This is a genomic window from Paenibacillus tyrphae (genome assembly GCF_024158745.1).
In the GTDB taxonomy this organism is placed as follows: Bacteria; Bacillota; Bacilli; order Paenibacillales; family NBRC-103111; genus Paenibacillus_G; species Paenibacillus_G tyrfis_A.
In genome coordinates this window covers 1-115,343 of sequence record NZ_JAMZAW010000005.1, presented here as the reverse complement: position 1 = coordinate 115,343, position 115,343 = coordinate 1, and the positions used below count along the sequence as shown (strand labels likewise).

110 protein-coding genes and 1 pseudogene (1 of these 111 running past the window's edge) are annotated in these 115,343 nt (G+C 54.0%); 40 read left to right on the top strand and 71 right to left on the bottom strand.

Annotation, left to right across the window (positions count from 1 at the left end):
* From NI000_RS09315 to NI000_RS09280, 8 genes and pseudogenes are all read right to left on the bottom strand, one after another.
* Positions 1-156, bottom strand: partial view of an isochorismatase family protein gene (locus tag NI000_RS09315; protein ID WP_253409817.1) — the 5' portion only. 810 nt of this gene lie to the left of the window's left edge; only the first 156 of its 966 coding nucleotides appear in the window; the start codon lies at positions 154-156; its stop codon lies beyond the left edge, outside the window.
* 21 nt (positions 157-177) lie between these two features.
* Entirely contained in the window at positions 178-1,809 is a 1,632-nt protein-coding gene (locus tag NI000_RS09310) for a (2,3-dihydroxybenzoyl)adenylate synthase (protein WP_253409816.1), read from the bottom strand.
* Positions 1,809-3,068, bottom strand: coding sequence for an isochorismate synthase DhbC (gene dhbC / locus NI000_RS09305; RefSeq protein ID WP_253410186.1), 1,260 nt, complete (start codon positions 3,066-3,068; stop codon positions 1,809-1,811). The genes NI000_RS09310 and dhbC overlap by 1 nt, the downstream gene beginning before the upstream one ends.
* 28 nt (positions 3,069-3,096) lie before the next feature.
* On the bottom strand, positions 3,097-3,903 hold the full coding sequence (locus NI000_RS09300) for a 2,3-dihydro-2,3-dihydroxybenzoate dehydrogenase (RefSeq protein WP_253409814.1): 807 nt from the start codon (positions 3,901-3,903) through the stop codon (positions 3,097-3,099).
* Positions 3,904-3,956: 53 nt separating this feature from the next.
* A complete protein-coding gene (locus tag NI000_RS09295; protein ID WP_253410184.1) occupies positions 3,957-4,817 on the bottom strand; it encodes an alpha/beta hydrolase in 861 nt (286 codons plus the stop codon).
* Between the two features lie 67 nt (positions 4,818-4,884).
* Positions 4,885-5,901, bottom strand: a complete 1,017-nt coding sequence (locus NI000_RS09290; RefSeq protein ID WP_253409813.1) for an ABC transporter substrate-binding protein — start codon at positions 5,899-5,901, stop codon at positions 4,885-4,887.
* Positions 5,902-5,949: 48 nt separating this feature from the next.
* Positions 5,950-7,170 carry a helix-turn-helix domain-containing protein gene (locus tag NI000_RS09285; RefSeq protein ID WP_253409811.1) on the bottom strand — a complete coding sequence of 407 codons (1,221 nt, stop codon included), beginning with the start codon at positions 7,168-7,170 and terminating at the stop codon, positions 5,950-5,952.
* 230 nt (positions 7,171-7,400) lie between these two features.
* A pseudogene (locus NI000_RS09280) lies at positions 7,401-10,847 on the bottom strand (amino acid adenylation domain-containing protein); the annotation flags it as partial.
* 258 nt (positions 10,848-11,105) lie between these two features.
* Between NI000_RS09280 and NI000_RS09275 the strand changes: the two are divergent.
* A complete protein-coding gene (locus NI000_RS09275) occupies positions 11,106-11,957 on the top strand; it encodes an amidohydrolase family protein (RefSeq protein WP_253409808.1) in 852 nt (283 codons plus the stop codon).
* A gap of 32 nt (positions 11,958-11,989) precedes the next feature.
* Here the strand turns inward: NI000_RS09275 and NI000_RS09270 are convergent, their stop codons facing one another.
* From NI000_RS09270 to NI000_RS09245, 6 genes are all read right to left on the bottom strand, one after another.
* Positions 11,990-12,691, bottom strand: a complete 702-nt coding sequence (locus NI000_RS09270) for an expansin EXLX1 family cellulose-binding protein (protein WP_253410182.1) — start codon at positions 12,689-12,691, stop codon at positions 11,990-11,992.
* Positions 12,692-12,786: 95 nt separating this feature from the next.
* Positions 12,787-14,337 (bottom strand): ABC transporter substrate-binding protein, encoded by a 1,551-nt coding sequence (locus NI000_RS09265; RefSeq protein WP_253409806.1) that lies wholly within the window; start codon positions 14,335-14,337, stop codon positions 12,787-12,789.
* A 45-nt stretch (positions 14,338-14,382) separates the two neighbouring features.
* Positions 14,383-15,093: a carbohydrate ABC transporter permease gene (locus tag NI000_RS09260; RefSeq protein WP_309247880.1), complete on the bottom strand. Its 711-nt coding sequence runs from the start codon at positions 15,091-15,093 to the stop codon at positions 14,383-14,385.
* A 210-nt stretch (positions 15,094-15,303) separates the two neighbouring features.
* On the bottom strand, positions 15,304-16,233 hold the full coding sequence (locus NI000_RS09255; protein WP_253409805.1) for an ABC transporter permease: 930 nt from the start codon (positions 16,231-16,233) through the stop codon (positions 15,304-15,306).
* Between the two features lie 139 nt (positions 16,234-16,372).
* The gene (locus NI000_RS09250) at positions 16,373-17,983 is read right to left on the bottom strand and encodes a helix-turn-helix domain-containing protein (protein ID WP_253409803.1); all 1,611 of its coding nucleotides are present in this window, start codon (positions 17,981-17,983) and stop codon (positions 16,373-16,375) included.
* The gene (locus NI000_RS09245; RefSeq protein WP_253409801.1) at positions 17,976-19,610 is read right to left on the bottom strand and encodes a sensor histidine kinase; all 1,635 of its coding nucleotides are present in this window, start codon (positions 19,608-19,610) and stop codon (positions 17,976-17,978) included. The genes NI000_RS09250 and NI000_RS09245 overlap by 8 nt, the downstream gene beginning before the upstream one ends.
* A 410-nt stretch (positions 19,611-20,020) precedes the next feature.
* Here NI000_RS09245 and NI000_RS09240 point away from each other — a divergent pair, with 410 nt between their 5' ends.
* Complete coding sequence (locus NI000_RS09240) at positions 20,021-21,466, top strand: cellulase family glycosylhydrolase (RefSeq protein ID WP_375540959.1); 1,446 nt, start codon at positions 20,021-20,023, stop codon at positions 21,464-21,466.
* Positions 21,467-21,569: 103 nt separating this feature from the next.
* On the opposite strand, the gene NI000_RS09235 is transcribed toward NI000_RS09240, so the two are convergent.
* The 8 genes from NI000_RS09235 to NI000_RS09200 all read right to left on the bottom strand — a co-directional run bounded on the left by NI000_RS09235 (position 21,570) and on the right by NI000_RS09200 (position 29,748).
* Entirely contained in the window at positions 21,570-22,223 is a 654-nt protein-coding gene (locus NI000_RS09235; protein WP_253409799.1) for a DJ-1/PfpI family protein, read from the bottom strand.
* A 211-nt stretch (positions 22,224-22,434) separates the two neighbouring features.
* Entirely contained in the window at positions 22,435-23,340 is a 906-nt protein-coding gene (locus NI000_RS09230; protein ID WP_253409797.1) for a chitosanase, read from the bottom strand.
* Between the two features lie 616 nt (positions 23,341-23,956).
* Entirely contained in the window at positions 23,957-24,142 is a 186-nt protein-coding gene (locus NI000_RS09225; RefSeq protein WP_253409795.1) for a FeoB-associated Cys-rich membrane protein, read from the bottom strand.
* 32 nt (positions 24,143-24,174) lie between these two features.
* Complete coding sequence (feoB, locus tag NI000_RS09220; protein WP_253409793.1) at positions 24,175-26,184, bottom strand: ferrous iron transport protein B; 2,010 nt, start codon at positions 26,182-26,184, stop codon at positions 24,175-24,177.
* Positions 26,181-26,408, bottom strand: coding sequence for a FeoA family protein (locus tag NI000_RS09215; protein WP_253409791.1), 228 nt, complete (start codon positions 26,406-26,408; stop codon positions 26,181-26,183). Before NI000_RS09215 ends, feoB begins: the two co-directional genes overlap by 4 nt.
* Positions 26,409-26,910: 502 nt before the next feature.
* The gene (locus tag NI000_RS09210) at positions 26,911-27,498 is read right to left on the bottom strand and encodes a hypothetical protein (protein WP_253409789.1); all 588 of its coding nucleotides are present in this window, start codon (positions 27,496-27,498) and stop codon (positions 26,911-26,913) included.
* A gap of 58 nt (positions 27,499-27,556) precedes the next feature.
* Positions 27,557-28,399 carry an aldo/keto reductase gene (locus NI000_RS09205; RefSeq protein WP_253409787.1) on the bottom strand — a complete coding sequence of 281 codons (843 nt, stop codon included), beginning with the start codon at positions 28,397-28,399 and terminating at the stop codon, positions 27,557-27,559.
* 131 nt (positions 28,400-28,530) lie between these two features.
* A complete protein-coding gene (locus NI000_RS09200) occupies positions 28,531-29,748 on the bottom strand; it encodes an MFS transporter (protein WP_253409785.1) in 1,218 nt (405 codons plus the stop codon).
* Between the two features lie 133 nt (positions 29,749-29,881).
* Between NI000_RS09200 and NI000_RS09195 the strand changes: the two genes are divergently transcribed.
* Positions 29,882-30,253, top strand: coding sequence for a winged helix-turn-helix transcriptional regulator (locus NI000_RS09195; RefSeq protein WP_253409783.1), 372 nt, complete (start codon positions 29,882-29,884; stop codon positions 30,251-30,253).
* Positions 30,254-30,582: 329 nt separating this feature from the next.
* Positions 30,583-31,461 carry a LysR family transcriptional regulator gene (locus NI000_RS09190; protein ID WP_088835286.1) on the top strand — a complete coding sequence of 293 codons (879 nt, stop codon included), beginning with the start codon at positions 30,583-30,585 and terminating at the stop codon, positions 31,459-31,461.
* Between the two features lie 92 nt (positions 31,462-31,553).
* Here the strand turns inward: NI000_RS09190 and NI000_RS09185 are convergent, their stop codons facing one another.
* From NI000_RS09185 to rocF, 3 genes are all read right to left on the bottom strand, one after another.
* Positions 31,554-32,900, bottom strand: coding sequence for an amino acid permease (locus tag NI000_RS09185; RefSeq protein ID WP_253410177.1), 1,347 nt, complete (start codon positions 32,898-32,900; stop codon positions 31,554-31,556).
* 104 nt (positions 32,901-33,004) lie between these two features.
* Positions 33,005-34,216, bottom strand: coding sequence for an ornithine--oxo-acid transaminase (locus NI000_RS09180; protein WP_253409781.1), 1,212 nt, complete (start codon positions 34,214-34,216; stop codon positions 33,005-33,007).
* A 30-nt stretch (positions 34,217-34,246) separates the two neighbouring features.
* Complete coding sequence (gene rocF, locus NI000_RS09175; RefSeq protein WP_253409779.1) at positions 34,247-35,161, bottom strand: arginase; 915 nt, start codon at positions 35,159-35,161, stop codon at positions 34,247-34,249.
* 332 nt (positions 35,162-35,493) lie between these two features.
* Between rocF and NI000_RS09170 the strand changes: the two genes are divergently transcribed.
* Together NI000_RS09170 and NI000_RS09165 are read left to right on the top strand one after the other, a co-directional pair.
* Positions 35,494-35,766, top strand: a complete 273-nt coding sequence (locus NI000_RS09170) for a sigma factor (RefSeq protein ID WP_309247883.1) — start codon at positions 35,494-35,496, stop codon at positions 35,764-35,766.
* Positions 35,767-35,940: 174 nt separating this feature from the next.
* Positions 35,941-36,372: a DUF5643 domain-containing protein gene (locus NI000_RS09165; RefSeq protein WP_309247882.1), complete on the top strand. Its 432-nt coding sequence runs from the start codon at positions 35,941-35,943 to the stop codon at positions 36,370-36,372.
* Positions 36,373-36,460: 88 nt separating this feature from the next.
* Here NI000_RS09165 and NI000_RS09160 read toward each other — a convergent pair whose 3' ends face one another.
* The 3 genes from NI000_RS09160 to NI000_RS09150 all read right to left on the bottom strand — a co-directional run bounded on the left by NI000_RS09160 (position 36,461) and on the right by NI000_RS09150 (position 40,739).
* Entirely contained in the window at positions 36,461-38,575 is a 2,115-nt protein-coding gene (locus NI000_RS09160) for an ABC transporter ATP-binding protein (RefSeq protein WP_253409774.1), read from the bottom strand.
* On the bottom strand, positions 38,572-40,380 hold the full coding sequence (locus NI000_RS09155; RefSeq protein WP_253409772.1) for an ABC transporter ATP-binding protein: 1,809 nt from the start codon (positions 40,378-40,380) through the stop codon (positions 38,572-38,574). Before NI000_RS09155 ends, NI000_RS09160 begins: the two co-directional genes overlap by 4 nt.
* 89 nt (positions 40,381-40,469) lie before the next feature.
* Complete coding sequence (locus NI000_RS09150) at positions 40,470-40,739, bottom strand: hypothetical protein (protein WP_253409770.1); 270 nt, start codon at positions 40,737-40,739, stop codon at positions 40,470-40,472.
* Positions 40,740-40,895: 156 nt separating this feature from the next.
* On the opposite strand from NI000_RS09150, the gene NI000_RS09145 reads away from it, so the two are divergent.
* On the top strand, positions 40,896-41,879 hold the full coding sequence (locus NI000_RS09145; RefSeq protein ID WP_253409768.1) for a metal-dependent hydrolase: 984 nt from the start codon (positions 40,896-40,898) through the stop codon (positions 41,877-41,879).
* Positions 41,880-41,979: 100 nt separating this feature from the next.
* On the opposite strand, the gene NI000_RS09140 is transcribed toward NI000_RS09145, so the two are convergent.
* Positions 41,980-42,207, bottom strand: a complete 228-nt coding sequence (locus NI000_RS09140; RefSeq protein WP_036693330.1) for an alpha/beta-type small acid-soluble spore protein — start codon at positions 42,205-42,207, stop codon at positions 41,980-41,982.
* A gap of 148 nt (positions 42,208-42,355) precedes the next feature.
* Here NI000_RS09140 and NI000_RS09135 point away from each other — a divergent pair, with 148 nt between their 5' ends.
* Positions 42,356-42,532, top strand: a complete 177-nt coding sequence (locus tag NI000_RS09135) for a hypothetical protein (RefSeq protein WP_253409766.1) — start codon at positions 42,356-42,358, stop codon at positions 42,530-42,532.
* Between the two features lie 51 nt (positions 42,533-42,583).
* Here NI000_RS09135 and trpS read toward each other — a convergent pair whose 3' ends face one another.
* Complete coding sequence (trpS, locus tag NI000_RS09130; RefSeq protein WP_253409765.1) at positions 42,584-43,573, bottom strand: tryptophan--tRNA ligase; 990 nt, start codon at positions 43,571-43,573, stop codon at positions 42,584-42,586.
* A 524-nt stretch (positions 43,574-44,097) separates the two neighbouring features.
* Here trpS and NI000_RS09125 point away from each other — a divergent pair.
* The 5 genes from NI000_RS09125 to NI000_RS09105 all read left to right on the top strand — a co-directional run bounded on the left by NI000_RS09125 (position 44,098) and on the right by NI000_RS09105 (position 49,042).
* Positions 44,098-45,303 (top strand): permease, encoded by a 1,206-nt coding sequence (locus NI000_RS09125; RefSeq protein ID WP_253409763.1) that lies wholly within the window; start codon positions 44,098-44,100, stop codon positions 45,301-45,303.
* A 35-nt stretch (positions 45,304-45,338) separates the two neighbouring features.
* Positions 45,339-46,316: a TIGR03943 family putative permease subunit gene (locus NI000_RS09120; RefSeq protein ID WP_253409761.1), complete on the top strand. Its 978-nt coding sequence runs from the start codon at positions 45,339-45,341 to the stop codon at positions 46,314-46,316.
* Between the two features lie 98 nt (positions 46,317-46,414).
* Entirely contained in the window at positions 46,415-47,368 is a 954-nt protein-coding gene (locus tag NI000_RS09115) for an aldose 1-epimerase (protein ID WP_253409759.1), read from the top strand.
* A gap of 187 nt (positions 47,369-47,555) precedes the next feature.
* Positions 47,556-48,755, top strand: a complete 1,200-nt coding sequence (locus NI000_RS09110) for a CapA family protein (protein ID WP_253409757.1) — start codon at positions 47,556-47,558, stop codon at positions 48,753-48,755.
* Positions 48,756-48,883: 128 nt separating this feature from the next.
* Positions 48,884-49,042, top strand: coding sequence for a hypothetical protein (locus tag NI000_RS09105; protein WP_253409756.1), 159 nt, complete (start codon positions 48,884-48,886; stop codon positions 49,040-49,042).
* Here NI000_RS09105 and NI000_RS09100 read toward each other — a convergent pair.
* Complete coding sequence (locus tag NI000_RS09100; protein WP_253409754.1) at positions 49,039-49,518, bottom strand: hypothetical protein; 480 nt, start codon at positions 49,516-49,518, stop codon at positions 49,039-49,041. The two genes, NI000_RS09105 and NI000_RS09100, sit on opposite strands and share 4 nt — an antisense overlap.
* 99 nt (positions 49,519-49,617) lie before the next feature.
* Between NI000_RS09100 and NI000_RS09095 the strand changes: the two genes are divergently transcribed.
* The 3 genes from NI000_RS09095 to NI000_RS09085 all read left to right on the top strand — a co-directional run bounded on the left by NI000_RS09095 (position 49,618) and on the right by NI000_RS09085 (position 50,499).
* Positions 49,618-49,845, top strand: a complete 228-nt coding sequence (locus tag NI000_RS09095; protein WP_036693306.1) for an alpha/beta-type small acid-soluble spore protein — start codon at positions 49,618-49,620, stop codon at positions 49,843-49,845.
* A 181-nt stretch (positions 49,846-50,026) separates the two neighbouring features.
* The gene (locus NI000_RS09090) at positions 50,027-50,224 is read left to right on the top strand and encodes a helix-turn-helix transcriptional regulator (protein WP_157999732.1); all 198 of its coding nucleotides are present in this window, start codon (positions 50,027-50,029) and stop codon (positions 50,222-50,224) included.
* A gap of 74 nt (positions 50,225-50,298) precedes the next feature.
* Complete coding sequence (locus tag NI000_RS09085) at positions 50,299-50,499, top strand: aspartyl-phosphate phosphatase Spo0E family protein (RefSeq protein ID WP_036693312.1); 201 nt, start codon at positions 50,299-50,301, stop codon at positions 50,497-50,499.
* Positions 50,500-50,569: 70 nt separating this feature from the next.
* On the opposite strand, the gene NI000_RS09080 is transcribed toward NI000_RS09085, so the two are convergent.
* Positions 50,570-51,079, bottom strand: a complete 510-nt coding sequence (locus NI000_RS09080) for a GNAT family N-acetyltransferase (RefSeq protein ID WP_253409752.1) — start codon at positions 51,077-51,079, stop codon at positions 50,570-50,572.
* Positions 51,080-51,521: 442 nt separating this feature from the next.
* Complete coding sequence (locus tag NI000_RS09075; RefSeq protein WP_253409750.1) at positions 51,522-51,905, bottom strand: O-methyltransferase; 384 nt, start codon at positions 51,903-51,905, stop codon at positions 51,522-51,524.
* Between the two features lie 298 nt (positions 51,906-52,203).
* On the opposite strand from NI000_RS09075, the gene NI000_RS09070 reads away from it, so the two are divergent.
* On the top strand, positions 52,204-53,463 hold the full coding sequence (locus NI000_RS09070) for a methyl-accepting chemotaxis protein (RefSeq protein WP_253409748.1): 1,260 nt from the start codon (positions 52,204-52,206) through the stop codon (positions 53,461-53,463).
* A gap of 617 nt (positions 53,464-54,080) precedes the next feature.
* Here NI000_RS09070 and NI000_RS09065 read toward each other — a convergent pair.
* Positions 54,081-55,871: a M3 family oligoendopeptidase gene (locus NI000_RS09065; RefSeq protein WP_253409746.1), complete on the bottom strand. Its 1,791-nt coding sequence runs from the start codon at positions 55,869-55,871 to the stop codon at positions 54,081-54,083.
* Positions 55,872-56,029: 158 nt separating this feature from the next.
* Here NI000_RS09065 and NI000_RS09060 point away from each other — a divergent pair, with 158 nt between their 5' ends.
* The 3 genes from NI000_RS09060 to NI000_RS09050 are packed head-to-tail and all read left to right on the top strand — an operon-like array spanning position 56,030 to position 57,589.
* Positions 56,030-56,221 carry a YycC family protein gene (locus NI000_RS09060; protein WP_253409744.1) on the top strand — a complete coding sequence of 64 codons (192 nt, stop codon included), beginning with the start codon at positions 56,030-56,032 and terminating at the stop codon, positions 56,219-56,221.
* Between the two features lie 4 nt (positions 56,222-56,225).
* Positions 56,226-56,471 carry a hypothetical protein gene (locus NI000_RS09055; protein ID WP_036692878.1) on the top strand — a complete coding sequence of 82 codons (246 nt, stop codon included), beginning with the start codon at positions 56,226-56,228 and terminating at the stop codon, positions 56,469-56,471.
* A gap of 29 nt (positions 56,472-56,500) precedes the next feature.
* Positions 56,501-57,589 (top strand): GGDEF domain-containing protein, encoded by a 1,089-nt coding sequence (locus NI000_RS09050; protein WP_253409743.1) that lies wholly within the window; start codon positions 56,501-56,503, stop codon positions 57,587-57,589.
* 52 nt (positions 57,590-57,641) lie between these two features.
* On the opposite strand, the gene NI000_RS09045 is transcribed toward NI000_RS09050, so the two are convergent.
* Together NI000_RS09045 and NI000_RS09040 are read right to left on the bottom strand one after the other, a co-directional pair.
* Positions 57,642-58,343 carry a DUF2225 domain-containing protein gene (locus NI000_RS09045; protein ID WP_253409742.1) on the bottom strand — a complete coding sequence of 234 codons (702 nt, stop codon included), beginning with the start codon at positions 58,341-58,343 and terminating at the stop codon, positions 57,642-57,644.
* Between the two features lie 50 nt (positions 58,344-58,393).
* Positions 58,394-58,789, bottom strand: coding sequence for a globin domain-containing protein (locus NI000_RS09040; RefSeq protein ID WP_253409740.1), 396 nt, complete (start codon positions 58,787-58,789; stop codon positions 58,394-58,396).
* A 340-nt stretch (positions 58,790-59,129) separates the two neighbouring features.
* Here NI000_RS09040 and ylbJ point away from each other — a divergent pair, with 340 nt between their 5' ends.
* Positions 59,130-60,386 carry a sporulation integral membrane protein YlbJ gene (gene ylbJ / locus NI000_RS09035; RefSeq protein WP_253409738.1) on the top strand — a complete coding sequence of 419 codons (1,257 nt, stop codon included), beginning with the start codon at positions 59,130-59,132 and terminating at the stop codon, positions 60,384-60,386.
* 93 nt (positions 60,387-60,479) lie between these two features.
* On the top strand, positions 60,480-63,041 hold the full coding sequence (gene glgP / locus NI000_RS09030; RefSeq protein ID WP_253409736.1) for an alpha-glucan family phosphorylase: 2,562 nt from the start codon (positions 60,480-60,482) through the stop codon (positions 63,039-63,041).
* 12 nt (positions 63,042-63,053) lie between these two features.
* Here glgP and NI000_RS09025 read toward each other — a convergent pair whose 3' ends face one another.
* Genes NI000_RS09025 through NI000_RS09010 form a run of 4 tightly spaced genes read right to left on the bottom strand, consistent with a single transcriptional unit; the run spans position 63,054 to position 66,478 of the window.
* Entirely contained in the window at positions 63,054-63,659 is a 606-nt protein-coding gene (locus tag NI000_RS09025) for a response regulator transcription factor (RefSeq protein ID WP_253409734.1), read from the bottom strand.
* On the bottom strand, positions 63,656-64,801 hold the full coding sequence (locus NI000_RS09020; protein ID WP_253409733.1) for a sensor histidine kinase: 1,146 nt from the start codon (positions 64,799-64,801) through the stop codon (positions 63,656-63,658). The genes NI000_RS09025 and NI000_RS09020 overlap by 4 nt, the downstream gene beginning before the upstream one ends.
* Positions 64,802-65,542, bottom strand: coding sequence for an ABC transporter permease (locus NI000_RS09015; protein WP_253409731.1), 741 nt, complete (start codon positions 65,540-65,542; stop codon positions 64,802-64,804).
* Positions 65,543-65,572: 30 nt separating this feature from the next.
* Positions 65,573-66,478: an ABC transporter ATP-binding protein gene (locus NI000_RS09010; RefSeq protein ID WP_253409729.1), complete on the bottom strand. Its 906-nt coding sequence runs from the start codon at positions 66,476-66,478 to the stop codon at positions 65,573-65,575.
* 312 nt (positions 66,479-66,790) lie between these two features.
* On the opposite strand from NI000_RS09010, the gene NI000_RS09005 reads away from it, so the two are divergent.
* Positions 66,791-67,474 (top strand): flagellar brake protein, encoded by a 684-nt coding sequence (locus NI000_RS09005; RefSeq protein WP_054974069.1) that lies wholly within the window; start codon positions 66,791-66,793, stop codon positions 67,472-67,474.
* 31 nt (positions 67,475-67,505) lie between these two features.
* The gene (locus tag NI000_RS09000) at positions 67,506-68,318 is read left to right on the top strand and encodes an NAD kinase (protein WP_010496445.1); all 813 of its coding nucleotides are present in this window, start codon (positions 67,506-67,508) and stop codon (positions 68,316-68,318) included.
* Positions 68,319-68,409: 91 nt separating this feature from the next.
* Here the strand turns inward: NI000_RS09000 and NI000_RS08995 are convergent, their stop codons facing one another.
* Positions 68,410-69,108: a YutD family protein gene (locus NI000_RS08995; protein WP_253409727.1), complete on the bottom strand. Its 699-nt coding sequence runs from the start codon at positions 69,106-69,108 to the stop codon at positions 68,410-68,412.
* An 18-nt stretch (positions 69,109-69,126) separates the two neighbouring features.
* Positions 69,127-70,002, bottom strand: a complete 876-nt coding sequence (gene lipA, locus NI000_RS08990) for a lipoyl synthase (RefSeq protein ID WP_253409725.1) — start codon at positions 70,000-70,002, stop codon at positions 69,127-69,129.
* A 157-nt stretch (positions 70,003-70,159) separates the two neighbouring features.
* Between lipA and larB the strand changes: the two genes are divergently transcribed.
* Together larB and NI000_RS08980 are read left to right on the top strand one after the other, a co-directional pair.
* Positions 70,160-71,098, top strand: a complete 939-nt coding sequence (larB, locus tag NI000_RS08985) for a nickel pincer cofactor biosynthesis protein LarB (protein WP_253409723.1) — start codon at positions 70,160-70,162, stop codon at positions 71,096-71,098.
* Positions 71,095-72,159, top strand: a complete 1,065-nt coding sequence (locus NI000_RS08980) for a LarC family nickel insertion protein (protein ID WP_253409721.1) — start codon at positions 71,095-71,097, stop codon at positions 72,157-72,159. The genes larB and NI000_RS08980 overlap by 4 nt, the downstream gene beginning before the upstream one ends.
* A gap of 135 nt (positions 72,160-72,294) precedes the next feature.
* Here the strand turns inward: NI000_RS08980 and larC are convergent, their stop codons facing one another.
* Positions 72,295-72,771 (bottom strand): nickel insertion protein, encoded by a 477-nt coding sequence (gene larC / locus NI000_RS08975; protein ID WP_253409720.1) that lies wholly within the window; start codon positions 72,769-72,771, stop codon positions 72,295-72,297.
* 126 nt (positions 72,772-72,897) lie between these two features.
* On the opposite strand from larC, the gene NI000_RS08970 reads away from it, so the two are divergent.
* The gene (locus NI000_RS08970; RefSeq protein ID WP_253409718.1) at positions 72,898-73,974 is read left to right on the top strand and encodes a M23 family metallopeptidase; all 1,077 of its coding nucleotides are present in this window, start codon (positions 72,898-72,900) and stop codon (positions 73,972-73,974) included.
* Positions 73,975-74,051: 77 nt separating this feature from the next.
* Here NI000_RS08970 and yunB read toward each other — a convergent pair whose 3' ends face one another.
* From yunB to NI000_RS08950, 4 genes are all read right to left on the bottom strand, one after another.
* The gene (yunB, locus tag NI000_RS08965; protein ID WP_253409716.1) at positions 74,052-74,834 is read right to left on the bottom strand and encodes a sporulation protein YunB; all 783 of its coding nucleotides are present in this window, start codon (positions 74,832-74,834) and stop codon (positions 74,052-74,054) included.
* Between the two features lie 175 nt (positions 74,835-75,009).
* A complete protein-coding gene (locus NI000_RS08960; protein ID WP_253409714.1) occupies positions 75,010-75,324 on the bottom strand; it encodes a hypothetical protein in 315 nt (104 codons plus the stop codon).
* Positions 75,325-75,493: 169 nt separating this feature from the next.
* Positions 75,494-77,962 carry a heavy metal translocating P-type ATPase gene (locus NI000_RS08955; RefSeq protein WP_301292415.1) on the bottom strand — a complete coding sequence of 823 codons (2,469 nt, stop codon included), beginning with the start codon at positions 77,960-77,962 and terminating at the stop codon, positions 75,494-75,496.
* Positions 77,963-78,134: 172 nt separating this feature from the next.
* Positions 78,135-78,497, bottom strand: a complete 363-nt coding sequence (locus NI000_RS08950; RefSeq protein ID WP_054972207.1) for an ArsR/SmtB family transcription factor — start codon at positions 78,495-78,497, stop codon at positions 78,135-78,137.
* A gap of 204 nt (positions 78,498-78,701) precedes the next feature.
* On the opposite strand from NI000_RS08950, the gene NI000_RS08945 reads away from it, so the two are divergent.
* The 5 genes from NI000_RS08945 (at position 78,702) to NI000_RS08925 (ending at position 82,359) form a co-directional block, all read left to right on the top strand.
* Positions 78,702-79,229 (top strand): dienelactone hydrolase family protein, encoded by a 528-nt coding sequence (locus NI000_RS08945; RefSeq protein WP_253409712.1) that lies wholly within the window; start codon positions 78,702-78,704, stop codon positions 79,227-79,229.
* Positions 79,230-79,284: 55 nt separating this feature from the next.
* On the top strand, positions 79,285-79,668 hold the full coding sequence (locus NI000_RS08940) for a GntR family transcriptional regulator (protein WP_253409710.1): 384 nt from the start codon (positions 79,285-79,287) through the stop codon (positions 79,666-79,668).
* A gap of 12 nt (positions 79,669-79,680) precedes the next feature.
* Entirely contained in the window at positions 79,681-80,796 is a 1,116-nt protein-coding gene (locus tag NI000_RS08935; protein ID WP_253409708.1) for a DUF1648 domain-containing protein, read from the top strand.
* Between the two features lie 155 nt (positions 80,797-80,951).
* Positions 80,952-81,611: a TetR/AcrR family transcriptional regulator gene (locus NI000_RS08930; protein WP_253409706.1), complete on the top strand. Its 660-nt coding sequence runs from the start codon at positions 80,952-80,954 to the stop codon at positions 81,609-81,611.
* A gap of 91 nt (positions 81,612-81,702) precedes the next feature.
* On the top strand, positions 81,703-82,359 hold the full coding sequence (locus tag NI000_RS08925) for an HXXEE domain-containing protein (protein ID WP_253409704.1): 657 nt from the start codon (positions 81,703-81,705) through the stop codon (positions 82,357-82,359).
* A 113-nt stretch (positions 82,360-82,472) separates the two neighbouring features.
* On the opposite strand, the gene NI000_RS08920 is transcribed toward NI000_RS08925, so the two are convergent.
* Positions 82,473-82,610, bottom strand: a complete 138-nt coding sequence (locus NI000_RS08920) for a hypothetical protein (RefSeq protein WP_253409702.1) — start codon at positions 82,608-82,610, stop codon at positions 82,473-82,475.
* Between the two features lie 19 nt (positions 82,611-82,629).
* Positions 82,630-84,696, bottom strand: coding sequence for a sigma-70 family RNA polymerase sigma factor (locus NI000_RS08915; RefSeq protein WP_253409700.1), 2,067 nt, complete (start codon positions 84,694-84,696; stop codon positions 82,630-82,632).
* A 121-nt stretch (positions 84,697-84,817) separates the two neighbouring features.
* On the opposite strand from NI000_RS08915, the gene NI000_RS08910 reads away from it, so the two are divergent.
* The 3 genes from NI000_RS08910 to NI000_RS08900 all read left to right on the top strand — a co-directional run bounded on the left by NI000_RS08910 (position 84,818) and on the right by NI000_RS08900 (position 88,421).
* Positions 84,818-85,081 (top strand): hypothetical protein, encoded by a 264-nt coding sequence (locus NI000_RS08910; protein WP_253409698.1) that lies wholly within the window; start codon positions 84,818-84,820, stop codon positions 85,079-85,081.
* Between the two features lie 307 nt (positions 85,082-85,388).
* The gene (locus tag NI000_RS08905) at positions 85,389-87,062 is read left to right on the top strand and encodes a peptide ABC transporter substrate-binding protein (RefSeq protein WP_253409696.1); all 1,674 of its coding nucleotides are present in this window, start codon (positions 85,389-85,391) and stop codon (positions 87,060-87,062) included.
* A 168-nt stretch (positions 87,063-87,230) separates the two neighbouring features.
* Positions 87,231-88,421 (top strand): FAD-dependent monooxygenase, encoded by a 1,191-nt coding sequence (locus NI000_RS08900; RefSeq protein WP_253409694.1) that lies wholly within the window; start codon positions 87,231-87,233, stop codon positions 88,419-88,421.
* Between the two features lie 6 nt (positions 88,422-88,427).
* Here the strand turns inward: NI000_RS08900 and NI000_RS08895 are convergent, their stop codons facing one another.
* From NI000_RS08895 to dat, 4 genes are read right to left on the bottom strand one after another with little or no spacing between them, the layout of a single operon-like run.
* A complete protein-coding gene (locus NI000_RS08895) occupies positions 88,428-89,510 on the bottom strand; it encodes a DmpA family aminopeptidase (RefSeq protein ID WP_253409692.1) in 1,083 nt (360 codons plus the stop codon).
* 14 nt (positions 89,511-89,524) lie between these two features.
* The gene (locus NI000_RS08890) at positions 89,525-90,853 is read right to left on the bottom strand and encodes a serine hydrolase domain-containing protein (protein ID WP_253409690.1); all 1,329 of its coding nucleotides are present in this window, start codon (positions 90,851-90,853) and stop codon (positions 89,525-89,527) included.
* 30 nt (positions 90,854-90,883) lie between these two features.
* Positions 90,884-91,810 carry a dipeptidase gene (locus NI000_RS08885; protein WP_253409688.1) on the bottom strand — a complete coding sequence of 309 codons (927 nt, stop codon included), beginning with the start codon at positions 91,808-91,810 and terminating at the stop codon, positions 90,884-90,886.
* Between the two features lie 30 nt (positions 91,811-91,840).
* Positions 91,841-92,683, bottom strand: coding sequence for a D-amino-acid transaminase (gene dat, locus NI000_RS08880; RefSeq protein ID WP_253409686.1), 843 nt, complete (start codon positions 92,681-92,683; stop codon positions 91,841-91,843).
* Positions 92,684-92,808: 125 nt separating this feature from the next.
* Here dat and NI000_RS08875 point away from each other — a divergent pair, with 125 nt between their 5' ends.
* The gene (locus NI000_RS08875) at positions 92,809-93,720 is read left to right on the top strand and encodes a LysR family transcriptional regulator (RefSeq protein WP_253409684.1); all 912 of its coding nucleotides are present in this window, start codon (positions 92,809-92,811) and stop codon (positions 93,718-93,720) included.
* Positions 93,721-93,888: 168 nt separating this feature from the next.
* A complete protein-coding gene (locus NI000_RS08870; protein WP_253409682.1) occupies positions 93,889-94,788 on the top strand; it encodes a LysR substrate-binding domain-containing protein in 900 nt (299 codons plus the stop codon).
* A gap of 8 nt (positions 94,789-94,796) precedes the next feature.
* Here NI000_RS08870 and NI000_RS08865 read toward each other — a convergent pair whose 3' ends face one another.
* From NI000_RS08865 to NI000_RS08855, 4 genes are all read right to left on the bottom strand, one after another.
* On the bottom strand, positions 94,797-95,786 hold the full coding sequence (locus NI000_RS08865) for an aldo/keto reductase family protein (protein WP_253409680.1): 990 nt from the start codon (positions 95,784-95,786) through the stop codon (positions 94,797-94,799).
* 269 nt (positions 95,787-96,055) lie between these two features.
* Positions 96,056-97,291: an aminopeptidase gene (locus NI000_RS08860; protein WP_253409678.1), complete on the bottom strand. Its 1,236-nt coding sequence runs from the start codon at positions 97,289-97,291 to the stop codon at positions 96,056-96,058.
* Between the two features lie 152 nt (positions 97,292-97,443).
* Positions 97,444-97,572, bottom strand: coding sequence for a hypothetical protein (locus tag NI000_RS36720; RefSeq protein ID WP_258959291.1), 129 nt, complete (start codon positions 97,570-97,572; stop codon positions 97,444-97,446).
* Positions 97,572-98,795 carry a tetratricopeptide repeat protein gene (locus NI000_RS08855; protein WP_253409676.1) on the bottom strand — a complete coding sequence of 408 codons (1,224 nt, stop codon included), beginning with the start codon at positions 98,793-98,795 and terminating at the stop codon, positions 97,572-97,574. The genes NI000_RS36720 and NI000_RS08855 overlap by 1 nt, the downstream gene beginning before the upstream one ends.
* A 224-nt stretch (positions 98,796-99,019) precedes the next feature.
* On the opposite strand from NI000_RS08855, the gene NI000_RS08850 reads away from it, so the two are divergent.
* On the top strand, positions 99,020-99,820 hold the full coding sequence (locus NI000_RS08850) for an ABC transporter ATP-binding protein (protein WP_253409674.1): 801 nt from the start codon (positions 99,020-99,022) through the stop codon (positions 99,818-99,820).
* Positions 99,821-99,915: 95 nt separating this feature from the next.
* Here the strand turns inward: NI000_RS08850 and NI000_RS08845 are convergent, their stop codons facing one another.
* Positions 99,916-100,380, bottom strand: a complete 465-nt coding sequence (locus NI000_RS08845; protein WP_253409672.1) for an Lrp/AsnC family transcriptional regulator — start codon at positions 100,378-100,380, stop codon at positions 99,916-99,918.
* 197 nt (positions 100,381-100,577) lie between these two features.
* Here NI000_RS08845 and NI000_RS08840 point away from each other — a divergent pair, with 197 nt between their 5' ends.
* Complete coding sequence (locus NI000_RS08840; protein ID WP_253409671.1) at positions 100,578-101,753, top strand: MFS transporter; 1,176 nt, start codon at positions 100,578-100,580, stop codon at positions 101,751-101,753.
* Positions 101,754-101,902: 149 nt separating this feature from the next.
* Here NI000_RS08840 and NI000_RS08835 read toward each other — a convergent pair whose 3' ends face one another.
* A complete protein-coding gene (locus NI000_RS08835; protein WP_253409669.1) occupies positions 101,903-102,889 on the bottom strand; it encodes an asparaginase in 987 nt (328 codons plus the stop codon).
* Positions 102,890-103,072: 183 nt separating this feature from the next.
* Between NI000_RS08835 and NI000_RS08830 the strand changes: the two genes are divergently transcribed.
* Complete coding sequence (locus NI000_RS08830; RefSeq protein WP_253409667.1) at positions 103,073-103,444, top strand: helix-turn-helix domain-containing protein; 372 nt, start codon at positions 103,073-103,075, stop codon at positions 103,442-103,444.
* An 80-nt stretch (positions 103,445-103,524) separates the two neighbouring features.
* On the opposite strand, the gene NI000_RS08825 is transcribed toward NI000_RS08830, so the two are convergent.
* From NI000_RS08825 to vat(I), 12 genes are all read right to left on the bottom strand, one after another.
* Positions 103,525-104,844: an MATE family efflux transporter gene (locus NI000_RS08825; protein ID WP_301292427.1), complete on the bottom strand. Its 1,320-nt coding sequence runs from the start codon at positions 104,842-104,844 to the stop codon at positions 103,525-103,527.
* Positions 104,845-104,898: 54 nt separating this feature from the next.
* Positions 104,899-105,942 (bottom strand): LacI family DNA-binding transcriptional regulator, encoded by a 1,044-nt coding sequence (locus NI000_RS08820; protein ID WP_253409663.1) that lies wholly within the window; start codon positions 105,940-105,942, stop codon positions 104,899-104,901.
* Positions 105,943-105,972: 30 nt separating this feature from the next.
* On the bottom strand, positions 105,973-106,686 hold the full coding sequence (locus NI000_RS08815; RefSeq protein ID WP_253409662.1) for a glycerophosphodiester phosphodiesterase: 714 nt from the start codon (positions 106,684-106,686) through the stop codon (positions 105,973-105,975).
* 46 nt (positions 106,687-106,732) lie between these two features.
* A complete protein-coding gene (locus NI000_RS08810; RefSeq protein WP_253409659.1) occupies positions 106,733-107,728 on the bottom strand; it encodes a CehA/McbA family metallohydrolase in 996 nt (331 codons plus the stop codon).
* Positions 107,709-108,191 (bottom strand): hypothetical protein, encoded by a 483-nt coding sequence (locus NI000_RS08805; RefSeq protein ID WP_253409658.1) that lies wholly within the window; start codon positions 108,189-108,191, stop codon positions 107,709-107,711. Before NI000_RS08805 ends, NI000_RS08810 begins: the two co-directional genes overlap by 20 nt.
* A gap of 11 nt (positions 108,192-108,202) precedes the next feature.
* Complete coding sequence (locus tag NI000_RS08800) at positions 108,203-109,084, bottom strand: ABC transporter permease (RefSeq protein WP_253409656.1); 882 nt, start codon at positions 109,082-109,084, stop codon at positions 108,203-108,205.
* Positions 109,081-110,277, bottom strand: a complete 1,197-nt coding sequence (locus NI000_RS08795; RefSeq protein ID WP_253409654.1) for an extracellular solute-binding protein — start codon at positions 110,275-110,277, stop codon at positions 109,081-109,083. Before NI000_RS08795 ends, NI000_RS08800 begins: the two co-directional genes overlap by 4 nt.
* A gap of 32 nt (positions 110,278-110,309) precedes the next feature.
* Positions 110,310-111,350 carry an ABC transporter ATP-binding protein gene (locus tag NI000_RS08790; RefSeq protein ID WP_253409652.1) on the bottom strand — a complete coding sequence of 347 codons (1,041 nt, stop codon included), beginning with the start codon at positions 111,348-111,350 and terminating at the stop codon, positions 110,310-110,312.
* 15 nt (positions 111,351-111,365) lie between these two features.
* Positions 111,366-112,190 carry an ABC transporter permease gene (locus tag NI000_RS08785; protein WP_253409650.1) on the bottom strand — a complete coding sequence of 275 codons (825 nt, stop codon included), beginning with the start codon at positions 112,188-112,190 and terminating at the stop codon, positions 111,366-111,368.
* A 288-nt stretch (positions 112,191-112,478) separates the two neighbouring features.
* Positions 112,479-113,306 (bottom strand): sugar nucleotide-binding protein, encoded by an 828-nt coding sequence (locus NI000_RS08780; protein ID WP_253409648.1) that lies wholly within the window; start codon positions 113,304-113,306, stop codon positions 112,479-112,481.
* Positions 113,303-114,211: a Vgb family protein gene (locus NI000_RS08775; RefSeq protein WP_253409646.1), complete on the bottom strand. Its 909-nt coding sequence runs from the start codon at positions 114,209-114,211 to the stop codon at positions 113,303-113,305. The genes NI000_RS08780 and NI000_RS08775 overlap by 4 nt, the downstream gene beginning before the upstream one ends.
* A 23-nt stretch (positions 114,212-114,234) precedes the next feature.
* On the bottom strand, positions 114,235-114,870 hold the full coding sequence (gene vat(I), locus NI000_RS08770) for a streptogramin A O-acetyltransferase Vat(I) (protein ID WP_253409644.1): 636 nt from the start codon (positions 114,868-114,870) through the stop codon (positions 114,235-114,237).
* Positions 114,871-115,343 lie beyond the last annotated feature (473 nt).

Below are 115,343 nucleotides of genomic sequence, written 5' to 3'. Positions count from 1 at the left end.
AGGGGATGCCCCTGCCGTGAAAGCATCCACGAAATACTGCTGCATGTCATGAATCAACAAAACCGCACGTTTCGGATCGGGTGTCCAATTCACCCGGTTGGCGGGCAGGTCGGACGCCGTCGGCATCGGATAAGGCGTTATGGCAGGAAGAGCCATCGTATCTCCTCTTTTCTCACGTTATTTTATCGGAGGCGCAGCTAAAGCCTGCTGCTTCTGTTCTATTAGTTCGCGCAGCGCCTTCTTGCTAATCTTGCCGACCCCGGTCCGGGGGAACGACTCCATAAATTCTACCCGGTCCGGGATTTTGTAAGCGGCCAGCCCCCGCTCCCTCAGGAACGCTTTGAGCTCGGCCGGGGTAGGCGCCGGTGAATACGGTACGATAAAGGCGCAGCTGCGCTCGCCAAGAAAAGCGTCGGGCATCGAAACGACGGCGGCGTCATGCACGCCCGGATGCGCGAGGAGATGGTTCTCGACCTCCTCCGCCGCCACCTTATCGCCGCCGCGGTTGATCTGGTCTTTGGCCCGGCCCTCGACGACAAGATAGCCTTCAGGCGTCATTCTGGCCATATCCCCCGTGCGGTAGAAGCCGTCGGCCGTAAACGCTCTGGCGTTGTGTTCTTCGGCTTTGTAGTAGCCGCGGATCGTATAGGGCCCCCGCGTCAGCAGATGCCCGACCTGACCGGGAGCGACCTCTTCATCCTCGTCATCCACGATGCGGATCTCATCATAAGGCGACATCGGTCTGCCCTGCGTATTCACCAGAATCTCCTCGGGATCGTCCGGCCGGGTATAGTTGACCAGCCCTTCCGCCATCCCGAACACTTGCTGCAACGTGCAGCCCAAAATCGGCTTCACCTTACGGGCGGCCTCCGCGCTGAACTTGGCCCCGCCGACCTGCAGCAGCCGAAGCGACGAGAGGTCGCTGCGGCGCGACTCGGCAGCGTCCAGCCATACGAGAGCCAGCGGAGGCACGACGGCGGTGATCGTGACGCGTTCCCGCTCGATGAGAGGGAACGCCTCGTCCGGGCTGGAGCCGCGGGACAGCACGACGCGTCCGCCCGCGTAGAGCGTGCCCAGCACGCCCGGGGAGCTCAGCGGATAATTGTGGGCCGTGGGAAGCACGGCAAGATAGATGCTCTGCTCGTCGAGAGCGCACACTTCGGCACTCATCCGCAAGCTGTAGATATAATCGTCGTGCGTGCGCGGAATCAGCTTCGGCAGCCCGGTGCTGCCGCCGGACAGCTGGAGAAACGCCACATCCCCGGAGCTTGGCTCCGGCAAATCGGGCAGCGGATCGGCATACAGGTCGCGCAGCGCCGTAAACTTCCCGGGATCGCCGGCTACAATGACATGACGCAGCGTCGGTACCTGCTCCTGTACTTGCACCGCCAGCTCCCGATAATCGAAGCCTGCCTCGACATCCGGAATAATATAAGCATTCGCATTTGTAAACTCGGAAAAATAAACGATCTCACTTCTGCGATGAAGCGGAAGTGCGAATACCGGCAGCGCGCCCAGCCGAAACAGCGCAAAGCACACCTCGATAAACTCCGCGATATTCGGAAGCTGCAAAATCACCTTGTCGTCCTGCCGAATGCCGAGCTTGTAAAATCCGGCGGCCAACCGGTCGACTCTCGCATCCAGCTCGGCGTAGCTGATCCGGCTCGTTCCGCTGACGACCGCGATGCGATCCCCATAAGCGGCGGCGCGCCCGCGCAGCATCTCGCCGAACGTCTCGCCCTGCCAGCAGCCGGTCTCCTGGTAAAAATCCGCCATCTCTTGCGGCCATGTAGGGTATTGCGAACGCATCATTTATCCCCCCTTACGGCTGCCGGCTGCGGCTGATTGAGACCCATGGCCTGCAGCAGCGTCCGGAATTTGGCAGACGTTTCCGCCAGCTCGGCCTGCGGGCTCGATCCCTCGACGATCCCCGCGCCCGCGAACAGCCGCAGCTCGCGACCTTCCACCTCAGCGCAGCGAATCGTCACGATCCATTCCCCGTCGCCGTTCGCATCGCACCAGCCGACCGCTCCCGTGAAGAAGCCCCGGTCGAACGGCTCGCTATCGCGAATCGTTTCCCGCGCCAAATCGGTCGGCGTCCCGCAAATCGCCGGTGTCGGGTGCAGCGCCAAAGCCAGCTCCAGCGACGATACCCAAGGATCGGACAGCTCTCCGGTAACGACCGTGGACAGATGCCACATCGTGGAGGTCTGTACGAGCGAAGGCTCGCTCGGTACGTCCAAGCGGCTGCAATAGGGGCGCAGCGCGTCGGCGACGGCTTCGATCACGACCGCATGCTCATGCCGGTCCTTGGCCGAAGCGAGCAGCGCCTCCGCCCTCCGCCGATCCTCGACCGGATCGCTGCTGCGGGGTGCGGAGCCTGCGAGCGGATTCGCCTTCAGCCGCCCTCCCGTTCTCGTCACAAGCAGCTCCGGGCTGGCGCCGATCAGCGTTCGCGGCTCCTGACCGTTCGGTTCATCCGGAGTCCAAGCGGCCCGGGTTTCTCCCGGGGCCAAGTTCACCGCAAACGTATAGCCGTGCGGATTATGCCGGGCCAAGTTGCGGAGAAGCCGGCGGACATCGACCTTCACAGGCAGCGTCAGATGCAAGGTTCTCCCAAGAACGACCTTGCGGAGGTCCCCCTTCTGAAAACGCGCCAACGCCCGGCTCACGCTCTGCTCGTAGACTTCCGGCGCCGGCACGGGGCGCAGCTTATAGTCCGAGGCGTCGGGCTGCCTTTCCGCATCCTCGCCGTTAAGCTGCAGTTTGCCGGCCCACCGGGCGGACTGCGGTACAATCAGCTCCGCAGGCTTCGCAGGATCGAAGGGGATCGCTCCCACGACAACGGAAGGCGCCCCTCCGGAAAATTGCGTGCGGGCCAGCAGCTCGGCCACCTGCTGCGGCAAGCTTTTGAGCCGATCCGCGCCTCCCTGCACGGACAGCCTGGCCGCCTCTCCTTTCGCCAGCAGCGTACGCTGCGGCGAGGCCAGGAAAAACGACGAGCCGGCTTCGTACATATCGATAAGTTCGGAAGCCCATGCGGCAGGAACCGTTTCCAGGTTCACCATGTCCATCATTCCTCTCTTTAGAATGAAATTATTTTCCTAAGGTTGCACCGCCATCGATGCACAAATCGCTCATCGTAATATGACCCGCCCGATCGGACACGAGAAAAACGACCGCATCCGCAATATCGGAGGGTCTGGCCAGCTTCCCGAGCGGAATGCCCAGCCGGAACGACTCCGGCGAGCCCGCGATGACCGCCTGCTCCCCGGATTCATCCGTCCACAGCAGACGCTGCATCGCCGTATCGGTCGAGCCCGGCGAGACGATATTGCAGCGGATATTGTGCCGGGCGTGCTCCAGCCCCAGACATTTGGTAAACACCGTCGACGCCGCCTTGGAGGCCGCATAAGCCGCCATATGCATGCGCGGTACCCCGGCCGCATTCGACCCTACGGTCACGATCGCCCCGGATCGGCGGAGAGCCATGCGTCGAACGACGGCGCGGGATACGTAAAACACGCCTTTCGTGTTGATGGCAAATGTCGCCTCCCAGTCCTCGTCGCTGTACGATTCGATAGCGCCCATCCGGAGCACCCCGGCGACATTGACAAGAATGCCGATGGGCCCAAGCTCCCGCTCGATGCGCTCCACTGCGTCCTCTACCGCCGAGCTGTCGCTGACGTCCGCCGGATAAGCCGCAGCCCGATAGCCCTGAGCATTCAGCTCCGCTGCAAGGCTGCCCAGCCCGTCCGCATTGCGGTCTACGACGGCCACGGAAGCCCCGAGCTCAGCCAGCGCACGCGCTACGGCTTCTCCGATGCCTTGGGCCGCTCCGGTGACGAGCGCGACTTTTCCTTTGATTCCAAGCTCCACCTCTTCATCTCCGTCCTTTCCCATAATCTCGTTGTCTTTGCTTCCCCTGTATCCCCTTCCCGAAAACTCAGCCGCCGTCACGGCTTCGGCCGAAGCGCCAGCCGCAAAGCCCGGCTGATCAGCACGGGCAGTACCGATACGTGCCCCTCGCCTTCAAACTCCTTATATTCCACATCCAATCCGCGTCCAGACAATGCTGCCAGCCGCTCCGAGAGCGCCAGCGCACGGCTGCAATTGCGCGAGACGTGCGTCTTCTCCAGCTCGCCTACGCCGAGCAGCAGCTCGATCCGATTGGCCGCAGGCTGCCATCCTCCCGCAAATTCCCGCTCCGCCTCAAGCAGAAACGGCTCGTTCCAGTGAAGCGAAGGGCTGCCTGCGATATAGCTTTGAAACGCATGCGGCTTCGCAAACAGCGCATACAGCACAAATAACCCGCCGAGCGAATGTCCGAAAATCGTCTGTCTGCTGCGGTCCACTGGAAACTCGCCTTCGATTTGCGGCTTTAATTCCTCCTCGATGAATTTCAGGAAATGAGCGGCTCCGCCTTGCTCGGGAAGCGGCGTGCTGTCCGCTCTGTTCAAATATTCCTTCGTAGGCGCCGGCGTCAGATCGTAAAACCGCTCCGGCGCGAACGGTCCGTCCACCGGATACCCGATCCCGACAATAACCGCCGGGACGATCCCGGTTTTGTCCGGCCGCCGGCTTTGCAGCCGCACGGCTTCCACCATCGTGCCGAATACCGAATTCGCATCCAGCAAATAAATGACCGGAAATCCGGCAGGAGGCGGTGCCTCCGGAGGCTTCGCCACGAGGATCTGGTACCTCCGGTGATGATCGCGCGATTTCATGATCCACTGCTCCGCCCACGAAATATCGACTTTGCTGCGCGCGAGGTCTTTCAGCGTTACTTCGCTTTGTTCGTTCGGCTTGAACGCCACTATGCTTCCATCTCCTTCAATGCTTACGCTCTGAACCGCCACGCTTCCGTTCATCGGCGAATTCCGCTTATTTGACCAAATGCTTGACCGTATCGTCTATAATTTTCTCGTAAGCGATCAGGCCGTTCCCGAGCCAGTATTTATCGCTCACCTCGAACACCTGTCCCTGCTTGACGGCAGGCATCGCCTTCCAAATCGGGCTGTCCGTTATTTCTTTGATCCGCTCCGTGCCCTGACCATATTGATTGATGATGAAAATATAGTCCACATCCAGCTGAGGAAGAATTTCCAGGGAAATGGCGGCGCTATTCTCCTTCTCCACCAGCTTGGGCTTGCCCAGACCAAGCTTCTGGTATAGGACCTGCCCGCTCATGTAGTTCCCGCCCATCAGGCTCACACCCCTGGCTGCGAAGCGGATGACCGCCACCTTTTTCCCTTTTGCGGCTTGATCCAGCTTCTCCTTGGCTTCCTGCACTTTCTGGCGATACGCTTTGAGCGCTTGCTCCGCTTCCGCCGTTTTGCCGAGCAGGCTCCCCAGAGTCGCAAGCGATTTCTCCACATCGCCGGAGGCATTCGTAAAAGCGTACGTCGGCGCAACCTTGGCGTACTTCTCATAATTGCCGTTGCCCGAATAGCTGTTATTTTGCAAAATGATCAAATCGGGATTATAAGCCATCAGCACCTCGGGAGACGGAGGGCCGCCCGAGAAATCGAGCCGGGGAACGCCGCTCAGCTCCTGCTGCAAATAATCTTGTCCTTGCGAACCGCTTGACCATTGGGCGATCGGCTTGATCCCCAGCTTCAACAAGGAGTCTTCCAGATACGGGGCAAAAACCCGCTTCGGCGCGGCAGGCACCTTGACCTCATGACCCAGCTCGTCCTTGACGACCTGTTCTTGGGCAGGAGCCTGGCTTTTACCGTCTGCGGCAGCGCTTTTGTCGTTTGTATTGGCCTCCGGCGCAGGGGCTGCTCCCTTGTTCGCCGTGCCGCAGCCGGCCAGCAGTCCACCCGCCACGACGAGACACAGCAAGACGGACATCGGCAACCTGCCGGCCAGTCTTAATCGATGAAGCATGTAACGCATGGTATCTCTCCTTCGTTGATAATAATTCTCATTCACGAGGATTATACATCATGGTCCGAAGCGGGCACCATGGACGCTATCCTGTAATGAATTTGGACAATTCCCTGTAAACAAGAGCTGCGCTTCATCCAGCATCCGCGCAACGGACACGGCGGAATACTCGAACCAGGGGTCCGAGGAAATCAAGTGCACCTGCCCGTTTCGGACGGCTTTGAGCTGACGCCATGCCGCCGAATGCTGGAGCGCGAGCCAATACGCCCGCGAAGCGGCCTCGGGACATACGAGGAGCAGCAGACGGTCGGGGTTCAGCTCCGCAAGCCGTTCCATCGTAAGCGGCAGGTGGCCGGACGGCTCTGCCCGGTAAACCAAGTTCAGCTTTAAATCCCGGCACAGCACATCCTCCATGCCGCGGTTGCAATAAGCATGGAGACCTTGCCCGAAAATACGCAAAACCAGAATAGTGTCGTCACCGAGCGCTTCGCCGATGTGCGTCCGGGCCAGCTCCGCCCGCCGTTCGTACCCGGCGATCCACTGCTCCGCCTTGTCCCCTTGCTCCAGGAACCGGGCGATCAGGCGAAGCTGCTCCCGCCAACCGTCCCGCTCCGCCGAAACGAAGAAAGACGGCGCGATGTCCTCCAGCTTTCGTTTCTCGTCCTCGCCGAGCCGGTCGGTACCGATAATCGCGTCGGGGCGCGCCTGCACAAGCGTCCCCAAATTTTCCTCGAACGACCAGCTTGTATAAGGGTCCGTCAGCTTGAGGGGTCGCTTGATCCGCTCTTTATAGGCGTTATAGTAATAAGGAGTCCACTTGGAATCGAGCGGCGCGGCCGCCGGCATAATATTCAGCGCCAGCAGTTGGCCGGTGACCGAGGAAGAGCATGCGGCGATTTGCTGCCTGGCTTTTTTGACATAGTCGGAGGGAGATACGCCCACCTCCTTCTTGAATTTTCGGCTGAAATAAAACTCGTCCTTGTACCCTACCTTCTGGGCGATTTCTCGCAGCCGCTCCTCCGATTCCATCAAATAACGCTTGGCCCGGGTAATCCGGAGGTCCGTCAAATAATCCATCGCGCTCTGACCGTAGGTTTTCTTGAATAGATCTACAAAATATTTGGGGGTAATATTGGCCATCTGTGCCAACTGTCCGATGGACAAAGGCTCGTTGTAGTGCTCATTCATAAACTCGCGGATTTCAATCAGGCTTTTCTTCGGACTTCGGCTCCTCGCAGACGTGGTTCGTTCCCTCGGCAGCCTTTCTTTTTGAAGCATGATAGCCCTCCTCCCGGTATCCACATGATGACTTCGCGATAATGATAATCATTATCAGTAAGGTATCATATCCCTTTATTTCCAGTCAATCCCGTTCAAGAAAAACTATGCTTCGTATCCTTCTCTCAGCACGTTAATAAAAAAATGACCGAAGAACAAGCAACGTTGTTTCGAACCGTTGCCTTTCTCCAGTCAGGCTTATTCAACTCCAACGACTACTTTGGGGACAGTCAGGATTTTCCGTATTCCGCACATGCCGCCTCGTGAAACGCCGCCCGGACTTCCTCTACGTCAATCTTGTAGCTGCAGCGAATGGAGAAAATGAAGCCATCGGCGTAAGACGCGGCGATGCAGTTAAACAGCGAATAAATCGGCAGCGGATTCGGCTGCTTCACGACGGTATTGTCGTATTGGCTTTCCTGCAAATGCTCTTTGGTGCTGTTGCCCAAATAATTAAACATGAACAGATCGAGGTGCTCATACTGCTCCCCAAACTGTACGAGCTCTTTGGTTCGGTCCCAATTGCCACGGCAAGCGGGATCGGTAAGCAGATGCATAAAATTGATGTTGCGGTCCTTCAGAAGATCTAGCCGGGTTCTTACGGTACGAAGCATCTCGTCTTGATGCAGCCTCGCATCGATCAAGAGAGGCACGAAATCGATAAATTCCCCGACCGTATTATAGTACGAAGCATCTTCGTACCTTCGTCCGTCATATAAGAACAGCAAAGGCAGATGATTCGTCTCCAAATAGGTTTGCAGCCCCTTGGTGTAGACGGAAAGCGCAGCCCCCAAAGAATGCTCCTTCGCCGGAATATTGACGTTAAACAGCAAAGCTTCGTCGCTCGTCCGATGCGCCAGCCGATGCAGGATGTCCCGTTTGCTCCGTTGAAATGTCTCCAGCTCAAAGGCCGAGACCAGCTCTTGCTCTGTAATGCCTTGGGGGCCGCGCTGAATTTGGTGCACATACTGAGCAAACGGCTTCACTTCCTCCGAAGGCGGCGCTTGGCCCTGCAGCAGGCTTCTGTAGCAAGAGACCATCTGCCGCTCGATGACTTCCGTGGTCACCCGGTCGCAAAGGACATGATGCAGGAGCCCGATGACATCATGCTCGCGCAGATTTCGTTTCAGCACAACGATATGATATAAAATCTGCTCCCCGCCATACCGGGTGTTTTCTACGAAATTCTGGAGCATGTCCATAAACGGACCGCTCGGACCGCGGTCCGAAATGTCGATGAAGCTAAGCTTCGGCGGGCGTGTAGAAGGAAGCGCGTATTCCTTCCAGCCAACGCACGGCTCCCCTTGAACGGGAACGCTTCTCAGCTGGCTCTGGCTTTGTATGAGCCATGCGTAAGCCTTGTCCAGCAGCTCGTAATCCACATACTCGTCCAGCTTGAAGAAAACCAGACTAGGGGGCGTGTGGAACTTAATTTGCATCTGTTGTATCGCCCCGAGCGGGTATTCGTGCGTCACTTGCCCCGTTTTGACCCAGCGGTCCGTTTGATTGTAATCGTCTTGAAGCTGCCCGCGAATCGCTTCGGCCTCATCCGCTTCCATCCTTTGTAAACCGAGACGGCGGCAAAAGACCTCTTCGTCGATCGCTTGGTTCGGGTCCGCTTCGATTCTATGATGCAGAGGCACGATATAATGGGGCAGGAGCGTTCTGGCCACATTGCCGTTCATCATCCGGACGAGCCTTTCAACGCGCTCCGCATGTGCAGCATCGCTGTAAAGAACGTAAATCTCTTTCGTTTCGTGAAGAAAATCGCGTACTTGGTACGAGACCAGCTCGTATACGCCCCCCGTTTCCCGGTGCAGCCAGGAGATCAGCTCTTCTTTCGTTTCGATAAGATGTTCCTGCTCCTTGGCCGATTGAAGGTAACCGGCCAGCGCCCGGATCGAATTATAGTGATAAATATCGGTTAAGGTAACGTAATATCCCGCTTTCTCCATTTCCGACATCAAAGCCAACGCTTTCAGCGAATGTCCGCCGAGATCGAAGAAGCCGTCCAAGACGCTGATGTTCGGAACGCCCAGTACCTCCTGCCAAATTTTCGCGAGCTTGGCTTCCAGCTCCGTCGCGGGAGCGGCGTGTTCGGCGCCGGTTTGCAGTCTTTCTTCCGGAGCCGGCAGCGCCTTGCGGTCCACCTTGCCGTTGATGGTGAGCGGGATCCGTTCCAGCTGCACGAAGCAGGACGGGATCATGTAGTCCGGCAGCTCTTGCGCCAGAGCGCTTCGCGCCTCGCTTGCGGTGAACGCGCGGTCCGCCACAAAGTAGGCGCATAACTGCTTCTGCCCGCTCTCGTCCTCTCTGGCGACCACGACGGCTTCCCGGATCGCTTCCACTTTCGCGAGCTGCGACTCGATCTCGCCCGGCTCGATCCGGTATCCGCGAATTTTCACCTGCCCGTCGATCCGGCCTTTGTATTCCAGCGTGCCGTCGGAACGCCACCGGACCAAATCACCCGTGCGGTAACAGCGCTCTCCCGGCCGATACGGGCTATCGACGAACTTCTCCGCCGTCAGCTCGGGAAGGTTCAAATACCCGCGCGCAACGCCGTCCCCGCCGACGAGAAGCTCGCCCCATGCTCCAACGGGCAGCAGCTTCAACGAACGGTCCGTTACATAGGCTGTCGAGTAACTGATCGGACGGCCGATCGGCACCGGTTCCGCCTGCACGCCGACGATCGGATGCGTCGTAGAGAACGTCGTGTTTTCCGTCGGGCCGTAAGCGTTCACAACAACGAGCCCGGGGTTATCGCGCAGCACGAGATTGACGTGCGGTACCGATAGGACATCGCCCCCGACAAGCAGCGTTTGCAGGCCGTCGAAGAGCGTGCTGTCCTGCTGAGACAATTGATTAAAAAGCGGCGAGGTGAGCCACATCGTCGTAATCCCGTAACGCCGGATCGCCTCCTTCAATTTTGCCGCGTTCAAGATGACCTCGTTATTCACGAGATAAAGCCGTCCGCCATTCAGCAGCGCTCCCCAAATCTCGAACGTGGAGGCATCAAAAACGATAGCGCCCGTCTGCAAAATTCGCGTCGTTTCATCCAGTGCGACGTAGTTGCAGTTTTTCACCAGCCGGACGACGCTGCGATGCTCGACCATCACGCCTTTCGGCTTGCCGGTCGAGCCCGATGTATAGATGACATACGCCAAATGATTCGGCCCCGCTGCGGGCTCGATATTCGATCCGTCCCTGTCGTACGCTTGCGGATCATCCAAACTTACCGTTTTCCCGCCAAAGTCCGGATGTGCCGATAACCCGCCCCGGGTGAGCAAAATGTTAGCGCCCGAGTCGTCCAGCATATAGTGGATGCGTTCCGCCGGGTAACCGGGATCGATCGGCACGTACGCGCCGCCGGCTTTCAAGATGCCGAGGATGCCCACGATCAGGTCCAAGGAACGCTCAATCATGATGCAGACCGGTTGATCCGGCCGCACTCCTTCCGCCCGCAAGGTCCAGGCCAACCGGTTAGCCCGCTCGTTCAGTTCGGCATACGTCAGCTGCCGGTCCTCGAATACAAGAGCCGTTTGGTCCGGGGTGCGCTCCGCCTGCTCCTCGAACAGTTGAAAGATCGTCTTTTCCCGCGGGTCATTGGCCTTGCTGCCGTTCCGCCGCAGCAATAGCGCCTTCTCCTGCATCGTTACTACCTCCCGTTCATCTATCTTCCATTTGCGGACGAGTGCCGATAACGAAATGACATTCGTATATCATACAAGATTGTTATTTATTTACTCTTTCATTTCTACTTGTAAGATTAACACTGTTGTTCCTTTTTTGTCCAACGAAGCGCGCACCCCATCATTCTTCCGATAATTGGATCCCGGCCACCGAATACAGCCCGGAACATGTCCGACCATGACCCGATAAAATTCCCGATTCCGATGAATGTGCTCGAACAGGAAAACCTGAGGGGAGCAAGGCTTATGTCACATGTTTTCTTCAAAGGCGGCACCTTGATTGACGGGAATGGCGGCGTTATGGAAGATTCGGGGGTTTTGATCCACGATGACGAAATTGCCCAGATCGGGAAAGCTTCCGAGGCAAATCTGCCTCCAGACACGCTTGTGCAGGAGATTGGCGGGAAAGTGATCATGCCCGGACTGATTGACGCTCATGTGCACCTGGTCGGCGTCAGGACGCCTAACCCGATTTCCGCTTCGTTTACCCCTCCCGAGCTGCTTGTGGGACGGGCGCTGAACGATACGAAAAAATTAATCGAGGCAGGATTTACAAGTGTCAGGGACGTGGGCAGTCATGTCGCTCTGCACGTACGCAATCTCATTGCGGAAGGCGAATATGAAGGACCAAGAATTAAAGCGTCGTATAAGCTGCTTAGCCAAACGGGCGGACACGGAGATCTGCATATGCTGCCTCCGGAGTTTAATTCTTACGGATATATTTGCGACGGGGTGGCGGAATGCCGAAAAGCGGCGCGGACCATGTTCCGTGAAGGCGCCGATTTTATCAAGGTATGCGCTTCGGGAGGCGTATTGTCCGAAAAGGACGATCCTCGTTCGCCCCAGTTTACCCTCGATGTGTTGGAAGCGATTGTTTACGAGGCAGGCGCGGTGGGCTCCTATGTCGCTGCCATGCTCGACCGAGATGTTATCCTTGTTCCTACGATGACCATTACCAGCCTTCTGGTTGCGCACGGTTCGCGCATGGGTTTGCCTGAATCGACCTTGCGGAAAGCCCAACTGCTGAAACAAGTTCATACTCAAAACCTGCAAAAGGCCTACCGGGCCGGCGTCAAAATTGCAACGGGTAAGCGTTAGTGTCCTTGGGGTCTCGGAGCTATGAAGATAAGTCAGTCGGGAAACTGGGCATTCCCGGGAACCATATAGGAGCCAGACCCATGCTCGGGAAGGCCGGGGATCGTATCTATGACGCTTATTCCCCGGATATCCGTGATTCTGATCTTCAACGGTTGAGTACCCAATTGCTGCGTGCTGACAAAGTGATTGTAGGGAGCTTTCGGCAGATCGATCCAAGTACCGTTCTTGTTAACTTCGAACCTCATTACGGGATATTTGTGATTTCTCACTTGAATGGCCGCCCACCATTGGCTGCTGCCTTCTTTGATTCGGTACGTAAAATTCCCGGAGATCGGAGCTTTGACGACCTTCCACTGAATGTTGATTTTACCGGCGCTCATGTCTCCGATTTTAGAAAATGCGTTTGGGCTTATATCGAGCGCTCCCGGCGCCGCTTCCGGGTACAGGTCTGTTACATACACGACGGTTTTCCCTTTGGGACCTGTCACTTCTAAGTAAGCGCCCGCGAGCGCGGCCTGTACGCCGTTGTAATTGTAATCCGTAGGGTTCAATGCCGTAATTTCCATATCGGGCGGAATCGGATCAAGCAGCGCGGCCCCGCCGGAATACCCTGAACCGGTATAGGTGGCATAGGAGCTGCGAACATCATTCCAGCCGGCAAAAGCCGAAACTGTAGATAATACCAAAGCGGATACCAAAGCGATAGTAAGTGACAGCCATGATTTTCTCCTCATCTGCATAGCTAAAAACCTCCCATCAATGATATGTTACGCTAAAAAGAGCGGCCGACGGTTTATCCTCACCTCCTCTTAGGTTCAAAAATACAGTATTACTTCTTGCTTGCGAGGAACGCATCGAGCTGTTTTTGCTTTTCGGCCTGTATTTTGTCTAAACCGGCCGCTTTCAGCTTCTCCGTATATTTCGGAAGCGTTTTTTCAGGATCTACGGAACCCGTATCGAGAGCGGGGTCGTACTCTTTGCCGACATTCACGAGCGCCGCAACTTCCGTTTTAACGGGCTCGGCATTAAAGGTGAAACCAAGGCCGGGGGATTTTTTTGCATCCTTGTTGAATTCTTTGAATTTATCCCATTTTTGCGGATCTTCGGTATCCCAGATATAGTTTAGGAACTGATTGCCAAACATCCACGAAGCCCCGGGGCTGTAATTCTTTGTGGCGTCCGTCGCCTTGATCGTATTGTCGGAAACTTTCCGGTAATGCACGCCTTCGATTCCAAAGTTGAGCAGATTGTTCAACTCTTTGTCCGTATGCAGCAAGTTGATGAACATCATGGCCCGCACCGGATCGTCCGACGTGGTCGAAATTCCCAGCATAGAGCCTGCGGTTTCTCCTGTCGATACGGTTTTGGCCGTCATTTCGATTTGCTTCAGCTTCCCCTGCAGGTTAATCCCGTTGGCCATCTCGGCATCTTTCCCCGGTTTTAAAGGAGAAACGATCATAAACACGTTCCCTGCCTTTAAAGCGTCTCCGGTGCCAAGCGAAGTCGTGGCCGCATCTTTGTTGATGAAGCCTTTTTTCATATAATCACGCGTCATTTTCAAGGTTTCTTTATACCGATCAAGCTCGCTTGTTTTCACTACCTTCGTACTGTCCTGATCCTTCAGTATGACGCAGGGAATGGTAGCGTCGCCAAGAGCGTCGGTTTGGGCAAAGTAATGCGCGTTGAACGTATCTCCTTGTCTCAGAAACAGCGGAATCATATCGGGCCTTTTCTCCTTGACGGCATATAAAATAGGCTCAAGATCCTGAATTGTCTTGACGCGGGTCATATCCAGGCCCATCTCTTTGGCAATATCGGAACGATATATGACTCCGCCCTGAGCAGCTAATTCCTTATTTGTCGGCACGGCGTAATTTTTACCGTTAATTTTCGCTCCTTCCAGGAACATGGGACTTAAGGTGTCGAGAACGCCTTGGCCGTACTTTTTTAGCAAATTTCCATAGTTGTCGAGTCCGTCGTCATTCAGCGGGAGAAACGCGCCCTTGGACACATTGACGGCATGCCCGTTCCACTGGGCGGTAAACAGGATGTCAAACTTTTCGCGGGACGCAATCATCAGATTGGATTTGTTATCCCATTGTCCCCAGTCGATCGGCATCAGTTCGATCGAAGCATTTATTTTGGACTGCAAAATTTTGTTCAAGGCCTCTTCGACTTTGGCTTGATCCGGTTGAGGGCTTCCCGGGTACACCATTTTCAATTTATATGGCTTCTGGCCCATCGCGGATTGACTGTCGCCTTTCGAAGGGCTGCCGGCCTCATTCATACTGCCTTTATCACCGCTGCATCCGGTCAGGGTTAAAGTGAAAAATAAGAAGAACGCGAATAACCCAAGAACGTTTCTTCGCCATGCTTTCATGGAATAAAACCTCCGTTTAGCTAAATTGCTTTAGGCCAGCACCGCTCACCCTTTTACAGCACCTACCGTCAACCCTTTGACAAAATATTTTTGGAAAAAGGGGTACGCGAACACAATGGGGCCGATGCCTAACACCGCCATTGCCATGCGCACGGTCTCCGTTGGAAGCTGAAGAGCTCCCGATTGATTGATCGCGTGCAGGGCTTGCGTGTTAGAGTTTAGGAATTGGATATCGAGCATGGTTTTATACATTAAATACTGCAGATTGACATTTTTACTGCCGGTTATAAAGACCAGGCTCGTAAACCAATCGTTCCAGTAATTTAAAGTCTGAAACAAGGCAACGGTAGCGAGGACGGGTAAAGAAAGCGGCAAAATGATTTGCACAAATACTCGAAACTCGCCGGCTCCGTCAATTTTAGCCGACTCCATCAGCGCCGGCGGTATCGTGTTGGAAAAGAACGTTCGCAGCATCAGCACAAAAAACGCGGATACCAGCAATGGAAAAATCAGAGCGGTCAACGTATTTTTCAGATTCAGCATTTGGGTATAGACCAAATACCAGGGAACAAGTCCGCCATTAAACAGCATCGTGAAAAACATAAAGAAAGAGAATACGTTTTTGTGCGGAAAATCGTTGCGTGAAATCGGGTAAGCGTACATCGCCATGATGATCACGCTGATGATCGTCCCGACTGCCGTAACAAAGATGGAAACTCCAAACGACCGCAAAATTTGTTCCCAGTCCTTGAACAAAAATTGATACGCCGAAAGACTGAATGATTCCGGTATAAAATTATAACCGTTTATTAACACAGCCTTCTCGTCGGAGAATGACACGATGATCACGAGCAGAAGCGGCAAAATGCATACTGCCGTATGAAACCAGAAAAACAGATTAATTATAATGTTAGCGGTGTTTGAAATGTCATTTGGCCTACGCCTGTTCACCCAAAATCACCCTTCTTAAAATAATGCATTCTCTTTGCTGATCCGTCGTACAATCAGGTTAGAACCAAGGACCAGAATAAATCCTATGACCGATTGAAATAACCCCGCTGCAGATGACATCCCGATATCCCCCATGGACAAAAATGTTTGATAGACGTAGGTATCAATGACCTGTGTCGAAGGATAGAGTGCCCCCGCGTTCCGTGTAACTTGAAAGAACAATCCGAAGTCGGCATAAAAAATTTTTCCGATTTGTAATAAGGTCATGACGATCATAGCAGGTGCAATGAGAGGAATCGTAATTTTTTTGATCTGCTGCCACTTAGAGGCGCCGTCAATCAGCGCGGCTTCGTAGTATTCGTTGTCAATTCCCAGCATGGCCGCCATGTAGATTACCGTATAATAGCCGATGTTTTTCCAAACGTTTACAATCGGTAAAATCAAGGGCCAGTATTTCGGCTCAGAATACCACTCGATTGATTCAATTCCCAATTTTGGAAAAATGACCGTGTTCAAGAAACCGTGGTCTTGCCCAAGAAAAGCATAAACCAAATAGCTCACAACGATCATAGACAAGAAAAACGGAAGGAACATCGTGCTCTGATGGAATTTGGACAGAAACCTGCTGCGCATTTCGTTGAACATATTAGCGAATGCTACGGCAATAAGGAGATTCAGAACAATAAATACGGCGTTATAACAGATTGTATTTCGGGTAATGATCCAAGCGGCTTCTGTGGAAAATAAAAACTTGAAATTTTGAAAGCCAATCCATGGGCTTTGAAGAATCCCTTTGGCGTAGTTAATGTTCTTGAAAGCGATGATCACGCCGAACATTGGAATATAGTTGTTCACAATCAGAACAAGACCCGCGGGCAGCATCATGAGATAGAAAACCCAATAGGCGCGGACTGTCTTACAAAACGCGGGAATCGATTCAGGCATTGTCCAAACATGCCCTCCTCTTGGCCGAATTGCTCATATCATTGCTCATGGTTCTGTCCCCCCTAGTCGGTTAGTTGCTACTTATTATCACAGATATGTAATATTCAGGTCTATCCGATATGTAGCTTTTTGAGCATCATTATGACTTGTTGGTTTGGAATTTTTTTCGGTATTCTTGCGGGGAAATGCCGGTGACCCTCTTGAACATTTTGGCAAAATGCGAGAAGTGGCTGTAACCGATAACTTCCGCTACGCTGCTGATTTTACGATCCGATTCGATGAGCAGCTTCTGCGCTTTGTCCATTCTGATCTTGAGCATATATTCAGATAGCGATAGCCCCGTTTCCTTCTTAAAGAGACGGGACAAATAAGCCGGGTTCAAGTGGACGAAATGTGCAATATCGTCCCTGCTCACTTCCTCATGCAGATGATCGTTCATATATTTCTGGACTTTAGCGACGACAGCGGAAATATCCTGATGATGCCTGCTCATATACTCGATGCCGGTCGATATAACCCGAATCGCCCAACTGCGAAGTTGATTGAGCGACCGGGTAGCGGCGGCAATATCCTGCAGTTCGTCATGAGGGAACATATTCTGAACCGACAAGCCCTTCTTATGACCCACATGATATACCATATGAATTAGACCGTAACACAAAGCTTGCAAGGTTTCCGAACGCGCCGCGCCTTGCTGCATCCGATCTGTAAGTTCATCAATGCGCAGAAGCAGCTCGTCCAGTTTGCCAAGCTCATACAGTAAAAACCAGTCGGTGATTGAAGGAGCCGCCGGCAAGAGACTCCCAGGTAATTCGTCGCGAAGCTGATGCAGCACGCAATTGATCTTGACCACATTATCCCGTTCCATTCTAAGCAGAGTGCCCACCACCTGATTGATTTCGGTAACAGGCGTCTTTTCCCCGATATAACACGATAAGCTGCAGTGAAAGAACCGGTTGCAGGCCTGAATGTAGTCGCAACACCTCGCGCCCAATTCCATGGGAACAGGAGTGCTATCTTGCACATAGTGGAGCACCAGATGAAAACCATTTTGATCCAGTATGACGCAACCGGAATGCTCTTGAAGAATCATTTCCGCACCCGCTTTGCGCAAAGCGTAACCCATGATTTCCTCGTCTCTTGCGTTCAAATCTTCCTTCCATTGTTCCACGCTGATCAGAACGGGAATCACCAGGCTTTGTGCGTTCAGCGGAATGCCGTACATCTCGAACGCCGCCTGCAGCCGTTCTTGCGTCAAGGGGATTTTGCCGGCCAACACATCTTGCCAAAACCGCTCTACAAGAATAGGCAGTTGATTTAACCAATGCTTGTAATAGGTTTCGTACGTTTTATTGAAATCCAGCAGCTCCCGCTCCGATTGAATTTGATGAATCGCCTTAGCGACGATTTCCTTCAATTGACTATGATCCACAGGCTTTAACAAGTAATTAAAGCTTCCAAGCTGGATCGCTTTCTGCGCATAATCGAAATTGGCGTGGCCTGTCAAAAAAACGGTTTCTGTAAAGGGAGATTGCTCCTTAACCCATTCCTGCAACTTCAAGCCGTTGGCATCAGGCATTTCTATGTCGGAAATTAATACGTCAATAGGGCAGGCCGTCAATATATGCTTGGCTTCTTCCGCACAGTAAGCCTCAAAAATTTGCCCGATGGGCAGATCGGACCAATCGATCCCTTGCGTGATGCCTTTTACAGCGAATTTCTCGTCATCCACGACAAGTAAGTTAAACACCCGAATCATCTCCATGTCCAAAATGTTGAAGAGGAAAGCGAATTTTAATTTCAGCCCCCATGTGCTCCCGGTTTGCAAAATGGATTTTGACCGCCCCGGAGCTCATTCCAAGCCGGCGCATCACGTTCCAAATCCCCAAATGCTCCTCTCCGGATTTCTCCGCATAGCACCCGGAATTCAACTCATGCAGCATCTCTGGCGCAAATCCTTTCCCGTTGTCGGAAACCGTGACAATAAAGTAATGTTCCGGGTCATCCGGGTCGGGGAGCGCTTCGATTTCCACATAAAACCGGTCTTGATCCATTCGGTAGCCGTGAATCACCGCATTTTCCACAAACGGCTGCACGGTCAACGGCGGCAACGGATACTGACGATACGCTTCTTCGACTCGTATGGCAAACGTCAAATTGTCGGGATATCTCATGACCTGGATTTCCAAGTAATTGAAAATGTGCTGAAGTTCGTCTCCTAGCGATATGGACGTGCGGTTGGTGCGTATGAGATTGCGGAAATAGTCGGCCAAATGAAGCGACATTTTTTGCACGGATTTGTGGTCTTTTAAGGCGGCTAGATTGTAGATGATATTCAAGCAATTCATGTAAAAGTGGGGATTGATTTGCACCTGAAGATGTTTGAACTCGGCTTGCTGCACCCTTATTTTTTCTTCGTATACGGAAATTTTCAAATGCTCAATTTGCCTAGCCATATCGTTAAACGTCGACATCAGGTACGCAAATTCGGTGGAGTGGCTTTCATTCAGACGGACATCGAATTGACCACGGCCGATTTTTCTCATCCCCTGAATGAGCTGAGCCATCGGCTTAAAAAAAATTTTTTGCAGGAAAGCAAGATATAACGCAAGTACCAAGGCAACTCCTAAGGGGAGAACATAAATGGCCTTTTGCAAATAAGGCAGATTCTGCAAAATGTTCGTCTCAGCTACTACAACCAGGTAACGAATACTCGCATACTGTGACGATCTTCCGACCACCAAGTATTTCTTGTTATTCGTGTCGTCTCGTACGGTTTGATATACCTGGTGATCGGGGGTAAGCTGGCTTTCAATCACAGCATAAGTTTGAATCGGCAAAGCATGGCTCGTCAACGGTTGTCCGTCGTCCGTAACGATGACCGTTCCGCCGCCTTCCCCCACATCCCACGTGCCAAGCGGCTTCGCCAAGCTGTTCAAATCTATAAGACAGCCTGCATACATATCGGAACCTAAATCTTTCATCTGTGCTACGAAATAAGAATCTTTCGATTCGATTAGTCTCCAGCTGCCCTGATGAGGCGCCGTTCGACTCGAACTTAAGGCTTGCGAAACATATTTCTGCACCGTTTCATAGCGTTCGTGGAAACGCCCGTTCTCCTGCGTAACGATGAGCAGATCATCATTGGACTTGGCGTAAACGAAAAAAGTGTTGATCAAGCTGTAATATCCGATGTCCTGGATAAGTTTGTTGTACACTTTTTGTTTGGCCAAAATGTAGTCGTCCTTAAAGGATTTATAAGCCTGCATCGAAACAATATCCGGGTCGCTCTCCATGCGGTAGAAATAGTACTCGAATTCCTTCAACGCATTATCGGTAACACTTACATAATGAGCGAGCATTTTGCTGTAATTCATGGAAACTTGATCGCGAACTACATTTATCGAATACACGTTATTGTAAAAAAGAAAAAATACAAGCGGAGCCACAACCAAAATGAATCCGCTTACAACTTTGAATTTGACGGAATTTTTGAAGTTCATGGTATGACACCTCAGCATGACGGAACAGTTTTTATACCGATATTATACAATTCGTAAGGTTTTCGCTCTAGCATTTTCAATGTAAGCTTAACACTTTTGTTACTTTTTTGCCCAATTATGCGTGGTCGTTTGGAAACAAGTCATGAAAGTGTCAACGATATCACGCCATGGATAGATGTCCTCTTGCCGAGTCGGTAAAATAAAAACAAATTTAAGGGAGGGAGGTACTTTGACCAGCCGCACGACAACAAGGAGAGAAAAAATGATGAGGAGGTAATGTTAATATGCTGAAAAGAATGGTTTCGTTGCTATGCGCATTTCTTGTCGCTGTCATGCTGTACGTGAATTTCGTTCCGGCAAGCGCGGCAACGGCCGAAGCAAGTACGATCGTCGCCCAAAACGGTCAACTGAGCGTTTCCGGAAGCCAGTTGGTGAACCGGGCGGGACAGGCCGTCCGATTAAAGGGGATGAGTTCCCATGGGCTGCAGTGGTTTGGACAGTTTGTGAACAAAGACAGCATCAAATGGTTGAGAGACAATTGGGGAATCAACGTATTTCGTGCGGCGCTCTATACGGGTGGTCAAGACGGTTATATTAAAAATCCTTCGCTGCAAAAAAACAAGGTGAAAGAGGCCGTTCAAGCCGCGATTGATCTTGGCATCTATGTCATCATCGACTGGCATGTACTGGAAGAAAGAGATCCGAACGTCTATAAACAAGAAGCAAAAGATTTTTTCCGGGAGATGGCCTCATTGTACCATAGTTACCCGAACGTGATTTATGAAATCTGCAACGAGCCGAATGGAAGTAACGTCACGTGGAATGGCAGTATAAAGCCTTATGCGGAGGAAGTCATCCCGGTCATCCGCTCCATTGATCCGGACAGCACCATTATCGTTGGAACCGGAACATGGAGTCAGGATGTGCACCATGCGGCGGACAATCCGCTCTCTTACAATAACGTTATGTATACCGTGCATTTCTATGCCGGTACTCACGGTCAATGGCTGAGAGACCGCATAGACTATGCGAGAAGCAAAGGTATAGCCGTGTTCGTTACAGAGTGGGGAACGAGTGACGCTTCCGGCGATGGCGGCCCTTTCCTTCCGGAGTCGCAGCAATGGATTGACTTTATGGATAGCCGAAACTTAAGCTGGATCAACTGGTCGTTATGCGATAAAGCTGAAGCCTCTGCTGCCCTACTGCCTGGCGCAAGTCCGTACGGAGGATGGTCCGATGCGCAATTATCGCCCTCCGGCAAGTTTGTCAAAAGTAAAATGAACCCAGCACCGCCCGGCGACGGCATCATTTCCGGCAAAACCTACAAACTGATTAATGTTGGGAGCGGGAAAGCTCTGGATGTAGCCGCTGGCAGTAACGATGACGGTGCGAATGTACAGATCTGGGAAGATAACGGCTCTGGCGCTCAGCGATGGGTGATTACCGATGTAGGTGGCGGACTGTATAAAGCGGTTAAAGAATATACCAATAAAGCTTTGGATGCGGCCGGGAGTTGGAATGGTGCGAATGCCCAAATATGGAATTACGGCGGCGGCGCCAATCAGAAGTGGCGCATTGTAGATGTAGGCGGCGCCTACAAATTAATCGACAGCAATAGTGGCAGAGCACTGGATGTAAATGCCGGCGGGACCGCGAATGGCACGAACGTTCAAATTTGGGACGATAATGGTTCGAACGCTCAAAAGTGGAATCTGTATAAATTAAATTAAACTAGGAGAGCACATTCCCTGTAATTGAAAAAGCCTGCATCGTTTATTGATAAGCGATAGCAGGCTTCCTCATTGAAACGACGCCCATGCCGATACCCGTACCTTATCCGGGATCTTGCTCCGAAAGCTCTTGAAGCACCCCTCTTACCCGCTCAACCAGCGGAGCCGGGGCTTTCTTTAACGAACCCGTATCAAACGGAGGCTGAGGATCGTATTCCAAGATTAATTGGACCGCTTTACTCGTATCTTCCCCGAACTCCCATGCCACTAATTGAAGCGCCATATCGATACCGGAGGAGACGCCAGCCGCCGTTACGATTTGACCATGGCGAACCACTCTCTCGTCTGTCGGAATGGCTCCAAGCGAACGGAGCAGGTCGAAGGAACCCCAATGGCAAGTAGCCGTCGCTCCGTTCAACAAGCCTGCAGCGCTCAATATCAGAGAACCGTTACAAACCGACGTAGTCCATTTCGCGGTCCCGTGGATTTGGCGAATCCACTCCAGCGTTTCTTCGTCGTTCATTGGCGTTTTATAGTTAGGCGGACTGCAACCGGGAACGACAAGAATATCGGCTGAAGTCATTTCGTCAAAGCTGTAGTCGGCATGCAAATACCCCATTTTGGAGTCCATTTGGATGATCCCTTTTTTCTTGCCGATAAACTTCACGTTACATTTCATGGTGGCGGAAAATACTTCATACGGACCAATGGCATCCAATGCTGTGATTCCATCGTAAAGCATGATTGCGACTTCCATAATATCTCTCCCTTAACCTTAATTTACTGCAAATGAAATATACCATACATATGTAGGGTATGTCTGTGTCGGCGCTATGAATCCCGTATAGCTCTAAAGAGCTAATAAAACCGAGTGACGCTCTCCAAGCTGGAGGCCACAACTGTGAAAACGAAAAAGACGGCCGCAAAATGCGACCGTCCTTTCGAACGAACATTTAAAAAGAAAAAGATCACTTCATTTCCCAGTCCGTGACTTTAGCAATCTCGGAATCGACGTTCTTCAGATTCATTTTTCCCATGTCCACGAGAGTGTCCCATTGTTTTACGCGGTTTTTACCGTTAGGCGGCTTGTTGTATTTGTTGGTATCCACAACCAAGGTACGTTTGGCATGGAAATTCTTCATGAAGGTTTTCTCGTTCGAGCTGCTGCCGGAACGGGCGAGCAGGCCTTGAAGCGTATTCGAGCCGCCGGTAGCGCCTTGATTCAGCGCCGTATCGACAAACGATCCGATCGTCACCGCACTGGTAAAGCCGCGCTGGCGCGCTTGTTCAACGCTGTACCGGATATACACGTTATAGAATGTTTCCCACATCGCTTTTCTCCAAGCCGGATCGTTTTGAAGCTTTTTAATCTTGCCGCAGAAAACCTTCTCACTATCTTTAATTTCCAGAATCGAGCCTTTCATTTTTCCGTTAATGCCAAGGCGCTTCAATGCGCCTTCGGCCGACGGGTTGCTGGCTCCTTTGGCAGCGTCATAGGCTTTGAAGAGTTCCGGGCCATCGGGATGGGTATCTCTGGAGCCTCCTGTGGTAGCGCCGAAAAGACCGATCGTATACCCGCGCTCATCTTTAATGTTTTCGCAATACCCGTAGTATTCGATCCAGTTCAAATCGTCCTGCTCCGGTTTATTGATAAGCTTCATGATGTTGTTCCACTGCTCGCCATCGAGCCCCGTATTATTGCGAAGAAATTGCAGGGTTTCCGGGGAGAAATTATCGTCAGGAGAGGCTGCGGCTGCTTTGGATGGCTCGAACAAAGCGGTTACGCCAAACAAGGAAGCCAGTAAGGTAAAACAAAGTAAGGTTAACAAAATTTTGTCCCGGCTTTTGGATGGTCTAGCATTGGACATATGCATGTAATCCCTCCTAAAAATGTTGACCGCATGAATAAACAACAGGCTGCTGCTTGCCGATTTACAGGCAATTTAAATCTAATTATCTTCTCCTTTCCCCTCAATATATATAAGCGTTTATACTTTTGTACATCGGTTAACCAGCTGGTCTACAGCTTATCCCCCTCCCTTCTTCGTTTATAATATAACCGTTTATATTTTCAAACATTAGTTCCCTATCGGAAATCTAACCCTGAGTATCCTCGACTTTCGCCGAGTAAAATATAAACGTTTATATTTTTAGGTTAAAAGAGGTGTTGTATTCGAAAAGCAGCTCAGTGTTGCGTACAACACCGAATCACTTTTAACCCCGTATAAAACCGCTTACTTCCAAGATTACCACCAGAATTGGACATTGTGAAGACACTTTTTTAATAAATATGGCTTCCGCCCGATTAAAATATATGCTGCATCACCGCTTTTAAACATACATCAATTCTAAAAAAGACAACGCGCCCATGGAACAGATGCTTCCTGAGCGCGTAATGTACAGCTGCCGATCGATAAGCAAATAGATCCGTAACCATTCCGCTTCGATTTTGCGTATCGCCGGGTCGCTGCGATTGGCGCAGTTCAATAATTACAGTTTGCTCATCGTTGATACCGAGACATCCGCCGCATCAGTTGCATCAGAACATCCGGATAAACACGTCTTGTTCAACGAGCACGCCGCACATTTTCCTTGACGCGTCTTCCGTACGTAACGGACAAGCGACCAAGCCGCATACCCGAAAATAACGACCCCGGCAATGATACTGAATACCATATGGTTCCTCCTTCACAAGCGCATCTAGCGAATTAATGAAACCCAAGTACCCTACCGACATTATAGACAGCTAGCGCGATCACATAAGCTATTGCCAGCGCGTAACCGATGGAAAACCACGTCCATCGGGCCGACCCCGTTTCTTTTCGAATAACCCCGACTGTCGCAAGGCAAGGAACGTAAAGCAAGATGAAAACCATAAAACTAAAAGCCTGAAGCGGAGTAAAAAACTGCGAGATCATTCCCGAAAGACCGGCATCGTCAGGAGCAGCATAAATAATGCCCATCGTCGAGACGACGACTTCCTTCGCCAGAAATCCAGTAAGCAGCGCGGCACCCGCCTGCCAATTGCCAAAACCGAGCGGAGCAAGGACCGGCGCCAAGATGGAACCGATTGCCTGGAGGAAGCTTTCGTTCATCGGCACGTTCCATCCGCCAGGCCCGGTGTATCCGAGCAGCCATATGACGACCGAGCCGCCGAAAATGAACGTTCCCGCTTTTCGGACGAATCCCTTGCCTTTCTCCCATGTGCTTCGCGCCAACGTTCGCCACTGCGGAATACGATACGGCGGTAGTTCGATGACGAACAGGGATCGTTCGCTCTTCGCGATCGTCAAGGAAAACACCTTCGCCAACACGAGCGCCACGACAACCCCTAATACGTATAACGATAAAACGATAAGAGCCTGATTACTTTTGAAAAACGTCCCGACAAACAAGCTGTAGACCGATAATCGCGCGGAACACGACATAAGCGGCGTAAGCAAAATGGTCAGCAAGCGCTCCTTCGGCTGCTCTATCGTCCTTGCGGCCATGATGCCGGGAACGTTGCAGCCAAAGCCGATAATCATCGGGATGAACGCCTTGCCGTTCAGGCCGACACCTTCCATTAGCCGATCCATAACGGCTGCAATGCGAGCCATGTAGCCGGAGTCCTCTATGAAGGATATGATGAGAAAAAGCATGAAAATTTGCGGTACGAACACCAGCACGCCGCCCACGCCGCTTACGATTCCATCCAGAATGACCGACTTGATGAACTCCGCGGCGCCGAACGTGTCGAGCAAGGAGCTGATTCCGTTCTTTACCGGACCGTTCAGCAAAGCATCCAGTTGATCGGATAACGGAGTGCCAACCCAATCGAACGTCAGCTTGAACGTCAAATACATAAACGCAAGAAATATGGGAATGCCGAGAACCTTATTCGTAGTGATATCGTCGATCCGCTCTGACAGCGTTCTTCTGCCCTTCTTCGTTTCCCGAACGGAGCGTTGCAGCCACCCGTCAATCATGACGGCGCGTTGTGACCGGATGCACTGGCGTATATCTCTCATGCCCGTACTCTGTCTGACTTCCCGTTCGATCGCGTCATAGAATGATTGAAGCCAAGCGGGATCGATGAATTTGCGAAGCTCCTGCAGGACAAGTATGTTTCCTTCCAGAAACTGCAGCGCGAGCCAGCGCTTCCGTTCCATCTGAGCCGGCATCCGGGCCTCCAGATCGGAAATGGCTTTTTCCAGAAGCGATCCGTAATCGAATCGCCACGGCAGCGATTCATTATGCCGGGTCTCTGCGGCCATAACCCGCTCCAGCTCTTTGCAGCCTCGGCCCGATCGGGCGATCACAGGTACGACCTTCACGCCTAGCTGCGCCTCCAGTTCGCGTACATCGATGCGAAGCCCGCGCGCTTCGGCCACGTCGACCATGTTTAGCGCGACGACGACCGGTACACCGTACTCGAGCAGTTGCACGGTCAAATGCAGGTTACGCTCCAATTGCGATGCGTCTACGACGTTCAACAACATCGACGGCGACTCTTCCAGCAAGTAGCGCGACGCCACACCCTCATCCTCGGAAAGCGGGCTAAGGGAGTAGATACCCGGCAAATCGATAACTTTTCCTCTTTTACTCGTTAACGTACCGACCTTCTTTTCCACCGTCACGCCCGCCCAGTTGCCCACATATTCATAAGAGCTTGTCATGGTGTTAAAGAGCGACGTTTTCCCCGTATTCGGGTTCCCGGCAAGAGCAATGGTTATCATACCGCTTCCACCTGTATACAAACCGCTTCTTTGCGGCGAATGGCAATCCACTGCCCTTTCGTTTCGATCATGCACGGACCGCCAAACGGCAGTACTTTGCGAAGCGAGATGACGGATCCTTCCATAATGCCGAAATCGTTCAACCTATGCAGGACAAGTTCATTCACGGATGCCAAATCGATTATTTTCACCTTGGTGTCTCGGGCAATATCCGTTAACTTCATTGTTATCATCCTAACCTTTAAGAATTGGATATTGTTGATAATGATTATCAATATCTCCGAGGCTTATTGTAGGCCTGTACACAGCAAATGTCTGTGACATTTTGCAATAATATATATCAAAATTGCAACAAAAGAATAACGTTTTTTACCCCGCTTTGAATATAAAGTAGATAGTCTACTTACCACGATGCTTTCCGGCTTTACCGCACCTCCGGTTGCGGCTTTCTCTCCCGACCGCTCTATGCCGCTATGGGAACAGTCCGCTACAAACATGCACGCCGCCAAAGCCATAAACCATCAATTTAGGCACCGCCATACGAACCCGGTTTGGCAACCGGATTGTCCTGGCTGTTTTATTTTCGAGCATTGCAAAAAGGGCAGGCTAGTATCGTGGTGCCCAGAAAAATCCCTTGACTGCTATTCTGTAAAAAGCCCGGGAACAAAGCGGCATCGCTTTTGCTTCCCGGGTTATTTTTCTGAAAGGCAGCCGTGCTTTAACGGATTAATTTTCGTTCAACTCACTGGAAATTTGAACACCGAATTGCTCAAAACGGGCGATAGCTGCATCAATTGACACTAACGTTTCTGGTAAATATACTCCTCCACATGCAGTTTGTTTGCCATCCAGTCCCAGAATATGCTCAATTGCAACTAATACGCCAAGCGCTGTAAGATGTGCTTGCCCCTTCGGATCCGAAACAATTGTGCGTTGCTTTCCTGAAAGGCCTGATTTTAGAATCCCCTCCATTTCGATATAAAGGTCTTGAGAGGCTTGACCTCCTGTTTTAGTCCCTATAGACTCGCCTTGAATGAAATCGAATCGGACGTTCGGTGCGGGAGTAGCAGCCGCTAAGCTCGGAACGTCGAGTAGCCCCATGGGAAGACCTTCCAAATAACTGCCATCCGATAAGCGGACTTTCCTTGGGTGTTGATTGGCATCCACCCAAATCCAATTGCCGTTTTGGCGTAATAGAGCTCGACCGATAAATCCAGGGAGCACTGTCGGCGAAATCGTCCAGTTGACGAACATAGCAACGCGGCGGATGGATAAATAATGAAAATAAGAAATAGCCTGTTGAGGGTTTCTCAACAGGCTGACCAGCCCCCCGCTAGAGGAACTGGCGTTCTTCGTTATGGCCGGGCCAGGCTTAGAAGTCAAAATTGTCAGGGTCCGGTCCAACCCGCAGGTTCTGGTTCAGCGCATCGATTCGGGCCATCTCTTCACTCGTCAGCTCGAAGTCGAACACCGAGGCGTTCTCGATAATCCGGTGAGCCTTCGTCGACTTGGGAATCGTTACGATGCCGTGCTGCAGATCCCAGCGCAGAATGACTTGGGCGACCGACTTGCCGTGACGGGCGCCGATTTCCTGCAGCACCGGGTTGTCCAGAAACTGGCCCTGCATCAGAGGCGACCATGCCTCGATCTGAATGTCATGCTGGGCGCAGAAGTCGCGCAGCGCTTGCTGGCTAAGCCGCGGATGGAGCTCGACCTGGTTCACCATCGGCTTGATCTCGGCATCTTTCATCAGGTCCTCCAGGTGATGAATCTGGAAGTTGCTGACGCCGATCGCTTTGACGCGTCCGGCCTTGTACAGCGCTTCGAGCGCACGCCAAGCGTCCTTGTACTTGCCGGCCACCGGCCAGTGAATCAGGTACAGATCGAGATAATCCAGCCCCAGCTTCTCCAAGCTGGTCTCATAGGCGGCTAGCGTCGCTTCATAGCCGAGATCGGCGTTCCATACCTTGGAAGTGACGAACAAGTCTTCACGGGAGAGTCCCGTTTCTTGGAGGGCTTCGCGGATAGCCTGGCCTACGCTGCGCTCGTTGTCATAGATGGCCGCCGTGTCGATGCTGCGGTAGCCATGGGCGACAGCCGCTTTGACCGCGTCCACGAGCTCGGAACCGTCCGCGACTTTGAATACGCCGATGCCGAACCAAGGCATAGCCTTTCCGTTATTTAGAGTCGTAGTTGCTTGCAGATGCGTTGTCATAGATAAAACCTCCAGTAGGGTAAATGGTAGATTTGAAAACATGATGCCTTGTTGGAGCTGGTAACGGCCCCAGCCATTTTGCGCGTGGCTGCTTGGATGATGCCCAGATAGCGGAAACAAGAGCTCGACAGTCAAGTCCGGGCCGGCCCCGTCCGTACGGCGCGAACCGGTACGCCCTTGCGTTCCAGTGCCATGCTCCAGCCAGTCAGCAAAACCGCGGCTAGGACCATGACAGCGCCGATCCAGGTGGTATGAATCAATCCCATCGAATCGGTGACCACACCACCCAGATAGGCCCCAATGGCGATGCCCGCATTGAACGCGCCGATGTTGACGGCGGAAGCGACATCCTTACCTCCCGGCGCGAAGCGCTCAGCCAGCATGACGACATAAATCTGCAGCCCGGGAACGTTCATGAAGGCCAGCAGGCCCATGAAGAAGATCGTGATCAACCCGGCTACCTTGAATGGCGCGGTCACCATCAACACCAGCAGCACGATCGCCTGCAGGATGAACATAAGGAACAGAGCCTTGAGCGGCCGGCGGTTGGCCACCTTTCCCCCGATGACATTGCCGATCGCAATCGCAACGCCGTAAATCAGCAGGATAACCGCTACCGTGCTTTCGGCAAATCCGGTTATTTCATGCAGCAATGGGGATAAATAAGTAAATACGACAAAGGTGCCTCCATACCCGAGAGCCGTGATGGCGAACGCAAGCAGCAGCCTGCCATTCGTCACCAGCTTCACCTGCTCACGCACCGGGGTTGGAACGCCCTTACGCAGCGAGGCGGGGATCAAGATCAGATTGGCGATCAGCGCGACCAGGCCGATGACGGCGATGGTGACGAAGGCCGCCCGCCAGCCCATCTGCTGGCCGATCCAGGTACCGAGCGGCACGCCGGTCACGATGGCGACCGTCAGGCCTGAGAACATCATGGAGATCGCACTCGCCCGTTTGTTCTCCGGCACGAGGTCGGCGGCGATGGTCGACGCGATCGACATAAATACGCCGTGCGACAAAGCGGATAGCACGCGGGCCGTCAACAGGACGCCGATGCTTCCGGAAGCCGCCGCCAGACTATTACCGGCGATAAAAACGACCATGATGGCGATCAGCAGCGACTTGCGGGACATTCCCGTGGTGAGTGAGGTCAGCACGGGAGCCCCGAAGGTGACGCCGAGCGCATACAGCGTCACGGTCAGTCCTGCCGTTGTGACCGATATATGAAGGTTTTCGGCGATCAGGGGCAGCAGCCCCACGCTGATAAACTCGGTAGTTCCGATCGCATAGGCGCTGATGGCCAGAGCCAGAAGCGCGAGTATACTCCGTTTTTGATCCAATTGCATGTTTTCCCACCTCTATTCATGGTAATCATCGGCCGATATATGCTATTATGAGAGGATCAAGCATTTTTGGCTAGTACGTACTTCAAAGTACGGTAGGCACTAAAAAGTGCCTATAGCAATTGGAGGGCACCGCATGAGCACAGGAACCAATAAGAAGTATAATATTTCGGTGGAAGCGACCTTGGAAGTCATCGGAGGAAAATGGAAGTGCGTGATTCTCTGTCACTTGACGCGCGGAAAGAAGCGGACGAGTGATCTCAAGCGTATTATGCCCAGCATTACGCAAAAGATGTTAACCCAGCAACTGCGGGAACTGGAGGCGGACGGGATCGTCAACCGGATTACGTATCATCAAGTGCCGCCCAAGGTCGAATACGAGCTGAGCGAATACGGGTGGAGCCTCAAGCCGATTCTGGATGCGCTTTGCTCCTGGGGAGAGGGCCATATTATTAAAGAATACGGCGATAAGTTCACCGTATTGGAGGACAATATTTTAAATCATTGAGACGTGAACATGGATCTTTCCACGATTCCTTTGGACGATAAAAAAAAGGAATACTTGAGCTAAGGCTTCAAGTATTCCCGAGAGAGTACCGCGTTTGAGGTACTCTCTTTCTTTTTCTCTTGACTTAACTTATCTCCTCAATCCCTATCGAGAATGATGGTTTTTTATTATGTAATAATACAGAATGACAAAAGCGGCAGGGTCCAAGTGCAGCCGCGTGACGCTCATGACGAAGCGGAGTTCTGGCAACGGAAGTATTTCATTGATATAATAAAGAGGAATTGTCTGGTTTTTTTGTTGATTGTTTGCAGTTAGTTTGGAGGTATAAAATGGAGCTCAGAAACCTTAAAACCTTCCAAGTCGTCGCTGACCAATTAAATTTGTCCAAAGCAGCCGAAATTTTATCCTATACACAGCCTACGATCTCTGTTCAAATTCAAGCATTGGAAAGAGAATTGGGACATCCCTTATTTAATCGTGTCGGTAAAAAAACGTTCTTAACCCCTACCGGAAAATTGGTGAAACACCATACAGATATCATTTTGAACGCTTTAAGCGATTTGGAGACCGCCTTAAAAACGCTTGACGAACCGTACGGTAAACTTGCCATTGCAGCCCCTGAATATTACTACGGCCGACATCTCTCGTTGTTAATCAGTTCTTTCATTAAAGATCATCCGAAGGTTAAATTAGATTTGGCTTGCTACAATAGTAAAGAAACAATAAAGTTAGTAAGCTCCCATCAAGCCGATATCGGAATCATCGCGGGAAAGTATAACTCACCTGAGATGGAATCGATTAATCTGGATACAGAAGAGGTGATGATGGTTACGACCCAAGAGATCTCCCAGCAATATGACTTGTCCACGGTTTTCTCCCATTACCCGCTGATCACCTATAGAGAAAGCTGTAATTTAGAAGACGTCATTAAAGGATGTCTATCTGAATTACAATATCAACCTACGAACATTATTGAGTCCGGCAGCGATGAAGCGATCAAACATTCGGCAATCAATCAAACAAGCATCGCTTTGCTAAGCTCAGACGGAATCAAGGAGGAGCTGGCTACGGGCAAGCTTGTCCCGATCCATCGTTTTCAACATCGGGTTGAAACATCTCTGATTTACCTCAAATCCAGGTCGGAAGAAGCAAATATTCAAAGTTTTAGCGATCTTCTCAAGCAGGCTTGGAAACCTTTGGAAGATTGAAATTGGGCAGAAAGAATGGCAGGAGGAGCATGCGTTCCCTTTTACCATTTTTTCTGCCCAAATGCATCAACAGTAAGCGGTTTCAATTTTTATTATTTTACAATTTTTTTCTTATACTTCATGTGATAAATAACATAACAAAAAATAACAAATGGCACTGCGCAGTACAGCGCAAGCCGTTGATTCGGATCAAAGGCAAGCCCGATGCAAGCAACTGTACATAGGATGAAGGCCGCTATTGGAATAAAGGGATACAACGGGGTACGGTATTTCAAGTCAGTAAGACGTCCGCCTTGCTTGAGAAATTTTTTTCGGAACATATATTGAGAAGCGGCTATAGCCATCCAAGCCATAATAGCGGTCAATCCGGCAAGCGAAACTAGCCATAGATAAACGGTATCTGCTGCATAAACGCTAGATAACAGCGACAAGCAGGCAATACCGACACTAATGATTAATGCATTTAGCGGTACTCCTCTTGCTGTTAATTTTCCTAGACCGGCAGGAGCCATTTTATTTCTTGAAAGAGCCCAAAGCATGCGGGATGAAGCATATAGTCCCGAATTCGCAACGGACAATAGAGCAGTTAATATAACAAAATTCATAATGTCAGCAGAATAAGGAACACCGATATTGTCAAAAACCATAACAAACGGGCTTTCAATGACTCCCGCTTCTTTCCACGAAATTAATCCCGAGACAACGAAAATGGATAACAGGAAAAATAAAATAATTCGCCAGACTGTATTTCGAATGGCTTTGGGCACGGAAGTCTCCGGATCTTTGCTTTCTCCCGCGGCAATTCCAACAAGCTCACTGCCCTGAAAAGCAAAATTAACCGTAACCATCGACATCAACACGCCGCCTAAGCCATGAGGAAATAAACCGCCTTCTCCCGTAAAATTAGAAAACATAGGCGCAGACGAATAACCTTTCATGTGAATAAACCCAAACATAGCAGCACCGCCTAAAACAATAAATGCTATGATGGTAAATAGTTTAATACTCGCAAACCAGTATTCCGTCTCGGCGTATGCTCTTGTAGAAAGAGCATTCAGTAAAAAGAGCACAATCACAAAGAGGGTACACCAGATCCAAGTCGGTACGTCAGGAAACCAGCGCTTCATGATTAACCCGGAAGCTGTAACCTCAGAGCCTAATGTAATCACCCAACCAAACCAGTATAACCAACCGACCGTAAATCCTGTAGCAGGTCCGATATATTTGGTCGCATACGTTTGAAAAGAGCCTGATTCAGGCATGGCAACGGATAATTCGCCAAGGCACATCATAACGAGATACATAATGAGTCCGACCACCAAATACGCGAGAATAGAACCGCCGGGTCCCGCCTGACTAATCGTATAGCCTGAACTGATAAACAGCCCTGTGCCAATAACTCCGCCGAGTGAAATCATATATACATGCCTGCTCTTCATCGTGCGCTGCAACTCGGTCACACCATGTATCCTCTGTTCTATGATGAATTCGCCTCCTTATTCTGCACCATACACTCATGAGCTTTGGCGATTGAAAGGCATCCTTACTGGGTTGCAGCTTCTACTTCATGAAAAACCGATACAATTCGTTCAAGCGCCCAATTCAAATTTTCTTGCGAAATATTTAACGGTGGAGCAAACCGAATCGTCGTTTCATGCGTTTCTTTGCACAGCAGGCCCAGCTCTTTCAGCTTTTCGCAATAAGGACGCGCCGTTTCGTTCAATTCAAGCCCGATAAATAAGCCGCGGCCGCGAATTTCCTTCAATTTGCTGCTTTTGATCTCTTTTAGCTTATTCATAAAATATTGTCCCGATTGTTCGGAACGACGAACCAAATCCTCTTCTTGCAGAACATCCAATGCTGTAATTGCAACTGCACAGCCTAACGGATTGCCGCCAAAAGTAGAGCCGTGAGAACCCGGGTTAAACACGCCGAGAATGTCCTGGTCAGCAGCGACCGCAGAAATCGGAAACACCCCTCCGCCCAATGCTTTACCCAAAATGTACATATCCGGCTTCACATTCTCCCAGTCGCAAGCGAACAACTTGCCTGTGCGCCCGAAGCCCGTTTGAATTTCATCAGCAACGAACAAGACATTATTTTCCTTGCAAAGCCTTTGCGCTCCTTGGATAAATCCGGTTGGCGGAATATTGATGCCCGCTTCTCCTTGAATCGGCTCGAACAAAAATGCAGCCGTATTCGGCGAAATCGCATTTTTCAAAGCTTCCAGATCGCCGTACGGAATAATTTTGAAGCCGGGTGTGAAAGGCCCGAATCCAGCCTTATATTCTTCCTCTGAGGAAAAAGAAGTAATCGTAATCGTACGTCCATGGAAATTGCCTTCGCAAACAATAATTTCAGCTTGATTGGCAGGCACTTTTTTCACGCCGTACGCCCAGCGCCGAATGGCTTTGATCGCCGTTTCCACGGCCTCTGCACCCGTATTCATCGGAAGGATCATGCTTTTTCCCGTCAGCTGCGACAGTTTTTCGTAAAATGTCCCTAGCTGGTCATTGTGAAACGCGCGGGATGTCAAAGTAACTTTATCCGCTTGATCCTTCAACGCTTGAATGATTTTGGGGTGTCTGTGCCCATGATTTAACGCGGAGTAGGCACTTAGCATATCCATATATTTGTTGCCTTCCGGATCTTCAACCCATACTCCCTCAGCTTTAGATATAACGATAGGCAGCGGACGATAATTTGCAGCTCCGTATTTTTCAGTCTGTTCAATAATTTGTTTTGTCTGTGTCATGGCAGGGCCTCCCGATCAAAATGATTTTATTTATAGAATTCGTTCTCCAAAAAGCGAGCCGGCCAAGTCGACAGCGGATTTGGCCGTCCTGTTGTTCACATCGAGCATCGGATTCACTTCTACAATTTCCGCCGAGACAAGAGCGCCATGTTCATGCAGATATTCCATAGCAAAATGACTCTCTCTATAAGTAATCCCGCCCTCCACAGGCGTTCCAACACCGGGCGCTTCCCGAGGGTCCATCCCGTCCAAATCCAGACTGAGGTGAATACCGTCCGTGCCTGCCGAAACCCGCTCTAACGCCTCATCCATGACCGTTTTCATGCCATATTTGTCGATGTCATACATCGTAAATACGCGAATGCCTTGCTCCTTCAAAAACAGCCTTTCGCCCGGATCGATCGATCTCGCCCCGATAATAACAACGTTGCGCGGATCTAATTTCTTGTGCGCTCCCCTGATAGAAGTAAGACTTGGATGCCCGTGACCTAACAATACAGCCAGCGACATTCCATGAATGTGGCCCGAAGTGGTGGTAAACTCCGTATTCACATCCGTATGCGCGTCGAACCAAATGACACCAAGCTTAGTCACATGCTGCAGGATACCTTTAATTGTACCGATAGCAATACTATGATCTCCGCCGATGACGAGAGGAAACCGGCCTTTTCCCATCTCTTGGGCCACCACTTCGGCCAATTTCGTGTTAACGCGAACGATTTCCGCCAAATACTTTAATTTTTCATCAGGATCACACCTGTCCTGCAAGCGGTTAACCTCGATATCGCCCCAATCACTGACGCGGAAACCCAACGCTTCCAGCCTAGCTTGAATATTTGAACTTCGAATCGCAGTCGGCCCCATGTCTACACCAGAACGATTGGCACCGAGCTGAAGCGGCACTCCGATAAGTGAAATATCGTTGCTGTTTTTTGTAGTAATCATAGAGAATTCCTCGTTTTCATACAGTTTTTTTTACATAATATGATGTTTTCCAATAAAGGTAGCGCTTTCTTTCCAAGTCATCCCTCTCGATGACATCTCGAATGTATCATAGCTTCAGCGGATTCAAAAATTGAAATCGTCTATTGTTACTATTTAAATTATTTATGGTCAACGATGTTGGGGGATGGATAAGCAGAATAGTGTAAATGAAATGTGACCATATAGCGACTGGATCTGTCTAATTAGTATAAAATACAAAATAAAAAAAAGGAGTGTGAAGTGGATGTAACAAACTTGCTGTTCAAGCGACAACAGGTAACCGTGATGCTTTTATCAGCCTTGTTAAGCACTTTGAGGAATCTTTATACCGTATGGCCAAATCCATCTTGGATAAAGACGAGAATGCCGCGGATGCCCTGCAAGAAACCATTTTGAAAGCCTATCAATCGATCCATGCCCTTCGTGAGCCTAAATTTTTTAAAACCTGGATCTTCCGTATTCTGATCAATCAATGCAATACGATTCTCGCAGGCTGCTTCGCTTACCGTAGTTTACTCACTGGATCGCCCTGCCGTTTTCCGTTTACTGTGAAAAATACATTTTGAATTGCACTGCTGAGTTTTACCAACTCTTTTCCGTTATCATATTTTCCGTTTTTCAGATTGGGAGCCGTCACATGAACTAGAAAAGCGGCCCGGCTGCCGTCGAAAATCGTCTCGGTCCATTCCCGATTCTTTCAACGCCGAGGTCACGATCATCTTGGAGGGAATCGACCATGAATTAAACTGGATGTCCCCTTCTGTAAAACCACAGATAACATAATCAATGTTCATCCGAATGTGGTTGTAACCAAGAACGAGTTTACTTTCTCCGTCACCGACTTGCAGGTGACACCCTTGACAACACGTGTTAACTATTCGATTGCATTGAACAACGTGCAGTCATTGGAACAGGAGGACGAATACAAATTACGGCGTTTCGGTATAGCCATTTTTGACGATCAAGGCCGCCAACTGCCTGCCCTACACGGGGACGGGAAGTATGAAGGAAACCGGCTGAACTATGACAGACGATACGCCTCAACGTCCGGGACGACCAAATACTTGATTTTGAAGCCATTCGTCATCAAGGATGATTTCACGGAGAACGTAAAGGAAGATCAGTACATCAAGGGATTGGAAACCAGAATCGAGCTGCCGGCTTCCAAATAAATGAGGAAGACAGGCTGCCAAGGTCATTCTTTGCAGTCTGTCTTTTCAAATTTGATAATAGTTTTTTGGGCAGCCTATTCCGGCTCCCTTACCTTGCCTTCGGTACCGGCTTCTGCTCCTTATACTGAAGCTCGAACAGACGGTAATAGTACCCCCGCTGCGCGAGAAGCTGATAATGGTTTCCGGTCTCGCGGACCTTGCCCTTGTGCATGACGATGATCTGGTCGGCATGCTGGATCGTCGACAAGCGGTGCGCCACGATCAGTGTCGTCCGGCCTTCGGAGATGTTCATCAGCGCGTCCTGCACGATAAGCTCCGTTTCCGTATCGATGTTCGACGTCGCTTCGTCGAGAATGAGAATCTGCGGGCGGAACGCGATGGCGCGGGCGAACGACAGCAGCTGGCGCTGGCCGAGCGACAGATTGATGCCGCGCTCGCCGAGCAGCGTCTTGTAGCCGCCGGGCAGGCTGCGGATAAATTCGTCCATATGAACCATCCGGGCCGCGACGACGACTTGCTCGTCGGTAATCTCCGGGTGGTTCAGCCGAATATTCGAGGCGATGTCTCCGGTGAACAGGAATACGTCCTGCTGCACGATGCCGATGTAATGGCGCAGGTCATCCAGCGGGATGTCGCGGATATCGACGCCGTCGAGCTTGATGCTGCCCTTTTGAATGTCGTAGAACCGGTTGATCAATTGGATGATCGAGCTTTTGCCCGCCCCGGTTGCACCGACGAACGCCACCGTCTGTCCCGGCTGGATCGTGAAGCTGACATCCTTCAGCACCCAATCTTCCCCGTTATACGCGAACCATACGTTCTCGAACGCGATTTCCCCGCGAATTTCCTTCGGCAGCCGCTTCGGCCGCTCCGGGTCGACGATCGCTGGCTTCTCGCCGAGCGTCTCGAAGATGCGCTCCGCGCCGACCATCGCCGTCTGAATCTGGTTGTACTTCTCCGCCAAGCTCTGGAGCGGCTGGAAAAACTGCCGCACGTAATGCGTGAAAGCATACACGATCCCGAAGGTCAGGCCGCCGTCGATGACGCTGGCGCCGCCGTACCAGAGAAGCAGCGCGATAGCCAGATTGCCGAGGAAGCCGATGGCCGGCTGAAAGATCGAGTTGATGACCGTTCCTCGCATCCCCGCCCGGTAATATTCCGTATTGTGATGATCGAACTGCTCCCATTGCCGCTCTTCGCGGATAAACAATTGCGTAATCCGGATGCCGGACAAGTTTTCCGCCAGAAACGAATTGAGCCGCGACAGGATCACCCGCGATTTTCGCTGGGCGTCCCGGATGACCGACCGGTACCAGAACGTCAGCACGGCCAGAAATGGCAGCACCGCAAATGACAGCAGCGCCAGCTTGACGCTGAGCTGCAGCATGACGACGACGATGCCAATCAGCACGATGACGTCTTTGATCAAGTTGACGACGACCTGCGAATACAGTTGGTTGAGCGACTCCGTATCCTGCGTGACGCGGACGACGAGCCTTCCGACGGGATTGCGGTCGAAGTAGGACATCGACATGCGGCTTACATGCTGAAAGAGCTGCTGCCGGATGTTGAAAATGATCGTCTGCCCCGTATACTGCAGCAGATTGCTTTGCAGGTAGCTGAGCAGCGCCGCGACGACGACCGCGCTAAGGAAAGCAACGCCCAGCCAGAGGAAGCCGGTGTAATCCTGCTTGCGGAACGCCTCCAGCGCGGCGGCGTCCAGCGGCTCGGCGGCGAATGTCTGCCCTCCGGCGCGCACTTCCGCTTTGCCGCCCGCTTCCGCTACGGTCGCCTTCTCCGGCTGCTTGGCGATCCAGCCGGCAATGAACCAGTCTTTGCCGTCGATCCGGACAATCTGAGCCTGCTTCGTTCCAAGCTCCGGCTGGCGGGCCGTCCGCTCGGCTGCGTCCGGTTCGAGCCGGACGTAAGCCCTGCCGTCCCACTCCGTCACATCTCCGTAGCTCCGCAGACGCTCGGCCTGGGACGCTTCCGCGGACAGCATCGGCTTGTGCAGTCCGTTGATATGGCCGTCGATCGCCACCTTAATGAGATAAGGCCGCGCCAGATCGGCGACGACGATCAGAAAAGCCAGCGCGATGCACAGCAAGATCATTCGCCAATACGGCTTGGCGTAGGACAGCAGCTTCGTAAGCAGCTGCGTGTCTTTCATCGTCTTGACGTTTTTTTCCGCGTGTATATTCATGCGCCCGTCCCTCCCCGCATCAGCTGCGAAGCAGCGGCTTCTTGCTCCTGTCCGTCTTCCCGCTCGGCTTCCTGATCCAGCAGCTGCTTATGGTACATGTCGGCGTAAATGCCGTTTACGGCCAACAATTGCTCGTGATTGCCGCGCTCGACGATGCGGCCTTCGTCCATGACGACGATTTGGTCGGCGCTCTGCACCGACGAGATCCGGTGCCCGATAATGATCGTCGTGCGCCGGTTCATCACGGATTTGAGCCCTTCGAGGATCAGATCCTCCGTGATCGTATCGACCGCGGACAAACTGTCGTCGAAGATCAGCACCGACGGCTTCTTGATCACAGCCCTCGCGATGCTTACCCGCTGGCGCTGGCCGCCTGAAAGCGAGATGCCGCGCTCGCCGAGCGCCGTATCGAACTGGTTCGGAAATTCGACGATATTTTCGTAGACTTGGGCGATCTTGGCCGCTTCCACGACCTGCTCGTCACTGTAGGGCTTCGGATCGAACCCGATGTTGTCCCGGATCGTGGACGAGAACAGGAACTGGTCCTGCGGCACGATGCCGATCTGGCCGCGCAGCGTCCGCAGCGGAATTTCATGAATGTCGTGCCCGTCGATCAACACCGTCCCTTTCGGCGGGTTGTACAGCCGCACGAGCAGATGCACCAGCGTGCTTTTGCCGCTGCCGACCCGGCCCACGATGGCGAGGCTGGAGCCCTTCGGCACCTTGAGCGAGACGTTCCGGAGGGAGGGCCGCTTCGCTTCAGGGTAAGAGAATGTCAAGTCGCGGATCTCGATCTCGCCGCCGATCGTTTGAATCTCCGGCTTCGCGATGACGTCGTCCACCACGTCCGGCTGCGTATTGAAGATTTCCAGCAGCCGCAGCTCCGAAGCCTTCCCGCGCTGAAGCAAATTGACGACCCGGCCCAAGCTTTCGATCGGTCCCATGAGCAGCGACAAATACGTATTGAAAGCGACGAATTCGCCGAGCGTAATGATGTCTTTCAGTACCATGATGCCGCCGAGCACGACCGAGACGAGAAAGCTGAACCCGACAATCCCGGCGCTGAGCGCTCCGAATAACGAGTTCGAGCGCACGTACCGCCGGTTCATTTCGACGGCCCGCCGGTTATCCCGGGTGAACAGCTCCCGCTCCGCTTTTTCCTGTACGAATGCTTTAACAACCCGGATGCCCGCGGTAAATTCCTGCACGCGGCTCGTCAAATCGGAGATCGCGGACTGCATATCCTTCGATTGCTGCATGATCCGCTTGTTGAACCGGTAGGCGAGCAGGCTGAGCAACGGCAGAGGCAGCATCGTCAGCAGCGTTAGCCAAGGATTGACCGAACTCGTCATGGCCGCAACGGAAACGACGATCAGAAACACCGCTTCCATAACGTTGAAGTATCCCTGCATCGTCACCTCGCGAATGACACCGACATCACTGATCGCATGCGACATCAAATCCCCGATCCGTTGATTGTTGAAATATTGCGCCGACAGCTTCTCCCAGTGGACGAACAGCTCGCCGCGCACCCGCATCTCCAACTGCCGCGACAGCCGGAACAAATAAATGCGGGAAACAGACCGGAAGAAAGCGATACCAAATCCTGCGGCAATCATCCAGACGCCGAAACGGACCGCCTGATCGTAGGTCAGCGCGCCTGTCTGGAGGCTATCCGTAAACCGTCCAAGCAGCCAGGGAATGATCAGCTGCAGGATGGACGATATGGACAATAATGCAAAGCCCATTAGGTAGGGCAGACGGTTCCGCTTGATATGAGACCAGAATATATTGTTATTCTCCATCCGTTTTCCTCCGTCGCAATTGAAGACTATTGTAAGGGTACCGCGATCGGGAGAAAGAAACCATGGATATGTTTACCTTATAAAATGGACTATTTGACTTTTTGGAACTGCCAAATATGGATTTTGACACACCCGCCCGGCACCCATTGTTTGAGAGGCGCCCAACGTTCGGGATCGGTCCCGTCCCACGCTCCCGGTTCCGCGGCGTATTCGTCCTTCCGGGTACGGACGGCCCGCATGAACCGGTATTGGTCGTCGCTAAGTCCGCTCCACAGCTCCACGAACAGCCCCGGCTGATCCGTTCCTTCGTACAGCTCCACCTGGGGGAAGTCGTCGCACAGCCGCTGAGACCATGTCAAGTATTGGGGGCGATATGACTCATCAATTCGGTATTCGACAAAAACGATACACATTTTTTTCACAGCCTTTGCTTTATTTTGGACAAGAAAATGATACACTAATAGTAATGGGCTAGAGTAGACTATTGAAAAATTAGACGTTCAGGAGGTTAGTCCATGGACACCGGAACACACCTAGTGATCGGGCTCGGCCTTGCAGGCCTGGCTTATATCGATCCGGTTGTGGCAGCAGATCCGATGGTTTCGACAGCCGTACTGATCGGAACGGTGGCCGGCTCACAGGCACCCGATGCCGATACGCTGCTGCGGCTGAAAGGAAACGCCGCTTACATTAAAAATCACCGTGGCTTATCCCACTCGCTGCCTGCTTTGGTGCTTTGGACGGCGCTCATCTCCGGCATGCTCTGGCTTGTCTTTCCCGCCTTGCCGATGTGGCATGTAACGATGTGGGTGTTTATTGCGGTTGCGTTTCACGTATTCACCGATTTGTTTAACGCGTATGGAACCCAGGCGCTTCGCCCGATTTCGGAGCGATGGGTCTCGTGGAATATCATTCACATTTTTGACCCGGTCATTTTCTCGTCTCATGTGCTCGCCATTTTCATATGGTCGGTGCATCTGATGCGTCCGGAAATTCTGTTTCCTATATTATACGTCTTCCTCGCCCTCTATTATATATGGCGCTCATGGACCCATTACCGGCTCGAGTCAGGGTTGCACCTTCAGGATTCGACTTACGAGTCCGGCGACCGGTACACGCTGATCCCGACGGTCCATCTGCACCAGTGGCAGATCGTGAAGCGGAAGCAGGACGGCTCGTTCCAGCTCGGGGAGCTCAAAAACCGCAAGATCAATTGGATTGATCGGGTTTCCTGCGCCGTCCACCCTGCCGTGGAGGCGTCCAAGACGCATCCGAACGTCGCCTGCTTCCTGTACTTTACTTCCTATGCTTGCGCCGAGCTGAAGGAGCACGCCTGGGGATACGAGGTGCGCTGGGCTGACGTGCGCTACCGGCACCGCAAGCAGTATCCGTTCGTCGCGGTGCTGCTGCTGGACAAAAAGCTGAATCCGATCGATTCGTACGTAGGCTGGGTCAGCGATTCCCGGCTCGAAAAGAAGCTGCGGATGGGCGGCGCTTAACAGGCGGGCTCATCCTCCTCTTTTTTTGCTGCCATGGAAAAAAGCTCAAGGATTTCTCCTTGAGCTTATATTCATGAAGCTTTGTTCCAAAGCCCTGCGGTTAGCGGGCTGCGCCGCCGGAGATGGCTTGCTCGGCGATTTGGACCAAGCGGCGGGTAATGTGACCACCGATTGCGCCTGTGTCGCGGGAAGCCATGTAACCGTAGTAGCCGTCTTGCGGAATTTGAATGCCCAGTTCTTGAGCAACCTCATACTTCAATTGCTCCAAAGCTTGGTTTGCTTGAGGTACAACTAATTGATTGCTGCTGCGGGATTGTCCTGCACCCATGTTCAGCACTCCTTTCAACGGGATGATGTCTTTGATGTATTTGCAAGCTTGCAAGCTTATTATGTGTCGTATGCTTGAACTTATACTCCCTTTTGAAAAAATCAATCGGAGTTTCAAATTTTATCGGAAAGGCAGGTGCGGACTCGACATGACGAAAGGATTAGGGTTGTTTTTTGCTTTCGGAGGCACGGCGCTCCTCGCGTGCATAAGCTACTTTATGGCCACGGGCAAGCCTTGGCTTGCTGCGCTGTCCGGCTTGTTGTCGGTGCTGTTTATCGGAGCCGGCTTTATCGTGAAAGCCAAATTGAGAAAACGAAACGAATAAAAGAGCTTGCCCGGGACGAAGAAGTTTCGTCCGGACAAGCCCTGGGATGGGCTACAGAACGACGTAGCCCATTTTTTCTTTAACCCGCTTCAGCATTTGCTCCGCTTGCGCTCCCGCGCGTTCTTTGCCTTGACGCAAAATATCGTACAGCTCGCCCGAGCTGCGGATCTCCGCATACCGCTGCTGGATCGGCTCCAAGGCAGCTACGACCGCTTCGGCCAAATCTTTCTTGAACGGCCCGTAGCCTTGCCCTTCGTACTGCGCTTCGATCTCCGCGATCGTTTTGTCCGCGCATTGGGCATAGATGCTGATCAAGTTGCTAACCTCCGGTTTGTTTTGCGGATCGAACTTCACTTCCCGCCCCGAGTCGGTTACGGCCCGGCTTATTTTTTTGCGGATGACGTCCGGGGCATCCAGCATCGCAATGTAGCTGCCGGCGTTCGGGCTGCTCTTGCTCATCTTCTTGGACGCGTCATCCAACGACATAATCCGTGCGCCTACTTCAGGGAAGTAGCCTTTCGGAATCGCAAACGTGTCGCCGTAACGCTGATTGAAGCGGTGCGCCAGATCGCGCGTCAGCTCCAAATGCTGCGTCTGGTCGTCGCCGACCGGGACAAGAGCCGTATCGTACAGCAAAATGTCGGCGGCCATCAGCGACGGATAAGTGAACAGGCCGGCGCCGACGGATTCCTTGCCGGCGGATTTGTCTTTGAACTGCGTCATGCGTTCCAGCTCGCCCATATACGTGAGCGTCGTCATCAGCCAGCCGAGCTCGGCATGCGCGGATACGGTCGATTGCAGGAACACGGTCGCCACGTTCGGATCGATGCCTGCTGCCAGGTAGAGCGCAGCGACGGCTTCCGACTGATCCTTCAGCTTTTCCGGATCCTGCGGCACCGTGACGGCGTGCAGGTCCACCACCATAAAATAGCAATCGTGCGTATGTTGAAGCTTTACGTAATTTTTCAATGCGCCGATATAGTTGCCGAGCGTCAGCTGACCGCTGGGCTGCATGCCGGACAATACTCTCAATTTGGACATTTCGCAGTCCGCCTCCTTTATCTTATCTCGCCTGAAGCTTCCCGAGAAAAACAAAAAGGCCTCCCGCCGCAAGGGACGAGAGACCGTGGTGCCACCCTAATTTACCCGCAACCGTCTGTCCAAGACAGATACCGCGGGCCTTCAGCCTCCTGTAACGGGGAGGAAACCGGACCGGCCTACCGGCGCGCAACGCTGAATCTAAGCTTACCCGGGCCCGGGTCGTCTGCGCACGTTCAACCTTCAGCTCAGGGATCCATTCGATCGGCCGCCGCCCGCCGGTTCGCACCACCCACCGGCTCTCTGCAGAGCTTGCCTGCCACCTACTTATTCCCGTCATCGCTCTTATTAGACGTCATTGTACCTAAACGACATCCCCCTTGTCAACCTCGGAATCGGAACAGGAACGTCCTCCGCCGCAGCCACGCGCTTTTCCAGCCTTCATAAAGCTTTAAAAACTTGTCCTATGTACGAACCGGAAAGCATACTATATAATAATAATTACGAATAATAAGGAGACATGCCCCTTGCAAACAATCGTCCAACGGTGGGTTGCGAACATTCTCGCCGTGCTGTGCATCCTGATGCTCGTTCTCATTTATACGCAAAAGCAGCCGCCGGACTTGTCTTTTTTAAGCAGCGCCGGCGTGCAAAATTTCAAAACGCTGTTCATCAGCATTATCCTCGAAGCGCTGCCGTTCGTCCTGCTTGGCGTGCTCGTGTCCGCCCTGCTGCAGATGTTCGTGTCCGAGCAAACCATCCGCCGGCTGACGCCGAAAAATCCGGTGCTCGGCATCCTGTTCGCCTGCGTCGTCGGGATCATTTTTCCGCTGTGCGAATGCGGCATGGTGCCGGTCATCCGCCGGCTGGTGCTGAAGGGAATGCCGGTCTATGTGGCCGTCGTCTTCATTCTCGCCGGTCCGATTATCAATCCCGTTGTATACGCCGCAACCTTCATGGCGTTCCGCACGCGGCCGGAGATCGCCTATTCCCGAATGGCGCTCGCCTTCGTCGTTGCGGCGGCGATCGGCCTTATTGTGTACCGGTTCGTGAAGCGCAATCCGATCCGCGGGGCGGCGCCGGATCTTAGCGCCAACGGGTACGGCGCCCCCCAAGTCGGGCATGAGCGCCACGATACCCGGCATAGCGCGCACGAGCACGAGCATACACATGAGCATGACCAATCCCCTATGCATCGTCATGACCATGCCCACCATCACGGGCATACGCATACTCACAGCCACACGCACCATGACCATATGCATGCCCATAGCCATGCGGACCATGATCATGCGCACGATCACGGGCATGGCCGCAGCCGCACCGGCCGTTTGCTCGGCGTCCTCGGACACGCCTCGGACGAGTTTTTCGATATGGGGAAATATTTGATTTTCGGCGCATTTCTGACGGCACTCATTCAAACGTTCGTCGCGCGCGAAAGTCTCGTATCCATCGGCCAAGGAGACTTTACGTCCCATCTGTTCATGATGGGCCTCGGGTACGTCTTGTCGCTCTGCTCCACTTCGGATGCTTTCGTCGCTTCGTCGTTTTCCGCAACCTTCTCGACCGGTTCGCTGCTGACGTTTCTCGTCTTCGGTCCGATGCTCGATTTGAAAAGCACGCTGATGCTGCTGTCGGCCTTCCGCGCCCGCTTCGTGCTCCTGCTGTCCGCACTGGTGGTCATTGTCGTGCTTGCCGCATCGCTGCTGTACGAACGGATTTTTTTCATGTAAATTGACATCCAACAAGGCAAAAAGGAGTGTGTGCCGTGAATTCTCGGGTACTGGGCCTGCATCATGCATTGAAAACCGTTATTCTGCTCGGCTTTGCTGTCTACATCGCCTATCTGGTCAAAACCGACGGCATCCTGCTGTACATCGCGCCCCGGATGGTCGACTACGTCAAATGGTCAGCCGTCGCCCTGTACGCCGTCGCCGCCTACCAGCTCTACTTGACGCTTCGCACCTGGCGCGGCCGGGCCGCCGCCGTCTGCGATTGCGATCATGATCACACGCCGTCACGGTCGCTGTTCAAAAACGTCGTCGTGTACGGATTGTTTTTCTTCCCGCTGCTGCTGGGCTTTCTGCTTCCCGACAGCACGATGGGCAGCAGCCTTGCCGCCAAGAAAGGGATGAACCTCAGCAGCGCTAGCTCGGTGAAAAAAGACAGCGAAACCGCCGCAGGAAGCGGCACGGAGACCGGAACCGGAAGCGCCCCGGCAGGGACTCCCGCGGGTACGGATGCCACCCCCGCTGCTCCAAGCGCTCAAACACCCGGGACCCAAGCGGCGGCGCCTGCGGACGGGGAGCTGTTTCCCGCGGATAAATTTACCCAGCAGTACGCCAAATATGCGAAGCAGCTCTACAAGTCCGATTTGATTACGGTGAAAGAAGACTTGTTCATCGAGACGCTGACGTCCGTCGACCTGTATCTCGACCGGTTCGTCGGCAAAAAGCTGCAGCTCACCGGCTTCGTTTACCGGCAGGAGGAAATGAAAAGCAACCAGTTCGTCGTAGCGCGCTTCTCCATCCAATGCTGCTCCGCGGACGCCGCCCCGTTCGGGGTGCTGGTTGAATACGACCGGGCCAATACGCTGGCGGACGATAGCTGGGTCACGGTCACCGGCACGATTCAAAAAACAAAGCTGAACGATGCCGACATCATGGTACTGAAGGTCGAGAAAGTCGCCAAAGCCGAGCCGGCCAAAGCTCCGTACGTATATCCGAACTTCGATTTCGGCGCCTAATCAAAACAATTTTCCGTGGGTGACAGTCTCCGGCTCCTCTGGTACAATGGAAGCGATTTATGATCGGACTATTTTACCGGGCAAAGGAGAACTTCGGAATGATAATTAAGCAGATCGACTGGCAGGGAACCCCCGCCTATACGCTCGAAAACGACCACCTGATCGTCAGCATTTGTCCGTCCGTCGGCAACAACGTCTACAGCATTTGGGATAAAACGCTGGAGCGCGAAATGCTGCGCGTCCCGGCCTCGCCGGCCGAGATGGCCGCCGAGCCGGTGCAATACGGCACGCCGATTCTGATGCCGCCGAACCGCATCCGCGAAGGCCACTTCACGTTCGAGGGCCGCAGCTACCAATTGGAGATCAATAACGTGCAGGGTAATCATATTCATGGCGTGATCAAGAGCCAGCCCTGGACCGTGCTTGCCAGCGGCGAAAAGGACGGGGCCCTCTACATCACGTCCGTTTTTCGTCTTGCCGACGATGCACACGTGCAGCATCAGTTCCCGCACGAGCTGGAACTTGAAGTGACTTACGAGCTGCGGGGCAGCACACTCCGTCATCTGCTGAAAGTGACCAACCGCGGCCAAACATCCGCTCCGTTCGGTTACGGGCTGCATACGTGGTTTTTGCTGGACGGCGAGCCGGAGAACTGGACGCTGCAGCTGCCGGCAAGCGGCATCTGGGAGCTGGACGAAACGAACGTGCCTCTCGGCCATATCGCTCCGCTCAGCGACAGGTACGCGAAGCTGCCCGAAGGCGACGTGTTGAAAGGCCACGACATGGACACCGTGTTCCAGATCGGGGACTACCCTTGTCTCGCCGTGCTGTCCGGCCCGAAGGCGGATATCCGCTACAGCGGTTCCGATCTGTTCAAGCAATGGGTCGTTTATACGAAGGGCGAAGCCCGGGATTTCATCTGCCTGGAGCCGTACACTTGGGTCACCAACGCGCCGAATATCGATCAACCGGCCGAGGTGACGGGCTTCCGGGCCATCGAACCGGGAGGCTCGCTGGAGCTGGAAGTAAAGCTTGAGGTAACTTACAAGTAATTTGCTTATCAAACGTGTTAAAAAGGCTCGCGGAGAGCCCGGAACGAAACCGGGCGAAGCGGGCCTTTCGCCTGGTTTTAAGCCCCCCGCTCCCTTCTTTTCCTTTTTCTACGCAGGTCTATAATTCCAAGTCCGTACGCAAATATTAGCTAATAGCTTGGAATTAAGCGTTCTGGAGGACCCAGCGATGACCAAACGATATTGCCGTTATTCCGTTCTTCTCATCCTGCTGCTCTTGGGCGCATGCTCTCCTGCGACCGACCATGCCGCGCCTCCGGCACCTTCTCCAACCGAAGTCCAGACGGGGACCGGCACGAAAACGACTCCCACCCCTCCCTCACTGCCGTCATCCGAACCGGCTGCCCCAGCGGAACGCCGGGTGACCTTGGCCGCAGCCGGCGACGTGCTCATTCACCGTACGATCTACGAGGACGCACGGACGCGGCTTAGCTACGATTTCCGACCCTTCTTCGAGGCGGTACGGCCGCATTTGGAGGGAGCCGATGTCACGTTCGCGAATCAGGAAAGCATTACCGGCGGAACCGCACTCGGGCTGTCCGATTACCCGGCCTTTAATAGTCCGTTCGAAGTATCCGACGCGCTTCGTGACGCGGGGGTCGATATCGTCTCGATGGCGAACAACCATACGCTTGACCGCGGAGAACAGGCGGTGCGTCACGCGATTCGGCATTGGAAGCGGCTTGGAGTCGAATATGCAGGCGCGAGCGAGGACGAAGCAGACCGCAAGCGTCTCCGGATTGTGGAGCGCAACGGATTGAAGCTTGCTTTCGTTGCTTGGACTTACGGGACGAACGGGATTTCCCGGCCTCCGGGCAAGCCTTATTTGGTGCATTTGCTTGAGCAGGAGCGCGCATTCCGGCAAGAAATCGCCGAAGCGAAAAAACAAGCCGACGCTGTCGTGGCAAGCCTTCATTTCGGAAGCGAATACGCTCGGCTTCCGTCGGAGGAGCAGCGAAAATGGGTCCGTTTGGCCGCATCCGCCGGAGCCAATGTGATCCTCGGCCATCATCCGCACGTGCTCCAGCCGCCGGAATGGATCGATAACGGAAGCGGCGGGAGGACGCTCGTCGCTTACTCCCTCGGCAACTTCCTGGCCGCGCAAAAGAGGCCCAATCCGTATGTGCGGATCGGCGGAATTTTGAAGGCCGAGCTGCGGAAGCCAAGCGGGGCGTCTGTCGGCAAAGCGGCGGTCACGGTCGGCGGAGTTCGGTTTCTGCCGACCTATGTCCGGTTTCAGGCCTGGCGGGGATACCGGGTCATTCCATTGAGCCAAGCCTCGGAGGCAGAGCTTCCCGGCGTGCGCGGCATAAGGGAGGAGATCGCAGCCCATATGCGGCGGTGGATGCCGGAGCTGCTCGTCGATTAGCGGTACAATGAAAAAAAGCTGAGCCGCCGGGCCTCAGCCTTTTTCTCCTTTTCGAGTCCGAAACACACACCTGCCCCGCTCTTCTTCGTACGATATAGAAAAAGAACTCGGAAAGGCAGGCTGGACAGATGAGCATCAGCAAATCCGATTGGTTCAACGCCATTACCAAATTATTAACCGAAGACAAACAGATGAAGACCATGTTTAAGGACATGGAAAAACTGGAAAAAGATATGGCCACTTTAATGAAGAAGATGGAGGCGCTCAAGAAACCGAAAAATAACTAGCCCCGGGCAAGCTGCTGCTTTACCGTTTCGACGGTATCCTTGAAATACGGCCGGTAATCCAAATGTTCGACAAAACGCAAAAACGTCTCCCCGATTTCCCTTACCTGCTTGGCGTAATCTGACCGATCGATAGTATACGTGCCCAATTGGCGGGGGGATCTTCCCTCCCGTTCCTCCACTTCCGTCAACTCTAACCGGCTGTCGGCCTTATGCTTTACGATAAACGAGAACGCCCGGCATTCCGGATCGCCGCAGCCGCAGCAGAAGAAAGGCACGCGCTGCCATTCGTCCGCCGGTGCCCAACGAAACGGCTCCACATCTTCATGAACGCTGAGCAGCAGCGCCGGAAGCCCTACGTCAATGCACAGCGGTTCGTCGATCAGCGTTTCGCCGTCAATTTCCAGTTTAACGTCGGCATGTACGATTTGCAGGTCCGCATCGAAGGACCAATTGCTGCACGTCAACTGAAATCCCAAGTCAATCCCTCCTTGATCCGATGGTCGCATTTACCAAATTTCAGTCCGTGTATATTCTTTCGCGTGGAACATACTACCTAGTGAACGGAGGTGATATCGATGGGCGCAGGACAATCCCGCAGCAGCAACCAATTGGTCGTACCTCAAGCTAACCAAGCTTTGGATCAGCTGAAGTATGAAGTTGCTCAAGAGCTGGGCATTCAGATTCCTCAAGACGGTTACTATGGCTTCATGGCAACCCGTGATACTGGGGCAATCGGGGGGCACATCACTCGTCGTCTGGTTCAAATCGCCGAGCAGCAGCTGGCAGGCAAGTTCACAAGATAATGCACGACCTCAATACTTAACCGGGCGGCTCCTTAGGGACCGCCTTTTTCCGTTGCCATTCATTATAACAAAACTATCATTCGCTTTCTATTTGCTACTTTAGTCATGACTTAAGTATAATGGAGTGCATAGTCCCTCAAAAGGAGGATTGCTTTTGGCTCTCCGGTTCGGGAGAAGCCGTTTGCCTGAATTGCTGGCTCAGACAAACAGGACACAGGCAGATCTAGCAAAGCATTTGGGAGTTACTGAATCTTACATTTCACAAATCATCAAAGGGAAAAGCAAGCTATCCGTTCTCAAAATGAAGATGGCGGCGGATTACCTCAATTGTTATATGGATGATCTTTTTGAATGGGAATGGGAGACAGGTAAACGGTAAAGAGCAAATTAGGTTTGCTCATTCTCCGGCCACAAACTTAAGTTATAGCTTAAGTCGAGCCAAAAATGGTAACGATGTCCGAGATCAATAAGCTGCTTGCAGACATGCTAAAAGAAATAGAACAGCTTAGAATAGGGCTCAATGCCCTATCCCAAAACAAGACATCCTTGGTAGATCCCGAAGTCATCAAGGCCAGTAAAAAATTGGACGATGCTTTGAACGAATACGCCCGTCTATCCAGCAAATGGCAAGAACCCCCCACCGGCCAAGATTAGTGGGGGGACCGTTTTCTATGGCTTCATCCGGCAATTCGCCCGCGCAGCGATCACCGGGCGGCTCCGCGTGTTAGACATTGATCGCATAGAGCCGGAGCTCCTTATCCGAACCCGCATTTGGGATCATGCCTTCAAAATGCAATCCCAGCTTTTCCAACAGTTTGGCCGAAGAATCATTATCTTCGGTGGTAATCGCGACAATGCGTTTTAGCCCCAGTTCGGATTTGGCATAAGCCATCGCGGCGGAAGCCGCCTCGAAGGCGTACCCTTTCCCCCGGAATTCGGGAAGAAAGGCATATCCGACATCTACATCCTCCAAGTAATCTCGTTTTGCAAATCCGCAGATGCCGATCGGCGTGCCCCCATCCTTCAATTCTGTCAAGTAAAATCCGAACCCCTTACGGGCATACGAGTCCAGCGGTCCTTTTATTATAAAGCTCCGCGCGTCATCGAGCGTTCTCATGCCTTTATCGCCGATGTAGCGGATCCAGGAAGGATCGTTCATAAGCTCCAGGATAAACGCCGCATCCTCTACGGTTTGGTGGCGAAGAATCAGCCGGTCGGTTTCGAGTACGATCATAACGGTGCCCCTTTCATTCGCAAAAACACACCCCTGCGATGGTTAATGAGGTGTGTCCTTCGGTGGATTATGCTTGTTATTCTTCTTGTCATGGATGTACAGATCGAGCGCTTCAATCCCTCTGCGCGCAAGCTTAATAAACAAGATTAAACAGTAAATCGAAAGACCGATTAAAATCACATAAATCAACAGTGCAAATGTACTAGCAAAATCGACAACTATGTGAATCACCTCCGAATTGTTTATACGCCCACCAATCCAAAAAGTTCCATACCGTCCCCCCCTTAAGAATCAAAAAAACCTCCCGTTCAAGGGAGGCTGTAAGTTATATCGAACAATTAGAGCATCAGAAGGATTGAATTAGTTGAGAACATAAAAGAATTTAAAAAAATTATAATGGGATAAAAGGTAACCTTGGTATGAGTGCAGTAAGCTTGGTCAATCAAAAATCGCGTTTGTTTTTATTGGACTCGCTAACCAAATTCGCCATGTTGTAATTCGATTCGAAAGTCACGCTGGTGCATAGCAAGTCTTGGCGCATCGCGAATTCAAATTGAATCTCCCCGTGCGTCCAACGTTTCAGCTTCAACGACTCCAGAGCGGTCTGGCGGAACGAAAGCTGATGGCTTTCGGACAAGCCGCGCTCTGCCATCTTGATCTCCGTACCCCTGCTCTCCAGAGGAAAATGCCGGATGCCGAACTTCCCGACCATGTTATTTCGAATCTGGACGAAAACCGTCCCCGAGGTAAGCTGAGCCAGTTCCTCTCTCAATTCCCGAAACACCAAATCCAACTGTCTGGCTAAAGGCAACTGTTCTAAAATCACAGAGATCCTCCTTTCAAGTAGTATAATTGGAATATTATGTATATCTGAGGCTCTAGACCCATTATAGGACAATATAACCACATTGACAACAAATTTTTTCATAAAATACACGATAATTCAACAAAATTTTACATCGTGATACATCGTGAAAATGGGACCGCTTTCATCCAAGTGACTGAACAGCTACTCCCGTTGGAAAACTATGGACCCCGCGTTCTCCAAGGTGGTATAATTACCCATACAGCCAGGGCGATGACGTAAGCATTTTATCCTATCCCTTAAAAGGAGTCGTTAATTTATGAACTGGTTTCTGGGCCTTTCGTTCAAGAGGAAGCTGCAAATCGGCTGCTACACCCTCGTTGTCGTCTATTCCGCCGTCATGCTTCTGCTTATTTTCGAATCCTCCTTAAGTCCCATTCTCGGGTTCGTGTTTCTGGCTGTGATGGCAGGACTCAGCTATCCTTTTATACGCTGGTTGGAGAGAGCGCTTACAGAACCGATTAGCGACATCTCCCGCGCCGCCCTGAGTATCTCCAAAGGGGATTTCTCGCAAAAGATCCACATCCGCTCCGACGACGCCCTTGGCGAGCTGGGGACGGCCTTTAACCGAATGACGGAGAAGCTGCGCGAGCTTCTGCAGGAAACAGGACGGGCCTCGAAGCATGTTTTTGACTCCAGCAGAGATATTTATTTTAAAAATGAGAAGATGAAAACGGTGCTGGAGGAAGCGTCCGTCGCCGCTGGAGAGCTTGCGGCCGGAGCCAATCAGATTTCGGAAGAGATCAGCGGCGTCTCCTCGGCGACGAAGGATATCGAGCAGCGGGTAACCAAATATACGGAATCGACCCGGGAGATGAACTCGCGGGCCAGACAAATGATGGCGCTGGTGAACAAAGGGCTTCAATCGGTGGAAACCCAGAGCGAAGGCATGCGCAAAAATGTCGACGCTACGGCCAACGTATCTCAAACGATCGATTCGCTCGCCCGGCAAACCGGCAGCATCTCGCAAATGACCCGAACTATCTCGGACATTGCCGAACAAACGAATTTGTTGTCATTGAACGCTTCCATCGAAGCGGCACGGGCAGGCGAGCACGGCAAAGGCTTTGCCGTCGTCGCCCAGGAGGTCCGGAAGCTGGCGGAGGAAGCTACCGCCTCGACCAAAGAGGTGTTCGGTCTTGTTCGCAGTATCGAACAAGGGATCCGGCATGCGCTTGCGTCCATGGCCGAGAACGAGCAGATTGTTACGGAGCAGACGAAGCTTATTGGCGAAACGGAACGGGTCTTTGCGGAAATCGTCAGCAGCGTCCGGTTCATTTCCGAGCAAATCGCCGCTTTCGCCGATGGGACGGAGCGAATGCTGGCCGGAGCCAAGCACATTTCGGCTACAATGGAAAATATATCGGCCATTACGCAGCAATCCGCTGCCGGGACCGAGGAGGTGTCTGCGTCGATGATCGACCAGATCTCGGCCGTACAGGCCATCGTGGCCCAGTCGGAGGAGATGACGAAGCTGGTGACGAAGCTTCAGCAGACGTTGAGTATCTTTAAATTGTAGCGTTAGGCGGGGCTTTTGGTGGAGAGGTTGCCATTGGCTTGCGCTGGAAATGAGGGATAAACAAGTCCGCCTCCGGCCGCTCTTGAGAAAGTAACTAAGTGAGGTAATAGAGGTGTACGAGGGGGTGGGGTATCTCTTCCGGTCGCTGTTGTCATCGGGAAATTTTAATTGGAAGCCGCTTATCAGCGGATATTTCCCGAAGACAAAGGCGAACGCTCTCGCTCCTCCAGTAGATACCCCACCTCCGTATGTGTCTCTATTTCAGTCAAAGAATCTCTCTCAACACTCAAAGATCTGGCTCCTGCGGACCCGTTTATCTATTGTTCAGCTCTAGGAACCCTTTTAATAACAAACCCCGCCTAAAATAGGCGGAGCCCAGCTCTTTTGAGGAAACCAGAATGGAGAAAATCTCAGCCAAATAGAGGTGGGGTATATCCCGTAAGAGTTTACGTCCGCCTTTGAGACCCGTGAAAATACCACTAATTCTAATCAAGTTCACGGGTCTCAAGAGCGGCTGGAGGGATATACCCCACCGGCATATGCAGAGAATTTCTATGCGAAGCGGGTTTCTCAACAAGCAGGCCCCGCCTATAATAAGCGGGGCCAAAGGCTAAAGGCTATTCCGTTAAGCGCAGAAACTCGTTGACGTCCTCGATTGTGACGTCCATCGCCTGCTGCCAAAAGTCCGGCTTGCGCAGGTCGACGCCGAGATGCTTGCTTGCCAAGTCTTCGACCGTCATCCGTCCGGTATCACGCAGCAGCGCGATGTACTGGTCTTCGAACGCCGCGCCCCGGCGAAGCGCTTCGGCATACAGACCGGTGCTGAACATATAGCCGAAGGTATACGGGAAATTGTAGAACGGCACGTCCGTCAAGTAAAAATGCATTTTCGATGCCCAGAAGTGCGGATGATACTCGACAAGCGTATTCCGGTATGCCTTCTTCTGAGCGGCTTCCATCAATTCGTTCAACCGCTCGATGCTCACAAGCCCGTGGCGGCGCGCTTCGTAAAAGTCTGTCTCGAACAAGAACCGGGCATGAATGTTCATATAGAAAGCGACCGAACGCTGAATTTTATCCTCAAGCAGCGTTAGGCGTTCTTCGTCGGTGGCCGCCCCTTTCACCGCCGCGTCGGAGACGACCATCTCGGCGAACGTGGACGCCGTCTCGGCGACGTTCATGGCGTACTCCTGAGCCAACGCCGGCAGATCGTTCATCACATGCTGATGATACGCGTGTCCGAGCTCGTGCGCGAGGGTCGATACATTCGATGCGGTGCCCGCATAGGTCATAAAAATACGGGTTTCTTCGGAGATGGGGAACGACGTGCAGAATCCGCCGGGACGTTTGCCTGCGCGGTCCTCCGCTTCGATCCAGGAGTTCTCGAACGCCATCACGGTAAATTCGGCCATCTTCGGGCTGAAGCGGCGGAACTGCTCTACGATAAGCTGCGCGCCCTGATCGTAGCTGAACGTCGTATTGCCTTCTCCGACGGGCGCGTCGACATCGTGCCATGCCAGCTTCTCAACGCCCAGCAGCTTCGCTTTCCGCTCCAGGTAACGAACGAACACGTCTTTGCTTTGCTCGATCACGCCCCACATGGCATCCAGCGTTTCCTTCGACATCCGGTTGATGGTTAGCGGCTCCCGATGAATCTCATCCCAGCCCCGGCGCTCATACAGCTTAAGCCGGAAGCCGCCCAGGTGATTGAGCGCGTCGGCGCAGTAATCGGCATGCTTCGCCCATTCCCGCTCCCACAGCTCGAATACCCGCTGCCGCACGCTACGGTCCGGGCTGTACATTTTGTTGGCGGCCTGTCCCGCCGAGAGCTCCGTTACAGTCCCGTTTTCTTCGAACGAGATGCTGAACTTGCTCACCGTCGTATTGTACAGCTCGCCCCATCCGTGATACCCGTCTACGGCAAGATCGTGAATGAGCGCCTCCTGCTCCGGCGGCAGCTTCTCCGATGCGAGTCGGCGCCGCTCTTCCAGCGGGTAAGCGATTTCACCAAGCTCCGTGTGAGCAAGCAAGCCTTGCCAAGCCGGCTCGGGAATGCGGCGCAGGAAATCGTCGAAACGCGTCAAGGCGGAAGCAAAAGCGGCTTGAATCGACTTCACCTGCCCGGTGAGCTGGACCGCGCGCTTGTCGTTTTGATTTTCCGCCGTCAGGCAGCCGGTGAACGATTCCGCTTCGCGTATTTTCAATAAGGCCGTCTGCGCCAGCACGATCACGGGCAGCAGCGATGCCGATTGCTCGGCCGTTTCCGGTACGGCCAGCCCGCTTAACGTCTCGTCCAGCTCGGAGATGTTCGATTGCAGCTCTTTCAAAAATTGAATAAAAGCATCAGACCCGCTGCCTCCCGGAAAAAAACGTTCCAAATTCCAAGTTTGCGGCAAAGGATTACGCATGAGTAAACACCTTCCTTATTTATACATTATGTATCTCTTTCCATTAAACCACAATTTGGTGCAAAACCAAAATGCTACGGCCCCATTTTTTGGTTGAATTTTGGGTCTCGGATATGATTAAATGGAGACTGTAGATCTATAGACTGGAGGGACTGCGAATGAGACCTTTGCAGATTTCACCTGAGACAGCGCAGAAACTCGCGAAGGAATTGAACGTTCCGATCGAACACCTGATGCATATGCCTCAGCATATTCTTTTGCAGAAGCTGGCCGAGCTGGCCGGACAGACGAAGGACAATTCCACGGCTCCGGCACCGGATAAAGATTCCGGCGATTCCGGCCGGGAGTAAACCTATGATTCCATTTGAAAATACATGGCCCTATGAACGGATCGGACAAGACGTGTATGTGCACAGCTGCCCCTTTTGCCACGCTGCCAATGTTTTGCTGCCGCTCAAACTTAAAGACCTCTCGGAACTTCGCGAAGGCGTCAAAAAACTGCTCGTCTTCCCCTGCTGCCGAAATAAAGAGACTCTGGTCGATGCCGACCAAGATTATTTGCTTGCGGGCCGTCCGCTGCGCCGATACGGCAAAGAGTAAGCGTTCCCGCCTTCCCAGGAGACATCTTCATGGATTTCTTTGCGCTTACGCATGCTTGTACCTTGATAGCGCTCAGCTATATGGCACTTAAGATACGCAATTTGCTGGTTATCGAACGCTTACAAGCAATAGCCGTACCTGTGCTGACGGGAGCCGCCAGCATCGTGATGATGCTCTTGTCCTTGCCGGGGGACTCCCTGTTCAGCGACTTGAAATTCGCGCCGATCGTCATGGCGGGCCTGCGGTTCGGCTGGGTCTCCTCTCTGCTGTCCACCTTGCTTCCTGCAGGGTATATGCTGCTGGAGCATAAGCCGAACTGGGGAATCGAAACCGTTCAGGCGCTTCTGCTGCCCGCCATCATCAGTTCGCTGTTTCATCGTAAAGAATACGATTCCGGTTATTTTTTCATCCGAATAACCGACGGGTGGAGCGTCTGCGCGATTCTCACCGTGGTACGCCTGGTTTCGCATGTCCAGCTGGAGACGGCCCAGACCTCGCTGTTCTGGCTGTCGCAGCTGCTGATGCTCGTCTACTCGGGGCTGGCGGTCATGGCCTTGATCTATATGTTCAACGACGAGAACAAAATCTGGATGATGCAGCGGAAGCTGGAGCTGGAAGCGAAGCAGGACAACCTGACCCGGCTGCCGAATCTGCGCGGCTTTATGGATATCGCCAAGCGGACCGTCCGCAGCCGGCGCATCGCGATCATGATGATCGATATCGACAATTTCAAACGGTACAACGATACGTTCGGACACCTGCACGGAGATCAGCTTCTTCGGGAAGCCGGACAGCTGCTGAAAACGGCCGTCCATGAGCAAGACTACATTGCCAGATACGGCGGAGAAGAATTCATTGTCTTAAGCCATATGACGGATGAAACCCAGCTGTCGCACTATGCGGACTGGCTGCGCCACAACATCGAAGAGTACCGCTTTTACGGGGATTCCGTGGCCGGAACGACGATTTCGATCGGCATTTCCATCTCCCGCATGCCGGGAGACGAGCTCCGCCGGCTTATTGCCGAAGCGGATGAGGCGCTGTACGTCTCCAAGCAATCCGGCAAAAACCGCTATTCGTTCTACCGGGCGGATCAAACGCAGCAAAAAAACGCTTGAAGCGTTCTCGGATCGATGCCGGGAAGCTTGAAGCGTTTTTGAGTTGGAGACGCTAGGTTAATTCCTGGGCCTCGGGTTCGAGTACGACCGAATCCGCAAGCATATCCTCACGGGTCACGGCCCATTGCTCGCGGCATGCCCGAATCATGCCGGCATCCATGATGCGTTTGTCGTTAATGACGCGAGAAAACCATTTGACCGCTTGCTTATACTGCTTCAGCCGACGGCTGAGCTCCCCCATCAGGTACATCAGACGGGCATTGTTCATCTCCGCCGCTTCTGTCTCGAATGCCCGCGTGTATTCGTCCAGCGCATGCTGCAAAAACCGGGCTTCCTGCTCCTTGTCGTTCCGATAGCGGTAAAGCCAGGCGATATGGTGCAGCATCCCGGCGGTAATGCGCCCTTTATCGTTGACCGTCTGGGCCGTAACGAGCGCAAGCTTGTAGGCGTAAAGCGCCTCCTCCCATGTCCGTTCGCCCCCGTAGTCCTTGTACGTCCAATGATCGGCGATTTTTTCGCGGAATGCCGTTTTTTGTGCAGGCGTCAGCCGGTCCTTGGAATTCTCCGTCCCCGCAAACCCGCAGTGGGGGCAGATGCGTACGACATAATAATCGGGGTTGATGTCCTTATAATGAACGCAGAAATCAGTATCGGTGCCGGACGCCTTCTTGAAGCTCGGGCGGACGCGGGACGTTTGAAATACGGCGTCGCAGTGATGACATCTGACGCTGACTTGAAATAAAGGTTCGACCACGGAACACACTTCCTTCGATCAGCTTCGTTTTCTGGTTTCGATAAGCTTCGTTAGCTATTGCTATGGCTGTTGACAAAATGATACGCCGGGCCCTTCAGCCGCTCCAGTACGGCAAGCCGAAGCTCCCGTTCCATTCCCGTTTCTTCCAGCGCCTCCGCCATACAGCCGAGCCAGGCGTCCGCACGCTCCGGCGTGATCGGAAACGGCAAATGCCGCGCACGCATCATCGGGTGCCCGTACTGCCCGGAATACAGCGGCGGTCCGCCGAAAAATTGCGTCAGGAACAAGTACTGCTTTTCCATGACCGGCGTAATGTCTTCCGGGAACAGGGGCCCCAGTAGCGGATGCGCCTGCACCTTCGGATAGAAGGCCTCCACAATGCTGCGGATGGCCGCCTCCCCGCCGATCGCTTCGTAAAACGTCATCTCCCGTTCTCCCCGGGTCATGCGGTTCATCTCCCAACGAAAAAAGATGCTAAGCTGCCTTGCACCTTAGCATCGTTATTTTGTAAAACGCTTTATACATCCTCTTCGCCCGACGTCATCAACGTCTCCCTAATGACATACACAAAAGCGCATACGAGAATTCCAGCAATGATACCCATCATCTGAAATCACTCCCATTCTCATATTGGTACTATTGTACCATACATAGCTCGAAAATTCAGCCTTTTTCTGACGGCCCGGCAACTTTTTCGTCCCTATGCCTGCGCGTCCGGGAGGCATGTCTCCCCGCAGCGGCTCATATATCAGAATGACAGGCCTTTCTCGAAAGGAAGTGGTACCCTTGCTTGCCAAACGAATACCCGTCCATGTCGCCGCATCGCTCGCCGTCCTGCTGGCCTGCTTGATGCTGGCTTTCCCCGCCGAGGCGTTTCGAGCCTCGCTGAAAGGATTGTCCATCTGGTGGGACGTGCTGTTTCCGGCGCTGTTCCCGTTCTTCGTCATCGCCGAAATCATGCTTGGGCTGGGCATCGTGCATTTTTTCGGCATGCTGCTCGATCCGATGATGCGGCCGGTCTTCCGCATTCCCGGCATCGGAGGCTTCGTCATGGCCATGGGCTTCGCCTCCGGCTATCCGATCGGCGCGCGCCTGACGTCGCAGCTGTGGACGCAGCGGCTCGTCAACCGGGAAGAAGGCGAACGGCTGGTCGCTTTTACGACATCGTCCGACCCGATCTTTCTGATCGGCGCCGTAGCCGTCGGCTTCTTCCACGATGCCGCGCTTGCGGGTGTGCTCGCCGCGGCGCATTACGGCTCGGCTCTGCTGATCGGCCTCCTGATGCGGTTTCACGGCAGGCCGGGGAAATACGCCGACGAATATCGCCAGCCGGCGTTCACGTCTCTCCTGGAAGCTTCCCCCGACCAGCCGCTGTGGCGCCGCGCTTTCGAAGCCATGCACCATGCCCGGATGAACGACGGCCGGACGCTGGGCACCATGCTGCAGCAGGCACTCGCCTCGGGGCTGCAGATGATTTTCGTCATCGGCGGGCTCGTCGTCTTTTTCTCCGTCGTCATGGAGGTGATGGCTTCCGCCAAGGTGATGGGCTTGTTCTACGCGGCTATCGAATCGGTGCTGGGCGTCCTCGGACTGCCGCTCCCGCTCGCCGAAGCGGTAGCGAACGGCTTCTTCGAGGTGACGCTTGGGGCCAAAGCCGCGGGTGCCGCAGCCGGCATACCGCTGGTGTATCAGGTGGCGATCGCCGCCTGGGTGCTGTCCTGGGCGGGACTTTCGGTGCATGCGCAGATCATCAGCCTGCTGCACCATACGAACCTGCGCTACGCGCCGTTCGTCGCGGCCCGGTTCGTCCACGGCCTGCTTGCGGCCGGGCTTGTCATGGTTCTGTGGCGGCCGCTCGCCCCTTATCATGCCACGCTGGCCGCTTTTTTTCCCGAGCCGGATATGACCCGCCCGCTGGAGACGCTGGCGCAGCATACGCTTCCGGCGGCCGGGCTTACGTTTGCTGCGGTGCTGGGCGCATCGCTGCTCCTATCGTTCTGCTTTCTTATAGGGAAAAGATGTATGAAGCGGATTCGATCATAAGATACTACTAGGAGCCAACAGAAGCGTAACCGGTTCCCTCTGCTTCCCCAGTCAAGGAACCAAATTCAGGGTCGAGGTGAAACGATGTATACGATGTTCCATCGAAGAGATTTGGCGCTGCCCCCTGCGATCGGGCGATTGACCGAGCTTGCATTCAACCTGTGGTTCAGTTGGAACGACGCGGCCAAGGCGCTGTTCGCGGAGATCGAGCCGAAGCTGTGGGACCAGTTCCGGCACAATCCCGTGCGGTTGTTGACGGAAACGGATGCGGCCGTGCTGAAGGAGCGGTCGGAGGACGAAGCTTTCCTGCAGCGATACCGTGACGTCATGGCCGAGTGGGACGCGTACCGCGAGGCGGAAACGTGGTTTCAGAGAGAGTACCCGCAGCACGCCCATCAGGCGATCGCCTATTTCTCAGCGGAATTCGGCTTTCACGAATCGCTTCCGATTTACTCGGGAGGGCTTGGCGTTCTGGCCGGCGATCACTGCAAATCGGCCAGTGACTTGGGCGTACCGCTCGTCGGCATAGGATTGCTTTACAAGAAGGGCTACTTCGATCAAAAGCTCGATACGGAGGGTGGGCAATTGGCCGAAAATATCGCCTACGACTTCAACAAGCTGCCGATCGTCCCCGCCTATGTTCCGGTGCTGGAAGACCAAGCGCCGGCTGCAGGTCAAGGGGACGGCGCGCCTCCGCTGCGGGAGTTGACCGTTGACGTGCCGCTGGCCGACCGGACCGTCCGTTTGAAGGTATGGCAGGTGCAGGTCGGCCGCGTGCCGGTTTATTTGCTCGATGCCGACTTGGAGGAAAATAGCCCTTGGGACCGGGAGCTGACGGCTCAATTATACGGCGGGAACCAGGATATCCGGATTGCTCAGGAGGTGCTGCTCGGCGTCGGCGGCGTCAAAGCGCTGCGGGCGCTGGGAATTCCGACCGGCACGTTCCATATCAACGAAGGGCATGCGGCGTTTCTATCGTTCGAGCGAATCCGCGAGCAGCTCGACAAAGGCCTGCCGTTTCACGTCGCGCTGGAAGTCATCCGCGCCAGCACCGTATTTACGACGCATACGCCGGTACCAGCCGGACACGATGCGTTCCCGCTCCCGATGTTCGAATATTATTTCAGCCGCCTGTTCGCCGACTATCCGTCCGCCCGGCGGGAATGGACCCGGCTTGGACTCGACGAACCGAAGCAGTTGTTCAACATGACCCACCTTGCCTTGAACACCTCCGCACTGCGCAACGGAGTCAGTAAGCTGCACGGCCACGTGTCGCGCGAGATGTTCCGGGCGTTCCATGGCGGCATCGACGTTCCGGAGGTGCCGATCGGACACGTGACCAACGGCGTCCACCTGAGCACGTGGCTCGCCCCCGAGCTTAAGGAGCTGTTCGGCCGCTTTTTGCCAGGGACATGGCTGAACAATCAAGCCAATAAAGACGTGTGGAAAACCGTCGATCTGGTGCCAAGCGAATCGCTCTGGTCCGTTCATACGGAGCTGAAGCAGCGGATGATCCGGCTCGCCCGCGCCAACCTGCGCGAGCAGCGGCGCCGCAACAGCCTGCCGGCAGACCGGATCGAGGAGGTCCGGGACTACTTGTCCCCCGACGCGCTGACCATCGGCTTCGCCCGGCGGTTTGCGACGTACAAGCGGGCCAATCTGATCTTCAACGATTTGGAGCGGCTGGACCGCTTGGTGAACGATCCGAACCGGCCGGTGCAATTCGTCTTCGCGGGCAAGGCGCACCCGGCCGACCGCCCCGGACATGAGCTGATCCGCGAGATCTACAGGGTATCCGAGATGGACCGGTTCCGCGGCAAAATCGTGCTGCTCGAAAATTACGACATGAACATGGCGCGCCATCTGGTGCAGGGAGTGGACGTGTGGCTCAATAACCCGCGGCGGCCGTACGAGGCGAGCGGCACCAGCGGCCAAAAAGCCGCAATGAACGGCGTCATCAACTTCAGCGTGCTGGACGGCTGGTGGGAGGAAGGCTACGACGGCGCCAACGGCTGGAGCATCGAATCGAGCGACGGGGCGGATGCCGGTACACAGGAGCGCGAGAACACCGAAGCGATCTACCGGCTGCTCGAAACGGAGATCGTGCCGCTTTATTACAATCAACGCCCGCTCCCGGCCCAATGGATCGCCCGGATGAAGCGTTCGATCCGTACGCTCGCGCCGGTATACAATTCGGACCGGATGGTCATGGAGTACGTGAACGAATTTTACGTCCCCGCCTTGAAGCGGACGCAGCATTTTGTAGCCAACCGCTATGACGAAGCGACCAAAGTCGCCGATTACAAGAGGTTTATCCGGAAAAACTGGCATCACGTCCGCGTCGCCGAACTGAACGATCCCCTGGCTCATGCGAACGCGACCTCCCCTAAGGAGGTCACGGCCACGGTCAAATTCGGACCGGTCTGGTATAAAGATACGGCGGTCGAGGTCGTCTACTACGAGGAAAAAGCGGAGCGTTGGGATCCGGTGATCGTGACGATGGAGCCCGTGCGCGAGCTCGGAGACAGTACAGTATTATACCGGGCGGTCCTTCCGCCCCATCTCCAGCACGGCCCCCATTACAGCGTGCGCGTGTATCCGGTGAGCGCGAACTTCGCCCGCCGCTTCGAGCTGCCGCTGGTTACGACCTTTTAACGGAACGCCGGGTCAAGTCTCGATCCACCCTTTCTTTTGGGCGATCGCCACGGCATCGATCCGGTTTTTGGCTTCGAGCTTCTGCATGATTTCCGAGATGTAGTTGCGCACCGTACCCTGAGATAAAAACAAGGCGCCGGAAATTTCACCCACCGTCAACCCTTGGGCCAAGTGCCGCAAAATATCCTGCTCCCGCTCCGTGAGCGGGTTTTCTTGTTCCCACATCGAGTAGGCCAGCTCGGGACTAATGACCCGGCCGCCCGCATGAATGATGCGCAGAGCGCCGGCCAGCTCGGATACGGGGGCGTCCTTCAACAGATACCCTTGTACCCCCGCCCGGATCGCGCGTTGAAAATAGCCGGTCCGGGCAAAAGTCGTCACGATGACGATCCGGCACCGGCTTCCCTCCGCTTTCAAGCGTTCGGCCACGTCGAGTCCGCTGAGCACCGGCATTTCAATGTCCATGACGCAAAGATCGGGATCCAGGCTCAGAATAAGCCGAAGCGCTTCTTCCCCGTCCCCGGCTTGACCGACGACCTCGATATCTTTTTCCATCGAGAGCAGCGTGCTCATCGCGCCCCGCAGCATGCCCTGGTCTTCCGCAATGACGATGTTCATCGATTTCCCTCCGTTTGCTGCCGTTTAACTACGTTCGGAACCGTAATGGTCAACGTCGTTCCCGTCTCCTCCCGTTTGGAGAACTCCAATGTCCCTTCAATGAGGGACAGCCTTTCCTTCATGCCCAGCAGGCCGCTTCCCGCCTGTCCGAGCTTGCTTCCCGCGCCGTCGATCCCGAGACCGTCGTCGTGCACCTTGAGCACAAAGGAGCCGGATTTCTCAATGAGCTCCACCTTGCAATGCTTCGCCTTGCTGTGCTTGACCACATTGGTCACGGCTTCCCGCAAGCACATGCTTAAGATGTTCATCACGACAGGGGTCGTCCGAATCCGCTCCGCATCCCCTGCTATCTCGAAACCGATCCCGGCCGAGCTCAAAATTTGCCCGGCTTGCCGAAGCTCGTCCGCGAGATGCACCGTCCGCATATCGGAGATCAGCTCCCGAACCTGCTTCAGCACGGTTCTCGACGTCGTCTGGATATCCTTCGCTTCCTGCACCGCCCGTTCGGGATCGTGCGGGATGAGCCGCTCGACCAGCTCGCCCTTCAGCGTAATCAGAGACAACGTGTGACCGAGTGTGTCGTGCAGGTCTCTGGCGATCCGCTGGCGCTCTTCGTTTTTGATCAGCCGCTCAATCTCGTCGTTCGCATGCCGCAGCTGCTGGCGCAGCTCTTCCGCCTTTCGGTGGGACTTCATGGCAAAGGGCAGTACGGCAAGAATGATCAGGCTGGGAATAAAATCGAGATGCACCGCCTCGCCCGCTTTTTCGTAAAACAGATACATCACCAAAACGAAGGCGATCACCATGTACGCAACGGAAAACGCCACTTTGCGGACGGTTGGAAGCATGCCGACCGACATTATGCAGTAGAAGCCGAAATATAAAAAAGAGGGGTTATACAAGTACCCCAGAACGGCAACGGAAGTAATCTGGATCAGCGCATACACGAAGCGCCCCTCCGTATTCCACAGCGCCTGCCGGAAAGCAAGCGCCAGGATGGCAACAGCCACGAATCCGATCCACGCTTCGCGGAAGGGCAGCTGCAGCAAGAAATATACAGGGACCGTCATATTGATGACCCAAATCAAGCCGAAATGTTTAAGATTGTCCGGAAACAACCGGAATGGCAAACGCAGCTTCATTTACACCGCTTCCTGTTTTTTAGCGAGATAAGAAGATAGTATCACAAAAGCGATCAAATACGCAGCCAAGATAGCCAAGTTCATAAAATCGGGCAGGCGGCCGGCAATCAGCGACCAAGTCCCGTTTCCGAAGTTGTAGGACGGCGTCCAAACAGCGATGGCCTTCATGAGCGGCGGCATCGCATCGACAGGCATCCAAAGGCCGCCGATCAGCGACAGGCCGATTTGTAGCAGGCTGGCGATCACTTGGGCCAGTTCCGCCTTTTTGAACATGCCGACCAGCGTGCCGAGCGCAAGGAACGTCAGCGAACCGATCAGGAGCCATAAGCCGCAGCCGACCCATTGCGCCATACTGAGCTGAACCCCTTTGAGCAAGCCGCCCGCCAAAAACATGACGACGATAATCGCCGTATTCACCAACGCCATAGAGACGATTTTGGCGCCGACGTATGCGCCGGAAGGCAGCGGCGTCACATGCAGACAGCGCACCCAGCCTTGCGCCCGCTCCTGGGACATGCGGACTCCGAGTGTATTCACGCTGACGGACAGCAGCCCGAAGGCCGTCATCGACATGAGATAATACGTCTTCCAGGCGGTCCCGCCCATACCGGCGTCGCCCCCGGCGGAATTCGTAAAAATAAGATAAAACAGCATCGGAAATCCGATAGAAAAGATAACGACCTTTTTGTTGCGAAGCGAGCGCAGAAGCTCTGCCTTGCATTGGGCAATGAACATATTCATATTCGTAGTCCTCCTGTACTTTCGAGTGCTTTAGACCGTTGCTTCCGTTTCCGGTAAGCCGACCAGCGATTGAAAAGCGTCTTCCAGCCCGCCCTTGTGCGTTTCGATATCTTGAATGTCCAGATCGCTGCGGATCAAGGCGTAGAGCAAGCCGTCCGTATCTCTGCCGTACAGCTTCACGCGGCGGCCGGTCCATTGCAAGTCGGTGACGCCGGGGAGATCAAGCAGCTCGCTCGTCATAACATTCGCTCCGGCGGTGAAGGACACGTGCCGGTTGCCGGCGCTTTCCTTAATCTCGGCCAGCGTTCCGTCGGCAACGATTTTCCCTTGATTGACCACGACGACCCGGTCGGCGATGCTGTCGGCTTCCTCCAGATAGTGGGTCGTCAAAATAATCGTCCGCCCGCTGCCGGCAAAAGAGCGGATCGTCCGCCAAAATAACTGCCTCGACGTCACGTCCATCCCCAGCGTCGGTTCGTCCAGAAAAATTAATTCCGGGTCGCCGGCCATCGCCAGTGCGAAGCCCAGACGCCGCTTCTGTCCCCCGGACAGCGAAGTGGCGTATTTGCTCCGGTCGTTTTCGAGCCCGGACATTCGCAGCAGCTCTCCGGTCGATAATGGTTTTGTATAATAGCTGCGGAACAGATCGATCGTCTCCTCCACCTTCAGGCTGTCGATCACGCTTACCTCCTGCAGCATGACGCCGATCCGGTTGCGGACGCCCCTATACCGCGGACTGCCGCCCATCAACCGCACTTTGCCCGCCGTGGGAGCCGTCAGCCCCAACATCATGTTGACGGTCGTCGATTTGCCTGCGCCGTTGGGTCCGAGCAGCGCGACGATGCTTCCTTGTTCGATATGCAGCGTCATGTCGTCCACGGCCTTTTTATCCTTGTATTGTTTGGTTACATGTGCGAGCTCGATCACGTGCTTCATGATTTCATCACCTTTTGCTGTTCGGGTTAACTTCCTTGGTTAAATCATATATTGCCGCAGCCTGGCGCTGTAGTTATTCGTATCATTTCTTTCGGGTGATAAATATCATCTCGTGCTCGGAACGGCACAAAACAATAGAGCCTGCTCTCCGACCGGAAGCGTCAGGAGGACAGGCTCGCTCGCGCAAAGCCGGGAAGACGCTGCAACGAACGAACTCCGTGCTTCCGGCATTGTGTTATTTTACATTATTGATTATTATGGATGTAAACGGTAATGAAAGTTTCAGAAAATCATACCGTGTGGTGATAACTGATGAACTGGACCTTGGCCTTGGCAAACGAAACGGTTGTATTCCCCAGAAGCTGCAGTCTCATCGTGGTAGGCGAAACCAAAGAGGGCTCGCCCTTTTGCTACGAGGACAACTTTACGCTTCTCAAAGCTTCCGCGGAGGAACTGACGGTCACGCTCGATGCCGCGTCGATCCATCCGCTGGAGAAGCTGCATCATGTATGCTTTATTGAATTTTCTTTCCGCGAGCAGGGCATTCTGTATTATGCTTTGGTTGATCTGCTGCATTTGGAAACAAAGCGCAATGTATGCACGTTGACCTTAACCGCGCCGCTGGAGCTGAAGCAGTCGCAGAAAAGGCGCTATCCGCGTATTGCCCTGCCCACCCGCACGCCGGTCACTTCCCGGATCGTCGGAGTACGGGAGCAAATATCGCATCAGAACGTGGCGTTTACGGGACAAATCCTGGATTTGTCCAGCGGAGGGATGGCGTTTATGACGTCGACCCGCGTGTTTTGCCCGCTCGAATTGGAATTATCTTTTGTTCTTCCCGGCATTGCCCAGAAGATTACGGTCTATGGGGAAATCGTGCGCGTGGCCCATTTCAGCAGCGATGCTTATCGGGTAGCCGTGCGGTTCCATCGTGTTCCGGACAGCACTGCCGCGCTTATGGAGGAGTATTGCTCCGCTTCGGGAGCCGACAGCTGACGAAAGCGGATAGTTATAGGAGGATAACCGGTTGAAATACAATGTGATACACCGCGGCGATGACATCTCCATCCAATTGATGCACAGGTTTCACGAATTGATCCGTCAGTACGGGCTCATTCACGAGGAAGCGTCCCCCGATATCGTACTATCCATTGGTGGCGACGGGACGCTGCTTCATGCGTTTCATCAATATAAGGACCAGCTCGATCACATTGCATTTACCGGGATTCACACCGGAAGACTCGGTTTTTATGCTGACTGGAAGCCGGATGAAGTCGAGCTGCTTGCCCAGCTGATGGGCGAGAGCGCCAATCAAAACGACCTGCGCGCCGTCAAATATCCTTTGGTCGAGATCCAGATCACGACTCCCCAAGGGATCGAAACGGAGCTTGCGCTGAACGAATTTACGCTGAAAGGCGTCGACGCCACGCTGGTTGCCCAGCTGCATATTAACGACGAGCTGCTCGAGACGTTCCGCGGCGACGGCATCTGCATCTCCACGCCGTCGGGAAGCACTGCTTACAACAAAAGTTTGGGCGGCGCCATCGTGCATCCGTCGCTCGACGCCATTCAGATTGCGGAGATCGCTTCGATCAACAACCGCGTATTCCGTACGCTCGGTTCGCCGATCTTGCTGCCGAAGCATCATCACTGCGACATTTATCCGCGCGCGAACCAAAATATTTTGCTGTCGCTCGATCACTTGTACATGCAGCGCAACGATATCATCTCGATCCGCAGCCTGGTCGCCGCCGGCAAAAAGGTCAAGTTCGCCCGCTTCCGCCCGTTTCCGTTCTGGAGCCGCGTACGCGAAGCGTTCATCGGCTATGACATGGTTTGATGACGCTGCAATTGGCTGGCGTAAAAAGACCCGGTGCCCGTCCTCCCCGCACTTTTGCAGGGAGACCGAGCATCGGGTCTTTATTTGGTCGCTACGCCTCCACGCGAGACGATTCCGGCTTGGGCTTCGGCGGATTCTGGGGAGGCTGTCCACCTTTCGGCTTGGACGCATGCCCCTGCTGCCTGTTCTGGCCTTGATGTCGGCCCCCTGATCTTCCCTCGCCCTGCCGCGCAGAACCGTGCTGCGATTTGGACTGGTTTTGGCCGCCGGACTGCTGGCTTTGCCCATGGCGGGAACCATACGTCTTACCGGACGGGTTGTACCGTTGATGCTGCGGCGACGGCGTGCGGGGGGCCCCCGAAGCGGCCGTGTCCTCATGCCGGTGCACGGAGGCTTCGGCGGTTACAGCGGGCTGCGGGCTCGGCCTGTCGCCTTGTTCTGCCCCTGCGCCTGCCTCGGCTGCCGGACTATCCTCATAGAAGTCCCCCGGCGACCCGGTCGGTTCCACTCCGCTCTTGTTCGGCACCTTCTCAATAATGAAATAGGCGCAGCCGAAATTGCAGTACTCGTTCAAATAATCCTGAAGCGTGGAGATCATGCTGTCCTTCGTCGCTTTCGGATGGTTGTCCTTAAAAAATCCGCGCAGCCGGAGCTGGCTGTAGCCCCAGTCGCCCACAATATAATCGTACCGCTCCAGCACCTCGCTGTACCGGTCGCGGAACGCCTCGAAACGCCAGCCGTTTTTATGATCAACGACCACTTCGTACGTTTTACCGGAAATATGAATCACCGTATCACCTCCCCAAGTTTACGACTGCTTCGCCGATTGGACCTGTTCATGCGCATGATACGAGCTGCGGACGAGCGGACCGGACTCCACGTGGCTGAACCCGCGTTTCAAGCCCTCCTGCTTCAGCTCTGCGAATTGCTCCGGCGTGTAGTACTTGGACACCGGCAAATGCTTGAGCGAAGGCTGCAAGTATTGGCCGATCGTCATAATGGAGCAATCGACGGCGCGCAAGTCGTCCATCGTCTGCAAAATTTCGTCCCATGTCTCGCCAACGCCGAGCATGATGCTCGATTTCGTCGGGATCGAAGGGGCAATTTTCTTGGAGCGCTCAAGCAGCTCCAGCGAACGGCGGTATTTGGCCTTGGCCCGCACCTTGTCGGACAGCCGCTCCACCGTTTCCACGTTGTGGTTCAAAATATTAGGCTTCGCTTCCAGCACAGTGCGAAGCGCTTCCTCGTCCCCTTGAAAATCGGGAATGAGCACTTCGACCCCGGCCAGCGGCAGACGCCCCCGGATCGCCCGGATCGTCGCGGCGAATACGGAAGCCCCGCCGTCCTTCAGGTCGTCCCTTGCGACGGAAGTGACGACGACATGGCGCAGGCCCATCTGCTCCGACGCCTCCGCGACACGCTCCGGCTCCTGCAGATCCAGCTCTGTCGGCATCCCTGTATTGACGGCGCAGAATCGGCATGCCCGCGTACAGATGTCACCCAAAATCATAAAGGTCGCGGTCCGGGCCGCCCAGCACTCATGGATGTTCGGGCATTTCGCTTCCTCGCATACCGTGTGCAGCGTTTTGCCGCGCATCATGTTTTTCAGCTCTTTGTAGTTGTCCCCCGTCGTCAGCTTGATTTTCAGCCATTCGGGCTTGCGTTCTATTTGATGAGTCGCCATGGATGCACTCCTGTTCCGCAGCAAGCTTTTCTTGCGCTTGGATTTGAAGCTATTATATCACGAATAGGCCAACAATCCACTTTCGAAATTACTTTGAGATGGGAAATATGGTACACTGAAGTAAGGTTTTTGGGAGCGGGAGGTTCGAGCATTTACGATGATGAACATCGACAACATACTTAAGCTGGTGCAATCCGGCGATCTCGATATCGCCGAAGCCAAACGTCTGCTAGAGGAAGGACTGTCCGGGGAGCAAACTGCCCCGGGCAGGCGGCAGGAAACGGCCGTACAAGCCGGAAGAACGCCAGAGCAGCCGGCAATCGATAAAAACGTAAAAGACGCCGGGGAGAATTCAACCGTGGAAACGCCGATGCGCCGCAAGGCGTCCTTCCTGTCGCTTTCGGAGGACGCCGTGGACGACAGTCTAGGCTACGCGCAGCTCGATCTGAGCCGTCCGGCGCGGACCGGCTTCCCCGAGGTCATCTACGGGGAAAGCAAATCGGCGGAGCAAATCGCCGCGATCTTCGAGCGGCTGGCCGCCCATACGGACCGCGTGCTGGCGACGCGCGTCGACGCGGATAAAGCCGCCTATGTCGCGGAGCGCATCCCGGGAGTGAAGCATCACCCCGAGGCGCGGGCGCTGACTTGGCTGCGGAGCGGCGAAGCCGTGACGGACGGCGGCAGCTACATCGCCGTCGTCTGCGCAGGCACGTCGGATGTGCCTGTGGCGGAGGAAGCCGCCGTGACGGCCGAGTGCCTGGGCTCCCGCGTGGAGCGCGTCTACGACGTCGGCGTGGCCGGCATACACCGGCTGTTCCGCCGGCTGCCGGTCATCCGCGGAGCGAGCGCGGTCGTGGTTGTCGCCGGGATGGAAGGGGCGCTCGCCAGCGTCTTGGGCGGCCTGGTGGCCGTACCGGTCATTGCGGTGCCGACAAGCGTCGGCTACGGCGCCAGCTTTCAAGGCGTCGCCGCGCTGTTATCCATGCTCAACGCCTGTGCGCCCGGCATTTCCGTCGTGAACATCGACAACGGCTTCGGCGCCGGATATAACGCCGCACTAATCCACCAAAACGGGACAAAGAGGGATGAAAATTGAAAATCTTGTATTTGGACTGCTTCTCCGGAATCAGCGGCGATATGACGCTGGGCGCGCTTGTCGACGCCGGCGCCGACCGTCACTATATCGAAGAAGAGCTTCGTAAAATTCAGATCGAGCCGTTCACGCTGGAATGGAGGCGCGTGAACAAGCGCGGCATATCTGCACTGAAGCTCGACGTCGTGCTTGATCCACATACGCCGCCGGCGCACCATCGCCACTACTCGGAAATCGTCGAGCTGATTCATCGTGCCGGCTTCAACGAGCGCGTCGTCAAGCTGAGCCTCGCGATTTTCGAGAAGATCGGGGTAGCGGAAGCGAAAATACATAACATCCCGATCGACCGCGTTCATTTTCACGAAGTAGGCGCGATCGATTCGATCGTCGATGTGATCGGGGTAGCCTTGGCCATCGATTCGCTGGAGATCGAGAAAATTTTGTCCTCCGCCGTACCTCTCGGCTCCGGCACGGTGCACTGCGATCATGGCATTTATCCGGTGCCGGCTCCGGCCACGCTGGAAATGATGAGAGGGCTGCCGATCGCGCCGACCTCGTATTCGCTGGAGATGACGACGCCGACAGGCGCGGGCATCGTCTCCGGACTCGTCGACGAATTCGCCAAGGGCCTCCCGCCGATGATCGTGGAGTCGATCGGGTACGGGGCCGGAACACGCGATTTGCCGAACCAGCCTAACGTGCTGCGCGTCGTAGTCGGGCAAGCCGATCCCTATTTGAACAAGTGGCAGGTGCACCACGAAGAGTTCACGCACGAGCACGTTCACGGACATCATCAGCCGGAGCACCATCATCACGGACACTCGCACGAGCACGGACACCAGCATCACGAGCATTCGCATGAGCATGGGCACGAGCACCATCATCATGAGCACTCGCATGAGCATGAGCATGAGCACGGGCACCATCATCACGGGCATTCGCACGAGCATGAGCACGGACACGAAAAACATAGCCAGGACGATCACACGCACGATGAGAAGCATCCTCACGTGCACCACAAGCATGACAATGACGGTCCGGACGATACTTGCATACGGCAATAGTTAAAACGAGCGGCTTTTCCTCCGGGAAAAGGCCGCTTTTTCGTTTCGCTGCTTCACTATGGTAGAACGGCCAACGGACGGCTTCCGCCGGCAGATACACAAGGTCTGCTTCGGGAGAGCCGTCCGTTGGGTTGTTTAGGCGCGGCCGCGCTCCATAAACCGCCGCCGCACCTCGTCGTACACTTGCTTGAGCGGCACACCGTGCGTTTTGGCCACCTGCTCGCATTCCTTAAACTCCGGGGCGAACTGGACGAGCTCTCCCTGATGGAACCCCGCTTTTACCTGAATGGGTCCCCAGGGCGTATCGACCCTGTGAAGCTCTCTTCCCAGACGGTGGCATGAAGCCCGCAAATAACGCAAGCCAAGCGTCGTCGTTTCCCGGAAAATAACGTCCTCCATTCGCTTCGCGCCCTCATCGTCGGTCAGTACGTTCAGCATGACGCCGGGACGGCCTTTTTTCATAATAATCGGAATCCAGTATACGTCGTTGGCCCCCTGCTCCAGCAGCAGGTCGGTCACGTACGAACAATATTCCGGATTCATGTCGTCGATATTGGCCTGTAAAATAAGCATGCGGTCATCTATATGCTCTTCCCTGTGATCAAACGGCATCCGGCATCCCCCCCATGCCTTCATCATATCAAACCGGACAAGGGATAAAAAGGCAGCGGCCCGCACATGCTACAGTTAAATGAAACCAGCGTATCGATACCCGAACGAAGGAGGCAGCTATATCGTATGGCAGCATTCCATGCACGAGTGTTAACCGCGGCGGCTCTGTGTGCCGCGCTGCTCGTTGGTCCGGCATGGGGGGGCCTGGAAAACCGGGGGTTCGCCTATGCTCCCGCAGCCAAGACTCCTGCATTACCGAAAGCAAGCAAGGCGGCGAATGGAATGAAAGCCGTGTTCGCCGAGCGCAAGGATCTATTCGACAAAGTCGGTGCGGTTACCGGTATTCCTTGGTATTATTTGGCAGCGGTCGATCAATACGAGCGGACGATCAACCTGGCCAAAAAGCGCCCGGCCCCTGACGGAATGATCGCCATTTATTTTACCGATCTGCAGTGGGGCGGCATTCTCAACCCCGACCACGAGGACAAAAATGTGAAGAGCATTCAATGGTTCGGAGGAATCGGTAAGGACGGCTCGGGGGACGGCTTGGCAGACCGGATGAACGATCTTGACCGGCTGTATTCGATGGCGGCCAACATGCTCCAAAAAGGAAGCGCCGAGGAAGACCTCCGAATCGGGCTCTGGGACTATTACCAAAATACTCGGAGCGTCGAGCGGATTCAGCAATTCGCCCGGATCTACGCCCATTTCGATACGCTCGACTTGTACGAGCATTGCTTCGTGATGCCGCTTAGCGCCGATTATTCCTACCGCAGCACGTGGGGGGCCAGCCGCGGCTGGGGCGGATACCGCATCCACGAAGGAACCGATATCTTCGCCGGCTACGGCGTTCCGGTGCGTAGCGCCACGTACGGCGTCATCGAAGTGATGGGCTGGAATCCGTACGGCGGCTGGCGCATCGGGATCCGCGATCTAAACAACGTGTATCATTATTACGCCCATTTGTCCCGCTTTAACAAAAAAGAAGTGCAGCAGGGCAGCATCGTAAAACCCGGCCAAGTGGTCGGTTGGGTCGGCAGCTCCGGCTATGGGAAGCCCGGCACGTCCGGGAAGTTTCCGCCCCATTTGCATTACGGATTGTACCGGGACAACGGGTTGACGGAATGGTCCTTCGATCCGTACCCCCACTTGCGCAAATGGGAGCGGGAGGAGCGCATGCGGCGCAAGACGACCACACCGTGACGGAGCTGGTCCCTGCATGAGACACTAAAATGATCCGGTGCGTAAACGCGGAAGTTTCCGCGAATCCCGTACCGGATTTATTTTGCTTTCGGCTCGACGGACGACTCTTTGCTTCGCGCTTCCGAAGCATCGGGTTTCGCCGCCGGAACGTTTACATTCGGGAGCGAGATCCCCGGGGGCAGCGGCCCCGACTGGCCGACCGGATTGCCCCGGCCGTCAAAATAATAGGTAGGCACATCCCCGACCACCAGTGAGTAGGATACGGGCAGCTCCGTTTCCACCACTTCGGGCGCGGAATCGAATGGAATAATGACCGTCATTTCGACCGTCACATGAACGTATACCTCCACCAAAATCATATTGATGCCGGCGCTCTGATAGCGCGTATTCAGCTCCACCTTGGCTGTGCCCGCAGGCACGAGCCGGATCGGAATATTCGGTCCGAACGAAGCGAGAAGCGGCGAATGCATCGCCTGACCGAGCGGGATGTGCTCCGGAACGGAGCCTACGGCTTCCAGTTGCTTGGTCACAATATTGACCGTGTCGGCGGTAATCCGGCTGTGCTCCGCATAATTCAACATGAAGCCCGTAATTTTGCCGCTGTTGTCGGTACGCCAATCGATCAGCTTCTGGAAATTGGTGTTCTGCGCCATCCGGTCCGCGATCGCCGAATTGATCGCTTCTGTCGCGATTTGCTTCACGCGCACCCGCGCCAAATGCACCAGCGGTTCCTTTAAATTTCGCTCGACGTATAAATAAGCCTGCATGCAGAGAAGCAGCAGAACGACCAGCACGATCAACAGCGTGCGCTTCAGCTTGCTTTTTCCCGAGGGACTGCTTCTCCATCTGCGCCTCAGCACCGCGGCTCCCCCTTCCCCGGCCTGTACGGCCCGTCTGTTACAGCCTATGCGGACCGGCCGGGAAAAAGACGGAGCAGGTTGGAAACGAACTGCGCGGCGTTCAAGCTGCCGCTGCTATGACAATTGAAAAAACCTGGCCGCCGGCCAGGCTCTTTGCTGCAAATATAGTAAACCATTACACTCCCCAATACTCCCTGGCTACAAACTTGTAATAGTATTGGCCTGCCGGTTGATCGATTCCCAAAGTTCCGTTGAGGTTCTTGTGCCGGTTGCCGGGCGTGACACCAAGATACACCGAAGTCGAGCCTACCAGAACATCGCCGTTCGGCGTTACGCGGTACAGAGAGATATACAGCGTATCCGGTGCGCTTCCCATGTTGACGACCGTTCCGCTGTACACGATATTGCCGACCGCATGGTCAAAGGATCTCGTGTAGTTCGTATTGTTGGTGAAAGCCGACGACGCTAAGGTTAACAGGAGGACCAGCATGACGAGAAAAGAGCCTGTCGTTTTTTTACCAATCGATTCACCTCCTCTACGATAAAAAATAGATGCGAGGTCTTGGAGTGACTTCTGAATTTTCGTTAAACTATTCAAAATGAGCATAAAAAAACCGCCTTTCACAGGGAAAGACGGCCGGCAAAAGAGCCTCGCGACTTTACGGCTTGATGCGGAGCAGCCGCATGCCGTTGGCGATCACGATAAGCGAGCTGCCCGTGTCGGCGAGCACCGCCAACCAGAGCGTCGAAGCTCCAAAGAAAATGAGAGCGAGAAAGACCGCCTTCACAAGCAGGGAAAAGGCGATGTTTTGCTTAATAATCCGCAGCGCACGGCGGCTTAGCCGCACTGTGTACGCCAGTTTGGACAGATCGTCCGCCATCAGGGCGACATCGGCCGTTTCAAGCGCCGTGTCGGTACCGGCTGCCCCCATCGCGATGCCTACGGTGGCGGTGGCCAACGCAGGCGCATCGTTGACGCCGTCCCCCACCATCGCGACATGTCCGTGTTCGTTCATCAGCTCGCGGACGGCGGTTACTTTATCCTGCGGCAGCAGCTCGGCGCGGTAGGCGATCCCGCCCAGCTTGGAGGCGGTCGCCTCTGCCGTTCCCCGGTTGTCGCCGGTCAGCATCACCGCTTGACGAATGCCTGCGGCGCGAAGCTGCTCCAATGCCATGCGGCTGTTCGGACGAAGCTCGTCGGAGGCTGCGAAGACTGCCCACGGCTCCATGGCGGTGCCCAGCACCATGACGGTGTTTCCTTGGCTTTCCAGCCGCTCCAGCTCTCCCCGCAGCGATTCCAGGGACATGCCCAGCTCTTGGACGAACCACCGGGGGCTCCCGATAAAGAACAAGCTGCCGCCGACTTGTGCTTTGGCCCCGCGTCCAGGCACGGCGGCAAAATCCGTGATGTCCGCAAGCGGCACGCCCTCCCGCTTCGCTTTCCTGACGATGGCCTCGCCGACGGGATGCCCTGACCGCGCCTCGATCCCCCCTGCGATCGTCAGCACCTCTTCCGCGGTTCTTCCTCCCAGCGGAATGCATTCCGTCACCTCGGGCACGCCGGCCGTCAACGTGCCGGTCTTGTCGAAGGCGACGGCCTCTACGGCGCCGAGCCGTTCCAAATAGGCGCCGCCTTTGATCAATACGCCGTGTCTCGCCGCATTGCCGATCGCCGATACGATGCTGACGGGCGTAGAAATGACCAAAGCGCACGGGCAAGACACGACGAGCATCATCAGCGCGCGGTAAAACCACGGCTCGAACGGCTGGCCGAACGCCAGCGCGGGAATCACCGCAATGCCAAGCGCAATAAGGAGCACGGCAGGGGTGTAGTACTTGGCAAACGCATCGATGAACCGCTGCGACGGCGCTTTCTGCGCCTGGGCATCCTCGACCATGCGGATGATGCGGGACAGCGTGTTGTCTTCCACGCGCCGGGTTACCCGGATTTCCAGCGCCCCTTCCCCGTTGATCGTGCCGGCGAATGCTTCGCTGCCCGTTTCCTTGAGCACCGGGACGGATTCGCCCGTAATCGGAGCCTGATTCACCGACGAAGTCCCTTGGACGACCATCCCGTCCATGGCGATTTTTTCACCGGGCTTCACGAGCAGAATGTCCCCGACTTCGATCTGCCCCGTCGGCAGCTTCATCTCGCTGCCTTGCCTGCGAACCAGCGCCTCCTTAGGCGACAAATCCATCAATCCGCGGATCGACCTGCGGGTCCGGTCCATCGTGTAAGCTTCGAGTGTCTCGCCGAGCGAGAAAAGCACCACGACGGCGGCACCTTCCTCCCACTGCCCGATGCAGCCGGCGCCGATCGCCGCTACGGTCATCAGCAGATCCATGCCGATCGTCCCCGACTTGAGCCCGTAGATGCCGGTACGCGCGATGCGGAAGCCGCCGATCACCATGGCCGCGGCATAGAGCAGCGTGACGACTGTTTCCGGCGCGACTTTGGTTAAAGCAAGCAGCCAGGCAACCAAAAACACCGCTCCGGACACCGCTGTCGGCACCGCTTTTTTGTTGCGTTTCCAGAACGGCTGCTCGCCGTGGGTTCCGGGCAGCGTGCCGTTGTCGGCGATGGCCGTGTAGCCCGCCTGCCTTACCGTCTGCATGACGGCTTCCCCGGCCATCCCGTCATGAATGACGGTCATTTTGGCGGCCCCGTAATTGACTGAAGCGATCTGGACGGTTGCCAGCGCCCCTACTCGTTTCTCCAGCTTCCGCGCGCAATCCGCGCAGTCCATTCCTTCGATACGGTACACGCTGGATATCGCTCCGGCCGCCGCGGCTTCCGCAGCCGCCGCCGCCAGGGCGGCGTTGGCCGCATCCTCCGCCTCGTGGCTGCTTCCGCAGCCGCAGGCGCCGTGATCGTGGCTATGACCATGGCTGTGGTCATGATCGTGATGATCCCCGCAACCGCAGGCGTCATGGCTGCGGCCGTGATCGTGAGCGTCACTGGGATTGTGGTTGTGATCATGACCATGCTCGTGGCCGTGTTCGTGTCCGCACCCGGCATCATGCACATGCTTAAGCTCTAGGTCGTGCCGGGGATCGCCGTTTCCATGAACGTCGGGCTTGCTGCTGCGCGACCCTTCGGACCCGCAGCAGGATGGTTTGCCGGACATATCTCCATCTCCTCTATACAATACATGATTAATTGTTCATACGTTTATTACCATCTTATGTCATCCATTGCAGATCTGTCAACCGGCGTACGCCCTTCTTTTGAAGCAGCGATGAAAAAGAAATAGAAAAAAGCAGGAGGATCTCCCCCTGCTTTAGTATGCTCACTTACCGCTAGCCGTGCTTGACGTGCTGCAGCATCTGCACGAAAATTTGCTCGATGTGCTCGTCGTCGAGCGAGTAGAACACCGTCTTCCCTACTTTGCGCCGCTTCACGATGCGTAAATTGCGCAAATAGCGAAGCTGATGCGATATCGCCGACTGCCCCATTTCCAGAACCAATGTCAGGTCATGCACACAAAGCTCTTTCTGCAGCAGCGTATATATGATCTTCACCCGCGTCGGGTCGCCCAGCGCTTTGAATACATCCGCCAGTCCGGCCGCCGTCGCTTCCGGGATCAGACTTTCCTTCAAATCTTCAATCTGAGAGGTGCCTTCACAGGTCTCATCGCATTGATCTTGCAGCACTTTTTCCAAGACACAACACCGCCTTCATCCTAATCAAGCTTATCCGTTGCTCCCATTATAACAGAAAACCGAATGGGTTGCCGGATCTCCTACAAGCTTATTTGTAATAATTATAATTTAGTATCTGCAATTTGCAATCAGCCTTGACTCCCTACGTATAACTGTTATATATATAGTATAACAGTTATAACTACAAACTTGGGGGAATACGATATGAGCACACGATGGAATCGCAGCATACAGCAATTAGCCGTCGGTTCTCTGTTAGCGGCGGCGATTGTCCAACCGTTACACGCCCTGGCCGAAAAAGCGCCGGTTGAGCAGACGAGCGTCCAATCCGCCGATGCACCCAAGGAAGCCGATGCCGGCTCTTCAAACGCATTCGCACGGATGGTCCCGCTGCGCGCCGCGGCGAACGTACCGAAAAATTTTGCGCTAGGCGATCCGGTCTGGTGGTTCGACTTCCGGAACTATCGGGGCGGCGAAATCGCCAAGCGTCAATCGACGCCGCTTCTCGTTCTGCAGGGCGATAACGATTTTCAAGTGACCGCAAGCAACCTGGACGGCTGGAAGTCTGCCCTGTCTACGCGCCAAGACGTCGTTTACAAGCTTTATCCGAAGCTGAACCACGGGTTCGTCGAGTTCGATCAGCCTTCCACGGGCAAGGAATACGCCCTTCCCGGCAACGTGCCATCCTACGTGATTGACGATATCGCCGGGTGGCTGACAGGCAAAAACTAATTTTGAGGCGAAACCACGGGGTTCACCCCGGCAGCCCAAAGTACGAGGGGATTCCATGATTATTAAATTGGATTTACAGTCGGAAACTCCAATTTATGCCCAGTTGATGAATCAGATTCTCGAAGGCATTGCGAGCGGCGCCTTGAAGCCCGGCGAGGCGCTTCCATCCGTGCGCAGTCTCGCTTCGGATATCGGCATCAATCTGCATACCGTGAATAAAGCCTACACGCTCCTGAAGCAGGAAGGCTTCATTCAAATTCACCGCCAAAAAGGGGTTGTCGTCCAGCCGGACGGCATGCCCCAGATAACCGAGGCGTATAAAAACAAATTGCGCGAGCAGTTGACGCCGATCGCAGCCGAAGCCATATGCCGCGGCATGCGCGAGGAGGAGCTGCTCGGGTTTATCCAAGGCATTTTCAACGATATCAAAGGGAACTAAGGAGGAGGCTACATGCATATTGGAATCGCTTTGCTGGTCGCGGCCATTTTTGTGCCGGTCATTGTGATGCTGGCCGGTTTGCCGTATTTTACGAGAACGACGAATCATTTCGGCGTATCGATCGATTCGCGGCACTATCACGATCCCGAGCTGCAATCGATGCGCCGCCGCTATGCCTGGTGGAACGGGGCGATCGGAGCCGTGCTTCTCATCGTTTTGATTTTCGTCATACAGGGAACGAACGAGACGCAGCAGGGGCTGTTCATCATCGGTTTTGTCTTGGCGCTTATGGCGGCGTCGACGGTCGGCTATTTCGTCTATTACAACAAAATGAAGCAGTGGAAGGCGACGCGTCCTTTGGAGAACGCCAGCGCCCGGTTCATTGCCGTCGACACCTCGTTTCGGAGCCGGAAAACGACGTATTCCGATTGGTGGTACCTGGTTCACCTGGCCTTCGTTGCCCTGTGCGCCGGCATTGCTTTGTGGAATTATGATAAGCTTCCAGACACTCTCGTGTCGCGGTACGATATGCAGGGCAACCCGACGGCCACCCAGCCGAAAACGTACTGGAACGTTTTTTTCCCGAATGTGATGCAGTTGGTCCTGATCTTCATATTCGCGTCCATTAATACAGTGATCCGCAAAAGCAAACAGCAGATCGACGCGAATGCGCCCGAGCAATCGCGCGAACAGAACATCCGGTTCCGCCGGATCTGGTCTCTCGTGTTGTTGGTCATGGGCTTCTTGATGCTCGTGCTGTTCTCGTTCATCCAGTTCTTCTTGCTATTCCCCTTTGACGGTTCGGTACTCGTCACCGTGGCGATCACGATTCCCGCTCTGATGCTGATCTTGGTTCTCGTAGTCTCGTTCATTACCGGGCAAGGCGGGAGCCGGCTCGGCGGATCGACTGCAACGAACGAGAAGCCAGTGCCCGGGACAGCCGACGACGACAAGTATTGGAAGCTGGGATCGATCTACTATAATCCGGACGATCCTTCGCTGTTTATCGAGAAGCGGGTCGGCATCGGCTGGACGATCAACGCAGCCAGACCGATGGCGTGGGTCGTTATGCTGGCGCCGCTTGTGCTGGTCGGGGCGATCCTTATCATCGCGGCCATCAAAGGCTGAACCCGGACCGCGGGTTTCGGAATGCCGTTCGGACGGTTAATCAGACTTGAGGTTGCGGCAGCAATCCGTCCCCTGAAGGCGGGCTTGCTGCCGTTCGTTTTTCATAGCCCCTGTGCGATATGCGGCTTGACAATTGGAGAGGCTCAACTATAATTTTGAGTAAACACTCAAAATTTGAGCAGGAAGGACGAATGATGGCGATGGCGAGAGGCGAAAAGAACGATCCCGAGCTGAAAAAACAAAAAATCGTCACGGCGGCCCTCCGCCTTTTTTCCGCGAAAGGCTACCATGCGACGACGACCAAGGAAATCGCAGAGGAAAGCGGCGTAACGGAAGGCTTAATCTTCTACTACTTCGGCGGCAAGCGCAAGCTGCTCATGCATATTGTCCACAGCTTCTCCTTCGCGCTGCTGGCGCAGGACGGCGCGGACCGGTGGAAGCGGCTGCCGTTGGACGAAGCGCTGGTACAGTACGGATGCCGGTACCTGCAATTTTTGAAGGAAAACCGGGAGTACCTTCTGCTGATCTGGTCCCCAGAGATGATGCGGGATGAGGCCGTTTCTCAGGAAGTGCTCCGGCTCATCGGAAACATCGGCGCCTCCGGCAGCAGCATTTTGAAGCAGTCGGCCCCCGTTGGACAAATAAGCGAGCAAACCTATCACGTCGCCGCAACGATGCTTAATGCGTCGATCCTGCTTTATTTCGCGCTGCATTCCCGCTTTGGGAGCGAAATGGCCGTGCTGGGCGATGAAGAAGCTTATATTCGCCAACTGGTCGGCCTGCTGCTCCACGGCCTTTACAAAGGTGATGCCTAATGCGTTCCTTGAAAGGCCAAATTTTTTTAAGCAACTTTTGAGTGTTTACTCAATTGTAACTCCATAAGAAACAAACAAGGAGGAACCTAACATGCTCGCTTTTCTGAATGACTGGATTTCCCTGCATCTATTGATCTGGCTTCTGCCCGTCGCCTTCTTCCTTCATGACGGCGAGGAAATCGTCACCGTGGAACGCTGGGTACGGCCGCGCAAACACACCCTGTCCCCGTTGATGCAGCGGGCGCTAAACTGGGACAAAAGCATTACCGTTCAATTCGCGACGGCTGTCGTGCTGATCGGATCGCTTATCTGCCTTGGTACGGGCATGGCCGCAGCAGCGGTGGAGGACGGAGGGAAGCTCGGCCCCGTCTTCCTTGGCATGGTCGCGGTCATGCTGCTGGACGGTATTAAGCATGTAGGCTTATCACTAGGGAAGCGGAGCTACACCGTCGGAGCCGTAACGGCAGCGCTGGTGGAAATTCCGTACGCCTCGTACGCCCTTTACCGCTTTTATCAGGCAGACTTAGTAGAGCCAGCCGCCCTATGGCTCGGCATCGCCATCGTCCTCCCGCTCGTGTTTTTTCTGATCGGTATCGGGTTCACACTCGGCCGGTGGATCGCGCCCTTTCGCAGGCCTGCAGCGGGGTCGGGCCAGACGGATACCGGTTCGCCGCATCTCGGCTCCATTTCTGCGCATCAAGGCGCAGATCTGGCCGAGCGGAAGGGACAGAGAACGGACGGCTACTGACCGGCCGTCAGCTTGACGGTAATATAGGCGTAGTCCGCCATAAAAAGCCCTCCTTCGGAAAAGGAAGATGTGTCCTTCCTTACCCGGGGAGGGCATCGTTTGAACCTGCAGAATCACCCGTTAAGCCACTTGAAGAACCAATACAAGAAGACCATCGATCCAATAATCGCCAGGTAACGAAGCTCTCGGGGCATGCGGATCCACAGCTTCAGCAAACGCATGCTGTACCTCTGTTCCGTTCTTTTGCTCATCCTCACCGAACCATCCCCTTTAATCCAGCTTCGAACAAATCAACTCGCCCGTTCGGGCATCGATCCAACGGATTTCCCGGCCCTTTTCCTTATGCACCAGACGGTACATCAAGCGGTAACGGCGCCTTTTGCCGTTGGCCGAGTAATCCGTCTCCCACCCCAGCTTCAGATCGAGAGCTTCCGCATAAATCCGCCGCGCCTCTGCCTCGTCCATGAGCGGCGTAACCTCGACAGCCCGCAATTGCGCCGGATCGACAGACGGGCCCGTCACATGTCCAATCTGTCCCGACGTCTTGTTGACGGATATCCGGATATGCTCCAATTCCAGCCAGACGCCCTGTTTCCCGATGCGGAAATCGAAGTGCTCCCTGTCGGAATCGGACACTTCCTCCTGCTGCCGCAGCTGCAAAAACGGCGCCAACCCCGGCGACATACGGTCCAAAAATCTCAGTGCGATGTCCAAGCACTCTTCCCGTGACAGCCTCAGCTCCCCTGGAGCCTCCTCTTCAAAACGAATAAACGACACCAGCCTTCCGCCGACCGGATCGATCTTCGCTTTCAGCGTCTCCTCCGACCGCTGCCGGAAAAAGGCGTCCAGCGAACGATCCTCTGACGACATCGGTTGCCAATCGCGCCGTCGCCAGACGATACCGGTCATCCGGTCGTCCATTTCCACTTCCCTCAGCAGCTCGTACCGGTCCGGATCGATTCCGAGCAGCTCCTGAGCGTCCTGCGCCGTCTGGACGGCCGGAGCCTCGACCGCAGGCCGCTCGGGAACAGGCAGCCATATGGCCGGTTCTTCGGATTCCGTATCTTCGTCGGCTGCTTCGCGGGCCTCTTCCGTCCCGTCCGCCCGGAAAAGCATCCAGCGGGTTCTCGGTTCGTAGACCAGCCTCAGCTCATCCTTTTCCGTATCGTCGACGGACTTGTGAAGGAAGTCCAGCCGCAGGTCCAGCTTGGCAGTATCCGAAATCTGGCGCAGAAGCCGCTCCTTCGGAACAATAAACTCCGGGACTTTCGGCTTCGTCTGCCGGCCGAAATACCGGAAGTCGCTGACGATGCCGCTGCGATGAACTTTGACCCGGAACCCCGACAGCGGCAGCGGCAGCCCCATGATCTCCTGTTCATAAAAGAATAGCGTCCCGGAGTCTGCGGACTTGGTGCGCGTCAGGGAAAACGGCTTCAGCGCGCCCGGATAATGGTCGAGCACGAACTTCTCCGCCTTGAGCCGCAATTGTTCCACAGACAGCTCCGGCAAATCGCTGGCCGCCTCCTCCACATCGATCGTATACTCGACTAGATCCCCTTGAGCGTTAAGCTCCACGGACAGGCCGCTATCCTTGCCGGACTTGCTCCATATGGGGTCTTCGCCCGCTTTCGTCCAGACGAACATCGCCCGCCCGCCTTCGCGCTTGTCTTCGTGATAATCCGCAATCGTAAGCTCGTACGCTTCCGGGATGTCGAAGAGCTCCTCCGTCCGCAGCTTCAATTCGGCCAGCTTGTGCTGCAAGGCTTCCTCGCCGGATAATTCGGAAGCACCGGCTGATGGGGACAGGCTTGAGCCTGCCGGTTCGTCCGGGTTATCGTATCGTTTGCGCAATTCCTTCAACCCCCTGTGCAAAATGGTTTTCACCGTGCCTATCGGCTTGCGGAGCAAAACGGCGATCTCCTCGATCGTCATATCGTGCCAATATTTGAATGTGATCACCTGTCTCTGCTTCGGCTCCAACTGCCGGACCGCCGAACGCAAGTCGAGACGGTCGTCGGGATCGGGCACGAGAGCCGGCTGACGTTCGGCTGCACGGCTATCATCCGGCACCAGCCGCTGCCGCTTGTCCAGCGCCGTCAGCGCGCAGTTGATGACGATGCGGGTCAGCCAAGTGGCGAAAAATTGCGGCTGCTTCAGCTTCGGCAGTCCGACAAGCGCCTTGTAGATCGCCTCATGGACCACATCCTCCGCGTCCATGTCCTGCCGCACGTAATAATAGGCAATCCGGCGCAGGCGGTCCTGCTGTTCCTCGATCAGAGCCAGGAAGGCCGCGTGATTTCCCGATTGGGCTTCTCTGACCCGGTCGCTTCGGTTCATGTCCTTCCCCTCCCATGTATACCCTTTAGACCGGCGAGAGCGCATTTAGGTTTCAGAGGTTTCGAAAAAATATTCGTTTAGCTCGGCCTTGATCTTCTCCGGGTGTCCGGATGTGTTGCGGATGCCGCTTGCAACGGCCTTGCTCAATATCGGGCTCTTTCGCCAAAATCATACATTTTATCCCAAAAAATTTATTTTCCCTCTCTCGCTATTAACCTTTTTTCCGAACGCTCCTTGGCACGTCGTTCTTTTGACCTACGCTTTCATCCTCCCGGGCACACGCCATCCGATAATTTTGCATCCGCCCTCCACCCGTTTAACCTATGGTTATTTCATTAACAGCCTTCCCGTCATTTTCTTTTTGAAAACGAATACATTTTATTAAAATTGTATTGAAAACACTGGTATATTGTGGTAGCTTGGTAATATATTTTTACAATCTTAATATTACAAATATCCCAGTAATCTTTTACCACACCTAGAATTTGGGACGAGCATTCACTTCCTACCGGGCCTTCCTCCATGCTCCTGCCGTCCCCGAGCCGCTAGTCCTGCTGCTCTACTCCCTACTTCATAAGAACCTGCATAACCAACGCGGCAGTCGATGCGTCTTGCGTAATTTTTGCAAAGGGATCACAGAACGATTCATCGTCGTTCTTGATTATATAAAATAATGAAAAAGGAGCGAGCTTATGAAGATTCGCAAATGGCTGGCTACAACGGTCATCCTGACTGTTGTCGGCGCAACGGCAGCCGGATGTACTGGCGGCAGCACCGGTACGAACACCGGTACGGGAACGGAAGGCGGCGAGAAGAGCGCTGCCCCCAAGCAGGAGATCACCCTTAACTTCAGGACGGAACCGGGGGCGATGGACGTCTCCAAATCGACGCAGGTGGCAGCGTTTACCGTCATGAACGCCGTTAGCGAAGGGCTGTACCGTCTCAATAAGGACGGCAAAGCCGAGCCGGGGCTAGCGAAAGACATGCCGAAAATTTCGGCAGACGGTAAAACGTACACGATCCAGCTGAAAGACAATTTGGTCTACTCCGACGGCCAGCCGGTCAAAGCCGAAGACTTCGTCTACTCGTACCAGCGTACGCTGGACCCTTCGACCAAGGCGTTGTATGCTTTTATGGTAGCTTGGGTTAAGGGCGGGGCGGACGTGCAGAAAGCCAAGACCCCCCAAGAGCTCGAAGCGGCGAAGAAAGCGCTCGGCGTCAAGGCGCTGGATGAGAAAACGGTGGAAATTACCTTGGAACGCCCGATTCCGTTCTTCACCGAGCAATTATCCTTCCTGCAATTTTTCCCGCAACGCAAAGACATCGTCGAAAAATATGGCGATAAAAACGGCGCAGACGCAGAATCCGCCATCGGCCCGGGTCCGTTCAAGCTGGCCCAATGGGACCATGAGCAGCAGCTCGTCTTAGTCAAAAACGATAAATATTGGGACAAAGATAAAGTCAAGCTGGAAAAAATTACGCTGAACATCGTCAAAGACGAAAACACCGGTCTGAACCTGTTCCAAACCGGAGCGACCCAGCTGCAAAACATTACCCGCGAGAGCATCAATCAGTGGGAAGGTAAGCCGGAATTCGTCCTGCAGCCCGAGCTGTCTTCCTGGTATGTTAAGCTGAGCCAGGAGAACGTCCCGGCCTTCAAGAACAAAAAAGTTCGTCAAGCGCTTGCGCTTGCCATCGACACCAAAGCGTTCATCGAAACGGTTACAGGCAAAGGCCCCGTACCGGCTACTGGCTTCGTACCGAACGGAACGAGCGACGGCAACGGTGGAGAGTTCCGCAAAAAAGCGGGCGATCTGCGACCGAAATTCGATCCGGCCAAAGCGAAGCAATTGCTGCAAGAAGGCTTGAAGGAGCTGGGCGTGGCGCAGCTGCCGAAGTTCAAGCTTCAAGCGGACGACAACGGGGTCGGACCGAAATCCGTCGAGTTCATCCTCGCCCAGTGGAAGCAAAATCTCGGCGTCGACGCCATCGGCGAGCCGGTTCCGCACAAGCTGCGCGTAGATAACGAGAACAACCACAAATATGAAGCGTCTCTCTCCGGCTGGAGCGCCGATTACAACGATCCGATGACGTTCCTCGAAATGTACGTGACCGGCAACGAATTCAACGATGTTGGTTGGTCCAATGCCGAATACGACAAGTTTATTAAAGGCGCGCAGAACGAGATGGATAAAGCGAAGCGTTCGCAGATGATGGTCGACGGCGAAAAAATATTGATGGAGGAAATGCCGATCATCCCGAACTACTTCCGCTCCCTCAGCTGGCTCAAAGACCCGAAACTGCAAGGTGCGGTCTTCCCGCCGTATGCGCTTGAATATGAGCTCAAGTGGGCGTATGTGAAGTAAGCTCAAGCTAAAAAAGCGAAAGCCGTCCTTCCCGTTGATTAGTCAACGGAGGACGGCTTTTTCTATGATAGTACCGCTGGACGGTACCATTGTTAGAACCAGGGCTTCGCCTTATAATCAGGGTATCGCTTAACTGGCAGCGTTAGCTGCCCGAAAGGAGGGTCCCGCATGGCATCGGCTTCATCCCGTCCCCGAGCGGTCATTATCGGCGCCGGTATCGGCGGATTGTCGGCAGCCATCGCGCTGCAAACCACAGGTTGGGAAGTTTCGGTCTACGAGAGGACGCACTTCCTGTCAGGCATCGGCGCCGGCATCGTCCTCGCCGCCAATGCCATGAAAGCGCTGCGGCAGCTTGGAGCGGACGAGCAGGCAAGCCGTCTCGGAGCCCCTGTACGGCAAGCGGATATTTATACATCGGACGGACAGCTGCTGGTGTCGCTTCCGACAGACGAGCAAGCCCGGCGCTACGGGGCACAGAGTTACCTGATCCACCGGACCGATCTGCATTCCGTGTTGCTCGGCCGTCTGGAGCCCGGGACGGTACGCACAGATAAGAAATTGCGCAGCTGGGAGCAAAACGAGCGGAGCGTCAAGGCCGTCTTCGAGGACGGCACGACCGCCGAAGGGGACGTGCTGATTGGCGCCGACGGCCTTCACTCCGCCGTTCGGGCGCAGCTCTTCAGCGAGAGCGCCCCGCTTCGTTATGCCGGATATTCCGCGCTGCGGGGCATCGCGAATTGGCACGACGAACGGTACCCGTTCGAGCAAGGCGGCGGTTTCGAAGCCTGGGGGCCGGGCAAGCGGTTCGGCGTATCGGCGATAGGGCAAGGACGCATCTTCTGGTTCGCCGCCATCAACGCGCCGCAAGGCCAAGAGCTCCTGCCCGCCGAGAGGAAGGCGGCCGCGCTGCGCCAATTTCACGGCTGGATGGAGCCGATCGAGGCGCTGATCTCTGCGACGGATGAGGCCTCCATCCTTTCGCACGATATTTTCGACCGCCGGCCGCTCGCCGGCTGGAGCCGGGGGCGCGTAACCTTGCTCGGCGACGCCGCGCATCCGATGCTGCCCAACCTCGGGCAAGGCGGGGCGCAGGCGATGGAGGACGCCCTTGCGCTGTCTCGCTGCTTGAGGCAGGCGTGCGGCACGCCGGGCACTCCCGATGCCGCCGCCGCTCTGCAGCAATATGAGCGGGAGCGGTTCGGACGGACCGCGCTGGTCGTCCGCAGGTCGCGCGCGATGGGCCGGATGGTGCAGCTCGCGCACCCCGCCGCCATGGCCGTCCGGAACCGGCTGCTTCGCCTGCTCCCTGCCCGGATGCAAATCAGCCGGCTGGACTGGCTGGTCGGGTATGAGCCTTGACCCCGATCAGCGTCCCAGTACGGCCAGCACTTCCTCAACCGGTAGAGCAGCAATCGTTCTTCCTTTGCGCCCCGAAGTCGTCTCCGCCATAAACAAGGAGTTGTAGATCGCTTCCTCAGTTGCCTCCGTTACGGCGCGGAAGCATTCGGACATCAGCCGGCCGTCTTCGCGAACGACGCGGAGCTCGAGCACACCGGAAGCCGGCGTATGCGGAATGCGGTTGCCGTTGCTGAAGGCGATCACGATGTCGCCGCTTCCGTGATGAGCGATCGAGCCGGTACGCGCCAAGCCGAAGCCTGCACGCCTGGCAATCCGCTTCAATTGGCGGGCGTCCATCGGCAAATCGGTGCCGACCACGATGATGATCGAGCCGTCGTTGTCCCGCGCTTCCTCCGGCTTCGCCCGAAGGAATTCGCCCACAGGCTTCCCAAGTATGGTCAAGTCTTCCCCAAGGCCGAAGTTCGTCAGCACCAGCACCCCGAAATGGTAAATTGATCCATCCGCTTCCACCTGTCTGGACGATGTCCCGATTCCTCCCTTATAGCCGAAGCAGACCATCCCGGTTCCGGCTCCGACCGCCCCTTCCGAGACGCGGCGGTCCGTGGCTGCCCATCCCTGACGGATCGCTTCCATCGCATGCTCTGGACGAACGTGCAGCCCTCTCATGTCGTTCAACAACGAGTCGTTGCACTCCCCCGTGACGACGTTCAGCGAGCCGTCGCGGTCTCCGATTCCGTTATCCTGCGCCAGCATGTAACGAAGCGTGCCTTCGGTCACCGCCGGTACGCCGAACGTATTCGTCAACATAATCGGCGATTCGATGACGCCCAACTCGTCCACTTGAACCAGACCGGCCGTTTTGCCGAAGCCGTTGATCACATGTGCCGCAGCGACTGTTTTTTCGCGAAACCAATCGCCCTGATGCGGCAAAATCGCTGTGACCCCCGTCCGGACGCAAGCATCGGGGCGGTCCTCGTGTAACGTCACATGCCCTACGGATACTCCGGGGACATCCGTAATGCTGTTATACTGTCCGGTCGGCAGCTTTCCGACGGTAAATCCGTAATCGCGCAATCGCTTTCTGCTCATAAAATATTCTCCCTCTATTCGTTTACGCGCCTCAGCATGCGGGAGCCGTAGAAGGCGGCCCAAGCCTGCGGCTCATCCTTGAAGAAGAACCGGATCGGATAGCCGCTGTCTGCGATGACGAGCGTACGGTCGTCACTAGCCCGCAGCGCGAAGGCTTTGCCGTCAATTTCAGTGACGGGCGAGTTCCCGTCGAGCACAATGTCGACGCTGCTGCCCTCGGCGGACCGGTAAGCGCCGGTCAGACGCCGCAGCTCCTCCAGAGAGGCCTTGTACGTCGGCTCCACGCTGCTCTTTTGCTCCAAGGGGAAGCCGAGCGTCGTATTAACCGCCGCCAGCCACAGCTCGTTTGCGGGCACGTTCGCCACATTCGTCAAGACAGCGGCTACAAGCCCGCGTTCGGGCACGAAGCCAAAATACGACGATACCCCGGGCTGGCCGCCCCCGTGCTCGACAAGCGTAACGCCGGAGTAATCGGGGGTCACCCGCAGCGCGCAGCCGTAGAACACATTTCTGCCGATCCGGTGAATCGGCTCCCGCATCTGCCTCAAGCTCTCGCTCCGCACCACGGGGCGGCCCTTCGAAGGCTCGGCTTCATTCACGTAAATTTGCCCGTATTTCAGCAGATCGCGCACCGTCGACCGAATACCGCCGCCCGCTTCGTAATTCCCCAGCTTGGGCCACGACACCTCGTCCAGCGTCTGTGTACCGCCGCGCTTCACATACGGTACGGAGACATTATCCCAAGCGGCCAGCTCGTCCAAGCTGAACGTAGACCGCCGCATCTGCAGCGGCTCCAGAATCCGCTCCGTGATCACCGTTCGGAACGGACGACCCGTGAGCCGTTCGATGATCGCCCCGAGCAGCAGAAACGTGTCGTTGCAGTAGCTGAAATATTCCCCCGGCGCTCCTAAAAGCTCGATCTCTTCGCTCGCCAAATAGTCGAGGTGCTCGGCGAACCGCCGAAGGTCCTCCCGGCGGCGCATGGGCGGGACACCCGCCGTATGGGAAAGCAAGTGCCGCACTTGGATACCCTCGACCCGCATCCCGCCGGAAGTGCGCAGCTTAAACTCGGGAAGGTGCTTCGTGACGGGATCGTCCAACGTAAGCTTCCCTTCCTCCGCGAGCTGCATGATGGCTAAGGCCGTGAACGACTTGGTAACCGACGCGATGCCGAACACCGTATCCGGGGTAACCGGCTCACCCGTTTCCATATTTCTAACGCCGAATCCCTGCTGATAGACGGTCTCTCCGTGCAGCGAGACGGCCACGGCCGCCCCGGGGATCGCTTCTTTCTCCATCATCGCCTTCACATAAGCTTCGAATCCAGACCAGTTGCCGGTCATGACAGCACCTCCATAGACTGCACGGTCCGCTTACTTCGGACGGTTGCGCAAAAAGTTCTCTGCTGCAAATCCGCGCACTTCTTCTTCCTTATAATATTTTAGCAGCTCGTTGATCAAGTTCTGACTTTTGCCCGCGTGCTCCAAGCCTTCAACAAACTCGGAAATGCCGTCAAAATCCGAACCGAGCCCGATATGCCGCACGCCGCCGAGCGCGCACAAATGATCGATATGCTTTAACAAATCGGGGATCGTTACATGCCTTACCCGTCTTACAAAGGCAGGGCAATAAATGACGTGAACCGTCCCGCCTTTGGCAAACAGCGCCTTGGCCTGTTCGTCCGTTAAATTGCGCGGGTGATCGCAAACCGCACGCGCGTTGGCGTGGCTCGCCATCGGATAATCTGCCAGCTCAACCACATCCCAGAACGCCCGCTCGCACAGATGAGCGACATCGGTCAGCAGCCGGTGCTCGTTATTGAAGCGCACAATGTCCCGGCCGAACGAGGTAAGCCCGGCACCTCGTGGCTCCAGCACGCCATCGGCAGCGAGGTTGGCGTAGTTCCAGGTCAAGCCGACCGCACGCACGCCGAGCTGGTATAAAATGTTCAGCTGGCGCAGGTCGTTGCCGATAGGATCGACGCCTTCCAGCGTCAGCATGGCTCCGATCTGCCCCGGTTCGAGCGTATCGAAATCGGTCCAGTCTCGAATCTGCTTCATTTCCGGATGCTTCCCCAACACCTCGTCGTAGAAATAATGAATTTGATCCAGCGCCGCTTGAAACTTCTGCTCCGCCTTGAGGTGAGGCGGAACGAAGACCGCAAAGCACTGGGCTTTCACGCCGCCTTGCTGCAGCCTTGCCTTGTTCGTCGCCAGCTCCTCCGAACTGCCGTACGACAGCTTCCCGCCGCTTATCCAGAGCTTATACAGCGCGTCGCAATGAAAGTCGATGATTTCCATGTTTTTCCCCATTTCTTGATCCAGCCTTTCCTAGTCCTGCCCTGTCATTGTACGGAACCGTTCGTACAGCGCCCGCGCGACCGGTCCGGGCTTTCCGTCCCGGATCAGGCTTCCGTCCTCGAAACGAACGACCGGCATCACTTCCGTCGTCGTACTGGTGATGAACGCTTCGTCCGCCTGCCGCAGCTCCTCCGGCGTAAACGATTGTTCGACGAACGGGATGTGCAGCTCGTGCGCGATCCGCTGCACCGCCATTCTCGTAATGCCCGCCAAAATCTGATTGGACAGCGGCGCCGTCCGAATCGCTCCGTCTTTGACCATGTATACGTTGGAGCTTGTTCCTTCCGTCACATACCCGTCCCGTACGAGAACCGCTTCGAGGCATCCGCGTTCGGACGCGGCTTGCTTGGCCAAAATGTTGGGCAGCAGGTTGAGCGACTTGATCCAGCAGTTCAGCCACCGCTCGTCCGGATGCAGCATGACGCTGATACCGGAGGCCCTTGCCTCGGCAGGTATTTCCCGAAACGGCTTCGCCGTCATCGAGACGGACGCCGGGCAAACCGGGAACAAATGATTGCGTGGGGCGATGCCGCGGGTCGCCTGCACATACAGATCAAGATCCGACAGCCCGCTTTTTTGCATCAATTCCCCGATGGTCCGCTTCAACGACTCGCCGTCCTGCCCGATCTCCAGACGGATCGCCGCGGCGCTCTTGAACAAACGGTCCAAATGCTCGTCGAGCATAAAAGGCCGCCCCTTGTAAATCCGAATCACCTCATACACGCCGTCCCCGAATTGATGTCCCCGCTCGTCGATCGGAACGGCCGGTTCGTCCGATTGGATGAAGCTACCGTTAAAATAAGCTAAAGCCATGATGCAGCCCCTCCCTAGTTAAATTCCCATGTTATTAACAAACTAATCGATTTCCGCAGGCCGGTCCAATAGGATAATGACATGAAGGGTATAAGAAAATATAATACGAGCATAGGGGGCGTTTTATGAATACGGATCATGTTGAATGTTTTGTCATGGTGGCTCTGACCGGAAGCTTCAGCAAAGCGGCCAACCTGCTGTATTTGTCCCAGCCTACGGTCAGCCAGAGGATCAAAGCGCTCGAAGCCGACTTGAACTGCAGGCTGTTTCAACGAACGGGCCATGCCATCGCCTTGACGGAGGAAGGCGAAAGCTTCCTTCCCTATGCCAAAAGCATGCTGCAATCACTTCAGGACGGGCAGCAGGCGATCCAGCGGATTCACGGGAAATTGGAAGGCGAGCTGTCCGTCGCTTCCGTTTTCGGGGCGGCCTTTTACCTGCTTCCCCAGCTTGTTGAACAATTCCAGACACTCTACCCGAAGGTGAAGCTAACACTTTTGACAGGACATTCGCATCAGGTGCTCGATATGGTATTGAATCATGAAGTATCCTTCGGAATCGCCCGCGCCGTCAATCACCCGCAGATCCGGCGCATTCCGATCCTGAAGGACGATATGCTGCTGGCGGTCTATCCGGGCCATCCGTTTCACGACCGCAAGCAGGTGACGATCGAGGATGTCGCCAAGGAGCGGCTTATTTTATTCAATCGCGGGTCGCTCGACTGGACGCTGATTAACGGAGCGTTCAGCCACTACCGGCTGGACCGGCACGTGGTTATGGAGGCGGACAACATCGAGGTGGTCAAGCGGATGGTCAAGCAAAGGCTGGGCATCGCGTTTCTGCCCCGCTTCTCGATCCTCCACGATCTGGAGCGGGACGAGCTCCGCGAGGTGGAGGTCGCCGGGCTGCCGCAGTTGAACCGCAATTTCGAGCTGATTTATTTGAAGGACATGTCGTTGAACCAGATCATGGAGCAGTTTATCGGCTTCTTATGCCAGCACCATGCGCAGTCCGGCCATTGGCCGGATCAGGGATAAGAACGAATGTGGCAAGCTTGGCAGAGCTTCCGCACGTTAATCTAAGCCGTCTCCCCGCGGCGTTCTTAAAGGCGTGCGAAAAAACGCCGGAACAATGTCTCCGGCGAGGCCGAGTTCTAATGTATACTTATCAGGAGAAACAATCATTTGTGCGAAGGAAGCAAAAGAATGGATATACGGAAATTGCGCTACTTTATTGCAGTGGCGGAAGAGCTTCATTTCAACCGTGCCGCGGAAAAATTGAACATGACACAGCCTCCCCTCAGCCAGCAAATTCAAGCGCTGGAAAAGGATCTTGGCGTGAAATTGCTGGAACGCAGCAAAAGACAGGTTCGTCTTACGCCGGCGGGAGCCGTTTTTTTAGAAGAGGCCAAAACGATTTTATCTCAATTGGAGCGGTCGATTAAGACGACGCAGCTTGCCGGTCGAGGAATAAGCGGTCATTTGGTTATTGCGTTCGTGGACTCGGCTGCGGGCGGTTTAATGATCGATATTCTAAAAGGTTTTCGGGAACATTTCCCGCAAATACAGCTTACTTTGCGCGAGATGACTTCCGCCCAGCAAGAGCAGGCCTTACTTGACGGAAGCGTTCATGTCGGCTTTCTCCGTGCCATTGAACCGGCGAAGCATCTGGCTTATCGTACATTTGCAATAGAATCACTCTTTGCCGTACTGCCCGAACAGCATCCGTTAGCAAGGCAGCCGCTTCTGTCCGTCAGCTCGTTGGAATGTGAGCCGTTCGTCTTGTTTCCGCGTCATCTGGGAGTCGATTTTCATCGCCTGATCATGGAATTTTGCTCCCAACATGGCGTTTATCCAAATGTCGTACAGGAAGCTATTCAGATGTACACCATTGTAAACTTGGTTGCCGCAAACCTGGGCGTTTCCATCGTGCCTTCTTCCGTTGCCGAATTTCGGCGCAGCGGCGTCGTATTCCGGCCCTTTAAGGAAAGCGCACCGCCGGTTCCTCTCTATGCCGCTTGGAGAACCGATACGGATAAGGCCGTCTTGTCAGCCTTTCTTGAGACCATGGAAGCCGTATGTTCGGCGGCTATGGCTCGCGGATAACCTGCCAATCAACCGGTTTTTCCTGGATCGCGCTCAACCAGTCCTTCTAAGATATGGTCGATTTGGCTCATCGTTTCAGGGTCAAGACGAAGCCCTGCAGCCTTGACGTTCTCATGTACTTGTTCCGGCTTGGATGCGCCGATAATGGCGGCTGACACCTGCGAATTTTGCAGCACCCATGCTATGGCAAGCTGCGGCAGCGTCAACCCGGCTTCGTGCGCAAGGGAAGAGAGCCTAGAGACAGCCTGCAGCACTTCGGTACGCATCCACTGCCCTGCCAATCGCTCGAAAAAGGAAGCCCCAGCCGGCGTCGAAGCACGGGAGCCTTGGGGAATCGGCTTATCCGGCATATATTTCCCGGAAAGAATTCCTTGTGCAAGCGGCGACCAGACTACCTGCCCGATTCCTTCCCGCTCGCAGGCTGGGACGACTTCCGCTTCGATAACGCGCCATAACATCGAATATTGGGGTTGACTCGCGATCAGCGGAACCTTCAATTCCCGTGCCAACGCCGCCCCTTCCGCAATTTGTCCCGCCGTCCACTCGCTTATCCCGATATATAGAACTTTTCCTTGCCGAACCAGATCCGAAAAAGCCAAAAAGGTTTCTTCAAGCGGCGTCCTCTCATCAAAGCGGTGCGCATAATAGACATCGATATAATCCGTCTGCAATCTGTTCAACGAAGCATGGCAGGCTTCCATAATATGCTTGCGGGAAAGCCCTCTGTCGTTCTGTCCGGTTCCTGTCGGATGGAAAACCTTGGTGCACAGCTCAACGCTTTCGCGGCGCACTCCTCTCAAAGCCTGGCTCAGCACCGTTTCCGCCTTCGTATCCGAGTAAACATCCGCTGTGTCAAAGGTAGTAATTCCTGCATCCAACGCGGCTCGGACACAAGCATAGGCCGTGTCGTTGTCCACTTGAGCGCCGTGGGTAATCCAGTTTCCAAAAGCAATCTCACTTATAGACAAGCCGCTCGCACCCAATCTTCGATAGTTCATCTTATCTACCTCCTTTCAGGTTACAATCCGATTATAATTAACCAAAATTAATAGGTGAAATATTCTTTTTTATAGGTATTAATTCAAAATTCATATTTATTGCGAGAAATAAAAAGAACGCCCGACTTCGCTAAGTCGGACGTTCTTTTTATGTACAAGCCCTTGCGTTTGCCCGCCGGAGGAACGGTTGCGGAAACGCCGGCACAATGGAACTCGTTCGTTCCCCTTGCTCGTCCTCCCTGGCCGTCTTCCGCTGCTTATGACGGGGATTACCCGATAGCCCAGTTGCCTTGACGGAACACCGGCTCGCGAGTGCCGTCCTGCAGCTCGCCGTCAATATCCAGCTCCGCCGAGCCTACCATAAAGTCGACGTGCGTCAGGCTGACGTTCGCGCCCTTGGCCAGCAGCTCCTCCTTGGTCATCTTCGTCCCGTTCTCAATCGTAAACGGATAGGCGCTGCCGACCGCGAAGTGGCAGGACGCGTTCTCATCAATACCCGTGTTGTAAAACACGCGGTTCAGGTTTGAAATCGGAGAATCGTGCGGCACGAGCGCCACTTCCCCTAAATATTTCGCCCCTTCGTCCGTCTTCAGCAGGGCGTCCAAATATTCAAGCCCGACCTCGGCCGTATAGCTGACCACTTTGCCGCCTTCGAACGTGAGCGAGAACTTGTCGACAAGCCGGCCGTTCAAGTTTAACGGCTTCGTGCTCGTCACTGTTCCGTTCACGCCGGTCCGCAGCGGCATCGTGTACACTTCCTCCGTCGGCATGTTGGCTACGAAGTATACGCCTTGATCGTCCGTCGTCCCGCCGCCGTGCCAAACATGCCCTTCAGGCAGCACGACCGACAATTCGGTACCCGGAGCCCGGTAATGCAGCTTCTTGTATTTTTTCTCGTTGAGCTTCTCCTTGACCTGCTTCAGCCGGCCGATATGCTCCTTCCAAGCCGCCACAGGATCTTCCGCGTCGACCCGGTTCATTTTGAAGATCGTATCCCACATCACCCGGACACGCTCTTCCTCCGGAAGCTCCGGGAACACCTTGGCCGCCCAGGCGCGCGTCGGCGCTTTCACGAGACACCAGCTGAACTTTTTGTTGCGCACGTAGCTTTGGAATGTCTCCCTCGCCACAGCCGCCGCTTTGGTCGCCCGCGTCACTTTGTCCGAATCGATGCCCTTGTACAATTCCGGGTCAGGCACTTTGATGTTGATCAATGCCCCGCCGTTCTCCGCCAGCTGCTCCATCATCGCCGGCATCCACTGCGGGTAGTAGTCGAACGACTCGTCAGGCGCATATAAGAACCGGTTTCTCGTCACTTCCTCGTCATCCCATTGAACCTGCACGTATTTCGCTCCCGCTTCGTATGCCTTTTGCACGACTTTACGGGTGAACGGCGCAGCTTCCAGCGGCGATTCGATGTGAAGCACTTGTCCGGGCTGAACGTTCGCTCCGACCCGGACGACAAGCTCCGCGTATTTTTCCAGACTTCGGTCAAAAGCTTCCATGTCCCTGTCTCCTGTCCTATCGATTGGTTACCCGTACCATTATACTAGAAGTCGGGAGGCGAACCAAGCGTACTCCCAGGCTCGGATCCGGTCAAACCAAAAGAGCCCCTGACCTGTTCCATGAACCGGCCGGGACTCCTTGAGATCGGGTGTTAGCCTCCTACACCGTTATCGTGGAAGTAATGCATTTTTACCGGCTCGTTTGCCGGCGGTTGATACGATACGGACAGGCCGTTCAAGAAAATGAACCCCAAAGTCAGAAGCACCATCATTTTTTTCATCAAGCGGACACTCCTTCCAAAATTTTCTCGTATTCCTTCTTTTGCTGTTCCGTCGCATGGTCAACATGCTTCCAGAACAATGAGACGCATTTCTCAAACCCCGAATAATAACGCAATTTTTGGGCCAGACCCAACGCGTGAATTAATTCATTTAGCGCTTGGTGCTTCCCTCCTCTTTTGAAGCTGTAAATGACCTTCTCATACCAAAAGTGAAACAGCTGCGTGCCATTGATGTGATCGCAGATCGTCCCGACGGTCGGGATTCTCTTTTCGAATTTGGCAAGTACCGCGTCAACGGAAAAATGGTATCGGTTTGCGGCTCTCATGACGACCGATAAACTGGGAAGGATTTGATTGGGGTATTCCTCCAAATAGGCGGATAATTCGGGCAGCACTTTAAGGTTTCCCGTATTCAATTCGAGGATGAGCCCGTTTCCTTTACCCCATATCCGGAATTTCTCAACCTCCTTTTTACCGACCTCGTCAAGACCTTGGAACCATGAAAGATCGGAATACTCCTGCACGCAGCGCTTGGCCTCTTCATATTGTTCCAGTTTGGTTAGAGCCACCCCTTTCATCAGACAGCCTTGACCGTAGTACACGACTAAATGCCGTTCCGTTTGCAGCGGTTTATACAGTTCGTTATGTATCAGCTTTTCGTAGATCGCAGTTGCCAGCTCTCTGAGTTCATCGGCGTACTGTCCGACTTTGTCCCACCGCTCGAAGGTGTAATAAACATTGGCCATCTGCAAAAGAGCGTCCAGCCGGACATCCTCCGGCAGATGTTTGTAATGGGTTTCAAAACGAAACACGGCTTCTCTGTTTTCTTCCACCCCGGTTCCGATGAGCGATTGAAACAACCGGAACTGACTCATGACATACTGCGGGTCCTCTGTGTTTCCTTTATCGACAATTTGGCGGTAAAGCGGAATAGCCTCTTTTTTCTTTCCTTGCTCAAACAGGCTCTCCGCTAAGGAAAATTGCTTCGAACAGGTTAGCTTATCGTTCAAGAAACATTGGCCCAAATACAATTCGTAAAGCCAACCGGGGCCGTGCCCCAACACGGATGCTACCTTGTCGAGCTGGTCTATGGTGACGGACCGGGGGTAATCCAGCTGCTCAATACGGATTCCTGCAAGTTCGCTGAATTGCGAAGGCGTGTACCCGTGGAGTTGCAACTCATTCTCCACTACCGTTCTCATACTTTGAATGGTCGTTACCATATAAATTCTCCTCCCTGCCTATATCCATAATAGTACATCGGTCAAAGGGAAGTGTAAATATCATACTTTTTATGTATATTACTGGTCTGTAACCGCTATCACACAAAAATTGAAATGTAGCAAAAATTGCTCTTCGGGATGAGCACTTTTCGCATCGACACAGCTTCGTCCTTGTTTTATGATGAGGAAATAGACATTTGCGAACAAAGGAAAGAGGTCAGCCTATGGAACACGTCATTGATATTCAGAATGTATCTTGGAAAAACGGCCAGAACTATTTGCTGCACAATGTCAGCTGGACCGTGCGTCCGAAAGAGCATTGGGCGCTGCTGGGCTTGAACGGGTCGGGAAAAACGACGCTGCTGAACATGATTAACGGCTATCTCTGGCCGACGACAGGATCGGTGTCCGTGCTCGGCCACCGGTTCGGGGAAGTCGATTTGCGCGAGCTGCGCCGTTCCATCGGCTGGGTCAGCTCCTCGCTGCAGGAGAAGCTGTACGCCACCGACAAAACCCAGTATGTGGTCATCAGCGGCAAATACGCGACCATCGGCTTATACGAGCGGCTGTCCGATGAAGATCTGGACCGGGCGCAAGCGCTGATGCGCACGCTGGGCTGCACGCATCTGTGGGACAGGGAATTCCGAACCTGCTCGCAGGGAGAGAAGCAGAAGGTGCTGATCGCCCGGGCGCTGATGGCGGACCCGCACCTGCTTATTCTGGACGAGCCCTGCAACGGGCTGGATCTGTTCTCGCGCGAGAAGCTGCTGGATAGCATCCAGGAGCTAAGCTGCCAAGAGCAGTCGCCGACGCTGATTTACGTCACCCACCATACGGAGGAAATCGTTCCCGCCTTCAGCCATACGCTGCTGCTGCGCAGAGGCGAGGTGGTCACCAGCGGAGCCACCGAACGCATATTGGAGGCGGACATTTTGACGGATTTTTTCGAGGCTCCTGTCGAGGTCGAAAAGCACCGTCAGCGCGTGTACGTACGGGCGGCCCACAGCGGGAACCCGCTTGCGTAGTGATATAAGAGAACAAAAAGCTTAGCCGATTCGCCTTTAAAGGGGAAAACGGCTAAGCTTTTTCGTTTAGTTGATGAAGCGCTCTTTCGATGCCGTTAGTTCGACAAAGGCTCCGCCGATTCGGCGATTGGCGGTTCACCGATCATCATCTTTTGCTCGAACGGTGCCGTGAGCATCATCAAGGTATAGGAGTAGCCGAAGTCTCCGCATCTTTCCGAAAAATCCACCAGCTCCTCTGTCGTTGCGGTAACGACCTTCAGCATGTAGTTGTACTCCCCGCTAATCCGGTACATGTCCGTGACCTCGGGCGACTGCCTGCAAAATTCGACAAAAGCGGCGCATTTCTTCGTCCGGAACATGACAAAGGCCGTCGTGTTCTTGCCCAGCTTCGGCATGGAGATCGCCGCGCGGTATCCCGTAATCACGCCCTGCTCCTCCAGCTTCCTTACCCTCTCCTTTACGGCCGGCTGCGTCATCCCGATGATCCTCCCCAGCTCCGCCATCGGAATGCGGGAATTTTCGTGCAGCAGGCTTAAAATTTTGTAGTCCACTTGATCCATACAACCACCCTTTCAAATCTATAAGTGAACATCGCGAATTAACTTCAATCCTTAAATTTGTGAGGCCCAAATACCTCGATTCATGTATGTAAATTATAAAATCATTTTCGTAAAATGTCATTAGCAATCGCTTGTCGCACCCGCGCGGGAATCGGCAAAACAACAAACCAGTATTTTTCATGAATGGAGTGAAGCATTTGTCTCGCTATTTCGGAATTTATTTGCTTGCCTTAGGGGAATTCATGGTGGGGACGTCGGAGTCGATTGTCACCGGCATCATCGGCATGATCGCCAAGGATACGCAGGTGCCTCTCTCCCTCGCCGGGCAGTTGGTCACAGGCTTCTCTCTTGCGTTTGCCTTCGGCTCGCCGCTGTTGATCGCGTTCACCGCCCGCATGGAGCGAAAGAAGCTGCTCGCGGCTGCTCTTTTCCTCTTTATTGCCGGCAATCTGCTTGCTTTTTTCAGCACAGGCTTTGCCGTATTATTGGCCTCTCGGATCCTGCTCGGGCTAAGCGGAGGCGTCTATACGGTGGTGGCGCTCGCCGCCGCGGCCAATCTGGCTCTGCCCGAGAAAAAGGGAAGCGCGATCGGAACGATTCTCATGGGGTTTAGCGTCTCGCTCGTTCTGGGGGTACCCGCAGGCACTATGGCTGGGGATATGTGGGGATGGCGTTCGGTATTTCTGATCATTGCAGGATTCAGCATTCTTGCGGCTTGGGCTATTATGGCGTACCTTCCGAAGCTGCCGAAGCAAGAAACTGTCCCGCTGCGGACCCAATTGGCCGCTCTCAAGAACAGTCGGGTCGTTACGGCGCTGCTGATCTCGTTCCTGTTCGTGACGGGATACTCAACCGTCTATACGTACATTACGCCTCTCCTGCAATCCGCTGCGGGGATGTCCACGGCGCTTGTCAGCACGACGTTGTTGCTGGCAGGACTCGCCAGTGCCGCAGGATCGCGCATAGGGGGATTCGCTACCGATAAATGGGGAATTCGGCCCACGCTGTACGTGAGCCTGCTTCTGCATGCCGCGATTCTGATCGCTTTTCCCTTCGCAGCCCAGCTTGTTATCGGTGCGATGCTGGCGACCATGGTGTGGATCGGCGCCGTGCAGACGACGGTACCTGCCCAGCAGTATTACTTGATCACCTTGTCGCCGCACTCGTCAGAAATTGCCCTTAGCGTCAATACTTCCGTCTTTCAGCTCGGGCTGGCTGTCGGAGCAGGCGTAGGCGGACTGATCGTGGACCGTTATACGGCCGTCCCTCTCGGTTGGGTCGGCGGAGCGACGGTGCTGCTTGGGCTATTCTTCGCATGGCTGTCGTTTTCGCTGGGCAGAACTGCCTCGTCGAAGGCTGTGCTGTCGAAGTAAAGCGGTCGAACAGGGCAGTATCCTTTCGTGGCAGTTCTCTATTCATGGAGGACTGCCCTTTACGTGTATTCAACGTTAAAAACGATAAAAGCCTACCAATCTCCTACACGAAGATGGCAGACTTTTATGTTATCGCAGCTCGATTTGAGTTAAAGCGTCGTATCGCCGGCAATCACCGTTTCCATGATTTTCTTAACCTCGGTGATATCGGTTGTTTTCCCCAGCGCCCACATGAATTTAGGAACAATCGCTTCCGTATTCATATCTCTGGAATTAATAATCAGGTCTTGATTCACCTTCCGCCCGACTTCATACAGGCCCAGGTCTCCCCCTTCTTCCAGACATTGCGTCGTGAGAGCTACCGCGATCCCCGCCTCAATCAGCTCGTTGATTTTCGGAATCAGATTTCTTTCCTGGAACGGTAATCCTCCGCTCCCGAACGTTTCGATCACGACGCCTTTGTACAATCCCTTCAAGCAATCAAAGAGCTCCGGTTTCGTACCCGGAAGCAGCTTTAATAAAAAGACGTCGGGACAAAGCGAGCAATCCAGGCGCGGCTCCTTGCTCCGCACCGTCCGGACTGGATGATGATACGTAATGTTTTCCTCGATATAAGCGATATAAGGATGATTAATGCTTTCAAACGCGTCGTAGCTTTTTGTCCTCATCTTCACCGCTCTTGTACCGATGATGACGCGGCCGTCAAACACAACATAGACCCCGCCCACAGGCTCGCAGGCAAAACGGATCGAATCGATAATATTTTTTTTCGCATCGGTTCTTTTGTACACGATCGGCACTTGGGAGCCGGTGATGACGACTGGCTTCGCCAGGTTCTGCAGCATGTACGACAGCGCAGCGGAAGTATACGCCATCGTATCGGTCCCATGGGTAATGACAAAACCGTCGTACTGATCGTAATGCTCATAGACGGCCTTGGCAATCGTGATCCAATATTCGGGCTGCATGTTCGTGCTGTCGATCGTCATGATAATTTTGGTCTCCACCTGATAGGACCGATTCTGCTCCGGCAAATAATGCAGAAGCTCATCCGCACTCATTTTGGGAGCCAGCCCGTTTTCGCCCGGGACGGAAGCAATGGTTCCGCCGGTCGATAGCAGCAGTATTTTTTTCATATCTATCCAAGCACCCTTTCATCTGATCGGACTATACCGCCCTGGGTACAATCCATCCGAAAAAGTACGCGTAACGCGACCATATTCTCATTATAGTGAATAGATTTACGAAAAACAACAATATTATTATGCGTTACGCGAACAGAACATGTTATAATGAATGGGTATGAGGAGGTATTTTCCATGCTGACACGAGTATCGCGACTAAGAAAAAGCAAAAAATGGTCGTTACAATATACAGCCGATCGGCTCGGCATTGCAAAAAGCACCTACGCAGGCTACGAATCGGGGTATCGGGAACCGCCGCTTGAAACGTTAAAGAAGCTGGCCGAGCTGCTGGAAACGTCTGTGGACTACTTGCTCGGCCGGATCGATAATCCGTCGTTTTACCCGAAAGCGTGGAAGGTAGAACTGCACGATAAGCTGAAATTGACCGAGGCGCGCACGCGATTCGATGTGGAGTTGATTCTGGACGGAGCACCGCTCAACGAGGAAGAAGTCAAGCAATGCATTGCGTTTATCCGCACGAAGCGCAAGCTGGACACGAACGCTTAACGCGAACGATAAAAAAGCTTAGCCGCTCCCTCCAAGGGAATAAATACGGCTAAGCTTGATGTGTTAAGTCCACAGTTCCATTACATCTTTGCCGATCCGCTTACCATCGCGAACCGGATGTGCTGCCATTTTCGGGAACGCCAGCGCAGCAGCATGCTCGCGCCGCGCAGAAACTCGTCGACAATAAAAGCAAGCCATATCCCCGGGATGCCAAGCTCCCATACGATCCCAAAAAGATAAGCCAACGGAATGCTAAGCCCCCACATCGAAATAAGGCCCATGACCACCGGAAATTTAACATCGCCAGCAGCATTCAGCGCTCCGATGACAATCACATTGCATGCGCGCCCCGCTTCAAGCAGCAGCGACAGCAGCATCAGGGTTTGCCCGAGACGGATCACTTCCGGATCATTCGTAAACAGGCCGAGCAGCGGGCGGGAACAAATGACGAGCAAGCAGCCTATGCCGAAATTAATCGCCCATCCGATTCGCAAATTCCGATAGCACATCCGATAAGCGGTATCATGTTGACCCGCTCCAATCAACCGGCCGATCATCATCGACGTCGCTTGTCCGATCGAGATGGAAACCAAAAAGACGAATGTGGTTATGTTCTGGGTATATATTTTAGTCGTCAGTGCCGAAGTGCCCAGCATCGTAACAAAATACGTAATAAAAATTTGCGAAGCGTTATAAGAAATGTTTTCCCCTGCCGATGGAATGCCAATTCTGGTCATTTCCTTGACTTCGTTGACCGGCAGCCGAAATATGTCCTTCCAGGAAAGAGGATAAGGCAAATAGCGGATCAGCAGAAATAATGCAAGGCCAACCCCGATTACCCGGCTGGCATTGGTCGCAAGAGCGACCCCCTCCACACCCAAAACCGGAATACCGAAAGGACCATATAAGAACAAAAAATTCCCGGCAATATTGATTATAATGACGGTGAAAGACAGCAGAAGCATCGGCTTCAGAAAACCGTGCATCCGCAAAACCGCGTCTGCCGTACTAATGATCGCTACGGTGAAGGAAAGCATCCCCACCGTCGACAAAAACGTATATCCGTCCTCCATCAGCTCCGGTGGCAGCTTCATCAAGCCCAGTAACGGCTTGGCTAGAATAAACAAAGCCAGACTGACGACGAGACCTAGCACAAGGTTCATCCCCATCGCAATCGAAGCCATTCTGCCGGCTTCCCGTTCTTTGCCCGCGCCGAGCAATTGGGAAATCAGCACGCTGAGCCCTACGGTAACAAACCCGAACATCAATTGGGCCACGGTTAACACTTGAGCGGCCACGCCCACGGCGGCTACCGCTTGATCCGAATAGTTGCTGAGCATCAGGGTGTCTATATTCAATATAAGGGTTTGAAGCAACTGCTCTATAAAAATGGGACCCATTAACCGAAATAAGGTGAACTGTTTATCTTGCTGTTTTTCCATAGTATCCGCCTTCTAGCTCTTCAAGAAGCCACCTCGTTCATGAATGTCGCGGCAGCTGGCTTTCTCCACCAGCTCGTGCTCCAGCACGATCATCCTTGCCGGGTGCGAACGCTGTACGTGATCGTTTTGCTCGATAAGCTCCATAAGCAGTTCAACGGTCGCTTGTCCTATTTTGTCCATCGGCTGTTGGATGGTCGTGAGCCTCGGCCGGATCACATCGGACATTTGGTTGCCGTCGAAGCCTATCACGGAAATGTCATCGGGCACGCGCAATTGATGATCTACAATACAGTTGATGGCGCCAACGGCCATATCGTCGCTCGCGGCAAAGACGGACGTAAACGAACCGCCCGCTTCGGCCAGAAGCTCGCTCATTAACCGGTAGCCGCTGGCCAGCTTGTAATCGCCGAATCGGATGATCGATTCGTCTACTGGAATGCCGTAGTCCTTGCAAGCGGCGAGGTAGCCTTCATAACGCTTTCTTCCGGCGCATAAGTCCCGCATGTCCCCTGCAATCATCGCGATACGCCGATGACCCTTGCGGATGAGATACGCTGTGGCGTCGTAAGCGGCCTTGAAATCGTCAATCATCACCGTCGGCAGATTCATCCCCAATTCGGCATGGACCACCAGCGGAATTTGATTTTTTTGCAAAAAAAGCCGGATATGATCGTTCAGCTTTTCATGCATGAGCACAATACCGTCCACACGCATCTCCTGAAACACATTCAAATATTTGACGACCTTATCCGTATCTTCGACAATGTTGGAAACAAGCAGGTTATAGCCTCTGCGCCCCAAGGTCTCCTCGATGTTGCTCAGGATCGTCGCCTGGAAATTGGACGTAATATCGGGGATAATGACTCCGATCAGATTGGTTTTATTCCGTTTCAGACTCTTGGCAATCAAGCTGGGCGAATAATTAAGCTGCTCGATCGCTTGACGCACTTTCTTTTCCAGCTTTTCGCTGACGTGCTCGCCTTTGTTCAAAACTCTGGACACGCTTGTGACCGAAACGCCCGCCACACGTGCCACATCCTTGATTTTCACACCCATACGTTGCTGTCCTCATTTCAGAACAATAATTCAGAGCGCCGCTCGCATCTGCTCCCGCAAAGCCGCAGTCGCCCTTACGTCCAGCGTGGAGACCGCGTCCAGCTTCATCCCGGCATAAGCCGGAAACATCCGGCTATCGGGCAAGGTATACACCCAGACAAGCAGTCCGTGTTCGTGGGCGCACTGCACCAGAACTTCACGGCACGAAGGATAGTCCACGTTGATTCCGGTGAATCCTTTTTGCTTGGCCATGCTGCACAGGTTATGTACAGCGGCTTTATAAGCGACGCCGTCCATCTCTTTTAGCGCTTCCGGCGTATTCCACATTACTCTATCACGATAGGGAAGATTTGTAATCGTTTTTGTTTCGCCCGTAAAGTAAATCTGGTCCCACATCTTCAATGTGTTCAGCAGCTCGATGACCGGAAGCGCTGCGGCATCGGTCTTGATATCCAAATTAAACGAGACCGGCTGCCCCTTGAACGCCTGCAGCACTGTCTCCAATCGTTCCAGTTCCTGTCCTGCCGGAAGCATGAAGGGATTCCTTGCCTTCAATTCGGCATAAGTAAGCTCGGAGATCCAAGGATTATCGTCATGATAAAGCACGCACACGCCATCCTTGGTCGCTCTGACATCAACTTCCAACACCTCCGCGCCTGCGTTCCGTCCGGCGATAGCCGACTCCAAGGTATTGTCCGGCGTACCTTCGCAGCCGGTATGCGCGATAATTAGGGGCATAGCCATGCAATAGACGCCTCCTGCGTTGTTTTGTGTTGTCGCTTTGACACCATTACCGGGCTTCAAAATAGAGCGGATTCGTAAAAGCAACGTCCGCTAACGCCATGCCCAGCAAGCCGTGCAGGCGAACCCGCAGCCAAGTCAACCCTTCGATAGAAATGGTTCGGAAGAACGCCGGTTCGCTCTCCGTTACGGTGCCACGGCAAAGCTCTCCCAAGTTGGATTCGACAATCAACGTATAGCTTGGTCCCTGCAGCAAATTATGTCCGCTTGTCCGAAACGGGGCATGCACTTGAACCGAAAGCTCGGAGGATTCTCCCGGTGCTTGTGGAACGACATCACCAATGCCATACGCCTGTCCGCCTGCCCTTAGTTCCAGCGTAACGAGCGGCCCCATGCTCACGCAAATGCGCCCCGAACGGATCGCCTCCACTACGGCTTCAGTCGTGACAGCGCGATCATCTCCGGCGATGCCCAGATACGTAAAAGCCGGAGGATCGCTATTCTCGGAGGAATTGTGCCAGTCCCTGCCGGCTGTAGCGGCGATGCGTACTCCCTGATTTAACAAACTCGTCCATTGCTCGAAAGCCGGGGCGTTATGGTTGCGCAGCGGAGGCAGCGTTTCGTGCCATACTTCCATATAGTCGATTTGATGCCAGTCCTGGATGTCATACTCCCAATAGCACCCCGTACAAATCGGGCTACCCATACTGAACGGATGCGCGATGCCGACCACGCCCCCTTGCCGGTGAACCCGGTCAATGCCCTTCAAAATATCTTTCGGGCCCAGATCGCGCCATTCGCAATACGGGACGCCGAGCGTCAGCATGTGTCCGTAGAAAGTCGTCCATTCCATTCCCGGAACGATGCATATTCCGGTCTCATCCGTCACCCGGGCCGCGTCGGCCAGCCCCGATGTGGTGTTGTGATCCGTCAAGGCGATGCCGCGGAGACCAAGTTCTGCCGCTTTCCTGCACATGTCGTGCAGCGTATGGATGCCGTCGCTGTGAGGCGTGTGGGTATGCAGTTCAAACGGAAGCCAGTTCATGCGCCGATGCTCCTCCCCGGATACTTAATGTATAACGACACGCTTCGGTCACGACGCAATGAACGCTTATGGTAACCCGCCAGATCCCCTCTCGAATCGGGCCCGCAATAAAGCCCGGAGAGCTTTCCTTCGGTGACAATACATGATGCTGCTCGTTCGGATGGCGGTGCGCCGATCCCCGGAATCCGTCCGGGTCGTCGATCGATAGCGTAAGCAGATTTTGCAGCGGAACGAACTTTTCCCATTGCTCCTTGTAGACGGGTTGTAAAGACGGGTTCACATACCGGTCGATCGCGTCTTCAATCAGCTCGCGGGAGGCGCGTGGGTCGTCCAATTTTTTAGGGCTGTAGCTAAAGTCAATGACCAGACATTCCGCAGGCTCAGGCATATAAAATTGATAGGTAATATGCGTTTTCGAACTGAGCGGAGTCAGCTTCCCTTCGACGATCAGCAGATCCTTCATACAACATCCCCTTACTTTTCTTCGTTCATCATGCTGCGAATATAAAAATAGCCGACGAGGGAGCAGAGAACAAACATAAATACGGCGCACGCGCTGGAAATGCCGGTTTCAAAATAGACCGAAAACTGCGGCTGCATCGCCACTCCGAGCACTTGCGGTGCATTCGGGCCGATCAGAAACGGAGCCGTGAAGCTTCCGACGATGCCCATCACGACGAACGTGGCAGCTACCAGCAGCGATTTGAACGACAAAGGAACGATAATGCGGGTGAAAACTTGGATTTTCCCCGCTCCCACGTCCTTCGCGCTTTCAATCACGGCGTTCGGAATACCCGACAGCGCGGAGCTGAGCAGCATGGTGGCAAACGGAATATGGAACCATAAATTAGCGAGCAGCAGTCCTTTGAAATCGAAAAGCACCTTCATCATCGGCTCATTGGTGAACAGCAGCAGGATACGGGCTAGCCAGCCGTGATTGCCGTACATATTCATAATTCCGTATGTGGCGATTACCGATGGAATGAACATCGGAATATAGTAGAGACGTTCAATCCACTTCGCCAGAACGCCTGTGCTAAACCTTAAAAACACGGCAAGCACATAAGCAATAAGCAGCACCAGCACCGACGAAACCAGCGTCAAATAAAGCGTATATTTGATGTTCGCCAGCATCGCGGGATCGGTAAACAGAAAGCGGTAATGCTCCAACGTAAACCGGCCGTCGCGTCCGCTCACGCTTTCCTGAACGGACGTGAAGATCGGCACCACAATCATCAAGAGCAGCAGCAAAAAGGATGGCAGCACCATGACCAGTCCGAGCGCGGAACGTCCCGCTCCGCGTCCGAACAAGGCTGGTCTTAACGATTTGCCGGTGACCAGCGACTGGGTGCTCATTGACCGGCGACTTCCTTCTGCCAGCGTTTCATCGCGTCGGCTTCCAGATCCCCAAGATTAAAGGAGCGGTAGTTGACGGACACGCCTTCGAACTTTTTCTTCAGATCGGCAGGCATATGCGACCATTCGATACCGGGGAAGCCGTAGATTTTATTGACAACCTCGGCCTGCGCTTCCGGACTCAGCACAAAATTGACGAAGTCGTAGGCCGCTTCTTTATGCTGGGACATGCTCGGTACGGCCAGTCTTCCCGGTCCGCCGGTAAATGCCGGCTCGATCTGTGCGAGCTTCGTCGTTTCGGGCAGCAGCTTTTTGTTGATTTGCTCCAGCGCCATATCGGACCAAGCCGGAATCATGTCCACCTCTCCATTGGCGAGCAAGTCGAGCGTCCCTTGGTTTTTCTTCGGATATACGCCCTGCTGGTACATGTCTTTGGATAACGATTTGAGCAGCTCGAAGCCCGGGCCCCATTCCTGTTCAATGCCTTTATCTTCATTATGAATCGCCTCTTCCGGCAGAGACTTGTACAAGGCGGTAATCACGAACGAAGCGCCAGAACCGCCGGTAGCCGGATCATTGTAGGCGAATCGGCCCGGATGGTTGCGAATCCAGTCGTACAGCTCATCGAGCGTTTTCGGCGGCGTCGGCACTTTCGCGCTGTTATAAGCAAGAAGGACCGAGGAAGACCGGTAAGGCACCACTTTGTAGCCCGCATCCTTCATATTCGCCGGATTCATCAAGTTGAGATTCGGGATTTTTTTCTCGTCGAGCTGCTCGAAGACGTTATCCTTTTTGTCGGCGGCCAAATCAGACCCACCATTGGCTTCGTACAGATCCACGTCGATCGTGTTGTTCCCCGCTTTCTTGGCGGCTACAATCCGGTTCATGGTCGCCTGTTCGCCTTGTCCGGACGGAATATAGACGAGCTTGACCTTCACCTTGTCCTGTTTTTTCTCATACATGTCTTTCAGATGCTTCCATAGTTCCTGCACGTTTTGCGATCCGCTGAAATAGAACGCAATTTCCGTCGTACCGCCGTTTGCCGCTGCAGCCGTTTCATTCTTGGCAGGAGCCGCAGAGTTAGCCCCGCCTCCCGATCCCGCCGAACAACCCGCTAGAAGTGTAAACGCCGAGAGAGAAGCAAGAACGAAACTTTTACCTTTTTGCTTGAAACCGCCGAAATGGATACTCATGGTTGACATCCTCCTTGAAGTTGGGCCGGCAGCTATGCCGAAATTTTAGGATAAGCAGCGTGCTTGGCAAACGTAAGCGAGACCGATTGTCCGCCGGACAGTTCAACGGCTTCTTCCCGGGGCAGGAACATGCGAAGGACGCCCGCTTCGGTAAGCAAAGTGATTTCAGCGTAATGCCCAAGCACCATCACTTGTTTCACGGTGGCCGCCAGACCGGGGAACGACGTATCCTTCCATCGGACGTCCTCCGGCCGAATCGCGACCACGACATCTCCGTGCAGATGCCTGGAATCGGGAAGCTCCAGGTTTTGCAGCGTGATGCTTCCGTTATGCGCCACCCCCTCCAGCATGTTCATGCGTCCGATAAAATTAGCGACGAACAGCGTCTGCGGAGCGTCATAGATGACTTGCGGCGAATCGGACTGCTCGATATGACCGCGGTTCATGACGATGATCCGGTCGGACAGCGACAGCGCCTCTTCCTGATCATGCGTGACGAACATCATCGTCAGCTTCGTCGACGATTGGATTTCCCGGAGCTCCTCCCGGAGCTCTGCGCGCAATTTGGCGTCCAGTGCCGAGAAAGGCTCGTCCAGCAGCAGAACCTCCGGTTCCAGCAGCAGAGCTCTCGCCACGGCCACACGCTGCTGCTGTCCGCCCGACAGCTCGGTCGGTCGTTTTTTCTCCGCGCCAGGCAGCCGAACGAGCTTGAGTGCCCGGTCCACCGCTTCTTGAATTTGGTCCTTTTTCATTTTGCGGATTTTCAGGCCAAAGGCCAGATTCTCGAACACATTCATATGCGGCCATAGATTATAACTTTGAAAAACCATCGCGGTCGGACGCTTCTCCGGGGGCAGATGCAGCACGCTCTTGCCCGCAATCAGGATATCGCCCGAGTCCGGTTCCAGGAATCCGCCAACCGAACGGAGTACCGTCGTTTTGCCGCAGCCGGACGGGCCCAGCAAAGTAACAAGCTCTCCATGATGGATATCGAACGATATCCCGGTCACGCCTTCGCCTGTTTTGTAACGTTTGGATAAATTTAGAATTGATAATTGGACTGGAGCAGTCATGGTCCTGCCTCCTTGCTATTTCATGGTGAAGCCGCTGGACATCACATCCGCGCTGACAAAGCGCCGTGATACCATCAGCAAAATAATGGTAGGCAGCGTCAAGATAATGGAAAATACGGCGCCGGCCGTTGCCGGATAGTCTTGTACCGCTCCGTACATGATCAACGGCATCGTTTTGAAGTCGGGCATCCCTACCATAAACGTTCCTTGCGCTTCGTCCAAAGAGGACAGGAACGTAAAGATCGAAGCCACAATAATGCCCGGCAGCGCCATCGGAAGCGTAATATTCCAGAACACGCGGAACGGCCCCGCTCCGGCGTCTCTTGCGGCTTCTTCCTGTGCCTGATGCACGCTCTTGAAGGAAGCGGCCGGGATCCATGTCATATACATCAAGGTATTAATCACATGAATGAGAACAACGCCCGCAAAGGTATTCATCAAGCCGACCTTGAAAAACAGCACCGCGATAGCGACATATAAGCCCATTTTCGGAAACGCATTGGTCAGCAGGAACGAGAACAGAAACCAACGGCTGAACGGAAATTGAATACGCGCAAAAGCATAAGCCGCGGGGACGCAGATGACAATCGACAGCGCCGTTACGACGGAAGCAATGAGAAAAGACAAGCCGATCGACTTTAAAATTTCAGGCTGGGATAATACGAATTTCCACCAGGTCAGAGACCAGCTTTGCGGCAGCGCCGCCGGATACTGCCACTTCCCCGAAAAGGCAAGCAGCGCCAAATTGATTAGCGGTCCCAGAAAAAAGAAGATGAACAAGGCGAAAATGACAAACTCAACGATCTTTCTTTTTCCCAAGCTTTTGAAGTACCAACTCATGGAATTTTCACCTCCTTATGAAATTGGTATCGATACCAATTTTCAAAAAATAAAAAGCGCCTACCTCCACAGCTGCACTCTGGTATCGATACCAATTTTGACCGAAACAACATATGCTTAAATTTTCAGCCTCCCTGCTTTGCAATTTCTATTTTAAGAATAGAAGACGTTTGTAAAATTCGATCGATAGAATTGTTAACGGGAGCTCATGATCTTTTAAATGATTTGTAAAAGGAGTTCTAAAAGCAGAAAACCCTCCAGGTGGCTGGAGGGTAGGCTTACAAGGGACTACGATAAATATTCGATCAACTGCTCATGGGTTATTTGAAGTTCTTTCGGCAAAGGTCTATTGGTTAAAAGAGAATTGTAATATTTTTCGGGAATGACTGAGGAAAAAGTCTCCTGCATTAATTCTTCGAATACAACATCCGTATAGCCCCAACGTGCCAACAATTTTTTCAAAAATTCTGAGTGATTCATGATATCGCTAGTCCCAAGGTGAAAAATGCCCGTTAGCCCTTGTTCGATCAAATAGGTAAGCTGCCTCGATAATAACTGATCGGTGTTCCTAGTAGAGTACAAATTGGTATAGATCTTTATTGTTTCTCCGTTTCGAAGCTGTTGTCTCAATTCGTTCGTTCGAGGTGTGTCATGACCGAAAAGGGTTGGAATCCTAACGATGATAAGTTTATCTTGAAGCATTTCAGCCAATACCCTTTCGCATTCCGCTTTAAATTTGCCATAATCGCTGGCAGCAAAGGGAGGATCCTTTTCGAAATGCGGCGAATCGGTACTTGCATCAAACACATTCGAGGTGGAACAAAAAATCATTCGGCCACCTGTATTTCTTAAGAATTCAGCAGTTCTAAGATGAAGCTTAAGCTGCTTTGCAAAATCTCCGCGCAAAGCCATCACAACGAAATCCGGATTGACTTGCATTAAAACCTTGTCCAGTCGATCAAGTTCGTCAATCGGAAGCTGAATCGTGCGATCCGAAGCTAAAAAAGACGGTTTATTCAGATGATAAGTTCCATAAACTTCATGATGATTGGCTGTAAGAGTTTTAGTTAATGCTTTTCCGATGGTCCCGCTTACTCCGAAAATGATTATTTTCATTTAGCCTCATCTCCAAACTCTTTCAGTGTCAGACGTCCAATTTGATTACACTCTTCAGCAAACCAAATATCGCCATCGGGACCAATTGCGATACCATGAGGCTCTGCATTTTTTGCAGGTATCTCGTATTCCGTAATAACCCCTTCCATTGTAATTCGGCCGATTTGGTTACCGCCCCATTCCGTGAACCATAGATCCCCGTTCTTCCCGGAAACGATCGCATGAGGCCGGGAATTCGGTGTCGGTATAACAAATTCGCTCACCTCGCCCAGGGACGTCATTCTACCGATTTTATTGCCCATGATTTGCACAAACCATAATGCTTCGTCAGGTCCAGTCGTAATGCCGACGGGCCCGGAGTTAGGGGTTGGAATCGAATATTCCATCATCTCGCCTCTGGTGGTGATTCTCCCGATGGTGTTGTTCTGATTCTGTGTAAACCATAATGCCCCGTCCGGACCCAGAGTAATAAAAGAGGGAAAAGCTTTGGGATGAGGCAATTCATACTCCGTGATTTCCCCTGATTTTGTTATCTTTCCGATTTTGCCGTTATTCATCTCCGTAAACCACATGGCGCCATCAGGACCTTCCGTTATGCCGAAAGGCGCGGAATCCGCGGCAGGAAGTTCATACTCTTCAAAATGACCGTTCAGCGTCATTCTCCCGATCTTGTTTGCACGATATTCTGTAAACCATAAGTCGCCGGCCCGGTCCGAAACGATTGACATCACTCCTGCATTCGCTGTCGGAATGGGAACTGAAAGTATTTCACCTTCGGCATGGATTCGTCCGATTCGATTCCCTTTCTGTTCCGTAAACCACATGGCCCCGTCTTTTCCGGCGGTTATTCCGTATGGCCCTGCATCTTGTCCATTGACTGCATATTCATGTATCATAAACCTCATACAATTGACCTCCCCATAAAGCATCAAGGATGCTGTTTCATTTTTCTCAGCGTGTCCATATCCCCGCTTACGATTGCGTCAATATACTGGCTGATGAGTTCGATATCGGAATCCCACCATTTTATGTCCAATAGTTCTTGAATGACCTCGGGCGAGAAACGCTTTCGTATTTCCCTAGCAGGATTTCCACCGACTATGGTGTAAGGTTCAACATCCTTGACGACTACGGCTTCAGCCGCAATAATGGCCCCGTCGCCGATACGCACGCCCGGCATGATGGTTGCGCGTCTGCCAATCCAGACATCGTTGCCAACGACCGTATCTCCTTTAATCGGCAATTGCTCCAAAGATGGCGTATGTTTTTCCCACCCGTTTCCGAAAATATTGAATGGAAAAGTTGATCCGTCCATTCTGTGGTTACCGCCATCCATCATAAATCTGACCTCGGGAGCAATGGAGCAAAACTTGCCGATGATCAATTTTGTCCCGATGACCTCATAATGGTACAAGACTTGATCCTCGAACGACTCGCCGTTCATGGCATCATAGTAGGAGTAATCTCCGACGATGATGTTAGGCTTGGTAATGGTGTTTCGAATGAACTGGACATTTGTATTTCCAGGTACCGGATACTTTTCCTTTGGATTTGGACCTATCATAGGGCATCATCCTTTTACAAAGTTTATTTTTATCGTCAATTTCGTGCTAAAGAAGGGAAACGCAAAAAACCTCCTATTCCGATGTTCGGATAGGAGGCAGGCATACGGACAAAAAAGACGTACTCATCCTTTACTAAGGAAGAGTCGTTTCTTCTTCTTTGTACACCCAAAAAAGCCCATGCTAATCCTATCCTGAAAGCATCGTGTATAACGAATTTTTCTTAAGAGATAGGATTAGTAGATCATTGGCTTTTGGGTCACCCTTTTCATTATTGATTATTGTAACTTTACCATACGCCTTACTTATAATCAATTCCTTTAATCGAACTAGCCAAAATAACTTTTAGACGCTGCACTCCCCATAAGCAGGGAAACCAATATGACCATTAAAGCAAACCACGTCTTTGTATCGATCTGGTCTCCTAATAAAATCGTACCGAGAATAACTCCAATCACGGGAACAAAATAATTAG

What these genes read in the sequence shown, in the direction of transcription:
- NI000_RS09195 (WP_253409783.1), top strand. Translation starts at nt 29,882, where the DNA reads ATGAGCACAGGAACCAATAAGAAGTATAATATTTCGGTGGAAGCGACC.
- NI000_RS08885 (WP_253409688.1), bottom strand. Translation starts at nt 91,810, where the DNA reads ATGGAAATCATCGACTTTCATTGCGACGCGCTGTATAAGCTCTGGATA.
- NI000_RS09155 (WP_253409772.1), bottom strand. Translation starts at nt 40,380, where the DNA reads ATGGAGAATAACAATATATTCTGGTCTCATATCAAGCGGAACCGTCTG.
- NI000_RS09020 (WP_253409733.1), bottom strand. Translation starts at nt 64,801, where the DNA reads ATGAAGCTGCGTTTGCCATTCCGGTTGTTTCCGGACAATCTTAAACAT.
- NI000_RS09005 (WP_054974069.1), top strand. Translation starts at nt 66,791, where the DNA reads ATGAACTGGACCTTGGCCTTGGCAAACGAAACGGTTGTATTCCCCAGA.
- NI000_RS08850 (WP_253409674.1), top strand. Translation starts at nt 99,020, where the DNA reads ATGGAACACGTCATTGATATTCAGAATGTATCTTGGAAAAACGGCCAG.
- NI000_RS08905 (WP_253409696.1), top strand. Translation starts at nt 85,389, where the DNA reads ATGAAGATTCGCAAATGGCTGGCTACAACGGTCATCCTGACTGTTGTC.
- NI000_RS09115 (WP_253409759.1), top strand. Translation starts at nt 46,415, where the DNA reads ATGATAATTAAGCAGATCGACTGGCAGGGAACCCCCGCCTATACGCTC.
- NI000_RS09200 (WP_253409785.1), bottom strand. Translation starts at nt 29,748, where the DNA reads ATGCAATTGGATCAAAAACGGAGTATACTCGCGCTTCTGGCTCTGGCC.
- NI000_RS09135 (WP_253409766.1), top strand. Translation starts at nt 42,356, where the DNA reads ATGACGAAAGGATTAGGGTTGTTTTTTGCTTTCGGAGGCACGGCGCTC.
- NI000_RS09255 (WP_253409805.1), bottom strand. Translation starts at nt 16,233, where the DNA reads ATGCCTGAATCGATTCCCGCGTTTTGTAAGACAGTCCGCGCCTATTGG.
- NI000_RS09060 (WP_253409744.1), top strand. Translation starts at nt 56,030, where the DNA reads ATGAGACCTTTGCAGATTTCACCTGAGACAGCGCAGAAACTCGCGAAG.
- NI000_RS08800 (WP_253409656.1), bottom strand. Translation starts at nt 109,084, where the DNA reads ATGAGCACCCAGTCGCTGGTCACCGGCAAATCGTTAAGACCAGCCTTG.
- NI000_RS09010 (WP_253409729.1), bottom strand. Translation starts at nt 66,478, where the DNA reads ATGAAGCACGTGATCGAGCTCGCACATGTAACCAAACAATACAAGGAT.
- NI000_RS08890 (WP_253409690.1), bottom strand. Translation starts at nt 90,853, where the DNA reads ATGACCGGCAACTGGTCTGGATTCGAAGCTTATGTGAAGGCGATGATG.
- NI000_RS08895 (WP_253409692.1), bottom strand. Translation starts at nt 89,510, where the DNA reads ATGAGCAGAAAGCGATTGCGCGATTACGGATTTACCGTCGGAAAGCTG.
- feoB (WP_253409793.1), bottom strand. Translation starts at nt 26,184, where the DNA reads ATGATAACCATTGCTCTTGCCGGGAACCCGAATACGGGGAAAACGTCG.
- NI000_RS09275 (WP_253409808.1), top strand. Translation starts at nt 11,106, where the DNA reads ATGTCACATGTTTTCTTCAAAGGCGGCACCTTGATTGACGGGAATGGC.
- trpS (WP_253409765.1), bottom strand. Translation starts at nt 43,573, where the DNA reads ATGTCCAAATTGAGAGTATTGTCCGGCATGCAGCCCAGCGGTCAGCTG.
- NI000_RS09270 (WP_253410182.1), bottom strand. Translation starts at nt 12,691, where the DNA reads ATGAGGAGAAAATCATGGCTGTCACTTACTATCGCTTTGGTATCCGCT.
- NI000_RS08955 (WP_301292415.1), bottom strand. Translation starts at nt 77,962, where the DNA reads ATGTCCGGCAAACCATCCTGCTGCGGGTCCGAAGGGTCGCGCAGCAGC.
- NI000_RS08815 (WP_253409662.1), bottom strand. Translation starts at nt 106,686, where the DNA reads ATGGCTATGCCCCTAATTATCGCGCATACCGGCTGCGAAGGTACGCCG.
- NI000_RS09160 (WP_253409774.1), bottom strand. Translation starts at nt 38,575, where the DNA reads ATGAATATACACGCGGAAAAAAACGTCAAGACGATGAAAGACACGCAG.
- NI000_RS09145 (WP_253409768.1), top strand. Translation starts at nt 40,896, where the DNA reads ATGGACACCGGAACACACCTAGTGATCGGGCTCGGCCTTGCAGGCCTG.
- dhbC (WP_253410186.1), bottom strand. Translation starts at nt 3,068, where the DNA reads ATGGTGAACCTGGAAACGGTTCCTGCCGCATGGGCTTCCGAACTTATC.
- NI000_RS09205 (WP_253409787.1), bottom strand. Translation starts at nt 28,399, where the DNA reads ATGACAACGCATCTGCAAGCAACTACGACTCTAAATAACGGAAAGGCT.
- NI000_RS09310 (WP_253409816.1), bottom strand. Translation starts at nt 1,809, where the DNA reads ATGCGTTCGCAATACCCTACATGGCCGCAAGAGATGGCGGATTTTTAC.
- NI000_RS08820 (WP_253409663.1), bottom strand. Translation starts at nt 105,942, where the DNA reads ATGGGTGTGAAAATCAAGGATGTGGCACGTGTGGCGGGCGTTTCGGTC.
- NI000_RS09290 (WP_253409813.1), bottom strand. Translation starts at nt 5,901, where the DNA reads ATGCGTTACATGCTTCATCGATTAAGACTGGCCGGCAGGTTGCCGATG.
- NI000_RS08780 (WP_253409648.1), bottom strand. Translation starts at nt 113,306, where the DNA reads ATGAAAATAATCATTTTCGGAGTAAGCGGGACCATCGGAAAAGCATTA.
- NI000_RS08785 (WP_253409650.1), bottom strand. Translation starts at nt 112,190, where the DNA reads ATGAGTTGGTACTTCAAAAGCTTGGGAAAAAGAAAGATCGTTGAGTTT.
- NI000_RS08925 (WP_253409704.1), top strand. Translation starts at nt 81,703, where the DNA reads ATGCTCGCTTTTCTGAATGACTGGATTTCCCTGCATCTATTGATCTGG.
- NI000_RS09065 (WP_253409746.1), bottom strand. Translation starts at nt 55,871, where the DNA reads ATGCGTAATCCTTTGCCGCAAACTTGGAATTTGGAACGTTTTTTTCCG.
- NI000_RS09190 (WP_088835286.1), top strand. Translation starts at nt 30,583, where the DNA reads ATGGAGCTCAGAAACCTTAAAACCTTCCAAGTCGTCGCTGACCAATTA.
- NI000_RS09025 (WP_253409734.1), bottom strand. Translation starts at nt 63,659, where the DNA reads ATGAACATCGTCATTGCGGAAGACCAGGGCATGCTGCGGGGCGCGATG.
- NI000_RS09085 (WP_036693312.1), top strand. Translation starts at nt 50,299, where the DNA reads ATGTCCGAGATCAATAAGCTGCTTGCAGACATGCTAAAAGAAATAGAA.
- NI000_RS08920 (WP_253409702.1), bottom strand. Translation starts at nt 82,610, where the DNA reads ATGAGCAAAAGAACGGAACAGAGGTACAGCATGCGTTTGCTGAAGCTG.
- NI000_RS08940 (WP_253409710.1), top strand. Translation starts at nt 79,285, where the DNA reads ATGATTATTAAATTGGATTTACAGTCGGAAACTCCAATTTATGCCCAG.
- NI000_RS09185 (WP_253410177.1), bottom strand. Translation starts at nt 32,900, where the DNA reads ATGAAGAGCAGGCATGTATATATGATTTCACTCGGCGGAGTTATTGGC.
- NI000_RS09140 (WP_036693330.1), bottom strand. Translation starts at nt 42,207, where the DNA reads ATGGGTGCAGGACAATCCCGCAGCAGCAATCAATTAGTTGTACCTCAA.
- NI000_RS09105 (WP_253409756.1), top strand. Translation starts at nt 48,884, where the DNA reads ATGAGCATCAGCAAATCCGATTGGTTCAACGCCATTACCAAATTATTA.
- NI000_RS08790 (WP_253409652.1), bottom strand. Translation starts at nt 111,350, where the DNA reads ATGACTGCTCCAGTCCAATTATCAATTCTAAATTTATCCAAACGTTAC.
- NI000_RS09285 (WP_253409811.1), bottom strand. Translation starts at nt 7,170, where the DNA reads ATGCTTCAAAAAGAAAGGCTGCCGAGGGAACGAACCACGTCTGCGAGG.
- NI000_RS09245 (WP_253409801.1), bottom strand. Translation starts at nt 19,610, where the DNA reads ATGAATTACAGCAAAATGCTCGCTCATTATGTAAGTGTTACCGATAAT.
- NI000_RS08810 (WP_253409659.1), bottom strand. Translation starts at nt 107,728, where the DNA reads ATGAACTGGCTTCCGTTTGAACTGCATACCCACACGCCTCACAGCGAC.
- NI000_RS08860 (WP_253409678.1), bottom strand. Translation starts at nt 97,291, where the DNA reads ATGGAAGCTTTTGACCGAAGTCTGGAAAAATACGCGGAGCTTGTCGTC.
- NI000_RS08960 (WP_253409714.1), bottom strand. Translation starts at nt 75,324, where the DNA reads ATGCTGGTCCTCCTGTTAACCTTAGCGTCGTCGGCTTTCACCAACAAT.
- NI000_RS08835 (WP_253409669.1), bottom strand. Translation starts at nt 102,889, where the DNA reads ATGAAAAAAATACTGCTGCTATCGACCGGCGGAACCATTGCTTCCGTC.
- NI000_RS08945 (WP_253409712.1), top strand. Translation starts at nt 78,702, where the DNA reads ATGAGCACACGATGGAATCGCAGCATACAGCAATTAGCCGTCGGTTCT.
- NI000_RS09215 (WP_253409791.1), bottom strand. Translation starts at nt 26,408, where the DNA reads ATGAAGTTAACGGATATTGCCCGAGACACCAAGGTGAAAATAATCGAT.
- NI000_RS08900 (WP_253409694.1), top strand. Translation starts at nt 87,231, where the DNA reads ATGGCATCGGCTTCATCCCGTCCCCGAGCGGTCATTATCGGCGCCGGT.
- rocF (WP_253409779.1), bottom strand. Translation starts at nt 35,161, where the DNA reads ATGATTACTACAAAAAACAGCAACGATATTTCACTTATCGGAGTGCCG.
- NI000_RS09110 (WP_253409757.1), top strand. Translation starts at nt 47,556, where the DNA reads ATGACCAAACGATATTGCCGTTATTCCGTTCTTCTCATCCTGCTGCTC.
- NI000_RS08830 (WP_253409667.1), top strand. Translation starts at nt 103,073, where the DNA reads ATGCTGACACGAGTATCGCGACTAAGAAAAAGCAAAAAATGGTCGTTA.
- NI000_RS08970 (WP_253409718.1), top strand. Translation starts at nt 72,898, where the DNA reads ATGGCAGCATTCCATGCACGAGTGTTAACCGCGGCGGCTCTGTGTGCC.
- NI000_RS09040 (WP_253409740.1), bottom strand. Translation starts at nt 58,789, where the DNA reads ATGACCCGGGGAGAACGGGAGATGACGTTTTACGAAGCGATCGGCGGG.
- NI000_RS08865 (WP_253409680.1), bottom strand. Translation starts at nt 95,786, where the DNA reads ATGAACTATCGAAGATTGGGTGCGAGCGGCTTGTCTATAAGTGAGATT.
- NI000_RS08855 (WP_253409676.1), bottom strand. Translation starts at nt 98,795, where the DNA reads ATGGTAACGACCATTCAAAGTATGAGAACGGTAGTGGAGAATGAGTTG.
- larC (WP_253409720.1), bottom strand. Translation starts at nt 72,771, where the DNA reads ATGCCGTTTGATCACAGGGAAGAGCATATAGATGACCGCATGCTTATT.
- NI000_RS08825 (WP_301292427.1), bottom strand. Translation starts at nt 104,844, where the DNA reads ATGGGTCCCATTTTTATAGAGCAGTTGCTTCAAACCCTTATATTGAAT.
- NI000_RS08870 (WP_253409682.1), top strand. Translation starts at nt 93,889, where the DNA reads ATGGATATACGGAAATTGCGCTACTTTATTGCAGTGGCGGAAGAGCTT.
- NI000_RS09300 (WP_253409814.1), bottom strand. Translation starts at nt 3,903, where the DNA reads ATGGGAAAGGACGGAGATGAAGAGGTGGAGCTTGGAATCAAAGGAAAA.
- NI000_RS36720 (WP_258959291.1), bottom strand. Translation starts at nt 97,572, where the DNA reads ATGAAAAAAATGATGGTGCTTCTGACTTTGGGGTTCATTTTCTTGAAC.
- NI000_RS09180 (WP_253409781.1), bottom strand. Translation starts at nt 34,216, where the DNA reads ATGACACAGACAAAACAAATTATTGAACAGACTGAAAAATACGGAGCT.
- NI000_RS09050 (WP_253409743.1), top strand. Translation starts at nt 56,501, where the DNA reads ATGGATTTCTTTGCGCTTACGCATGCTTGTACCTTGATAGCGCTCAGC.
- NI000_RS09265 (WP_253409806.1), bottom strand. Translation starts at nt 14,337, where the DNA reads ATGAAAGCATGGCGAAGAAACGTTCTTGGGTTATTCGCGTTCTTCTTA.
- NI000_RS08775 (WP_253409646.1), bottom strand. Translation starts at nt 114,211, where the DNA reads ATGAGGTTTATGATACATGAATATGCAGTCAATGGACAAGATGCAGGG.
- NI000_RS08875 (WP_253409684.1), top strand. Translation starts at nt 92,809, where the DNA reads ATGAATACGGATCATGTTGAATGTTTTGTCATGGTGGCTCTGACCGGA.
- dat (WP_253409686.1), bottom strand. Translation starts at nt 92,683, where the DNA reads ATGGCTTTAGCTTATTTTAACGGTAGCTTCATCCAATCGGACGAACCG.
- NI000_RS08845 (WP_253409672.1), bottom strand. Translation starts at nt 100,380, where the DNA reads ATGGATCAAGTGGACTACAAAATTTTAAGCCTGCTGCACGAAAATTCC.
- NI000_RS08935 (WP_253409708.1), top strand. Translation starts at nt 79,681, where the DNA reads ATGCATATTGGAATCGCTTTGCTGGTCGCGGCCATTTTTGTGCCGGTC.
- lipA (WP_253409725.1), bottom strand. Translation starts at nt 70,002, where the DNA reads ATGGCGACTCATCAAATAGAACGCAAGCCCGAATGGCTGAAAATCAAG.
- NI000_RS09070 (WP_253409748.1), top strand. Translation starts at nt 52,204, where the DNA reads ATGAACTGGTTTCTGGGCCTTTCGTTCAAGAGGAAGCTGCAAATCGGC.
- NI000_RS09235 (WP_253409799.1), bottom strand. Translation starts at nt 22,223, where the DNA reads ATGGAAGTCGCAATCATGCTTTACGATGGAATCACAGCATTGGATGCC.
- NI000_RS08805 (WP_253409658.1), bottom strand. Translation starts at nt 108,191, where the DNA reads ATGAAGGATCTGCTGATCGTCGAAGGGAAGCTGACTCCGCTCAGTTCG.
- NI000_RS09095 (WP_036693306.1), top strand. Translation starts at nt 49,618, where the DNA reads ATGGGCGCAGGACAATCCCGCAGCAGCAACCAATTGGTCGTACCTCAA.
- NI000_RS09225 (WP_253409795.1), bottom strand. Translation starts at nt 24,142, where the DNA reads ATGGTATTCAGTATCATTGCCGGGGTCGTTATTTTCGGGTATGCGGCT.
- NI000_RS08910 (WP_253409698.1), top strand. Translation starts at nt 84,818, where the DNA reads ATGCCGCTTGCAACGGCCTTGCTCAATATCGGGCTCTTTCGCCAAAAT.
- NI000_RS08795 (WP_253409654.1), bottom strand. Translation starts at nt 110,277, where the DNA reads ATGAGTATCCATTTCGGCGGTTTCAAGCAAAAAGGTAAAAGTTTCGTT.
- NI000_RS09015 (WP_253409731.1), bottom strand. Translation starts at nt 65,542, where the DNA reads ATGAATATGTTCATTGCCCAATGCAAGGCAGAGCTTCTGCGCTCGCTT.
- glgP (WP_253409736.1), top strand. Translation starts at nt 60,480, where the DNA reads ATGTTCCATCGAAGAGATTTGGCGCTGCCCCCTGCGATCGGGCGATTG.
- NI000_RS09230 (WP_253409797.1), bottom strand. Translation starts at nt 23,340, where the DNA reads ATGCATATGTCCAATGCTAGACCATCCAAAAGCCGGGACAAAATTTTG.
- NI000_RS09080 (WP_253409752.1), bottom strand. Translation starts at nt 51,079, where the DNA reads ATGATCGTACTCGAAACCGACCGGCTGATTCTTCGCCACCAAACCGTA.
- NI000_RS08915 (WP_253409700.1), bottom strand. Translation starts at nt 84,696, where the DNA reads ATGAACCGAAGCGACCGGGTCAGAGAAGCCCAATCGGGAAATCACGCG.
- NI000_RS09055 (WP_036692878.1), top strand. Translation starts at nt 56,226, where the DNA reads ATGATTCCATTTGAAAATACATGGCCCTATGAACGGATCGGACAAGAC.
- larB (WP_253409723.1), top strand. Translation starts at nt 70,160, where the DNA reads ATGATGAACATCGACAACATACTTAAGCTGGTGCAATCCGGCGATCTC.
- NI000_RS09240 (WP_375540959.1), top strand. Translation starts at nt 20,021, where the DNA reads ATGCTGAAAAGAATGGTTTCGTTGCTATGCGCATTTCTTGTCGCTGTC.